The sequence below is a fragment of the Amycolatopsis sp. CA-128772 genome (assembly GCF_002904295.1).
GTDB lineage: Bacteria > Actinomycetota > Actinomycetes > Mycobacteriales > Pseudonocardiaceae > Amycolatopsis.
Genome location: NZ_PPHG01000089.1, coordinates 113104 through 227557, shown reverse-complemented (window position 1 = coordinate 227557; position 114454 = coordinate 113104). Strand labels below are relative to the sequence as shown.

The window sequence follows — 114454 nt, the reverse complement described above, 5'->3', positions numbered from 1 at the left end:
CGAGATCGAGGGCTGCATCACGCGGCTGCGCTGCGAGGTCGAGGACATGAGCCTCGTCGACGAAGCGGCGCTGAAGAAGGCCGGCGCGATGGGCGTCGTGAAGATGGGGTCGGCGGCGCTGCAGGTGATCGTCGGGCCGGAGGCGGACACGATCGCCAGCGACATCGAGGACCTGCTGTGAGCTTCGAGGTCCTCAGCCCGGTCGCCGGGCGCGTGGTGCCGATCACCGAGGTCCCGGATCCGGTGTTCGCGCAGGCCATGGTGGGCCCGGGCATCGCGGTGCAGCCCGCGGGCGGCCGGTCGGACGCGGTCGCGCCGGTCGACGGCACGGTCGCGACGCTGCACCCGCACGCCTACGTCGTCGCGACCGAGGACGGCAAGGCCGTGCTCGTCCACCTGGGCATCGACACGGTGAAGGAAAAGGGCGAGGGCTTCACGCTGCACGTCGTCAAGGGCGAGCAGGTGCGGGCCGGCCAGCCGATCGTCAGCTGGGACCCGGAGGCGGTGACCGCGGCGGGCTATTCGGCGATCGTCCCGGTCGTCGCGCTGGACGCGTCGGCGGACGTGCTGTCCGGGCTGGACGCGGACCGGGCCGTCGCGGCCGGGGACCGGTTGTTCGCCTGGGACGCCTGAGCCGGTTCGGGCACGCGTCGGGCCCTTGTGGACTCTCGTCCGCAAGGGCCCTTCGCGTGCGCCCGGCTCGTCAGCCGGTCACGACCTTGCCGTTCTCGACCTTGACCGGCACGGACGGCAGCGGCTTGTTCGCCGGGCCCTGCTTGACCTCGCCGGTGAGCGCGTTGAACACCGAGCCGTGGCACGGGCAGACCAGGTCGGCGCCCTTCGGGGTCACCGTGCAGCCCTGGTGCGTGCAGATCGCGCTGAACGCGGCGCAGGCCGATTCGGACGTCCGGGCCACGATGACGTCGGAGCCGTCCGGCGCCTTGGCCGCCTTGGCCTGGCCGACCGGGACGTCGGCCAGCGCGACCAGCGGCGTCCCGGCGGCGATCGGCGCCTGGGCGGTGCCGGACTTGGCCCCCGGCTCGGACGAGCAGGCGGAGAGCGCGACGGCGCCGACGGCGGCACCGGCGACGGCGGCACCGGTGGACAGGACGGTGCGGCGGGAGTGCAGTTCGGCTGTCATGCCCTACTGAACGAGATCGCCCCCCGTTCGGTTCAATTCCCGGTGAACCGGATCGCCCCCCGTTCCGTGTATGTAGCGGAGTGGGTGTGGAGTGGAGGAACGATCATGGTGAGCTGGATCCTGCGCATCGTCGTGGCGGCCGCACTGCTGGGCTCGGCGGGCGTGCACTACTTCCTGTGGACCGAGGACTACCCGGGCATCGTGGGCCCGCTGTTCCTGCTCGACGCGATCGCCGGGCTGGTGCTGGCGATCGCGGTCCTGGCCTGGCGGCACTGGCTGCCCGCGCTGGGCGCGGCCGGCTTCGGGGCGCTGACGCTCGGCGCGTACGTGCTGGCCGCGACGGTCGGGTTCGCCGGCAACCACGACCAGTTCAACAGCCAGCCGGAGTACTGGGGCGTCATCACGGAGGCGGTCTGCATCGTGGGCGGTCTGGCGCTGCTGTTCGTCAGGGACCGGCGCCGCGCCGCGGTCTGAGGCCCGGCCGGTGAAGGACGTCGCCGAAGAGGCGTTGATGCGGGCGCTGCACGAGGAGCACGCGTCGGCGCTGTGGTCGTACGCGCTGCACCTGACCTCGGGCGACCGGATCCGGGCCGAGGACGTCGTCCAGGAGACGCTGCTGCGGGCCTGGCGGTCGACGACGGTGCTGGACCAGTCGCAGGGCTCGGCGCGGGCGTGGCTGTTCACGGTGGCGCGGCGGATCGCCATCGACGGCTGGCGCTCGGCGTCGGCCCGCTCGGAGGTGGTCACCGACCGGCCGCCGGAGGGCGCGGTCGCCGACGGCACCGACCGCGCGGTGCAGGGCTGGCTGGTCGCGGAGGCGCTGGCCGAGCTGTCGGAACGGCACCGCGAGGTGCTGGTCCTGTGTTACTTCCAGGGCTATTCGGTGGCGGACGCCGCGCGGCGGCTGGGCGTGGCCGAAGGGACGGTCAAGTCGCGCACGCACTACGCGTTGCGCGCGCTGCGGTTGGTGCTCGAGGAGAGGGGGGTGACCCAGTGAGCGAGGACCCGTTCGCGACGTTCGACGCCGCCTACGTGCTGGGAGCGCTGTCCCCCGAGGACCGGCAGCGCTTCGAGGAGCACCTGCGCACGTGCGACCGCTGCGCGGCCTCGGTGCGCGAACTGGCGGGGCTGCCCGGGCTGCTGGCCAGGGTGGACGCCCCGGCGGTGCCGCCCGAGCTGGCGGCGCCCCCGCCCGACCTGCTGCCGTCGGTCCTCCGCCGCGTCCGGCGCGGCCGCCGGATCCGGCTCGCGGTGACGTCCGCTTCGGCCGCGCTGGCGGTGTCGGCGTGCGTCGCGCTGGCGGTGGTGGCCTCGGCGCCGCCGCCCGCCCCGCCGCCCTCGGTGGCGATGACGGCGCTGGGCGAGTTCCCGGTGCGCGCAGACGCCCGCCTCGACGCCTTCGCGTGGGGCACGCAGGTGGACATGTCGTGCAGCTACACGGGTGGCCGCAGCGGCGGCGAGTACCTCCTGGTGGCGATCGCCCGCGACGGCTCGGAGACGGAGCTGGCGACCTGGAAGGCGGTCCCGGACAACACGGCCCGCATCGTGATCGGCACGGCCCTCAAGACACCGGACCTGACGGCCCTGGAGGTCCGCCTGGCGAGCGGCCTGCCCCTCCTCCGGCTCACCCTCTGACGGCGGGAGGGGATCCGGGCCGCAGGGGGCCCCGGATCCCCTCCGGTCACGGGTGATGCCTCTCCAGTCACGAGTGATGCCCCTCCGGTCACGGGTGATGCCCGCCCGGGCGGGTGAGCGGAGGCATGTCCCGGCCCGCGCCGCGGCCGTGACAGGATTGAGCCCATGTTGCGCTGGATCACCGCAGGTGAATCGCACGGACCCGCGCTGGCCGCCGTGCTCGAAGGCATGCCCGCCGGGGTGGCCGTCACCACCGCCGACGTCACCGAGCAGCTGGCCCGCCGCCGCCTCGGCTTCGGCCGCAGCCCGCGGATGGGCTTCGAGACCGACCACATCGAGTTCCTCGGCGGCGTCCGCCACGGCCTGACCCAGGGCGGCCCGGTCGCAGTCCACATCGAGAACGCCGAGTGGCCCAAGTGGGAGCAGGTCATGGCGGCCGACCCGGTCGATCCGCAGATCCTCGAAGGCCTCGCGCGCAACGAACCGCTCACCCGGCCCCGCCCCGGCCACGCCGACCTGCCCGGCATGCAGAAGTACGGCTTCGACGAGGCCCGTCCCGTCCTGGAGCGCGCGAGCGCCCGCGAGACGGCGTCGCGGACCGCGCTCGGCACCGTCGCCCGCAACTTCCTCCGGCAGCTGCTCGGCGTCGAGATCGTCAGCCACGTCGTCTCGATCGGCGGCGCCGACGCGCCGGAGGGGCCCCTCCCCAAGCCGGAGGACCTGGCCGCCATCGACGAGAGCCCGGTGCGCGCGTTCAGCCAGGCGGGCACCGACGCCATGGTCGCCGAGGTCGACGCCGTCCGGAAGGCCGGTGACACCGTCGGCGGCGTGATCGAGGTCCTCGCCTACGGCCTCCCGCCGGGCCTCGGCTCCCACGTCCACTGGGACCGCCGGCTCGACGCGCGGCTCGCCGGCGCGCTCATGGGCGTCCAGGCGATGAAGGGCGTCGAGGTCGGCGACGGCTTCACCACCGCCCGCCGCTGGGGCAGCCAGGCGCACGACGAGATCGACCGCGGCACCGGCCCGGTCGGCGTCACCCGGCGGTCCAACCGCGCCGGCGGCCTGGAAGGCGGCATCACCAACGGCGAGCCGCTGCGCGTGCGCGTGGCCATGAAGCCGATCTCGACCGTCCCCAAAGCACTGTCCACTGTGGACGTCAAGACCGGCGAGCCCGCGGTGGCCATCCATCAGCGCTCGGACGTCTGCGCGGTGCCCCGCGCCGGGGTCGTGCTGGAGTCGGTGGTGGCGCTCGTCCTCGCCGACGCCGCCCTCGAAAAGTTCGGCGGCGACTCGCTCGCCGAGAGCAAGCGCAACGCCGAGGCGTACCTCAAGGCCCTCGAGGAGCGGTGGTGAGCCCGCGCGCGGTGATCGTCGGCCCGCCCGGCTCGGGCAAGAGCACGGTCGGGCCGCTGCTGGCCGCCGCGCTCGGCGTCGCGTTCCGGGACAGTGACGACGACATCGTCGCGCGCACCGGGCGCAGCATCTCCGACATCTTCGCCGAGGACGGCGAGCCCGCTTTCCGCGCCCTGGAAGAAGAAGCGGTCGCCACCGCGCTGGCGGAGCACGACGGCGTGCTCTCCCTCGGCGGCGGCGCGCCGCTCACCCCGGGCACCCGGGCCCGGCTGGCCCGGCACACCGTCGTGTTCCTCAACGTCGGCCTCGCGGCGGGGGTGCAGCGCACCGGGCTGTCCTCCGCGCGGCCGCTGCTGGCCGGGGTGAACCCCCGCGCCACCTTCAAGAAACTGCTCGACGAGCGGGTGCCCGTCTACCGCGAGGTCGCCACCGTCGAGATCGTCACCGACGACCGGACGCCCTCCGGGATCGTCGCGCACCTCGTGGCGGAGCTCGCCGCTCCCGCCGAAGCCAAGGAGTGAGCCACCTCGTGTCCGATCCGGTGCGGATCCCCGTCGCCACCGCCCAGCCCTACGACGTCGTGGTCGGGCGCGGCCTGCTCGGCGACCTCACCGAGCACCTGGCCGGCGCCTCGAAGATCGCGCTGATCCACCCGCCCACGCTGACCGCCACGGCCGAGGCCATCCGCGACGAGCTCAACGCGGCGGGCCTCGACGCCCACCGCGTCGAGATCCCGGACGCCGAGGACGGCAAGGCGCTCACCGTCGCGGGCTTCTGCTGGGAGGTCCTCGGCCGGATGGGGCTGGACCGCCGCGGGGCCGTGGTCGGCCTCGGCGGCGGCGCGGTCACCGACCTCGCCGGGTTCGTCGCGGGCACGTGGATGCGCGGGGTCCGGCTGGTCAACGTGCCGACGACGCTGCTCGGCATGGTCGACGCCTCGGTCGGCGGCAAGACCGGCATCAACACCGAGGCCGGCAAGAACCTCGTCGGGGTGTTCCACGAGCCGAGCGCGGTGTTCGTCGACCTCGCGACGCTGGAGACGCTGCCGCCGAACGAGCTCGTCGCCGGGATGGCCGAGGTCGTGAAGACCGGCTTCATCGCCGACCCGCGGATCCTCGAGCTGATCGAGGCCGATCCGGCCGCGGCGCTCGACCCGGCCGGTGACGTCCTGGCCGAGCTGGTCCGGCGGTCGATCCGGGTCAAGGCCGGCGTCGTCGCCGCCGACCTGCGCGAGTCCGACCTGCGCGAGATCCTCAACTACGGCCACACGCTCGGACACGCCATCGAGCGCCGCGAGCGGTACCGGTGGCGCCACGGCGCCGCGGTCAGCGTCGGCCTGGTGTTCGCCGCCGAGCTGGCGCGGCTGGCCGGCCGGCTCGACGACGCCACGGCCGGGCGCCACGCGTCCGTGCTGAAGCTGATCGGCCTGCCGACGACCTACGACGCCGACGCGCTGCCGCAGCTGCTGGAAACCATGAAGGGCGACAAGAAGACCCGCTCGGGGGCGCTGCGGTTCGTCGTCCTCGACGCGCTCGCCAAGCCCGGCCGGCTGGAGGGCCCGGACCCGGCGCTGCTCGCGGCCGCGTACTCGGCGATCGCGGCGGAGCCGTCCCGCAGCGGCGGGAGCGTGCTGCTGTGAAGGCGTTCGTGTTCAACGGCCCCAACCTCGGCCGGCTCGGCAAGCGCGAGCCGTCGGTCTACGGCTCGACCACCCACGACGACCTGGTCGCCCGGTGCGTGAAGACCGGCGAGGAGCTCGGGATCGAGGTCGAGGTCCGCCAGACCGACCACGAGGGCGAGCTGGTCGGCTGGCTGCACGAAGCGGCCGACGGCGGCCACCCGGTGGTCCTGAACGCCGGCGCGTGGACGCACTATTCGATCGCGGTGCGCGACGCCGCGGCGCAGCTGTCCGCGCCGCTGATCGAGCTGCACATCTCGAACGTGCACAAGCGGGAGGCGTTCCGGCACCACAGCGTGCTTTCGGACATCGCGACGGCGGTGATCGCGGGCCTCGGCGTCGACGGCTATCCGCTCGCCCTGCGCTGGCTCGCCACCCACGCCGGATGACGCTGCCGGCGTTGCGCACTCCGCGGCTGCGGCTGCGGCAGCTGACCGAAGCCGATCGCGAAGCCGTGGTGAAGGTGTTCGCCGACCCGGAGATGAGCCGGTACTTCGCGGCGGACTTCGCCGACCCGGTCGCGGCGAGCGCGATGGTGGACCGCCGCCTGGCCCACCGCGGCCCGGCCGGCCAGGGCCACTGGGTGATCGAGCGCGGCGGCGAGGTGATCGGCGTCGCGCACCTGCGGCCGTCGTGGGAGCTGCCGGGCGGGGTGCCCGAGCTGGGTCACTACGTCGCGAGCGCGCACGCCGGGCAGGGCCTGGCACCGAGGCCGCCCGCGCGGTGCTGGACCACGGCCTCGGCACGCTCGGGCTCCCGGCGGTGTGGGCGCTGGTCCGCGAACAGAACGCGGCGAGCCGGAAAGTGGCCGGGTGCCTGGGGTTCCTCGACGTCGGCAGCGGCGTCCACTACGGCGACCTGCACCGGGTGCTGGTGGCGCTGCCGGCGGTCCACGGGCGGCCGCACCACCTCGAGCTGTGGGTCCCGGACCTGGCCGGAGCCGAGCGCAGCTGGGGCCGGCTGCTGGCCGAGCCGGGCTGGCGGGAGTTCCAGCGCCGGCCCGGCGGTGTGAGCTGGCGGCTCGGCGGAACGTACGTCGTGGTCGAGAAGTCACCGGCGTCGAGCGCGGGGGAGCACGAGCGCACGCGGCCGGGCTTGAACCACCTGGCGCTGCACGTGGCGACCCGGGCCCAGGTCGACGACCTGGCGGCGCGGGCGGACGGGCATGGCTGGCGCCCGCTGTTCGCGGACCGGTACCCGCACGCGGGCGGCGACGCCCACTACGCGGCTTACCTGGAGAACGAGGCCGGGTTCGAGGTCGAGCTGGTCGCGGCGGAAGGCCCGCCCGCGGGCGCGTGAGGTCTTCTCCTGATCGGTAATCACGAAAGAGGGACCCTCGAACAGGAGCGCCGCCGCCCGGACGGGGTACCGCTCGCTACACTCCGGTGCCGTGCACCCGTTTCGTCGTGGGGGTCGGCGACCCGCTCGTGCCTTGCTCGCCGGTGTGCTGGCGGGGCTGCTGGTCGCGGGCTGCACCCAGGGTTACGCCCAGCCGCAGGCGGCGGGGGAGCAGCCCGCCATCGCCGGGGGAAAACCGGCCTCGCCGCGGCCCACCGACGTCAAGCTCGCTTCGGGTGACCCCCGGCAGAGTGGTGGCGTGATCGCCGCCGGCGGCGCCGACGCCGTCTACAACTACGGTCCCTCCGTCATGCTCGACCGCGGGCAGACCCGGATGTGGTGGTGCAGCCAGTACGGCGGCGCCGGGCCCGCCGGCGACGACATACTCTACGCCCAGGCGCAGTCGATGGACGGGCCGTTCACCGGACCGGGTGGCGGCATCCCGGCGGCCGTCTTCTCCGGTGCGCCCGGGCAGTTCGACGGCATGCACACCTGCGACCCGTCCGTGCTGCGCGTCGGCTCGACCTATTACCTGTACTACACCGGCGCCGCCGGGGACCACGCCCTCGGCAACGCCATCGGGCTCGCCACCAGCCCCGACGGCTTGCACTGGACGCGCGCCGCGGGCGGGCGGCCGATCCTCGGGCCGTCGCACGACGTGCACCGCGCGAACGTCTACGGCGCCGGGCAGCCCTCCGTCGTCTACCTCGACGGCTGGTTCTACCTGATGTTCACCGACACCACCGGCCGCGCCGCGGGGGCGAACGGCGCCGGGCAGTTCCTGCTCCGCTCGCGCGACCCCGCGTTCGGGTCCGGCGTGCAGGCGCTGGACGTCGGCGGGTTCGTGCCGGTCGCGTCGACGTCCGGGCCGCGGGCCCGGTCGATCGTCGACGGGTTCAGCGCCGACCTGATGTGGGTGGGGGCGCTCGCCGCGTTCATCGTCGCGCACGAGTCCGACGGCGGGACGACGCTCACCTTCTGGACCGCGGACTTCACCGAGCACCCGTTCCAGCCGGTGGTGATCCCCGGGCCGTGGCAGGAGGGGCCGGGGCTGGTGCGCCGCGCGGACGGGCACGCGCCCCTGTCGTCGGCGGACCCGTGCGACCGGGTGCCGTTCGACGTGGTGCGCGCGACGACCCTCGGCGGCGCGAGGGCACCGAGCGACCTGCGGCACTTCGGGCTGGACCTGCGCGGCAGCCAGGCGTGCGCGAACCCCGGCCGCGTCGCGGCGACGTTCGACGGCGTGACGGCCCCCTCCCCGGAGCGCACGATGGACCTGGTCAGAGCGGGCGCGCGGGTACAGGTGGACCGCCGCACGGTGGCGGTGGCCCTGGCCGGCGAGGTGCTGGAGAAGGCGCCCCCGGCCCTGGCGGCCCTGCCGGTGACGGCCCACCTGCGATCGGGAGCGGAAGCGGTGGCGGCCCCCGACGCCGGCTTCGCATTCATCCTCGACGACCACCGCCGCTGGCGAATCCCCGACGGCGGGATAGTGGGCAACAACGGCTCGACGGCCCGCCCGGTGAGCGCGGCCCAGTGGGAGGGCTACGCGCCGGGGGCTTCGCTGGTCGGCTGAGCGGCGGCACGGCTCGCGGGAGTCCGGCGGGTTTGCGGTAGGCCTTCCGCGCGGTGAGCTCGCCCGGGAACGAGGGAAGCTCGAACCCGGCCTCGCCTACCCGCGCGCAGCTCTGTCGAGCTGCGCGGGTGAGCGCGCCCGGAGAACAGCCGGCGCGGCAGGCAGGAGAGCGGAGCTGAGCTGCGCGGGTGAGCGCGCCCGGAGAACAGCCGGCGCGGCAGGCAGGAGAGCGGAGCTGAGCTGCGCGGGTGAGCGCGCCCGGAGAACAGCCGGCGCGGCAGGCAGGAGAGCGGAGCTGAGCTGCGCGGGTGAGCGCGCCCGGAGAACAGCCGGCGCGGCAGGCAGGAGAGCGGAGCTGAGCTGCGCGGGTGAGCGCGCCCGGAGAACAGCCGGCGCGGCAGGCAGGAGAGCGGAGCTGAGCTGCGCGGGTGAGCGCGCCCGGAGAACAGCCGGCGCGGCAGGCAGGAGAGCGGAGCTGAGCTGCGCGGGCGGGCGGCGCCGGAAAGGCCGCCGCGGTTCCCCGGCCGAGCAGCACCGGCGCGCCCGGGAACGAGGAGCGCTCGAACCCGGCCCACCTACCCCCGCGGTTCCTCGCCCCGCCCCTCCGGCCGCCCCAGGCGGCCGCCGACGAACAGGCCCAGGCCGGCCGGGATCAGGACCAGCAGGGCCGAGAACGCCGCTCCGCCCGTCAGTGCGCCGCCGAGTTCCGACACGCCCGTCTGGTCCACGAACACCGCGCGGCCGATCACGTACAGGATTCCCGCCACCGGGCCCGCGACCAGCGCCGAAATGAACCACACGCGTCCCCGGTCCGGGAGGCCGCGCCACGCGTCGAGGGCGCTCCACAACGCCGCCGCGCCCACCAGGACCGCCAAGGCCAGGGACACCACCAGCGTCTGGTCCGTCGGGTGGTACACGGCGTACTTGGCCAGCAGCGTGATGGCCGCGCCGTGCAGCACCGCCATCGCCAGTCCGCGAATCACCCAGGCGCTCATCCTGCGGAGTGTAGGCGGCCTACTGGCGAGTCGCTTCCCCCGGGAAGCCCGCGCACTAGGGTGGACGGGTGCCGGAAACCCATGGACGTCGCCGGGCGGCGCTGCGCGGGCTCCTGACCGGAGCCGGTGTCGAGGCGCTGCTGGTCACCGATCTGCTCAACATCCGCTACCTGACCGGCTTCACCGGGTCGAACGCCGCCCTTCTGCTGCACGCCGGCGGCGACGAGAAGACGCTCTTCTGCACCGACGGCCGCTACACCACCCAGTCGGCCGCCGAGGTACCCGACCTCGAGACCGTCGTCGACCGGGCGAGCGCCGCCGCCCTCGTGGCGCGGGCCGCGAAGGACGGCAAGACCTACGGGCAGCTGGGGTTCGAGAGCCAGCACGTCAGCGTCGAGCAGTACGAAACGCTGAGCGAACAGGTGCCGCTGAAACGGACCCCCGGCCTCGTCGAGCGGCTGCGCGAGGTCAAGGACGAGGCCGAGATCGAGGCGCTGCGCCAGGCGTGCGCCGCCGCCGACCGGGCGCTCGACGACCTGGTCGCCGCCGGGGGTCTCCGTCCCGGGCGGACCGAGCTGGAGATCGCCCGCGACCTGGAGAACCGGATGCTGGGGCACGGCTCGTCCGCGCCCAGCTTCGCGTCCATCATCGCCGCCGGCGCGCACTCGGCCATCCCGCACCACCAGCCGACGCACGCCGAGCTGAAGCGCGGCGACTTCGTCAAGCTGGACTTCGGCGCGACCGTCGACGGCTACCACTCCGACATGACCCGCACCTTCGTCCTCGGCGAGCCCGCGGACTGGCAGCGGGACGTCTACGACCTCGTCCACGCGGCCCAGGCGGCGGGCGTCGCCGCGGTCGTCCCGGGCGCCGAAGTGTCCGATGTGGACGCCGCCGCGCGGGACTTGATCAAGGAGGCCGGGCACGGCGAGCACTTCGCGCACGGTCTCGGCCACGGCGTCGGCCTGCAGATCCACGAGGCGCCCAGCTTCGCCGCGACGGGCGTCGGTACACTGGCCGCCGGTATGGCGGTCACCGTCGAGCCCGGCGTGTACCTCGCGGGGCGCGGTGGCGTGCGCATCGAGGACACGCTCGTCGTGCGGGCTGGGGAGCCCGAACTCCTCACCCTGAGCACCAAGAACCTCGTGGTCGTCTGACGGCGGCCCCGAACACCGGAAGATCGACACAGGAGACAGCAAGCTCGTGGCCACGACCAACGACCTGAAGAACGGGCTCGTCCTCAACCTGGACGGCCAGCTCTGGACCGTCACCGCGTTCCAGCACGTCAAGCCCGGCAAGGGCGGCGCCTTCGTGCGCACCACGCTCAAGCACGTGCTCACCGGCAAGGTGGTCGACAAGACGTTCAACGCGGGCACGAAGGTCGACACGGCCACGGTGGACCGCCGGAACATGACGTACCTGTACAAGGACGGCGCCGACTTCGTCTTCATGGACGGCGACACCTACGACCAGATCACGGTCCAGGCCGCGGTCGTCGGCGACAACGCCAACTACATGCTCGAGAACACCGAGGTCCAGGTCGCGGTGCACGAGAACGAGGCGCTCTACATCGAGCTCCCGACCTCGGTCGAGATCGTCATCCAGCACACCGACCCGGGCCTGCAGGGCGACCGCTCCACCGGCGGCACCAAGCCGGCCACGCTGGAGACCGGCGCGGAGATCCAGGTCCCGCTGTTCCTGTCCACCGGCGAGAAGATCAAGGTCGACACCCGCGACGGCCGTTACCTGGGCCGCGTCTCCAGCTGATGCCGACGTCGAAACCCCACCCGAACCGCGGCGGCGCGATCAGCCGCCGTCAGGCGCGCCGCCGCGCGGTGGAAATGCTGTACGAGGCCGCGCAGCGCGACACCGACGCGGTGACGCTGCTGGCCGACCGGGTCGGCGCGACGGAGGTCGATCCGATCGCGGACTACACGATCAGCCTGGTCGAGGGCGTCACCGGCCGGAAGGCCCGGATCGACGAGCTGCTGGCCGAGCACGCGCAGGGCTGGACCCTGGAGCGGATGCCGAAGGTCGACCTCGCCGTGCTGCGGGTCGGGGTCTACGAGCTGCTCTGGGCCGAGGACGTGCCGGACCCGGTCGCGATCGACGAGGCCGTCGGCCTGGCGAAGGAACTGTCCACGGACGACTCGCCGCGGTTCGTCAACGGCGTCCTGGGCCGGATCGGCACCATCGCCGACCGCCTGCGCGCGGTTCTCTAGGAGCGGCCGGAGTTCATGCCCTCTCAGACGTCGGCTTCGATGGCGAAGGTGTTGCCGTCCGGGTCCTGAAACCAGGCGATACGCCCGCCGCCGGCCCGGGCCGTGATCCCCTTCGCGTCGTGTTCGAGCTGGTCGTAGCGGGTGAACTCGACGCCGGCCGAGGTGAGTTCGTCGACGATCTCGTCGAGGTCGTCGACGTACCAGGTCGCGAGGGTGGCCGGGCTCTTCCCGGCGGTAACGGACTGGTACACGTTCAGGGCCGGTCCGCCACCGGATCCGTAGGTCCGGCTGCCGTCGGCGACGTGGGCGCTCGGGCCGGACTGCAGCGCCCGCAGGCCGAGCCGGCCTTCGTAGAACTCGACCGCCCGGTGAATGTCGGACACGGCGATCGAAGCTCTGACTTGGTACGCGCTCAAGGGCATGGGCCACCCTAACGCGCCGCAGAAAACGGTGGAGTGAGCGCGGCTCGCGCTCTCCGCGAGCAGGGCTCGCCCCCGAACGAGCCCCCCGACGAGTCAGTGAGCGTCTCCGGTGCCCCACCGGGGAACGCTCACTGCGTCGGTACAGCACACCGGCGATCAGTCCTCCTTGGAGGGCCGCGCCTCCGGGGGCAGGACGCCCCAGTCGATGAGCTGCTCGGTCAGCTCGCCCGGGGTCATGTCGTAGATGATCGCCAGGGACCGCAGGTCCTCGGTGCGGATCGAGAGCACCTTGCCGTTGTAGTCGCCGCGCTGGCTCTGGATCGTCGCCGCGTAGCGGGCCAGCGGGCCCACCTTTTCGGCCGGCAGCTGCTGCAGGCGCTCCAGGTTGATCACGATCTTGGTGGCGGGCTCGGCACCGGAGGGGACCCGGCCCTCGGGCAGCAGCTCGACCACCGGCACACCGTAGAAGTCGGCCAGCTCGGCCAGCTTCTGCACGGTGACGGCGCGGTCGCCACGCTCGTACGAGCCGACGACGACGGCCTTCCAGCGCCCACCGGACTTCTGCTCGACCCCGTGCAGGGACAGGCCCTGCTGCTGGCGGATCCCGCGGAGCTTGGCCCCGAGCGCCTTGGCGTAATCGCCCATCTGGTCGTTCTCCGTTCTTCACCCCCTCCCGGTCGGGGTGACCGGGCCGGGGGACTCGCTGAGTCGAATACTCAGAGTAATGGTTACGCATTGTTGTCACCAGGTCAAGCAGGAGCTTGTCGCGAATCACGCCACACCACCCGGAAGGCTGAGCAAAGTGCCTGCTACTGTCGGTGGGAAAGCCCCGACCAGCAGGGGAACAGACGTCCTTTAAGGACCCGTCCGGCGAGGCGGGGAAGGAGTCCGGTTTGTCGTCACGTCCCCGTGACGCGGCTGGTTCGGCCGGGGAGCGCGAGCTCCTGACGGCCGGCGACGTCGCGCGCACGATCGCCCGAATGGCCCATCAGGTCATCGAAAAGACCGCGAACGGTGCGGAGAGCACTACCCCGCCCGTGTTGCTCGGCATCCCGTCCCGGGGCACGCCGCTCGCGGCCCGCCTGGCCGGCAAGATCGGCGAGTTCTCCGGGGTCCGCCCGCCCACCGGCGCCCTCGACGTCACCCTCTACCGGGACGACCTCCGCCGCCGCCCGCCGCGCGCGCTCGAACAGACGCAGCTGCCGCCCGACGGCATCGACGACCGCGTCGTGATCCTGGTCGACGACGTGCTCTTCTCCGGCCGCACGATCCGGGCCGCGCTCGATGCCCTGCGTGATCACGGCCGCCCGCGCGCGGTCCAGCTGGCCGTCCTGGTCGACCGCGGTCACCGCGAGCTGCCGATCCGCGCCGACTACGTGGGCAAGAACGTGCCCACCGCCCGCACCGAAGGCGTCTCCGTCCTGCTGGCCGAGATCGACGGCCGCGACGCCGTCCTGCTGCGACCGGCGGAAGCCGCGGAAGCCCCTGGAGAGGACTCGTGAAGCACCTGCTCGCCACCGACGGCTTGGACCCGGCGCTGGCCACGGCCGTGCTCGACACCGCCGACGAGCTGAAACACACGCTGCTCGGCCGCGAGGTCAAGAAACTGCCGACGCTGCGCGGCCGCACGGTCATCACCCTGTTCTACGAGAACTCGACGCGCACGCGGGTGTCGTTCGAGATCGCGGGGAAGTGGATGAGCGCCGACGTGATCAACGTCTCCGCGTCCAGCTCCTCGGTCAACAAGGGCGAATCCCTGCGGGACACCGCGCTGACGCTGGCCGCCGCGGGCGCCGACTGCGTGATCGTCCGCCACCCGGCCAGCGGCGCCGCCCAGCGGCTCTCGGAGTGGCTCGCCGAACCGGGCACGTCCGTGGTCAACGCCGGCGACGGCACCCACGAGCACCCGACCCAGGCGCTGCTCGACGCGGCGACCCTGCGGGAGCGGCTCGGGTCGCTGAAGGACCGCCGGATCGCCATCGTCGGGGACGTCCTGCACAGCCGGGTCGCCCGGTCGAACATCCACCTGCTTTCCGCCCTGGGCGCCGAAGTCGTACTCGTCGCGCCGCCGACGTTGCTGCCTTACGGCGTCGAAAGCCTTCCGGTGACCGTTTCGCACGACCTCGACGCCGAGCTGCCCGCCGTCGACGCCGTGATGATGCTGAGGGTCCAGGCGGAACGCATGCATGGAGGTTTCTTCCCGTCGGCGCGGGAGTACTCCATTGCGTACGGCCTCTCGGAACGGAGGCAGAAGCTGCTGCCGGACCACGCGGTCGTCCTGCACCCCGGCCCGATGCTGCGCGGGATGGAGATCGCTTCGGCGGTCGCCGACTCCCCGGCCTCGGCCATCACCGAACAGGTCCGCAACGGCGTCCACGTGCGCATGGCGGTCCTCTACCACCTCCTGGCCAGCGAAGGAGCCGCCGCGTGAGCACCGTGATCAAGGGCGCCCGGCCCTACGGCGAAGGCGATCCCGTCGACGTCCTGATCGAGGACGGCGTGATCACCGCGATCGGCGCCGTCGACGTCCCGGAAGACGCTTCGGTCGTCGAAGCCGCGGGGCAGATCCTGCTGCCCGGCTTCGTCGACCTGCACACCCACCTGCGCGAACCCGGCCGCGAGGACACCGAGACGATCGAAACCGGCTCGGCCGCGGCGGCCCTCGGCGGCTACACCGCGGTGTTCGCGATGGCCAACACCGACCCGGTCGCCGACAACGCGGTGATCGTCGACCACGTCTGGCGGCGCGGGCAGGAGGTCGGCCTGGTCGACGTCCACCCCGTTGGGGCGGTCACCGTCGGGCTCAAGGGCGAGAAGCTCGCCGAGCTGGGCACGATGGCGAACTCGCAGGCCCGGGTGAAGGTGTTCTCCGACGACGGCCTCTGCGTCGCCGACCCGCTGCTGATGCGCCGGGCGCTGGAGTACTCGACCGCGCTCGACGTCGTCATCGCGCAGCACGCCGAGGAGCCGCGGCTGACCGTCGGCGCCCAGGCGCACGAAGGCGAGCGCGCGGCCCGGCTCGGCTACACCGGCTGGCCCGCCGCCGCGGAAGAGTCCATCGTGGCCCGCGACTGCCTGCTGGCCCTGCACGCGAACGCGCGGCTGCACGTCTGCCACGTCTCGACGGCGGGCACGGCGGACGTGCTGCGCTGGGCCAAGGACCGCGGCACGAAGGTGTCGGCCGAGGTCACCCCGCACCACCTGCTGCTCACCGACGAGCGCCTGGCCACCTACGACCCGGTGAACAAGGTGAACCCGCCGCTGCGCACCGGATCCGACGCGGAAAAGCTGCGAGCGGCGCTGGCCGACGGGACCATCGACTGCGTCGCCACCGACCACGCGCCGCACGCGGTGCAGGACAAGGACACCGAGTGGAGCGCGGCCCGGCCGGGCATGCTCGGGCTGCAGACCGCGCTCTCCATCGTGACCGAGACGATGGTCCGTACCGGCCTGCTCGACTGGCGCGGCGTCGCCCGCGTGCTGAGCGAGCGGCCCGCCGAGATCGGCAACCTGGCCGACCAGGGCCGCCCGATCGCCGTCGGCGAGCCGGCGAACCTCGCCCTGGTCGACCCGGACGCCGGGTGGACGGTCCGGGGCGTGGAGCTGGCCAGCATCGCGGCCAACACCCCGTACGAGGGAATGCGGCTGCCCGGCGTGGTGACCGCGACGCTGCTGCGCGGGCGGATCACCGCGCGGGACGGGAAGATCTGCTGATGGAGCGCTTCTGGCTCGTGCTGGCGATCTTCGCCTTCTTCCTGCTCTGCCTGTGGGGCATGTACGTCGGCTGGCGGCGCAAGGCCCGCTCGCAGAGCGTGCAGGTGCCGCCGTTCCCGGCCGTCCCCGGCGACGCCGGTGCGGTGCTGCTGGAGTCCACCGGCGTCTACCTCGCCACGACGTTCGCGGAGGAGTGGCAGAACCGGGTCGTCACCCGCGGCGCGGGACTGCGGACTTCCGCTTCCTGGCGGCTGCACGACGGCGGCATCGCCGTCGAGCGCGGGGGAGCGCCCGACTTCTGGATCCCGCGCGAAGCGGTGACCGGCGTCCGGCGCGACACGAAGATCGCCGGGAAGGTGATGGGCACGGACGCGCTGCTGGTCATCACCTGGCGGCTCGGTGACACCGAGCTCGACACCGGCTTCCGCGGCGACGACCTCGACGACTATCCACAGTGGATCGAACAGCTCAAGATCAAGGGAGGTGCCCAGTGAACGCGCGCGCTCAGGCCGCACTGGTACTCGAAGACGGCCGGGTGTTCCGCGGCGCTGCCTACGGCGCGCAGGGGCGAACCCTCGGCGAGGCGGTGTTCTGCACCGGCATGACCGGTTACCAGGAGACGCTGACCGACCCGTCCTACCACGGGCAGATCGTGGTGCAGACCGCCCCGCAGATCGGCAACACCGGCTGGAACGACGAGGACGACGAGTCCTCGAAGATCTGGGTCAACGGCTACGTGGTGCGCGACCCCGCACGCACGCCGTCCAACTGGCGCTCCCAGCGCTCGCTCGACGACGAGCTGGTGCGCCAGGGGATCGTCGGCATCGCCGAGGTCGACACCCGCTCGCTGACCCGGCACCTGCGCGAGGTCGGCGCCATGCGCGCCGGGGTGTTCTCCGGCGACGCGCTCGGCACGGTCGACGACATGGTCGCTTCGGTGCTCGCCGGCCCGAAGATGGAAGGCGCGGACCTGGCCGGCCAGGTTTCGACGCCTCAGCCGTACGTGGTCTCGCCGTCCGGAGATGTTCGCTTCCGGGTGGTCGCGCTGGACCTGGGCATCAAGTCCAACACCCCGCGCCAGATGATCAAGCGCGGCATCGAGGTGCACGTCCTGCCCTCGTCCGCTTCCTTGGAAGACGTGCTGGCGATCGAGCCGGACGGCGTGTTCCTGTCCAACGGCCCCGGCGACCCGGCGACGACGACCCACGCGACCGAGCTGACCAAGCAGGTCCTGGGCCGCGAGATACCCCTGTTCGGCATCTGCTTCGGCAACCAGGTCCTCGGCCGCGCGCTCGGCCTCGGGACGTACAAGATGCGCTACGGCCACCGCGGCATCAACATCCCGGTGATCGACGTGGCCACCCGGTCGGTGGCCATCACGGCCCAGAACCACGGGTTCGCCCTCGAAGGCGAGCCGGGCCAGCGCTTCGAGTCCCCATTCGGTGGGGCGCAGATCAGCCACTACTGCCCCAACGACGACACGGTGGAGGGCGTCCGGGCGCTGGACGTCCCGGCGTTCTCGGTCCAGTACCACCCCGAAGCCGCGGCCGGCCCGCACGACGCGGCCCCCCTGTTCGACGAATTCGTTTCGCTCATGGAGAAGAAGGCCTGATGCCGAAGAGGACGGACATCCAGCACGTGCTGGTGATCGGCTCCGGGCCGATCGTGATCGGGCAGGCCGCGGAGTTCGACTACTCCGGTACCCAGGCCTGCCGGGTGCTGCGCAGCGAAGGCCTGCGCGTGTCCCTGGTGAACTCGAACCCGGCCACCATCATGACCGACCCCGAGTTCGCCGACGCCACCTACATCGAGCCGGTGACCCCCGACTTCGTCGAGAAGGTCATCGCCGAAGAACGTCCTGACGCGCTGCTCGCCACGCTCGGCGGGCAGACCGCGCTCAACTGCGCGGTCGCCCTGCACGAGCGCGGCGTGCTCGACAAGTACGGCGTCGAGCTGATCGGTGCCGACATCGACGCCATCCAGCGCGGTGAGGACCGGCAGAAGTTCAAGGACATCGTGCGCACCATCGGTGCCGAGGTCCCGCGCTCCCGCGTCTGCCACGACATGGACGAGGTCCGCGACACCGTCGAGGAACTCGGGCTCCCGGTCGTCATCCGGCCGTCGTTCACCATGGGCGGGCTCGGGTCCGGCATGGCGCACACGCCCGAGGACCTCGAGCGGCTCGCCTCCACCGGGCTCGCCGAGTCGCCCGTCACCGAGGTGCTCATCGAGGAGAGCGTGCTCGGCTGGAAGGAGTACGAGCTCGAGCTGATGCGCGACAAGCACGACAACGTCGTGGTCGTCTGCTCGATCGAGAACGTCGACGCGATGGGCGTGCACACCGGCGACTCGGTCACCGTCGCGCCGACGATGACCCTCACCGACCGCGAGTACCAGGTGATGCGGGACGTCGGCATCGCCGTGCTGCGCGAGGTCGGCGTCGACACCGGCGGTTGCAACATCCAGTTCGCGATCAACCCGGCCGACGGCCGGATGGTCGTCATCGAGATGAACCCGCGTGTGTCGCGAAGCTCCGCGCTGGCGTCGAAGGCCACCGGCTTCCCGATCGCCAAGATCGCGGCGAAGCTCGCCATCGGCTACACGCTCGACGAGATCCGGAACGACATCACCGGCGAAACGCCGGCGGCGTTCGAGCCCGCTTTGGACTACGTCGTCGTCAAGATGCCGCGGTTCGCCTTCGAGAAGTTCCCGGGCGCCGACCCGGCGCTGACCACGACGATGAAGAGCGTCGGCGAGGCGATGTCGTTCGGCCGCAGCTTCCCCGAGGCGCTCGGCAAGGTGATGCGTTCGATCGAGACCAAGGCGACCGGCTTCTGGACCCTGCCCGACCCCGAAGGCGTCACGCTGGAGTCCACTTTGGACTCGCTGCGCACGCCGAAGGAAGGCCGGCTGTACGAAGTGGAGCGTGCTCTGCGGCTCGGCGCCACCGTCGAGCAGGTGCACGAAGCGTCCGGCATCGACCCGTGGTTCATCGACCAGATCGCCCTGATCGGCGAAGTGGGCGCCGAAGTCCGTGACGCACCGGTGCTGGACGGCGATCTGCTGCGCCGCGCCAAGCGCACCGGCCTGTCCGACCGTCAGATCGCCGCGCTGCGGCCGGAACTGGCGGGCGAGGACGGCGTCCGCGCGCTGCGGCACCGGCTCGGCGTGCGGCCGGTCTTCAAGACCGTCGACACCTGCGCGGCCGAGTTCGCGGCCAAGACCCCGTACCACTACTCGGCCTACGAGTCCGACCCCGACGCGCAGTCCGAAGTGGCCGTCCAGTCGGACAAGCCGAAGGTGCTCATCCTCGGCAGCGGCCCGAACCGGATCGGCCAGGGCATCGAGTTCGACTACTCCTGCGTGCACGCGGCGATCGCGTTGCGGGAGACCGGGTTCGAGGCCGTCATGGTCAACTGCAACCCGGAAACCGTGTCCACCGACTACGACACGTCCGACCGGCTGTACTTCGAACCGCTGTCCTTCGAGGACGTCCTCGAGGTCGTGCACGCCGAGCAGGCGTCCGGCACGGTCGCCGGCGTGATCGTCCAGCTCGGTGGCCAGACCCCGCTGGGCTTGGCGAAGAAGCTCGCCGACGCCGGTGTCCCGGTGGTCGGGACGCCGCCCGAGGCGATCAACCTCGCCGAGGACCGCGGCGCGTTCGGCGAAGTTCTCACCGACGCGGGCCTGCCCGCGCCGCGCTACGGCACGGCGACGTCCTTCGAGGGCGCCAAGCGGATCGCCGACGAGATCGGCTACCCGGTGCTCGTCCGGCCGTCCTACGTGCTCGGTGGCCGCGGCATGGAGATCGTCTACGACGAGGAGACCCTGGCCGGCTACATCCGCCGCGCCACCGAAGTCACACCGGAGCACCCGGTGCTCGTCGACCGGTTCCTCGACGACGCCATCGAAATCGACGTCGACGCGCTGTTCGACGGCGAGGAGCTCTACCTCGGCGGTGTCATGGAGCACATCGAGGAAGCCGGGATCCACTCCGGTGACTCCTCGTGCGCGCTGCCGCCGATCACCCTCGGCCACACCGACCTGCAGGCCGTCCGCCGCTCCACCGAGGCGATCGCGCGGGGCGTGGGCGTGCGCGGGCTCCTGAACGTCCAGTACGCGCTCAAGGACGACGTCCTGTACGTCCTGGAGGCCAACCCGCGGGCGTCGCGGACGGTGCCGTTCGTGTCCAAGGCGACGGCGGTGCCGCTGGCCAAGGCCGCCGCGCTGATCATGACCGGTTCGACGGTCAAGGACCTGCGCGAGAGCGGTGTCCTGCCGGCCGAGGGCGACGGCGGGCAGATGCCGGCCGACTCGCCGGTCGCGGTCAAGGAAGCGGTCCTGCCGTTCCACCGCTTCCGCACGCCCGAAGGGCACGGCGTCGATTCGCTGCTGGGCCCGGAGATGAAGTCCACCGGCGAGGTGATGGGTGTGGACGTCGACTTCGGCAAGGCGTTCGCCAAGTCGCAGAGCGGCGCCTACGGCTCGCTGCCGACGTCCGGCCGGGTGTTCGTCTCGGTGGCCAACCGCGACAAGCGTTCGCTGGTGTTCCCGGTGAAGCGTCTCGCGGACCTCGGCTTCGAGATCCTCGCCACCTCGGGCACCGCGGAAGTGCTGCGGCGCAACGGGATCGCCTGCACGGTGGTGCGCAAGCACTACGAGGGCTCGACCGAAGCCGAGCCGAACATCGTGGACGTCATCCTCGACGGCGGCGTCGACATGGTGATCAACACGCCCTACGGGAACAGCGGTCCGCGCGTCGACGGCTACGAAATCCGCACCGCGGCCGTGTCGCGCGACATCCCGTGCGTGACGACCGTCCAGGGCGCCGCGGCGGCCGTGCACGGCATCGAGGCGCTGATCCGCGGGGACATCGGCGTCCGGTCGCTGCAGGAGCTCCAGGCGGCGCTGAAGGCGAAGTCGTGAGCGGGGGAGAGCGGTTCGGGGCGCGGCTGGCCAAGGCCGTCGCGGCCCGCGGCCCGCTGTGCGCCGGGATCGACCCCCACCCGGGCCTGCTCGAGGCGTGGGGGCTGCCGGTGGACGCCGCGGGCCTGGAACGGTTCGCGCTGTCCGCCACGGAGGTCCTGGCGGCCCGCGCGGCGATCGTGAAGCCGCAGTCGGCGTTCTTCGAAAGTTTCGGCGCGGCCGGTGTCCGGGTGCTGGAACGAGTGGTCGGGACCGCCCGGGACGCCGGCGCGCTGGTGCTGCTGGACGTCAAGCGCGGCGACATCGGCTCGACGATGGCGGCCTACACCGCCGCGTACGTCGCCGACGGCGCGGCGATCGCGGCCGACGCCATCACCGTCTCGCCGTACCTCGGGTTCGGCTCGCTGGAGCAGTGCGCCGCCACCGCGGTCTCGGCGGGGCGCGGCATCTTCGTGCTTGCGCGGACTTCGAACCCCGAAGCGGCCGCGGTGCAGAACGCGAAGCTGCCCGACGGGCGCACCGTGGCGCAGGCGATCGTCGACTCGGCGGCGGCACTCAACGACGGAGCGGAACCGCTCGGCGATGTGGGTGTGGTCGTCGGCGCCACCGTTCCGGCGGGAGAACTCGAGCTCTCGCGGCTGAACGGTCCGGTGCTGGCGCCCGGTTTCGGCGCCCAGGGAGCCACTGTGGCCGATTTGAACGCCCTTTTCGGGGCGGGACTCCCGGGCGTGCTGCCCGCGTCGTCCCGGGACATCCTGAAGCACGGTCCGGAGCAACGGGCTTTGCGCCAAGCGGTCGAACGGGTCGCCGAACTGCTGGCCGACCCGCAGGAAAACGGCCAATAGCAGGGCCCGGAACGGGGTCCCACCAGGCACCCCCGCATTGTGGCCGGTGCTCACGGGTGGGTACCGTCGCGTCACCCACCCAGTTTTGAGAACTACCGGAGGAAAACGTGGCACTTCCCCAGCTGACAGAGGAACAGCGCGCTGCGGCGCTGGAGAAGGCCGCCGCCGCTCGCAAGATCCGTGCTGAGCTGAAGGAGCGGCTGAAGCGGGGCGGTACCACTCTGGTCGACGTGCTGAAGCAGGCCGAGGAGAACGAAGTCCTCGGCAAGATGAAGGTTTCGGCTCTGCTCGAGGCCCTCCCGGGCGTCGGCAAGGTCCGCGCGCAGCAGACCATGGAACGACTGGAGATCGCCCCCAGCCGTCGCCTTCGCGGCCTCGGCGACCGGCAGCGCAAGGCGCTGCTGGCCGAGTTCAGCGGCGAGTGAACGGCGCCGGTCGTGACTACCCGGTGAACCGGGGCGCCGACCGCGGCAGTGAGCCGGTGACGGGGGACTTCCCCCGGCACCGGCTCACCGTCGTATCGGGGCCTTCGGGGGTCGGGAAGTCGAGCGTGGTGGGCGAGCTGCGGAAGCTGGAGCCCGACGTCTGGTTCAGCGTCTCGGTCACCACGCGCAAGGCACGCCCCGGCGAAGTCGACGGGGCGCACTACCACTTCGTCGACCGCGCGGAGTTCGACGCGATGGTCGCCGACGGCCGGCTCCTCGAGTGGGCCGAGTTCGCCGGCAACTGCTACGGCACGCCCCGTGAGCCGGTCGAGAAGGCCCTCGCCGAGGGCCGCCCGGCCGTCCTGGAGATCGAGCTGCAGGGCGCCCGCCAGGTCCGCGCGGCCATGCCGGAAGCCCGGCTGGTGATGCTGATGCCGCCGTCGTGGGAGGAACTGGTCGGCCGGCTCACCGGGCGCGGCACCGAAAACGAGGCCGCCGTGCAGGCCCGGCTGGCCGAAGCGGAGCGCGAGCTGGCGGCGGCGGGGGAGTTCGACCACCGCCTCGTCAACGCCGACGTGCGGGAGGCCGCGGAGCACTTGCTAAACTTGATTACTGAACAGTCTGCCGAAGATTCGGAGCACCCCGCGTGACCAGCCAGGTAGCCTTGACCGAAGAGCTCGAGGGCATCACCAACCCCCCGATCGACGACCTGCTCGAAAAGGTCAGCTCGAAGTACGCGCTGGTGATCTACTCGGCCAAGCGCGCCCGCCAGATCAACGACTACTACGCCCAGCTGGGCGAGGGTCTGCTGGAGTACGTCGGCCCGCTCGTCGAGCCGGGCCCGCGCGAGAAGCCGCTCTCGATCGCGCTGCGCGAGATCCACGGCGGCCTGCTCGAGCACACCGAGGGTGAGTAAACCCCGCGTCGTCCTGGGCGTGGGCGGCGGCATCGCCGCCTACAAGGCATGTGAGGTGCTGCGCGGGCTGACCGAGTCCGGTCACGACGTCCGCGTGGTCCCCACCGAAGCCGCGTTGAACTTCGTCGGCGCGGCGACCTTCGAAGCCCTCTCCGGGCACCCGGTGCACACGGGCGTGTTCACCGAGGTGCCCGAGGTCCAGCACGTCCGCGTCGGCAAGGAAGCCGACCTCGTCCTGGTCGTCCCGGCCACGGCGAACCTGCTCGCCAAGGCCGCCCACGGCCTCGCGGACGACCTGCTGACGAACACCCTGCTCACCGCCCGGTGCCCGGTCGCCTTCTTCCCGGCGATGCACACGGAGATGTGGGAGCACCCGGCGACCCGCGCCAACGTGGCCCTGCTGCGCTCACGCGGGATGGTCGTCACCGAGCCCGACGCCGGCCGGTTGACCGGCGCCGACACCGGCAAGGGCCGGCTGGCGAACCCCGCCGAGATCGTCGACCTGGCCAAGCTGCTGCTGGCCCGCCCCGACGCCCTCCCGCGCGACCTCGAAGGCGTCCGCGTGGTGATTTCGGCCGGCGGCACCCGCGAGCCCCTCGACCCGGTCCGCTACCTGGGCAACCGCTCGTCCGGCAAGCAGGGCTACGCGCTGGCCCGGGTGGCCGCCCAGCGCGGCGCCGACGTCACCCTGGTCGCCGCGCACACGGTCGCGCTGCCGGACCCGGCGGGCGCGGTGGTCGAGCGCGTCTCGACGGCGGAGCAGCTGCGGCAGGCGGTGCACGCCGCGGCCCGGACCGCGGACGTCGTCGTGATGGCCGCCGCGGTCGCCGACTTCCGGCCGGCGGACCGGGCCGAGCACAAGATCAAGAAGTCCGACGACCAGCCGGACCCGGTGATCACGCTCGACCGCAACGCCGACATTCTCGCGGAATTGGTGCAGAACCGGCGTCCCGGGCAGGTCGTCGTGGGATTCGCCGCGGAAACCGGCGACGAACACGGCAGCGTGCTCGACCACGCCCGCGCGAAACTGAAGCGCAAGGGCGCGGATCTGCTGGTCGTCAACGCCGTGGGCGACGGCAAGGCGTTCGGCACCGAGGACAATTCGGGCTGGCTGCTGGGCGCCGATGCTAGGGAAATACCCCTACCTCTCGTGCAGAAAGCCGAACTTGCGTCCAGTCTGTGGGACGCTGTTGTGAGCTTCATGAAGCGTTGACCGTCCCCCGAGCGATAGTCAGTACGCTTGCACAGGTAAGGGGTGCCTAAGTACCCGGGCATCCGACGACAAGGTGAGGAAGTGACGGCCACCGTGACCGCGTCTAGCAGCAGATTGTTCACCTCGGAGTCGGTGACCGAAGGGCACCCCGACAAGATTTGCGACGCCATCAGCGATTCGATCCTCGACGGCCTGCTGTCGAAGGACCCGCGCAGCCGCGTCGCGGTCGAAACCCTGATCACGACCGGCCAGGTGCACGTGGCCGGCGAGGTGACGACCGAGGCCTACGCCGACATCCCGACGATCGTCCGCGACGTCATCCTCAAGATCGGCTACGACTCCTCCGCCAAGGGCTTCGACGGCAACTCGTGCGGCGTCAACGTCGCGATCGGTTCGCAGTCGCCCGACATCGCGCAGGGCGTCGACACCGCGTACGAGTCGCGGGTCGAGTCGGACGAGGACGAGATCAACCGCCAGGGTGCCGGCGACCAGGGCCTGATGTTCGGCTACGCCTGCTCGGACACCCCCGAGCTGATGCCGCTGCCGATCGCGCTGGCCCACCGGCTCTCCAAGCGGCTGACCGCGGTCCGCAAGGACGGCGTGCTGCCGTACCTGCGCCCGGACGGCAAGACCCAGGTGACCATCGAGTACGCCGGCGACCAGCCGGTCCGCCTCGACACGGTCGTCGTCTCCTCGCAGCACGCCGACGGCATCGACCTGGAGCGGATGCTCAGCGTCGACGTCAAGGAGCACGTCGTCGGCCCGGAGATCGAGAGCCTGGGCATCGACACCTCCGGCGCGCGCCTGCTGGTCAACCCGACCGGCCGGTTCGTCATCGGCGGCCCGATGGGCGACGCGGGCCTGACCGGCCGCAAGATCATCGTCGACACCTACGGCGGCATGGCCCGCCACGGCGGCGGCGCGTTCTCCGGCAAGGACCCGTCCAAGGTCGACCGGTCCGCGGCGTACGCGATGCGCTGGGTGGCCAAGAACGTCGTCGCCGCGGGCCTGGCCCAGCGGACCGAGGTGCAGGTCGCGTACGCGATCGGCAAGGCGGCCCCGGTGGGTCTGTTCGTCGAGACGTTCGGCACCGAGACGGTCGACCCGTCGAAGATCCAGCAGGCCATCATCGAGGTCTTCGACCTCCGGCCGGCGGCGATCATCCGCGACCTCGACCTGCTGCGCCCGATCTACGCCCCGACGGCGGCGTACGGCCACTTCGGCCGCCCGGAGCTCGGCCTGCCCTGGGAGAGCACGGCCCGCGCCGAGGCCCTCAAGGCCGCAGCGGGCGCCTGACGCACGATCCGGTGAAGGCCACCCCGCGGTTCGCCCGGGGTGGCCTTCCTCGTGCCCGGCCTTTCCTCAAGCGCCCCAATGTGGCGTTCGGTGCGTCCAACGCACCGAACGCCACATTGGGTGCGTCCGACGCAACCAACGCCACATTGGGTGCGTCCGACGCAACCAACGCCACATTGGGTGCATCCGACGCAACCAACGCCACATTGGGGCGCTCGGTTGCGGCAGGGTGTTCACCGTGGCCTGACCGGCCGCGGTGTCGGTGGGGTCTGGTAGAGATCTCCGGGTGAGCAGTTCCGAGCCCGCTGCCCTCTGGGAGCTCCCGGAGAAGCCGCCTTCGCCGAAGGCGGCGCCCTCGCGCGCCCGGAAAGCGCCGAAGCCCGGCCAGAAGGCGAAGGGTGCGCAGTCGCCCGCGCCCGAGCGGCCGGTCGCGCGGATCGTCGTCGACATCCCGCTGGCCCACCTGGACCGCACCTTCGACTACCTCGTGCCCGAGAAGCTGCACGAGACCGCCGTGCCGGGGTGCCGCGTCCGCGTCCGGTTCGCCGGGCAGCTGGTCGACGGCTACCTGGTCGAGCGCGGCGAAACCAGCGACTACGGCAGCAAGCTGGCCTTCCTGGACCGCGTGACCTCGGCCGAGCCGGTGCTGCCGCCGTCACTGCACGCGCTCTGCCGGTCGGTCGCCGATCGCTACGGCGGCACCTTGTCCGACGTCCTGCGGCTCGCGATCCCGCCGCGGCACGCGAAGGCCGAGGGCGAGCCGCCGCTGCCGCCCGCGGCGGTTCCGGCGGCCCCGGACACCGCGGCCTGGGCCCGCTACCAGCGTGGCCCGGCGTTCCTGGAGGCCCTCGCCGAGGGCAAACCCGCGAACGCCGTCTGGCAGGCCCTGCCGGGCGAGGACTGGCCGCGCCGGCTCGCCGAGGCGGCCGGGACCGTGGCGGCGGCCGGGCGGGGCGCGGTGCTGGTGGTGCCGGACCACCGCGACCTGACCCGGGTGCACGACGCGTGCGCGGCGCTGCTGGGCGAGGAGGCCGTGGTCGCGCTGATCGCCGGGCTCGGGCCAGCGGAGCGGTACCGGCGCTGGCTCGCCGTGCTGCGCGGCGCGGTGCGGGTGGTCGTCGGGACGCGCGCGGCGATGTTCGCGCCGGTCCACGACCCCGGGCTGTTCGTCATCTGGGACGACGGCGACGACCTGCACCTCGACCAGCACGCGCCGTACCCGCACGTCCGGGACGTCCTGATGGACCGCGCGCACGCGGCGAAGGCGTCGCTGCTGGCCGGCGGGTTCGCCCGGACGGCCGAGGCCCAGCTGCTGGTCGAGTCCGGCTGGGCGGTGCCGGTCCTGGCCGACCGCGCGACGCTGCGGTCCGCGGCCCCGCGCGTCACGCCGGTGGGCGAGGACTTCGACGTCGCCCGCGACGAGGCCGCCCGCGTGGCGCGCCTGCCGGCGGTGGCGTTCGAGGCGGCCCGGCAGGCGTTCGCGGCGGACCTCCCGGCGCTGGTCCAGGTGCCGCGGCGGGGATACGTGCCCGGCCTGGCCTGCGGCAACTGCCGGACACCCGCCCACTGCCGCCGCTGCGCGGGACCGCTGGCCCTGCCCGGCGGCTCGCTCGACGGGCAGCCCCGGCCCCCGGCGTGCCGCTGGTGCGGCGTCCCGGAAACGGCGTTCCGCTGCACGGCCTGCGGATCGGTCCGGCTGCGCGCGGTGATCGTCGGCGCGAAGCGCACGGCGGAGGAACTCGGCCGCGCGTTCCCGGGCATCCCGGTCCGCACGTCCGGCGCGGCGGAGGTCCTCGAATCGGTGCCGGGCAAACCGGCGCTGGTGGTGTGCACCCCGGGAGCCGAACCGGTGGCCGAAGGCGGCTACGGCGCGGCGCTCCTGCTGGACGGCTGGGCCCTGCTGGGCCGCCAGGACCTCCGGGCGGGCGAGGAGACGTTGCGCCGCTGGATGGCGGCGGCGGCCCTGGTCCGGCCGGCCTCGGCGGGCGGCCGCGTGATCGTCGGCGCCGAGGCGGGCCTGGCGGTGGTCCAGGCCCTGGTCCGCTGGGACCCGGCGTGGCACGCGGGCCAGGAACTGGCGGAGCGGCGCGAGCTGGGCTTCCCCCCGGCCATGCGGATGGCGAGCGTCGAGGGCAGCCCGGACGCGGTGGCCGTCCTCCTGGCGGACCTGCCCCTCCCACCGTCCGGCGAGGTCCTGGGCCCGGTCCCGATCGGCGAGGTCGACGAGGAGGGCAACGCGGACCGCGAGCGCGCCCTGGTCCGCGTCTCCCGCGCGGAGGGCAAGGCATTGGCGGCGTCGATCCACGCGGCGGCGGCCCGCCGCGACGCCAAGAAGGCCACGGAACCGATCCGCATCCAGCTGGATCCTCTGGACCTCATCTAGAAACCCCGTGGTGCCCCCCCGATCACGCGAGATGCCCGTCCAGTCACGCGAGATGCCCGTTGCCGCACAGCGGTTTCCCGGGCGGAACTCCGTACTCGCGTGATCGAGCACGGATCTCGCGTGACCGGAGACGGATCTCGCGTGATCGAGCACGGAACTCGCGTGATCGGAGACGGAACTCGCGTGATCGGCGGGGCATTACGGGCTCAGCCGGGCAGGACCGTGCCCGGCAGGGATTCCAGCGTGGCGCGCGGGGACTGCGTGGCGCGCGGCGGAACGGCCGGCGTCCGGGTTCCGTCGGCGGCGGCCGTGACCAGTGAGACCACCTCGGACGCGATCGCCTGCCGTCGGGCCTCGAAGTCCGCGTCCGTCAGGGTGTCCGGGGCCGTCGGCTGGCCCAGCACCGGTGTGTGCAGGTGGCCGCCCGGCAACGCCGTCAACCCGAGGCCGAGGCGCAGGCGATTGCTGCGGTACTGGGACTCGTTGGACAGGTAGTTGCCGCCGCCGCCGGAAGCCGCGATTTCGCCCGGTGCCGGGGCGTCCGAGCGGCACACCGGTGTGCCCGCGCCCGGCTGCGAAGCGTCCGGCCACACGCAGAACGCCTGGTTGAAATCGACCGGGTAGGCACCCGTCACCGCCAGCATCCGCGCGTACGGCAGCGTCGTCTCGATGAACTGGACGTCCGGCTGCGGCCAGCCCGCCGCCGGCGGGACGCCGCCCGTCACCGACGCATTGTCGTTGTCCGGGAAGCCGCCGCGCCAGGCGCCGGCCCAGCGCTCGATGTCGAACCGGCCGGGGCGGCCCTGGCTGATCGTCACGATCGCGTCCGGCCGCCGGGCGCGGTCGCGCAACGCTTCGCCGTACGCCGCTTCCACGATGCCCTCGTCGAAGTAGCCCCACACCACCGGGAAGCTCACCGCCTGCGCCACCGCCGGGCCCGACGGCGTGTCCAGGACCCGCCCGTCCAGCTGCAGCGCGGACGCCCCGGCCGGGTTGGAGATCCGGATACCGGTGCCGTCGAGCTGGAACGGGTCGAAGCCGCTCACCATGACGCGCCGGGTCTTCCCGGGCGGGAACCGCACGTCGTCGAGGCCGCGTGAGCCCCGGTCGAACGCCGTGAGCAAAGTGGTCCGGTCCACCACCGGGAACGGCGGCCGCCACTGCCGGATCGCGCTGCTCAGCTGCAGCCGCGCCCAGTACAGCGGCCGGTCGTCGAACCGGTCGAGCGTGCCGAGGTCCGGGCGGCGGCCCTGGGCGCGGTCGACGGCCGTCCGCCACAGCCGGTCGCCGGCCTGCGTGACGACGCGTGCGGCGCGGCGCGGTGTGCGGGCCGCGCACAGGTCGCGCTTCACCTCGGCGACGAGCGGGTCGAGCCCGGCCAGCCGGACGAGTTCGGGGCCGACGGCGGGACCGCCCGCCGGCAGGGACGCGGTCAGGCGGTGTTCCTCGACGGTCAGCGCGGCGGCCGGGTCGAAGCAGCCGGGCGCGGCCGCGGCGGTGGTAGGGAAGGCGGCCAGCGGAACGGCGGCGAGCAGGGGGAGCAAGGCGGTCAGGCGCACGGGTTTCCCTCCACGTCGTGGGCGACGCGGTCGAGTCTTGCGCCGACCGCGTCCCCCACGGAACCCGCTTTGGTCGGGTCAGCCGGTCGCGAGCACCTTCAGGCGCGTGATGTCCGCGCTGAACGTGTCCTGGTCGATCGGCGAGGAGCTGTACTGCCAGAACGTGTAGAAGCCCCAGTTGTACGGCAGTGTCCCCGCCGACGACGCGTAGCGCGCCACCCACAGCGGGTTCGTCGAGCTGAAGTCGCCCGTGTTGCCGGTGCACTGGCTCCACCAGCTCGTCGCCGTGTAGATCACCGGCCAGCGGGTCGTCTTCGCGTGGTACTCGTCGCTGAACGCCTTGATCCACGCCACCATCTGCGCCGGCGTCTTGCCGTAGCAGGCGTTGTTCGGGCCCCATTCGATGTCGAGCGTGCCCGGCAGGGTCTTGCCGTCCTTCGACCAGCCGCCGCCGTGGGCGACGAAGTAGTCGGCCTGTGCCGCGCCGCCCGAGGTGTCCGGGCGGCCGTAGTGGTACGCGCCGCGGATCATGCCGACGTTGTACGACCCCGTGTACTGCTGGCTGAAGTACGCGTTCTGGTAGCCGGTGCCCTCGGTCGCCTTGACGTAGGCGAACTTCTTGCCCGCGCTCCAGTACGACGCCCAGTTGACGTTGCCCTGGTAGGAGCTCACGTCGATGCCGGGGACGCTCGCGGCCACCGCCGCCGGCGCGAGCCCGGCCGGGGCCACGCCGTCGTGGGCGCGGATCGAGGCGCCCATCTCGTGGTTGTCGGTCTCCGGTGCGGCGCCGGCGCTGCCGGCCGTCACGACCAGCAGGGAGGCCGAGACCGTGAGCGCGGCGGCGAGCAGGCGGCGCCACGTCCGTCTGGGTGCAGTCATCTTCGGTTGTTCCTTCCGGTTGCCCTCGCTATGCGCGGTGTGCAGGCCGCGCCGCACGATTGTGTTACAGGGCATGCCGGAACGTCACTGCTCCATGTGATTTAATTTCCCTGACCCCTAAAGTGTGTGAAAAGTTGACAATAGGGGTTTTTCGGCCCCCTTGGCGTCTTGAAGCGGGGCAGTTCAAGGGGCAGACTCGCCCGCATGCCCGCGCACCGGAGCCGCACCACGCTCGTCCTGGCCGTCGCCGCCGCGCTCACCGCCGGGGTGGCCGCCCCCGCCGTCGCCGCGACACCCACCCCGAAGTCGCCGGTCGCCGTCGGTTTCGGCGGTGCCGTCGCCAGCATCGACGCCGACGCCACCGCGATCGGCACCCAGGTGCTGCGCGACGGCGGGAACGCCGTCGACGCGGCCGTCGCGGTCGCCGCCGCGCTCGGCGTCACCGACCCGTTTTCCGCCGGGGTCGGTGGCGGCGGGTTCTTCGTCTACTACGACGCCAAGACCCACCGCGTGCACACCCTGGACGGCCGCGAGACGGCGCCGAAGACCGCCGACGAGAACCTCTTCGTCGAGAACGGCCAGCCGCTGCCCTTCGCCGACGCGGTCACCAGCGGGCTGAGCGTCGGCGTGCCCGGCACGCCCGCGACGTGGGCCGAGGCCCTGCGCAAGTGGGGGACGCGGTCCCTGGCCAAGTCGCTGAAGCCGGCCGAGAACCTCGCGCGCTCCGGTTTCGTCGTCGACCAGACGTTCCAGACGCAGATCGCGAACAACGCGGCCCGCTTCGCCGCGTTCCCGTCGACGCGGTCGCTGTACCTGCCGGGCGGCGCGCCGCCGGCCCCCGGGACCGTGTTCCGGAACCCCGACCTGGCCGCCACGTACGCGCAGCTCGAACGCCACGGCGCCGACGCGCTGTACCGCGGCCCGATCGGCGCGGACATCGCCAAGACGGTGCAGCAGCCGCCGGTCGACCCGGCCTCGACGCTGAAGGTCCGGCCGGGCCGGCTCACGACGGCGGACATCGCGGCCTACCGCGCCATCGAGCGCGACCCGACCCACGCGCGCTACGAGGGGCTCGACGTCTACGGCATGCCGGCGCCGTCGTCGGGCGGCTTGACCGTCGGCGAGGCGCTCAACATCCTCGAGAACTTCGACCTGAAGCACGCGAGCAAGGCCGACTACCTGCAGTACTTCCTGGAGTCGACCCGCTTCGCGTTCGCCGACCGCAACCGCTGGATCGGCGACCCGGCCTTCGTCGACGTGCCGGCGCGCGAGCTGCTGAGCCGGCGGTTTGCGGACAGCCGCGCGTGCCTGATCTCGAAGGACAAGGCGGCCACCAGCCCGGTCGCCCCGGCCGACCCCCGCCACCCGGCCCCGTGCGCGGCGGGCACGGCGGCCGCGCCTACCCCGTACGAGGGCGAGAACACGACGCACCTGACGGTGGCGGACAAATGGGGCAACGTGGTGGCGTACACGTTGACGATCGAGCAGGAGGGCGGCAGCGGCATCGTGGTGCCGGGCCGCGGGTTTCTGCTCAACAACGAGCTGACGGACTTCTCGTTCACCCCGGTGACGCCGGGGGTCCCGGACCCGAACCTCCCGGGCCCCGGCAAGCGCCCGCGTTCGTCGATGGCCCCGACGATCGTCCTGGACCACGGCCGCCCGTTCTTCGCCACGGGCTCCCCGGGCGGGGCGTCGATCATCACGACGGTGCTGCAGGTGGTCCTGGGCCGGCTGGACCGGGGGCTGTCGCTGGAGGACGCGATCGCGGCCCCGCGGGCGTCGCAGCGCAACTCGGCGGCGGCGCAGGTGGAGCAGGCGTTCCTGGACCAGCCGGAGACGCCGCAACTGCGGGCCCGCGGCCAGGGCTTCTCGACGGCGCCGGCGGAGATCGGCGCGGCGACCGGCGTGGAGCGGCTGCGGGACGGACGGTGGCTGGCGGCGGCGGAACTGGTGCGGCGGGGCCAGGGCGCGGCGCAGGTGGTGTGGCCGGCGCGCTGGTAGGGCCTGCGGTCGGGCCCGCCTTTCCCGGTCCGGGGGAGGCGGGCACTGGGCGCGCCCGGCCGAAGGGGGCCTTCTAGACTCAGCTCCGATGTTCCAGCCACCTGAAACCCTGCTTCCGCCGGGGGTGGGCCGATGAAGCTCGTCTTCGCCGGCACTCCCGACCCCGCGGTCCCCGCCCTGCGCGCCCTGCTCGATTCCGGACGTCATGAGGTCGTCGCCGTCGTCACGCGGCCCGATGCGCAGGCCGGGCGTGGCCGCCGCGTCGTGCGGTCGCCCGTCGGTGCCCTCGCCGACGAGCACGGCATCGAGGTCCTCACTCCTTCGCGCGCCGGTGACCCGGCCTTTCTCGCGCGGCTCACCGAGCTCGCGCCGGACGCCTGCCCGGTCGTCGCCTACGGGGCGCTGCTGCCGCAGGCCGCGCTCGACATCCCGCGGCTGGGCTGGGTGAACCTGCACTTCTCGCTGCTGCCCGCGTGGCGCGGCGCCGCGCCCGTGCAGGCCGCGATCCGCGCCGGGGACGAGATCACCGGCGCCTCGACCTTCCGGATCGTCAAGGAACTGGACGCCGGCCCCGTCTACGGCGTCGTCACCGAGGCGATCGGGGCCACCGACACCGCCGGCGCGCTGCTCGGGCGGCTCGCGGAGTCCGGGGCCAAGCTGCTGCTGTCCACCATGGACGGTCTCGCCGACGGCAGCCTCGTCGCGCGGGAGCAGCCCGCCGAAGGGCTCAGCTACGCGCCCAAGGTGACCGTCGAGGACGCGCGGGTGTCCTTCGCCGACCCGGCCTCGGCGGTCGACCGGCACATCCGGTCGGTCACCCCGGAACCCGGGGCGTGGGCGGAGTTCCGGGGCGAGCGGTTCAAGCTCGGCCCGGTCACGGTGCTCGACGAACCCGGCCCGCCGCCGGGCGAGATCGTCGTCGAGCGCAAACGGGTGCTGGTCGGGACGGCGACGAAGCCGCTGCGGCTCGGCGACGTCCAGGCACCCGGCAAGAAACGGATGGCGGCCACCGACTGGGCCCGCGGTACGAGGATCGACCAGGGAGAGCGCCTCCGGTGAACGACCACAGGGAACGACGTCCGTCACGGCCGCAGCGGGGCCGTCCGGCACCGCGCAAGGAGGGGCCGCGCCGCCCGCCGGAGGTCGACCCGGCCCGGCAGGCCGCGTTCGACGTCCTCGCGGCCGTCCGGACGAAGGACGCCTACGCCAACCTCGTCCTGCCGGACCTGCTGCGCGAGCGGCGGATCACCGGCCGGGACGCGGCCCTGGCCACCGAACTGACGTACGGCACGTCGCGGGCGCAGGGCCTGCTCGACGCGGTCATCGAGTCCTGCGCCGAGCGCCCGCTGGCCAAAACGGATCCGGCGGTGCTCGACGCGCTGCGCCTGGGCGTCTACCAGCTGCTGCGCACGCGCATCCCCGAGCACGCCGCGGTGACGTCCACTGTGGACTTGGTGCGGGCGGAAGCCGGTTCCTGGGCCACGGGTTTCGCGAACGCCATCATGCGTAAGGTGTCCGAAAAGGACGAAGCGGCCTGGCTCGACGAACTCGCGCCGGACGAGGCGGCCGACCCCATCGGCGCCTACGCGCTGCGCACCGCGCACCCGCGCTGGATCGCCCGGTCGTTCGCCGAAGCGCTCGGCGACAAGGGTGCCGGGCTCAAGGCGGCCCTGGAAGCCGACGACGCGCGGCCCGAGGTGCACCTCGTCGCCCGTCCCGGCGAGATCAGCGCCGACGAGCTCGCCGCGATCACCGGCGGCGACCCGGCGCCCTACTCGCCCTACGGTGTGCGCCTGCCCGCCGGCGCCGGAGACCCGGCCGACGCCGAGCCGGTCCGCGAGCGGCTGGCCGCGGTCCAGGACGAGGGCAGCCAGCTCTGCGCGATCGCCGCGACGAAGGTGCCGCTCGAAGGCTCCGACGAGCGCTGGCTCGACCTGTGCGCCGGCCCCGGCGGCAAGGCCGCGCTGCTCGGTGCGTTGGCGGCGTCGAGCGGGGCGGCCGTCGACGCCGTCGAGAAGGCGCCGCACCGCGCGAAGCTCGTCGAGAAGGCCACGAGCGGCCTGCCGGTGAAGGTGCACGTCGGTGACGGGCGCGAGAGCGGCCTGGAGCCGGGCTACGACCGGATCCTCGTCGACGCGCCGTGCAGCGGGCTCGGCGCGCTGCGGCGGCGGCCGGAGGCGCGCTGGCGCCGTCAGCCGTCCGACGTCGCGGACCTGACGAAGCTGCAGGGCGAGCTGATCACCGCGGCCTACGACCTGCTGCGGCCGGGCGGCGCGCTCACCTACGTCGTCTGCTCGCCGCACCTGGCCGAGACGGAGGGCGTCTTCGCGGAGACGGCGCGGCGGCTGAAGGCCGAGGTGCTGGACGCGCGCGGGTTCTTCCCGGGCGTTCCGGAGCTCGGCGACGGGCCGTACGTCCAGCTGTGGCCGCACCGCCACGGCACGGACGCGATGTTCTGCGCCGTGCTGCGCAAACCGTGAGGGACCTCGGGCTGGTCGCCTGCTCGTGCGGCGGGCTGGACGCCCGGTTCGCCGCCGAGCTGGCCCGGCCCGCCGCCGAGCGCGGCTGGCGCCCGGCGATCACCCTGACCCCGACGGCGCACCGCTGGCTGACGTCCACGGGCACCCTCGACGCGGTGGCGGCGGCCACCGACCTCCCGGTCCGCAGCGAGCCCCGGCTGCCGGGCGAGCCGCGGCCGCACCCGGACCCGTCGGTGTTCCTGTTCGCACCGGCCTCGGCCAACTCGGTGGCGAAGCTGGCCCTGGGCATCGCGGACAACCAGGCGCTGACGGTCCTCGGCGACGTGCTGGGCGCGCCGGGGATCACGGTGGTGGTGGCGTACCAGATCCAGGACACCCGGGCGCACCACCCGGCCTGGCAGCGCCACCTCGACACCCTCGAGGGCGCCGGGGTGACGCTGCACCGCCTGGATGTCCGGCGGCCGTGGACCGAGGCCCTCGACCTGCTGCCCTGAGGCCGCGGCGGCCCTCATCCTGCATCGGGCTGTCGTGTTGCTATCGGGGAAGCCGAGAAGGAGCAGCAGTCCAGGGCTTCGCCAGCTCACCCTTCGGGTCCACGCCGTACATCCGGAAATCGTCGAGCAGCTCTTTGTTGCGGGCCATGTGCATGGCTTGCTCGATCTTCTGCAGGACGTCGCAACCCGACGCCAGTGCGACGAAGTATTCGTCGAGGGCTTTCGTCGGCTTGTCATGCCGACACCAGAAGTCGGCGAGCGCGACCCGTGCCGGCAGGTCGTCGGCATCCCGCCCCCGGATGAGCACCCGCTCGGCGTGCCCGGTCTTCTCGTGGCACAGGAGGGCGACCGCGGTGCGCGCCACAGCTGTCGTGACCCCACGCTCGATCTGGGCCTCGACGGCCGCGACCACCTGGTCGGCATGGTCCCGGTGCTCCCAGGCGCGAATGATCACCTCGTGGACCTCGCTGCGGATGTTCGCCTTTTTCCGTGCGTCCTTGAGCCGGCGAGCGGCCGACTCGTAGCGCCCCAGGTCGAGAAGGACGTCGACGGTCCGCAGCCACGCCGGCTCATAACCCGCCGCGGCCGCCGCGGGGAACCAGTACTCGACCGCGATCACGATCTTGTCGTTGAACCGGGGCCACAGGTTCGCACCGGTGTTGGCGATCTGGCGCCGCTGCGCCTCCAGCTCCCGGTACCCGATCCTGAGCAGGCCTTCGGCGACCCAGTTCAACGCTTCACCCCGGCTGACGTGGGCCAGCCGGGCGTACTTCTCGGCCGCGGTGTGGAAGGTCTCGTCCACGAGCAAGAAGTCGCTGATCGGTTCGAGCACACCGGGATCGGCGAGGTCGGCACCTTCGAGGTACCACTCGATCGCCTCCCGGGCCTTCCCGGAGCGGCACATCGCACCGGCGACGCGCTGCCGAAGAGCGTCCGACGTCGTTCCCGCGCGCTCGGCGCGCCGCACGAAGTCACCCGCAACCTCGTCCCAGCCGACTTCGGCAGCCGCTTCGGCCGCTCGAGCCCATGCCGCCGTGTCACCCAGGTCGGCGGCTCGCCGGAAGCCCTCCAACGCCCGCTGGAGCAACCCCTTGTCAGCGAACATCTCCGAGATGGTGGTGAGCATGGCCGGGTCCTCGACGGCGGCCGCCCTGGCGTGCTGGAACGCGGCGTCGAGGAATCCGGCCCGCGCGTACACCATCGCCATCGCGGCACGCGCCCCGTCGACACCGTATTCGACAGCGGTGTCACACCACGAGAGAGCGTCTTCGGCGCGATCGTGCTCGGCGAGCAGGCGTGCGCCGTAAAGGTAGGCCAGGTGGTCCCCGTTCTGCCCACGGTCCTGGAGCCAGCGGGTCACCTCGTCGATCTTGCCTTCGTCCCGGACGATCATCAGCTCGATGATCTTTCCGTGGGTGTCGATCCCGGGCTTGTCCAGCAGCCCGGTCAGCCACTCGATCGCGGATTCGTACCGGCCTTCCGAGTAGCCGTTCCACAGACCGCCATCGGACTGCCGGTCGGTCATCAGGTCCGCGGCGGCCCCTGCCGCGCTCAGCACGCCTTGCTTCGCCAGCGCCTGATAACTGTTGACGGCCGACGCCGGCTTCTTGGCGTCGGCGAGTGCCATCGCCATCAGCACCCGGGCGCGATCAGTGGTGTCGGCCACCGGCTCCAGCCACTTCATGGCCTCGACCCGGCGCTGCGCGGCGATCAGGACCTCAGCTGCGTCGAGGCGTGCTTCGCTGTTGCCCGCCGATGCCAGTTCGGCGTACACCTCGACCATGTCGTCGACCCGTCTCGCCTCGCGAAACAGGTCGATCAACGCTTCGGTGGCACCGGGAACGTTCTCGTCGGCGGCCCGGCGGTAGAACCGGTTGCACTGCAGCAGAAGCCGGCGTCGGCGGCACTCGGCCGCCAGCACCATGAGGCTGTCCGGCGCCGCCGATTCCACCAGCGCGGCCCAGAGTTCCGCTTCGGCGGCTTGCGGCACCTCGTTTTCCTTCACGAAGCGGCGATCGATGTGCTCGTCCAGCCGGAACCACTGACCACCGGCGTCGCCGCCGTTCCCCGGTGCCGACTTTCCGGTCAGCAGGCTGGCGCCTCCGGTGCCCGACCGGGTGAGTTCCTCCAAGGCCGCGGCGAACCAGTTCCCGCTCAGCTTCTCCAGGTCCGGTTCGGTGAAGAAGGCCAGTGCACCGCGCTCGAGCAAACTGCGCGAGAGCCAGCGACCATGGCCGAGCCGGCGAACCGCGACGCCGCACCGCAGGATCGCGCGTGCGGCCGGGGTGGCCGCCTTGAAGGCCCCGTTCAACCAGGGCGCCGCCGCCAGGTACTGGATGACACGACGATCCGCGGCCCGGGTGCCGGCTTCGGCCAGGCGCGGGTCTCCCGACTCGGCCGCTTTCCGCACTTCCGCTTCCGTGAAGCTGTCGGGCACCACGATCTGGCTGTCCTCGAGCAGCAGCCGGACCTGCTGGTACCGGTCGGTGCCGGACACCGACGGCACGGTGGTGAGCACCTGCCAGACCCGCGGTGTGAAGGTGCAGATGATCAGGTTCGGCCCCCGGGTCGGATCCCCGAGCAGCGTCCGAAGGGCGAGAGCGACGTCGTTGCCGATCTCCGGGCCTGCGTCGACGAAGTAGCGGTCGGCTCCCACCAGCCAGTACACCGTCTTGGGCGGCATTTTCGCGATCTCCGCGAGCAAGGTGACAGGATCGCTCGGGCTGGTCGCGGGCCAGACGTACCAGGAACTCAGCAACGGCTCGTGCGCACTGGCGACACGGTGGTGCGTCGCCTCCCAGGCGGCCCGCTTCCGGCCCGTCGCGGGCTCTCCGATCAGGGACGCGATTCCACCGGATCCGGCCGCCGCGCGCTCGACCAGGTCGATGAGCGGCTTGTCGTGCTCTCTGACGACGTAGGGAGTCAGGACGGGCAAGTCGGGGTCGCCGACCTCGCTCCGCAACGACGCGATCTCCAGTTGCTTGGGAGCGCACGCCGGAAGAGCGAGGGCCAGACGGCTGACGGCCGTGTCCGGGGCTGTCCTGCGTGTCGGAGCGTGGGGACGGACGTTCACGTGGGGCTTCACGGTTCCTTCGTGTCGAGCGGCTCGAGCAGATGGCCCGAGTCCGGCGCGACCGGCACCCGCTTTCTGCTGTCTCGACCGTGGTCCTTCCGCGTCTATCCGTCCATCACCGTGCTGTCCGAAGCGCCGAACGGTCCCGCCACCGCGACGACGGCCACCCGGCAATTCGTTAGCTCTTGCGGACAGTTTTCACCCGATCGTGAAGGCGTTTGGCCTGGTCAACGCCGCAATCGGTTGCCGCAAGTGTCGCCAACCTGCGACAACCGCGACGATTTGCCGCTGGGGTGGGCCGGCAGCGGGAGGCATCGGAGCCGGCCGCTTCACCGCCGGAAGCATTCACTCGGACGGGTTCCGTTTCCGAGCGCGGTCCAGGCCCGGCAATACCTGCCGTGACCGCGGCCGCTGAGCGCAGCGACCGCACCGAGCGGAGCTTCCGCCGCGACCGCACTGAGCGGAGTTTCTGCCGCGACCGCGGTGAGCGGCCCCTGTACCGCGACCGCGGTGAGCGGACCCTGTACCGCGACCGCGGTGAGCGGACCCTGTACCGCGACCACGGTGAGCCGCGAACCCGGCCCACCGCGATCACGCCGGACACCGGCCCGCGGGTGCGCCCCCCGTTTTCCACGCTACCGGTGACCACCGACGATTCCGGACCGCCGGCCTACGAACAGACCGCCGCGTCCACCGCCGCGAGCAGGTGGGCGCTCGTGTCCGCCGGGGTCGGATTCTCGTTCAGCACCACCGTTGCCCGCCGCCCGTTCGGGCCCGCTCCCGCGAAGTTCGTGAAGCCGATGATTCCGCCTTCGTGGCCCCACACCACTCCGCACGTCAGCGGGATCGCGCCCAGCCCAAGGCCGTACCGGGCGCCCGGTACGCCCAGGTCCGCGGGCACCGTGCGGCGCATCTCCGCCAGCTCCGCCGGGCGCAACAACCGCCCCTCCAGCAACGCACCGTAGAACCGGTCGAGGTCGGCCGGGGTGGAGACGAGGCCGCCCGCCGCGCCCGCGATCGTTGCGTCGAAGTCGCTGAAGTCGACCAGCTCGGTGCCGATCGGGAAGTAGCCGACCGGGTGGGGGGACGGCAGCTTCTCGTCGCCGCGCCTGGGGAGGTACGTGTCGTGGAGGCCCAGCGGCCGGGTGATCCGGTGGGCGATCTCGGCCGCCGGCGCGTGTCCGGTGACCCGCTCCACGAGCATCCCCGCCACGATGTAGTTCGTGTTCGAGTACGACCAGCCCGTGCCCGGCGGGAACAGCGCCGGGTGCTGCACGGCCATGGCCACCAGCTCCGCCGGCTCGGCGCCGCGGTGGCGCAGCGCTTCCGGGTCGCTCAGGTCGAAGTCCTGGAGGTACTCGGGAACTCCGCTCGTGTGCTGCAGCACCTGGCGGACGGTGATCCGCGCGTCGGGCAGGAGCCCCGGCAGGTAGCGCGCAACCGGTGCGTCCAGGCGCACCCGGCCCTCCGCGACCAGCTGCAGCACGACCGTCGCCACGAACGTCTTGGTGACGCTGCCCGCGCGGAACGAACCGTTGCGCGGGAACGGCTTCCCGGTCGCGACGTCGCCGACGCCGCTGCGGGTGACTTCGGTCCGCCGGCCGTCCTGGACCACCGTCACCGCCCCCGGTACGCCGTCCTGGGCGGTCAGCACGTCCAGGCTCGCCTGGACCGGGCTCGCCGCCGCCGCCGGCGCCGGTGCCGCGGTGGTGGCCGCGAGCAGCGCGGCGAGCGTGCCGGCGGTGACGGCTCGCAATGACTTCCGCATGAAAGAACCCCCTGGTGTTTCGGTGATTCCCACGCTAGGGACACCGGACACCAGGGGGCATGGGGGAGACCACCGGGAAAACCCGGGGGTTCACCCCACCACTCAGCGCAGCTTCAGGGCGCGCTTCAGGGTGCCGAACAGGTCGGTCTGGTTGGTCAGGCCGACGATGTTGGCCGCCTGCGGGCCGAGACCGGCGATGCGCACCTGCGTCCCCGTGTGGGACTGCGAGCCGCCCGCTTCCGCGGTGCCGTACGCCAGCGTCATGTTCGCGCCCTCGTTGGTGATCAGGGTCGCGGTCAGGCCCGGGGTGGCGGTGGGCTCGACGATCTGGCTGCTGTGACCGTGGTCCGCGGTCACCAGCACCAGCGTGTCCGGGTGGCTGCGGGCGAACGCCGTGCCCGCCGCGATCGCCGCGTCGAAGTCGACCGTCTCGCCGATCTGGCCGCACGGGTCGGCCGCGTGGTCCTGCTTGTCGATGCTCGCGCCCTCGACCTGCAGGAAGAAGCCCTTGTCGCTACGGCGGTCGTCGAGCAGCTCCAGCGCCTTGCGGGTCTGGTCGGCCAGCTTCGGCTGGGTCGCCGGGACCTTCGCGTTCGGCGTGCAGCGGGCCGGCGCGGTGCCGCCGTGCACGGCCGCCGGGCCGGACCAGTTCACCGGCATGTTGCCGTCGGCGAACAGGCCGAGGACCGGCTTGCCCTTCTTCGCCGCGGCCAGGTCCGCCGCGGTGTTGACGACCGAGTAGCCCGCCGCCTTGGCCTGGTCCAGCACGGTCTTGCCCTTGAACTTGCCCGCCGTCACCTGCTGGTTGAAGTACTTCGCGCCGCCGCCCAGCAGGACGTCGGGGCGGGTCTGCACCAGCTGCTCGGCGATCGAGCCGAGGCCGCCGTTTTCCTTAGCGTTCTTCGCGCACTTGGCGGTCGTCTCGACCGGGCCCTTGCAGTCGCGGTTGACGACGTGCGCGCCGAGCACGGCCGGGGTCGCGTCCTGGACCTCGGCGGTGGTGACGTCGCCGGTGCGCAGGCCGTTGCGCTTGGCGATCTCGAGGATGGTCGGGACGTCGTTGCCGTAGGCGTCGACGGAGATGGCGCCGTTGTAGGTCTTGGTGCCGGTGGCCCAGCCGGTGCCGGACGCGGCCGAGTCGGTCACGTAGTTCGGCTTGCCCGGGTTGTTCTGCTCGACCGCGTAGGTCGTGTAGTCACCGGTCAGCGGCAGCTCGTCCATGGCGAGCCGGCCCGCGGCGCCGCGCTCGTAGTTGCGGGCGGAGGTGATCTCAGACTGGCCCATGCCGTCGCCGAGGAACAGGATGACGTTGCGGACGTGGCCGCCCTGGATCGCGGCACGGACGTCGGCGGTGCGGTCACCGGTGCCGGCCGACGAGCGCGCGTCGGCGGTGTCGGAGCCGTTGGTGGCCAGGGCGACCGGGGCGGCGGCGACCAGCGCGGCGCCGAGCGCGCCCGCGATCAGCCACCGGCGGCGGCCGGCGAACAGCGAAGCCATGTTTCTCCTCATTCACGAACTTCGGGGACTTCGGGGGGTACGGCCCGCATTTCGGACACGGGCTATTAGTCCTCCCGCATGTGTGCCGTGGAGGGACTGGAGGTGGCCGCCGGGTGGCGGCTGGCCGAACTCATGACTTCCCGCCGGTGACCGGGAGCACGTCGGTTATTGACCGGCGAGGTGCCCCGGCTTGACGACCCCGGCTTCGTACGCGATGACGACCGCCTGGCTGCGGTTCCCGGCGCCGAGCTTGGCGAAGACGTTGCCCACGTGGGTCTTCACCGTCTCCAGGCTGATCACCAGCGCCGCCGCGGTGTCCTGGTTGGACAGTCCGGTGGCGACGAGCCGCAGCACCTCGGCTTCGCGCCGGGTGAGGGTCTTCGCCGCCCGCGCGTGCTTCCCGCCCGCGGTCCGGCCGCTCACCAGCCGCCGGATCGCCTCCGGGAACAGCAGCGACTCGCCCGCGGCGACCGTCCGCACGGCGTGCGCGATCTCCTCCTTGCGCGCCCGCTTCAGCAGGAACCCGCTGGCCCCGGCGAGCAGCGCTTCGTGCACGTAGTCGTCGTTGTCGAAGGTCGTGACGACGAGGATCTTCGGCGGATCGGCGAGCGCCGCGAGCACCTGCCGGGTGGCTTCGATGCCGTCCACGCCGGGCATCCGCACGTCCATCAGCACCACGTCCGGCCGCGTCCGCCGCACCGCGTCGAGGACCTCGCCGCCGTCGGCCGCCTCGCCCACCACCGGCAGGCCCTGCTGCTCCAGCAGCGCCCGCAACCCGGTGCGGACCAGCGGCTCGTCGTCGGCGAGCAGCACCGACGGCGTCACGCGCCCGCCCGCAGCGGGATGGTCGCCCTCAGCCGCCACTGCCCGCCGTCGGGGCCGGCGTCGAGCTCGCCGCGCAGCGCCCCGACCCGCTCGGCGAGCCCGGCCAGCCCGCGCCGCCCGGTCCGGGGCGCGTCGCCGGGCAACGGGTTGACGACCGCGATGCCGAGCTGCTCCGGACCGGCCTCGACGCGGACGTCGACCGTGCCCGGGCCGGCGTGGCGCAGCGCGTTCGTCAGCCCTTCCTGGACGATCCGGTAGCCCTCGCGCGACACCGTGGCGGGCAGCGCCGCGACCGGCCCGGTGACGGCCAGGCGGACGTCGAGCCCGGCTTCGCGGGCGCGCACGGCGAGGACGTCCACCTCGGCCAGCGTGCGCGTCGGCGCCTTGGCCGCCGGTTCGTCGCGCAGCAGGCCCAGGACGTGGTCGAGGTCCTCGAGGGCGCTTCGAGACGCTTCTTCGATCGTGCCGAGTGCGCGCCGCACCTGGGCCGGGTCCGCCTCGACCAGCTCGGCCGCGGCCGCCGCCTGGATGGTCGACGTGGTGAGCGTGTGCCCGATGGAGTCGTGCAGCTCCCGGGCCAGCCGGTTGCGCTGGGCGAGCACGGCCGAACGCTGCTCGGCGGCCGCCGTGAGCTCGGCCGCGGACGGGCCCAGCAGCGTCGTGGCACCGACCCGGAAGCCGATGGTGGCGGCCGCGGCGAGCACCAGCGCCGCGACCACCGCCGCGAGGCCGAACAGGATGGTCCACGGGCCGAGCGGGACGTCGTTCCGGAAGAAGCTGATCCGGTCCTGCCCGCCGGTCAGCCACGCCAGCGGCACGAACATCGAGATCGCGAGGAAGCCCAGAACGGTGGCGAGGGCCCCGCTCACGGCCGTGTGCAGCGCGGACCACAGGCCCGACCGCAGCCGCGACACCGCGTCCGGACGCCGGGCCGGGGCGGGCAGGCGGGTGCCGAGCAGGCCGTTCGCGAGCCCGACGCCCAGCCGCCGCACCGGCCCCAGCAGGCCCAGCAGCCCCATCAGCACCGCGAGCGCGACCGCCGCGATGAGCGCGCGGACGCGGGAGTCGGCGTCGAACGAGACCGCGACGGCGAAGGCGAACGGGGAGATCGGCGCGGCCAGCAGGAGGCTCACGGCCGTGTACGGAAGGCTGCGGTAGCTGCCGATCCGCGCCAGGGACACCAGGAATCCGGACATGGGCCGAGGTTAGGGCGCGACCGGGATCCGTGACCTCCCTCTCCGGAGCCAGATCCTGGTCACAACCGGTTAGCGAGCGTTAGCAGCGGCCTCCTACACTCGGAACGTGGCAGACCGACCTTTGATCGCACCCAGCATCCTCGCGGCGGACTTCGCCCGGCTCGGCGAGGAGATCGCCGCCGTCGCCGGCGCCGGGCAGAACCGCGCCGACTGGGTCCACGTCGACGTCATGGACGCGCACTTCGTGCCGAACCTGACCCTCGGCCTGCCCGTGGCCAAGGCCCTGATCGACAGCACCGACCTGCCGATCGACTGCCACCTGATGATCGACGACCCGGACCGCTGGGCGATCGGGTACGCCGAAGCCGGCGCCTACAACGTCACCGTGCACGCCGAGGCCGCGAAGGACCCGATCGCGCTGGCGAAGAACCTGCGCGCCGCGGGCGCGAAGGCCGGCCTGTCGATCAAGCCGGGCACCGCGCTCGAACCGTGGCTCGACGCGCTCGCGCACTACGACACGCTGCTGGTCATGTCGGTCGAGCCGGGCTTCGGCGGGCAGTCGTTCATCCCGGACGTCCTGGAGAAGGTCCGCACCGCGCGGCGCCTGGTCGACACCGGGCACCTGACGCTGGTCGTCGAGATCGACGGCGGCATCAACGCCGACACCATCGAGCAGGCCGCCGAAGCGGGCGTCGACTGCTTCGTCGCCGGATCCGCCGTCTACGGGGCGGCCGACCCGGGCAAGGCGGTCGCCGCGCTGCGCGAGCAGGCGGCCCGCGGCCGGGCCGGCTGACGCTCGCGGCGGCACCGGAGAAGCCACCGGGCCGCGGCGGGTGTTGGATGGAAGGACCGGCTCACTAGGAGGCAGCGCACGTGTTCACCGGCATAGTCGAGGAGATCGGCGAAGTCACCGCCGTCGAGCAGCTGACCAACGCGGCCCGGCTGCGCGTCCGCGGGCCGCTGGTCACCAGCGACGCCGGGCACGGCGACTCGATCGCGGTCAGCGGGGTGTGCCTCACCGTCGTCGAGGTGACCGACGGTGAGTTCACCGTCGACGTCGTCGACGAGACGCTGCAGCGCTCGAGCCTGGCCAAGGTCGCGGCCGGCGACCGGGTCAACCTGGAGCGCGCGACGCCGGCGGGCGGCCGGCTCGGCGGGCACATCATGCAGGGCCACGTCGACGGGACCGGCGTGTTCCTCGGCCGCGACGGCAACGGCGTCACGACGTTCGCGCTGCCGGACCACCTGGCGCGGTACGTGGTCGAAAAGGGCTCCATCGCGGTCGACGGCGTGTCGCTGACGGTCGCGGCGATCGGCTCCGACCGGTTCTCGGTGGCCCTGATCCCGACCACCCTGGAGGCGACGACCCTCGGCCGCCGCGAGCCCGGTGACCTGGTCAACCTCGAGGTCGACGTGGTCGCGAAGTACGTGGAAAAGCTGGCCGAGGCGCACATCCGCGACCAGGTGCACAATCGGGACGGCGGCACGGAGGAGCGGTCATGAGTGAGACGAGTGCACCCACGCCCGAGGCGGGCTGGACGCCGTGCGGCACCGGGGCGGTGTTCGACGCCGACGCCATCGAGCGGGCGATCGCGGACATCGCGGCGGGCCGCGCGGTCGTCGTGGTCGACGACGAGGACCGCGAGAACGAGGGCGACCTCATCTTCGCGGCCGAGAAGGCGACGCCGGAGCTGCTGGCCTTCATGGTCCGCTACACCTCGGGGTACGTCTGCGTGGCGCTGACCGAGTCCGAAGCGGACCGGCTGGACCTGCCGCCGATGTACCACACCAACCAGGACGCGCGCGGGACCGCGTACAGCGTCACGGTCGACGCCGCCGAGGGCATCAGCACCGGCATCTCGGCCGCCGACCGCGCGCACACCATCCGGCTGCTGGCCGACCCGGCGTCCACGGCGAAGGACTTCCGCCGTCCCGGGCACGTCGTGCCCCTGCGGGCCAAGGAAGGCGGCGTGCTGCGCCGCCCCGGGCACACCGAGGCGTCGGTCGACCTGGCCCGGATGGCCGGCCTCGCGCCGGCGGGCGTGCTCTGCGAGATCGTGTCGCAGAAGGACGAAGGCGACATGGCGCGCCGCGACGAGCTCGAGGTCTTCGCCGCCGACCACGACCTGGCCATCATCACCATCGCCGACCTGATCGCCTACCGCCGCCGCACCGAGAAGCAGGTCGAGCGGGTCGCCGAGGCGCGGATCCCCCTGGCCGCGGGCACGTTCCGCGCGGTCGGCTACGACTCGCTGCTGGACGGCATCGAGCACGTCGCGTTCGTCTACGGCGAGATCGGCGACGGCCAGGACATCCTGGTGCGCGTCCACTCCGAGTGCCTGACCGGCGACGTCTTCGGCTCGCTGCGCTGCGACTGCGGCCCGCAGCTGGAGGCGGCCCTGGAAGCGGTGGCCACCGAAGGCCGCGGCGTCGTGCTCTACATCCGCGGCCACGAGGGCCGCGGCATCGGCCTCCTGCACAAGCTGCAGGCCTACCAGCTGCAGGACGACGGCGCGGACACCGTCGACGCGAACCTCGCGCTCGGCGTCCCGGCCGACGCCCGCGACTACGGCACCGGCGCGCAGATCCTCTGCGACCTCGGCGTCCGCACCATGCGGCTGCTGTCGAACAACCCGGCCAAGCGGATCGGCCTCGAGGGCTACGGCCTGCGCGTCACCGGGCGGGTGCCGCTGCCGATCTCGCCGAACCCGGAGAACCTGCGCTACCTGCGGACCAAGCGCGACCGGATGGGCCACGACCTGGCCCAGCTGGAGCACTACGACCAGGTCGGCGCGGGCACCGAGCACGCGGATGGAGGACCACAGTGAGCGGCGAAGGCCGTCCCGACGTTTCCCTGGACCTGACCGGCTGCAAGTCCCTCAAGCTCGGCATCGTCGCCACGAAGTGGAACTCGGACATCACCGACGTCCTGCTGGAGCGGGCGCTGGCCGCGGCGAAGGAAGCGGAGCTGGAGGAGGAGCCGACGGTCGTCCACGTGGCCGGTGCGGTCGAGCTCCCGGTGGTAGCGCAGGCGCTGGCCCGCAACCACGACGCCGTGGTGGCGCTGGGCGTGGTCATCCGCGGCGGCACCCCGCACTTCGAGTACGTGTGCGACGCGGTGACGGCGGGCCTGACCCGGGTGGCCCTGGACGAGAGCACCCCGGTCGGCAACGGCGTCCTGACGTGCGACACGCACGAGCAGGCCGTCGACCGTTCGGGCCGTCCGGGCTCGAAGGAGGACAAGGGCTACGAGGCGACGGTGGCCGCCCTGGACTCCGCGCACGTGCTGCGGAGCCTGCGCCAGCCGTGGACCGAGCGGGGTTTCCAGTGAGCGTGGCGACTTCCCTGGTGATCCGCCCGCGCCGGGCGATGATCATGTGCAGCGTGCTGGCGGTGGCGCTGCTCGCGGTGTTCATCGTGGTGGCGGTCCTGCTGCGCACCGGCGACACGGGCGTCCGCTTCCAACGTTCCGACCAGGCGGCGATGGTGGGCATCGGCATCCTGCTGGCGTGCGGGGTGATGCTGTTCGCGATCGCGCGCGTGCGGGCGGACGCGGAGGGCATCGAGGTCCGGAACGTCCTGGTCACCCGCCGCTTCGCCTGGAGCGATGTGCTGTCGGTGAGTTTTCCGGACGGGGCTTCGTGGGCCCGGCTGGAGCTGCCGGACGACGAGTACCACGCGGTGATGGCGGTGCAGTCCGTGGACCGGGACCGCGCGGTGGAAGCGGTGCGCGCGCTGCGCAAACTGCACCGCGCGGCCACCGGCGGCTGACGCCTGGCGCTGCGGCTCGGCGGGTCAGAGGTCCAGGTCCACCACGATCGGCGCGTGGTCCGAAGGGCCCTTCCCCTTCCGCGCGTTCCGGTCCACATAGGAATCCGTCACCGCGTCGGTGAACGCGGAGTTCCCGTACACCAGGTCGATCCGCATGCCCTTGTTGTTCGGGAAGTTCCCGGCCCGGTAGTCCCAGTACGTGAACGGGTGGTCGTACTTCAGCGGCCGCGGGAAGACGTCCGACAAGCCCAGGTCCCGCAGCCGGGCCAGGGCGTCGCGCTCCGGTTTGGTCACGTGTGTCGACTCCGCGAACAGCGCGATGTCCCAGACGTCCGCGTCCGTCGGGGCCACGTTGAAGTCACCCAGTACCGCGAACGGCCCGGACGACACCTCCGACGCCACCAGCGAGTGCAGCGACGAGAGCCACTCCAGCTTGTACGCGTAGTGCGGGTTGTCCGGCTCGCGCCCGTTGGGCACGTACACCGACCACACCCGCACACCCCCGCAGGTGGCGCCCACCGCGCGCGCCTCCGCCGCACCTTCGAACGAAGGCTCGTCCGGCAGGCCGCGCACCACGTCCGACAGGCCCACCCTCGACACGATGCCGACGCCGTTCCAGCGCCCGAGCCCGTACGCCGCCACCTCGTACCCCAGCGCCTCGACCTCGGCCAGCGGGAACTTCTCCGTCGTCGTCTTCAGCTCCTGCAGGCACAGCACGTCCGGCGCCGTCTCCTCCAGGAAACCCAGCACGCGCGGCAGGCGGGGGACGATCGAGTTCACGTTCCAGGTGGCGATCCGCATGCCCGCGAGCATCCCACAGGCCACCGACAAAACCGGGGCGGCGCCGAAGCGCCGCCCCGGGAAGTCACACGCCCGCGGTCGTCCGGATCCAGGACCGGCTCGCCGCCACGCTCGCGTAGTTGTTCGTGCCCCGGGTGGTCGACCCGCTCTGGTTCTGGACCGTCGACGCGACGCCGACCTGGACCCCGCCGGAGATCTCCGGGCCGCCCGAGTCGCCCTTCCACGCCGAGCCGTTGATGCCGACGCTCTGGATCGCGCGGCCGCCGTAGGCGTCCGTGGAGCGGCCGGTCACCTGGACGTTCGCCGTCTTCAGCGAGGTCGCCGGCGGCCCGGTCGGGGTGGTGCGGCCCCAGCCGTAGATCTGGTTGGTGCTGCCGGTCGCCGGGTCGGTGCTGCCCAGCGAGATCGGCGAGGTGCTCGTCGCCGAGGCCAGGTGCAGGAGCGCGATGTCGCCGTTCGGGGACTCGTACTCGTGGTCGACGGCGATCTTCGTGCCCGAGAGCAGCGTGTTGCTGCCGACGCGGACGTACATGCCCGAGCCGTCGGAGTCGAGGCAGTGCACCGCGGTCAGCACCCAGCGGCCGGCGATGACCGTGCCGGAGCAGTTGAAGCCCTGGTAGTCGCGGCCAGGCGTGTTGACGTACACCTGGGCGCCCCAGGAGACCGCCGGCGCGGTGGTGCCGCCGACGATGTTCGGCTGGACGCCCGCGGAGGCGACCGCGCCGCCCGCGAGGGTGAGGGCGACGGCGGCCGCGGAGACGGCGCCGAGGGAGCGGAGGAAGCTCACGACGGTGATCCTTTCGGTGGGGGACCGGATCGCCGTCGGAAAGTAACCACCGGGTCACGGGTGCGGACACCGACGAAGGTCGGAACCGGGCGAACACCCTACTTCCGGTGGGGCAGCCCGGGGGTGTGCGAAAACTGTCGGTGCCGCCCCATAGTCTGGACAACGTGGCTGACCCGACCACCTACCGTCCCTCGCCGGGGAGCATCCCGGATGCCCCTGGCGTGTACAAATTCCGTGACACGACCAAGCGGGTCATCTACGTCGGCAAGGCGAAGAGCCTCCGCAGCAGGCTGAACTCCTACTTCGCCGACCTCTCCGGCCTGCACCCGCGCACCCGCCAGATGGTCACCACGGCGGCGAGCGTCGAGTGGACCGTCGTCACCACCGAGGTCGAAGCACTCCAGCTGGAGTACAACTGGATCAAGGAGTTCGACCCCCGGTTCAACGTCCGCTACCGCGACGACAAGAGCTACCCGGTGCTCGCGGTGACGCTGAACGAGGAGTTCCCGCGCCTGCACGTCTACCGCGGCGCCCGCAAGAAGGGCGTCCGGTACTTCGGCCCGTACGCGCACGCGTGGGCCATCCGCGAGACGCTCGACCTGCTGCTGCGCGTCTTCCCGGCGCGCACCTGCTCGGCCGGGGTGTTCCGCCGCCACGGCCAGATCGGCCGGCCCTGCCTGCTCGGCTACATCGACAAGTGCTCGGCGCCCTGCGTGGGCCGCGTCTCGGCCGACGAGCACCGCGACATCGTCGAGGATTTCTGCGACTTCCTGGCCGGCAAGACCGACGTCATGATCAAGCGGCTCGAAGCCGAGATGGCGGCCGCGTCCGGGGAGCTCGAGTTCGAGCGCGCCGCGCGGCTGCGCGACGACCTCGGCGCCCTGCGCCGGGCCATGGAGAAGCAGGCCGTGGTGCTCGGCGACGGCACGGACGCCGACGTCGTCGCGTTCGCCCACGACGAGCTCGAGGCCGCCGTCCAGGTCTTCCACGTGCGCGGCGGCCGGGTCCGCGGGCAGCGCGGCTGGGTGATCGACAAGGCCGAGGAGATGGACGTCCCGGCGCTGGTCGACCACTTCCTCACCCAGTTCTACGGCGACGAAGCCGACCTCGACGCGCGCGACGAGGTCGACTCCGGCCCGGTCGTCCCGCGCGAGGTCCTGGTGCCCGAGCTGCCCGCCGACGCCGAGGCGGTCGCGGAGTGGCTCACCGGCCTGCGCGGCTCGCGGGTCCAGCTGCGGGTGCCGCAGCGCGGCGACAAGAAGGCGCTGGCCGAGACCGTGCAGCGCAACGCCGGGGAGGCGTTCACCCAGCACAAGCTGCGCCGCGCCGGCGACCTCACCGCCCGCTCGGCGGCCCTCACCGAGCTGCAGGAGTTCCTGGCCCTCGACACCGCACCGCTGCGCATCGAGTGCATCGACATCAGCCACATCCAGGGCAGCGACGTCGTGGCGTCGCTCGTCGTGTTCGAGGACGGCCTCGCGCGCAAGTCCGAGTACCGGCGCTTCGCGCTGCGGGAGGCGGCCACGGAGGGCGACGTCGCCTCGATCGCCGAGGTCGTCCGGCGCCGGTTCTACCGCTACCTGAAGGAAACCGCCGAGGAGCCGGACTCGTCGAAGCCGGGGCTCGACCCGGAGACCGGACGGCCGAAGAAGTTCGCCTACCCGCCGAACCTGCTGGTCGTCGACGGCGCCGGGCCGCAGGCCACCGCGGCCGCGGACGTGCTGGCCGAGCTCGGCATCATCGACATCTCCGTGGTCGGGCTGGCCAAGCGGCTGGAGGAGGTCTGGCTGCCCGCCGACCCCGATCCGGTGATCCTGCCCCGGACGTCGGAGGCGCTGTACCTGCTGCAGCGGCTGCGTGACGAGGCCCACCGCTTCGCCATCGCCTACCACCGCGAGAAGCGCTCCAAGCGCCTGGTGACGTCCGAATTGGACAGTGTGCCCGGGCTGGGGCAGGCTCGCCGCACCGCGCTGATCAAGCACTTCGGTTCGGTGAAGAAGCTCAAGCAGGCCAGGATCGAGGAGATCGAGGCGGTGCCCGGCTTCGGCAGGCGCACCGCGGAGGCCGTGGTCGCCGCGCTGGCCGGGGAGTCCGGCGCGAGCAACGGCACAGGAGCAGGGGAGTAGGAAAGACAGTGAGTGCGCAAGAAGAGATCCGCGGGTCCGGCATGGAGGTCGCGGTCGTGTCCGGGCTCTCCGGCGCCGGCCGCAGCACCGCGGCCAAGTGCCTGGAGGACCTGGGCTGGTTCGTCGTCGACAACCTGCCCCCGGAGCTGATCGCCACCATGGTCGAGCTGGGCGCGCAGGCGCGCGGCGCGATCACGAAGGTGGCCGTCGTGATGGACGTGCGCTCGCGCGCCTTCACCGACGACCTGGCCTCGGTGATCAAGGACCTCGACGCCCGCGGCTACAAGCCGCGCGTGCTGTTCCTGGAGGCCACCGACGCGGTGCTGGTGCGGCGCTTCGAGGCCGTCCGCCGCGGGCACCCGATGCAGGGCGACGGCCGGCTCGCCGACGGCATCACCGCGGAGCGGACGCTGCTGGAGCCGCTGCGCGAAGAGGCCGACCTGGTGCTCGACACGTCGTCGCTCTCGGTGCACGACCTGCGGGCCAAGATCGAGGACGCGTTCGGCTCCGAGGCCGGCACGCAGACCCGGGTCACCGTGCTGTCCTTCGGCTACAAGTACGGCCTGCCGATGGACGCCGACCTGGTGATGGACGTCCGGTTCCTGCCCAACCCGTTCTGGATCCCGGAGCTGCGCGAGCACACCGGCCTCGACGGCGAGGTCCGCAACTACGTCCTCTCGCAGGAGGGGGCCGAGGAGTTCCTCGACCGCTACCACCAGCTGCTGCGGCTGATCGGCGCCGGCTACAAGCGCGAGGGCAAGCGGTACCTGACGCTGGCCGTCGGCTGCACCGGCGGCAAGCACCGCAGCGTGGCGCTGTCCGTGGAGCTCGCCCAGCGTCTGTCCAAAGAGGACGGAATGGCCGTGAAGGTGGTGCACCGCGACCTTGGTCGTGAATAACGTGCGCGTGGTCGCCCTCGGGGGCGGCCACGGGCTGCACGCCACGTTGTCCGCGGTGCGGCGGGTGACCCCCGACGTCACCGCGGTGGTGACCGTGGCCGACGACGGCGGATCGTCCGGCCGGCTGCGGCGCGAACTCGGCCTGCTGCCCCCGGGTGACCTGCGGCAGGCGTTCGCCGCCTTCGCCGCGGAGGACGGCGGCACGCTGTGGGCCGAGGTCTTCCAGCACCGCTTCGGCGGCGACGGCGCCTTGGCCGGCCACGCGGTGGGAAACCTGCTGCTGGCCGGGCTCTTCGAGGTGCTCGGCGACCCGGTCGCCGCGCTCGACGAAGCGTGCCGCCTGATGGGCGTCTCGGGCCGCGTGCTGCCGATGTCGCCGGAACCCCTGGAGATCGAGGGGCAGGTCAGCGGCCTCGACAGCGAGGACCCTTCGGCGCTGCGCACGATCCGCGGCCAGGTTGCGGTGGCCACCACCCCGGGTCAGGTGCGGCGCGTCAGCCTGCGCTCGCCGGGCCGCGCCGGGCGCCCGCCGCTGGCGTGCGAGGAAGCCGTGGAAGCGGTGCTGAACGCCGACGTCGTCTTCCTCGGGCCGGGTTCGTGGTTCACCAGCGTGCTGCCGCACCTGCTCGTACCGGGGCTGCGCGACGCGCTGGTGCGGACGGCCGCGACGAAGGTGCTCGTGCTCAACCTTGTCCCCCAGCCGGGGGAAACCGCGGGATTCTCGCCGGAGCGCCACCTCGACGTACTCTTCGAGCACGCGCCCGATCTCCGGGTCGACGCGGTGATCGCGGACCGCGATTCCGTGCCCGACCCGGCGAATCTCCGCCGCGCGGCGGAACGGCTCGGCGGCCGGGCGCACCTGGGGGCGGTCGCGGACCCCGGAGTACCGGGACGGCATGATCCTGATGCGCTCGCGTTGTGCATGCGGGAGGCTCTCGGTCTCGGCGGGGAGCACGGGGGAGGAGCGAAAGGCAGGGAGGGGCAGTAATGGCGATGACCGCCGCGGTGAAGGACGAGCTGAGCCGGCTGGAGATCACGAAGATCGGGCCGCGCCGGGCGGAGGTCGCGTCGCTGCTTCGCTTCGCCGGCGGGCTGCACATCGTGGCCGGCCGGGTGGTCGTGGAGGCGGAGCTCGACACGGGCTCGGTCGCGCGACGGCTGCGCAAGGAGATCCACGAGCTGTACGGCCACCATTCGGACGTCCACGTGATCACCGCCAGCGGCGGGCTGCGCAAGGGCACCCGGTACGTCGTGCGCGTGGTGAAGGACGGTGAGGGCCTGGCCCGCCAGACCGGGCTGATCGACCAGCGCGGCCGCCCGGTGCGCGGGCTGCCCGCGGCCGTGGTGAGCGGGGGAGTGGCCGACGCGGAAGCGGCGTGGCGGGGCGCGTTCCTCGCGCACGGCTCGCTGACGGAACCGGGCCGCTCGTCGTCGCTCGAGGTGACGTGCCCGGGCCCGGAAGCGGCCTTGGCGCTGGTGGGTGCGGCGCGCCGGATGGGCATCCAGGCGAAGTCCCGCGAGGTCCGCGGGGCGGACCGGGTGGTGGTCCGCGACGGCGACGCGATCGGCGCGCTGCTGACCCGCCTGGGCGCGCACGCGAGCGTCCTGCAGTGGGAAGAGCGCCGGATGCGCCGCGAGGTCCGCGCGACGGCGAACCGCCTGGCCAACTTCGACGACGCGAACCTGCGCCGCTCGGCCCGCGCGGCGGTGGCCGCGGCGGCCCGCGTGGAGCGCGCGCTGGAGATCCTCGGCGAAACGGCCCCGGACCACCTCCTGGCGGCGGGCCGGCTGCGGCTGTCGAACCGGCAGGCGTCCCTGGAGGAGCTGGGCCAGCTGTCGGACCCCCAGATGACGAAGGACGCGGTGGCCGGCCGCATCCGGCGTCTGCTGGCGATGGCGGACAAGCGGGCCAAGGACCTGAACATCCCGGACACCGAGTCCGCGGTCACCCCGGAGATGCTGGAAGAGGAAGACGCCTGACGGCTCAGCGGTCGGGGCCGTGGTTCGGGCATTCGGCCTCGTGCTTCGCCTTCCAAGCCGCGTGCATCGACTCCTGCTGCCGTTCGAACTTGGCGTCGCGGCGCGCTTGCCACGGCGAGCGGGCCAGGCGCCGGGTGACCAGCAGCTGATGGGGCGCGTAGTCGTCGCCGCTGTCGGCGACCTCGAGCCCGGCGGCGGTGAGGATCTTGCGCATCGCCTCGGCCATCGCCTCGCCGATCGCGACCGCCAGCGCGCCGAACGCGGCGCATTCGGCGCCTTCCTGGAGCGGGTCTTCGGCCCACGCCTCTTGGCTGGCGTCCCAGAAGACGGCGTGCTCCTGCCAGTCGACCGTCACGCCGCGAAGCTCCGGCACGTCGGCGTGCACGACGGCCCCGACCGAGCCGATCGGATCGTTGCCGGACAGGACCGGCAGTCCGGCCGCCATCAGCTCCGCCTGGACGGTGGTGGCGAGAACGTCCAGGCGGAACCGCCGGTCCTTGTCGTCGTCCGCAGTCGTCATATGTCCCCCTTCGGTGCCCGAAGCGTAGCGCTGCGCCGGTTTCCGTTCGCCGCGTTAACGCGGACCGTCATCTCGTAACACCCCGGTAGCACCGCGGACCGGGCGCCGAAACGCGGGACCGCGAACCTCGGAAGCGAACGAGGGAAGGGGAAACGCATGCTGCAGGTTTCGCCGGAAATCGGCACCTGGCTCACCCGGCGCAGCAGCAAGGCCGGGGACTGGACCACCGCGGAGCTCGTCGCGGCCAAACGCGGGACCACGGTGTCCGTGGTCATCCCGGCCCGCAACGAGGAAGCCACCGTCGGCGCGATCGTCAAGGCGATCCGCGACGAGCTGCAGGGCGTGCTCGTCGACGAGATCCTCGTCGTCGACAGCCGGTCCACCGACGCCACCGCCGAAGTGGCCGCCGCCGCGGGGGCGGCCGTCGTGGCGCAGGACGCCGTCTTCCCCGAACTCGGCGGGCTGGCCGGCAAGGGCGAAGCGCTGTGGAAGGGCGTCGCGGCGACGAGCGGCGACCTCGTCGTCTTCGTCGACGGCGACCTGTACGACTTCACCACGGACTACGTCACCGGGCTGCTCGGGCCGCTGCTCACCGATCCGTCGGTCGCCTACGTCAAGGGGTTCTACCACCGCCCGCTCGGCACCGAGGCGGACGGCGGCGGCCGCGTCACCGAACTCGTCGCCCGCCCGCTGCTCAACATGTTCTGGCCGGAGCTGGCCGGGTTCGTCCAGCCACTGGCCGGGGAGTACGCGGGCCGCCGCGAAGTGCTGGAAAGCATCCCGTTCGTCGCGAACTACGGCGTCGAGGTCGGGCACCTCATCGACCTGCTGGAGCTGCGCGGCCTCGACGCCCTCGCCCAGGTCGACCTGGGCCACCGCGCGCACCGCCACCAGAGCACCCAGGCGCTGGGCCGCATGTCCGGCCAGATCATGCAGACGCTCTTCGACCGGCTGGAACGCCACGGCCGCCTGGTGACCGCGGCCCCACCGGCCACGCTGCTGGCGCAGTTCCGCCGCGGCACGTCACCGGGTGTCGAGCGGGAGATCGTGCTGACGGACCTGACCTCACCGCAGCGCCCGCCCCTGGACAGCCTCGCCCTGCGGGACATCGCGTAGCTCGCGGCGGGGCTGCCACCCGGGCGGCCCGACCACGTACCCGGCGCGCTCCCGCCAGGTCCGCGCCCCGCGCAGGTCGCGCAGGATCGAGCCGTACTCGTGGAAGCCCACCTTCAGCAGGTTGTACGTGCCGATGTTCTTCGTCAGCCCGTACGTCGGACGGCGGCCTTCGGGGACGAAACTGCCGAACATCCGGTCCCAGACGATCAGGATGCCGCCGTAGTTCGCGTCGAGGTACTCCGCATCACTGCCGTGGTGGACGCGGTGGTGGGAGGGAGTGTTGAAGACGTACTCGAACCAGCGCGGGAGCTTGCCGACCTTCTCCGTGTGCACGAAGAACTGGTACACCAGGTCGATCGACAGGCCCGTCAGGATCATCCACGGCGGGATGCCGCACAGGGCCAGCACCGACCAGAACGGCAGCTGGAAGTACGGCGTCCACTTCTGGCGCAGGGCCGTCGAAAAGTTGTAGTGCTCGCTCGAGTGGTGCACCTGGTGGCCGGCCCACAGCAGGCGCACGCGGTGGCTGGCGCGGTGGTAGGCGTAGAACACCAGCTCCTGGCCGAGCAGCATCAGCACCCACGTCCACCAGTCGCGCGGGTCGAAGCGGACCGGGGCCAGCTCGAACAGCGCCGCGAAGATCACCAGCATCACCAGCCGGAACAGCGCGTTGATCCCGACCGCGACCGTGCCCATCAGCATGCTCGTGCGGGTGTCCGCGACGCGGTAGCCGACCACGTTGTCGTCGTGGCCGAGCACGTGCACGGCGATGATCTCGATCGTCACGAACAGCAGGAACACCGGCACCGCGAACAGCACCGGGTCGCGCAGGTGCGCCAGAAACTCGGCCACGTTGCCTCCTCCATCTGACCGGGCAGTAACTTACCCAAGGGTCACTTTACGCACGGTAGGCTCTCGCCCGTGACGGAGTCAAGGCCGGTCGGGACCAAGGGGATGCCCCGGGAAGAGCGCGAGGCGCAGCTCGTCGTGGCCGGTACCGAGGAGTTCGGCCGGGCCGGCTACACGGGTGCGTCGATGGTCGAGATCGCGCGCCGGGTCGGGGTCACCAAGCCGCTGCTGTACCAGTACTTCGGCTCGAAGGACGGGCTCTACCTGGCCTGCCTGCACCGCGCGGGCGACCGGCTCACCGAGGGGGTCGCGACGACCATGGCCACCGGGGGCGAGCCCGAGCAGATGCCGCTGAAGGTCCTGGCCGCGATCTTCACGACGTTCGACCACGACCGCTACGCGTGGCGCCTCCTGCGCGACCCGACGGTGCCGGCCACCGGCGACATCGCCGCCGCGGCCGCGGACTACCGCCGTCGCCTCGACGCCTTCGCGGTGCTCGGGGCCACGCAGCTGCTGACGTCCCGCGGCCTGGCCGACCCGGTCGACATCGAGGCCGTCGCGCAGGTCTGGACGGGCGTCGTCGACTCGTTGATCAGCTGGTGGATCGACCGCCCGGACGAGGACGCCGGAGCCATGACGGCCCGTTGCGCCCGGATCATGGGCGGCCTGTTCGGCTGGTGAGCTCCGCCAGCGCCGCGCGCACCTGCGCCAGGAGCTCCGGCCGGTCGCCGGCGTAGGTGTGTCCCGCCGCCGACAACGCCTGGCCCAGCGCCTCCGACTCGTCTTCGTGCGCCGCGGCGAAAAGCGCCGGGAACGCCATGGCCTGCTGCAACGCGTTGTCGTGCCGGCCGTCCGGGGTGCGCACGAGCGTGTGCGGCACCGCCGGGTCCGACAGGAGCCGGTTCCACGCCGCGGTCCAGTCGTCGAACGGCGGCGGGAGCGGAAGTCCCCGGTCCAGCGCGCGCAAGCCGTCCGCGATCCAGCCGACACCGTCGAGCTGCGCCCGTTCGAACGCGAGGTGGGCCACCCGCCGGGCGAGCGCGCGCCGGACATCCGGTCCGGCGGCGATCGCGGCGGCCACCAGCTCCCGGTCGGCCTTCGCGAACTCCCGCAGGGAACCCCGCGGCAGGTCCAGGATCGCCGCGTCCGGCAGCACGCCACCCCATTCCCGAAGCAGCTGCTCGTGCCGCGCCTTCGCCCGGGCCTCCTCCTCGGCTCGCTGCCGCGCCTCTCGCCGGGCGGCGAGTTCGGCCTCGGTCGGCGGTGGCGGCAGGTCCCGCGCGAACCCGTGCCAGTACGCCGCGATCGCGCTCGTTTCGCGCACGACGACGTCGGCGGACGGCGGCCCGGGCCAGAACTGCAGCAGGTAGCTGTCCTGGCGGGGCTCGCCGCCGAGCCGGGTGTCGCGCGCGCGGCCCGCGTCCATCGCCGTTCCGCTGTAGCGGACGCGGTAGCCGCCCGGGGGCAGCTCGAGGTCCCACCAGTCCTCGCCGCCCCAGGTGACCAGCACCGTGCGGCCTTCGGCGTGGAACGAGACCTCGACGACGTCCTCCCCGCCGGCGTCCGGCGGCCCGGCTTCGTGCACCTCGACGGTGAAGCCGACATCGCCGGTGTGCAACCCGGTGATGAGGAACAGGTGCCCGGGCACGGCGGCGCCGCACAGCCCGTTGCGCTGCCCGGTGAAGCACGCGGCCAGGTCGCCCTCGAACGGCGCGCCGCGCTCGTCGTGGACGTAGATCTGTCCATAGTGGACGTGGACGTCGCCGGCGAGCACGGTGCGCATGCCGGCCAGCATGGCAGAGCCCACCGACAGTTTCGGTTCGCCCTTTTTGTCCGCTTCAGGGCGACGGAGAGTGCGTCCCGGCGATGGGATCCTCGAACGGCGTAGCGAAATCGGCCCCGTTCGCGATTAATCAGGGAAGCCGTTCGTCGAGAGGTGTCCCATGCCCGAACCAGCCGCATCCATCCCGGCCGATCCCCGGCTCGCCGCGCGGTTTACCGAGGATTTGCTCGACGGATGCCGGGTGTTGGCGAAGGATTACGGGTACCGGCCCGCGCAGTTCGAACGCATGGTGCGCGAACACGGCGGTGTCGAGGCGGCCCGCCTGCTCCTGCGCGGGGCGGGCACCGCGGGCGGGTTCACCGTGCTCTGGGAGAAGAACCAGCTCGGCCGCAGCTCCGAGGCGGTCATGCTCCGCGAGGAGTACGCCGAGCTGTTCACCCCCGACGAGCTCCTGCTGGCCCGCCGCCGGCTGGAGGAACACGGCTTCGACGTCGACGCCCACCTGCGGCGGATCGCCGAACCCGGGTGAGGTGCGGCAGGGGTGACCGGCGCCGCTCCGGTCACCCCTGCCGCGGCTTTCAGGCGGCCGCGCTGGACTTGCCGCGCAGCACCACGCTCGCCGTCGCCGCGCCCTTGATCGCCGTTTCGACCTGGGCCATCGTCGAGGACGACGTCAGGCCGGGGACGGTCGCGGTGTTCAGGGCATAGAGCGTGAACGTGTACGGATGGCTCGAGCCGCCCGGGCAGGGACCGAAGAACTTCTGCGCGTTCGCCCCGCTGCCCATCGCCTTCTGCTTCGCGCCGCCCTGGTCCGGGACGGTGTACCCGGCGCCGAGGCCCTCCGGCAGGGAGCGGGCCGACGCCGGGACGTCCCAGATCGCCCAGTGCAGCTTGTTCCCGCTGTTGGCGACGTCGGCGAACACGACGGCGTAGCCCTTCGCACCGTCGGCGGCGCCCCACGCCAGCGGCGGCGACGGGTCCTGGCCCGCCGTGCCGTCCCCGGCGCAGGTGTACTTGTCCGGGATGGTCGCGTTGTCGGCGAAGGCGGAGCTGGCCAGCTTGAAGCCGCCCGGCGTGCTGCCGCCGGGGAACTTCAGCCGGACGATCACGTTGTCCAGCACCGAGGGCGTGCCGCCGTTCTTGTCGTTGTTCGTCGAGGTCAGCCAGAGCCCGCCGTCGGGGGTCTTCGTGACCGAGCGCAGCCGGCCCCAGCGGCCGGAGAACAGGGTCGACACCGTGCCGATGCCGGTGCCCGCCGCGTTGATCCGGGTGGCGAACATCTGCTGACCGGTCACGCCGGCGATGTAGATCCAGTCGTTGACGATCTCCAGCCCGCTCGGCCCGGCCTGGGACGTGGGCCAGGTCTTCTTCGGGGCGATGAAGCCGCTGCAGCTGCCCTGCGTGCCTTCGCAGCTCGGCCAGCCGAAGTTGCCGCCCTTCTGGATCAGGTTGAGCTCGTCCTGGCTGCTCTCGCCGAACTCCGCCGCCCACAGCTGGCCGCGCGAGTCCCAGGCCAGGCCCTGCGGGTTGCGGTGGCCGTAGCTCCAGACGTACCGGGCGTTGCCGCCGGTGGCGTGGAACGGGTTGTCGGACGGCGCCGAGCCGTCGGGGTTGAGCCGCAGGATCTTGCCGTTGAGCGAGCTCTTGTTCTGCGCGTTGTCGCTGTTCTTGGCGTCGCCGACGGTGGCGTACAGCTTGCCGTCCGGGCCGAACTTGATCCGGCCGCCGTTGTGGTAGCGGTTCTTCGCGATCCCGGTCAGCACCGGGGTCGACGTCGAGGACAGCGTGGTGCCGTCGTAGGTCATCTTCACGATCCGGTTGTCGCCGGAGGCCGTGTGGTAGAGGTAGATCGCGTGGTCGGCCGCCCAGTTCGGCGAGATCGCCAGGCCGAGGAGGCCGCCTTCGCCGCTGGTCGTGACCACGCCCGGCACCTTGCCCAGGGTCGTCTTCTGCCCGGACGGCGTCACCAGCAGGACCTCGAACCGGTCCCGCTCGGTCACCAGCGCGTTGCCTCCGGGGAGGAAGTCCACCGACCAGCCGAGGTCGACCTTCGCGATGTCCTTGTCGTACTCCGGGATGCCGCCGGCGCCGCCCGGGGCGCTGGTTTTCGCGGTGACCGCGGTGCTCGCCGCCGAGCTGTTGCCGTCGGGGTCGCGGGCCTTGACGGTGAAGGTGTAGGAGGTGTTCGCGCTCAGGCCGGTGACCGTGGTGCCGAGCGACGTCGTGGTGGCCACCTTCGCGGTGCCCTGGAAGACGTCGTAGCCCGCGATCGTGCCGCTGTTGTCCGTGGCGGCGTTCCAGGCCAGGGACACGCTGTTCGCGGTGACGCCGGTGGTGCGCAGGTTGCCGGGCACGGTGGGCGGGGTCGTGTCGTTGCTCGGCGGCGTGGTGAAGGTGACCACGTTGCTCTGCTGCGACGGGTTGCCGGCGGCGTCGTACGCGCCGACGGAGATGTCGTAGGCCGTGTTCGGGGTCAGGTTGTCGACGGTCGCGCTCGTGGTGTTCCCGTCGACGGTCTTGAGGATGTTGCCGCCGCGGTTGATCTCGTAGCGCACGACGCCAACGTTGTCCGTCGCGGCGGTCCAGGAGAAGGTGGCCGCGGTGGGGAGGATGTCGCTCGCCTTGAGGTTCGACGGCGGCGACGGCGGCTCGCCGTCGGTGGGCGCGGTGAAGGTGTCGGTGAGCTTGTCGGCGTTCGGGCCGCCGTTGGCGGTGGTCGCGGTGGTGCGGACCTTGTTGACGCCGGCGGTGAGCTGGACGGTCGCGGTGACGGTCTTCCAGGTGGTCCACGCGCCGGTGCCGGGGAAGTCGACGGTGCCCTTGTCACCGCCGTCGACGGTCAGCTTCACCGGCCGGTTGTCGGTGGTTCCGTTGGCGTAGCGAAAGGTCAGGGTGTGCGTGCCCGCCTGGGCCGCGTTCACGGAGTATTCGACGTAGCTGCCGGCGACGTTGTCGAAGTTGACGAAGCCGCTGCCGCTGTAGCCGGCGTGGTTCGACTCGACCGCGCCCTGGACGATCGTGGCGTTTTCGGACTCGTAGTCGGTGTCGGCGGCGAAAGCGCTTACCGGGCTGACGACGGTGAGGCCGAGCGCCGCGACGGCGGTACCGGCCAGTACCGCGCGCCACGGTGGACGGGGTGCCACTGGGAGCCTCCTGCGTTGTCGGGGGACAGGGGGTGACCGGGGCGGAATGGGTCGGCGGACCACCGGCGGCAATAGTTAGGAAAGTTTCCTATCTATGGGACAGATCACACACCTCGGAGCGGGCCCTGTCAATAGTCCACCCGACGGCTCACCCGGCGTGCCAACGGTTTCCCGCTCACCGGGGCGCCGCGCGCTCGGCCGTCAGCCGGCCGTCACCGGGGCTTCGGCCGCCCAGTCGCGCGGGATCAGGAACGATGCCAGTTCCGCCTCCGCGCTGCCCGGCTCGGGCGTGAACTCCGCTTCCCACCTCGCCAGCGGCGGCAACGCCATCAGGATCGCGTCGGCGTCGGCCTGGACCGCGGTCGCCGCGTCGTGGACGAGGGTGAACTCCACGTACCGGCCGCGGCGGTACAGCTGCCACTGCCGCTCGCGTTCGCCGTACTCCATGTCCTTGCGCCGGCGCACGATCGGGAAGTACGCCGGGGCGATCGCGGCGATGCCCGCCGCGGTGAAGGCCGCCGAACGCCGCCAGCCGTCCGGGCCGGGGAGGCGGAGGTGGTCGAACGCGATGCCGCCGATGCCACGGGCCTCGTCGCGGTGCGGGAGCCGGAAGCGGTCGTCGCAGGCGCGTTTCGCCTGGGCGTGGAAGGCCGGGTCGAGCGTGTCGCAGTGGTTCTTGAGCACGCGGTGGAAGTGCGTCGCGTCCGCGGCGAAGCCGTAGCACGGGAGGAGGTCGACGCTGCCGCCGAACCCCCACCCCTCCGCCGTCTCCCGGTAGCGGAAGTGCGCCTGGAACGCCGGGACGTACGGGTTGCGCGGGTGGAGCACGACCGAGAGCCCGGCCGCGAAGACCTCGTCCGAGAAGGCCGCGCTGACGACCGCCCGCTCGAAGACGTCCCCGTTCTCCAGCCGCCGCGTGCGCCCGGACCGGCCGAACCGGGCGCCACCGTCGAGCCGTTCCAGCTCGGCCACCAGCTCCCGCTGACCCGCGCTGACGATCGCCCTGGCGGCGTCGCGTCTGTCCCCTGAAGGCATACCCCCACCCCCGGGGCCAGATTACCAGCGAACCGGGCTCAGCCGGCGATGTCGGCCCGCGCGATCACCTTGGTGATCTTCGCCCGGACGAGCGATTCCTCCGGCACGGCGTTGCGCTTGCCGTACTCCTCGCCGCGCTCGGCGCCCATGTACCGCGCGCCCAGCTTGGTCGCCCACGTGAGCATGTCGTCGAGGTCGTGGGTCAGCCGGGCCTCGGCGGTGAACTGGACGTACGAATACGGCGGCCGCTGGTCGTCGACGGCCAGGGAGATGCGGCCGTCGCGAGCGATGGCCTTGCCCTTGAGCGTCCCGGTGCCGGTGGTGAAGATCAGCTCGTCGCCGTCCGGGCCCTCGTTCAGCAGGAACCAGATCGGGGTGACGATCGGGGCGCCGTTGGCCCTGACCAGGCCGAGCATGCCCGTCCGCGTCCCGGAGGAGGCGAACTGCCACCACTCGTCACGACTCATCTCACGCATAGGTAGGGACGTTAATGCAAACACTGCGGCGCGTCAGCGCCACCTTCGAGGGTGGTGGTGGGGGCATGGATGGAGTCACCCGGGCGTGTGCAGAGGGTGGCCGACTAGCCTGGCCTGCTGTGCGAGACGACGACACCGGGATGACGGGCCTGGCCGACGAGGGGCTGACGCGCCGCCTCAAGGCGCTGGCCTGCACCGCGCCGCTGCACGACCTCGACGCGCGGAAGGCGAAGCTCGACTGGGCCGACGCCACGACCTACCAGATGGCCGAGATCGCGCTGCACACGATCGACCAGGTCACCATCGCGATGGACTTCGACACCGGCGCCGGCCACGACGAGGTCATCGACCGGCTGCTGCCGTTCATCGCCCAGCAGGCGCCGTCGCGGATGCCCGAAGAGCACGTCCGGGTGGCCAAGTGGGTCCTGGACAACCTGATCAACGTCGGCACCACCGACCGCGGCTTCCGGCGCGTCTACGGCTCGATCGGCCCCGGCGGCTACCAGCGGCGCCAGTTCGACTTCAAGCTGCTCGTCGAGCTGGCCGCCCGCGACGGCGAGGTCTACCTGCGCGCCACCGACGAGGCCATCAACGTCCTGGTCGGCGCGCTCGACACCGACGTCGAGTCCGCGCAGATCGCCGCCGAGGTCAAGCTCGAGAACCTGATCAACCGCGGCCGGCTCGCCGACGCCAAGCTCGCCGCCGAACAGGCCCGCTACCGGACTGTCCAGTACGGCGAGACGCTGCGCGCGAAGCTCGACGCGACCCGCCGGGACGTCCGCTCGGTCGACTGGGAACGCGAGGTCCCGGAGCTCCTCGACAGCGCCCTCAGCCACATCGAGGCCCGCTTCCGCGCCGAGAACGCCATCCTCAAGAACATCACCACGGCCCGCGACGAAACCGAGGACCTGGACCGCAAGCGCCGCGCGGCCGAGCTCGTCGACATCGTCGGCGACTGCATCCGGCGGCACACACGCCTGCAGTCGAGGCTGGCCGACGCGGGCGCGGTGTTCCGCGCCGAACAGGACCGCCAGCAGTTCTCCGGCCCACCGCAGCGCGCCACGATCGACCTCTTCGGCCAGCTCCTCGTGCCCACCCTCGGCCTGCCGCTGGCCGACGCCGTCGCCCCGGCCGAGCACTTCTTCCACGCCGCCGCCGGCATCACCGCACCCGTGGTGCCGTCACTGTCGTCCCTGGTCTCGCTGCTCCTGCGGCCCGCGCCCGAACGCGACCAGCTTGTGGGGGAGATCCCGGAACCGGAACTCATGCCCGCCGAAACAACAGATCGCTTCGGCGACGACGTCTGGCGGCGCGCCGACGAACTCCTCGACCTGCCCGAGGTGCCGCGGCGGCTGTCGGGGCTGCTCGAAGAGGCCCGCCGCAGCCGCCAGCCCGGGCTCGCCGCCCTGGTCGCGCTGCGCGCGGTCCACGCCTACAGTCCCGGGATCGGCGCGGCCCGCCGCCAGGGCGACCGGTCGGTCCTGCTCGCCGTCGACGACGGCACCCCGCTCGACGACCCGGAGTTCGGCGGCGCCGACCTGCTGCTGTCCACGGCCGCCGTCGAGCGCGCCGGCGAAGAGGAAAACGAGGAGGTCGCGTAATGGCGCTGTCCCACAGCAGCGTGGACGCCGAGGCCGCGGCCCGGCTCGTCGCCTTCGGCATGCGGCCGAAGCAGCTGCCCGCGCGTGACGTCGTCTACGGCGACCTCGTCCGCCGCTACGGCGAGGACAACGCGTTCAAAGCGCTCACACACGCCGTCGCGGCCGGGCTCGGGCTGATGGTCCTGGAGGTCAACCAGCAGGCCGGCGCGGTGCTGGCGGCCACCGACGAGTCCGTCTTCGAGATCAAGATGGACTCCTACGCCCGCCAGGCCAAGATCCGCGAGCGCCGCGAGACCGAAAAGGTGCTGCACGGCCTGATCCACCTCGCCACCGCGGCCCTGGGCTACCCGCGGCCCGACGACCTCGCCAACGACACCTACATCGGCCGCGTCAGCGTCGAGCAGGTCGACGCGATGGTCCGCGAAGCCGCCCGCATGCTCGACGAACGCGCGGCGGCGGCCGAGGCCAACAACGACCCGCTGGCCGACGCGCCCGAGCTGGAACAGGCGTGGCGCGCGTACGCCCGCCGTCCCGCCGCGGCCGCCACCAAGGACGGCCGGCTGGCCGCCGACACCACCCGCGGCATGGTCAGCCGCGCCCTGCGCTTCCTCGCCGACCAGGGGTTCCTGGTCCCGGTGAGCGACGAGCAGGGCGGCACCTACCGGACCACGCCGCGCTACCAGATCCAGGTCCGCGAGCTCGCCGCGGACGCCGCCTTCGACGACCTGCTCGCGCTCGACGTCGTCGCGGTCGCGAACGCCGGGGGCACGCTGCGCGCAGCCGCCTCGGACACGCTCTAAGAGGGGATTCGATGTACGAGCTTTCGCGGGTCCGCCTGCATTCGGTGGGCCCGGCGGGTGCCCGCTACCAGGACGTCGTGCTCGACTTCAGCGGCGTCGGCGCGAAGATCACCGCGCCGAAGCAGGACGCCCTGTTCAGCGCGGGCATCCACGCGACCGGCCCGGCCGAGCTGCGCCGCCCGTCGCCCGCGAGCGTGCTGTTCCTCGAAAACGGCGGCGGGAAGTCCGTCCTCATCAAGCTGATCTTCTCGGTCATGCTGCCCGGCCGCCGCCAGGTCGTCGGCACCACCAGCACCAAGGTGCTGGAGAAGTTCGTCGCCGCCAAGGACGTCTCGCACGTGGTCCTGGAGTGGCTGCACGTCGGGAGCGGCCACCGGATCATCACCGGCAAGGTCTCGGAATGGCGCGGCCACGTCGTCTCCGCCGACTCCGAGAACCTCGTCGACTCCTGGTACTGCTTCCGCCCGACCGCCGCGCTGGGGCTCGATTCCCTGCCGATGACCCAGGACGGCCGGCTGCTCACCATGTCCGGCTTCCACGACAAGCTCGCCGCGGCCCAGCTGGCCGAACCCGAGCTGGAACTGTCCTGGACCCGCCGCCACCACGAGTGGACCGGCCGCCTGGACCACCTGGGCCTCGACACCGAGCTGTTCCGCTACCAGCGCGCGATGAACGCCGGCGAAGGCGAAGCGGCGGACGCGTTCGCCTTCGGCACCGACGACGCGTTCGTCGAGTTCCTGCTGCGCGCGGTCATCTCCGAAGACGAACCCAAGGACCTCGCCGAGGTCGTCGCGACCTACGCGCACAACTTGGCCCAGCGCGGCGACCTCCTGTCGGAACGCGACTTCGTCGCGGGCGCCCTGGACCTCCTCGGGCCCCTGGCCGCCGAAGAAGGCGTCGCCGCGGAGTCGCGGAAGATCGCGGAGTCCGCGAAGGCCGACATGGCTTCGCTGGCGGGGCGCGTGGTCGCGCGCAACGAGCTGGAAAACGCGCGCCTGTCCGGGCTCGAAGACCACGTCGGCGAGGTCAAGTCCGCGGAGAAGCTCGCCGAGGGCGACCACCGGCGGCTCGCCGCGGCCGTCACCGAGCTGCGCCGTCTGGTCGCGGTGCTGCGCCTGGACGAGGCCCAGGAGGCCCGCAAGCGCGTTGACGCCGAGCTGGCGTCGGCGAAGACCGAAGCGGAGGCGTGGCGCGAGACGGCGACCGTCCTCAACTCGGTGAACGCGGCGCGCAAGGCGAAGGACCTGCGTGAGCTCGTCGGCAGCCGCGAGGAGAAGGCGCGTCCGGCGCTGAAGGCGCGCAACGACGCTGCTTCGGCGCTGGCACGCGGGTTGCACGCGCTGGCGCAGGACGCCCAGCGGCAGGCCGACAAGGCCGAGGCGCACGCGGGCGCGTTGCGCGCCGAAGCCGAGAAGGCCCAGACCGAACGCGACGAAGCCGCCAACCTCGCGGCCGCCCGCCGCGCCGAAGCGCGGGGCCTCACGGCCCGGATCACCGAGCTGCGCGAAGAGGTCCAGACGGCGGTTCGCGCCGGACTGCTGCCCTCGGGCGCCGACGTCGCCGAGGCGTCCCGGGCCGCGCGTTCGGCCGCCGAGTCGGCCCTCGCCGAGCTCACCCGCCGCGAGCAGGAACTCGACCGCGCCGGCACGGACCTCCAAGCGGCGCAACGGGCCGTGAACGAGGCCCACCAGCTCGCCGGCACCACCCAGGACCGCCTGGAACGCGCCACCGAGGACCTGGATCGCGCGCACCGCCGGACCGACGCCCTCGCCGCCGAAAGCCGCCTGGTCGAGCTGCTCGGCGCCGACGACGTCACCCTGGAAAGCGACCTTCCGGTGCTGCTGGAACGGCTGCGCGAGGCGAGCGCGGCCGTCGAGAAAGAGCAGACCGCGCTGCGGATGGAGGAGTCCGCCGACGAGCGGGCCCTGGCCGCATTGGGGTCCGGCGGGTTGCTGCCGCCGCCGGAGGACGTCCAGGCCGCGCTGGACGCCCTGGAGGAGGCGGGGATCACCGCGTGGTCCGGCTGGCGTTATCTGTCCAAACTGGACACGGTACGGCGGGCCGAAGTCCTGGAAACTCTGCCGCAGCTGGTGTCCGGCGTCCTCCTGAACGACGCCGCTCACACCGACCGTGCCCGCGAAGTCCTGACGAAGCGTCGCCTCCTCCCCAGCTCCATCATCGCCGTCGGCACCACCGAGGCGGCACTTTCACGTGAAAGTGCCGCCCCCGGGGTGGAGTTCCTCGTGCCGCCGAACCCGGCGATGTACGACGAAGAAGCCGCCGACGCCGAGCGGGAAGCCGTCGCGCGGCGGCACACCGAGCGGCAGCGGCGCCTCGAAGCGTTGTCCGCCAAGCTGTCGACGGACGGCGCCCTGACGTGGAAGCTCACGACGTGGCGCGAGGACTACCCGCCCGGCGCCGTCGCGACCCTGGCCGAGCAGGCCCAGGCGGCGCGGACCGCGCGCGAGACCGCCCGCACGGCGCTGGACCAGGCCGGGGCGGAGTTCGCGCGGTTGAGCGAAAAAGCCGCGTCCCTGCGCGAGCGCGTCCCCGAGCTGCGGGCGGCCGCGGCCGAGGCCGAGGAGAAGGCCCGCCGGCTCGGCGAGCTGGGTGTCCGCAGCGCGCGGATCGCGGAGTGGACCGAAGAAGCCGAGCGCGCGACCGAGATCGCCGAACGGGCCGACCTCCAGGCGTCCGACGCGGCGGGCAAGGCCGCGCGGCTGCGCGAGCAGGCGGGGGAGGAACAGCGCACCGCCGACGGCCACCGCCGGACCGCGACCACCGCGCGCGCCGAGCTCGCCGAGGTGCCCGGAGCGGCCGACGCCGCGGAAGGCCCGGCACCGGCCGAGCCGGTGGACGCCCTGCGCCGGACCTACCTGTCGGCGTCCGAGTCGTACGGGAAGGTCGAGGTCGGCAGCGACCTGCGGAGCGAGCTGGAGCAGGCCGAGTCCGCCGAAGCCGCCGCGGGCTCGGCCGTCGAGTCCCTCGACGAGGCCGTGCGGGCCCGCGCGGCCGAGCTCCTGGAGACGCCCGACGGCTCCGACGCGTCGGCCCGCGCGGCCGCGTTGGCCCGCGCCCGCCGCGTCGTCGACGGCCTGGAGGACGAGCGGACCGAAGCGATCGGCCTCGTCTCGACGCGGCGCGCGGAGCTGGACGCGCTGCCGTTGCAGAACGGCGTCAACGGCGAGAAGCCGCGGGACATCGAGCACGGCCTGGAGCTGATCGACGCGGCCGGGCTGGAGGCGTCGGCGGCCGCGCGGAAGTGGGAAGAGCTGCAGGAACGCCGGGCCGCCGCGGAAGCGACCCTGGACTCGGCGCGCACCTCGGCCTCGGGTTTCGCGCTCCTTGCCGAGTCGATGGCCCACCTGGTGACCGACACGGACGCGGCCGCCTACGACGGCGACGTCGACACCGCGCGCGCCCAGCACGCGCGGCTGAACGCGACCTTCGGCCAGGCCCAGGACGCCGCCGATGCCGGCGACCGGCGGGTGCGCGCGGCCGCGGACCAGCTTGCGCAGTACGCGACGGAGAAGCGGTTCGAGAAGCTGAGCACGCCGGTGCGGCAGCAGGTCATTTCGGTCAAGCGCGACCAGCTCCCGGCGCACGCCGCCGAGTGGGCGGAGGCGCTGCGGCCGCGGCTGCGGTCGCTGACCGACGACCTCGCCCAGATCGACCGGCACCGCGGCGGCATCATCACCCGCCTGCAGGGCATGGTCGACGGCGCGCTCCGCACGTTGCGTTCGGCCCAGCGCGTCTCCCGGCTGCCGGACGGCCTCGGCGACTGGTCCGGGCAGGAGTTCCTCCGCATCCGCTTCACCGAGCTGGAGGACAACGCGCTGACCGAGAAGCTCGGCGAGGTCGTCGACGAGGCCGCCGTCGGCAAGACGGCGGACGGCCGGGACGTCAAGCGCGACGGCCTTTCCCTGGTGCTGCGCGGCGTCCGGGCCGCGGCGCCCAAGGGCTTCCGCGTCGACATGCTCAAACCGGACTCGGTGCTGCGCACCGAACGCCAGCGCGTCTCCGAGATCCGCGACGTGTTCTCCGGCGGCCAGCAGCTGACCGCGGCGATCATCCTGTACTGCACCCTGGCCGCGTTGCGCGCCAACAACCGCGGCAAGGCCCGCAACCGGCACTCGGGCGTGCTGTTCCTGGACAACCCGATCGGCCGCGCGTCGGCCGGGTACCTCCTGGAGCTGCAGCGGGCGGTGGCCGAGGCGCTCGGTGTGCAGCTGATCTACACGACGGGCCTGTTCGACGCGGGCGCGCTGTCGGAGTTCCCGCTCATCGTGCGGCTGCGCAACGACGCCGACCTGCGCGCGGGCCGGAAGTACCTGTCGGTGGACTCGACGGTCCGCAATTCCCTGGCGGACCTGGGCGAGCCCGACGGCGTCGCCCGCCTGTCGGCGACCCGGATGTTCACCCGGGCCGCCGATTCCGCCGAGGACGAACAACCGGCCTGACGGGAACAAGGCGGCGCCGGCCGGGGTTACCGCGCGCATGACGAACCTGGGGCCGCTGGGGGCCACCCACACCGCACTGGACACCGGCACCGCCGTGGCGGCGGAGCTCGAAGAGCTGGGCTACGACACGCTCTGGCTGGCCGGCGGCCAGGGCAACAACCTGCCGCGGATCCGCGAGGTCGTCCGCGCGACCTCGCGGATCCAGGTGGCGAGCGGAATCCTGTCGGTGGACCGCGTGCCGCCGGCCGAGGTCGTGTCGGCGTACGCGGAGCTGCCGCCCGGCCGCTTCGTGGCCGGCCTGGGCGGGGCCCACGGCCCGCGCCCGCTGGCGGCCCTGAGCGACTACCTCGACGAGATCGAGGACGTCGTACCGCCGGCCGCGCGGATCCTGTCGGCGCTGGGCCCGCGGATGCTGGAGCTGGCCCGGGACCGGGCGTCGGGTGCGTACCCGTACCTGGTGACGACGGACTACGTCGCGTCGGCGCGCGAGATCCTGGGCCCGGACCGGCAGCTCGCGGTGCTGCTCAGCGTGGTGGCGGAGACCGACGTGGCACGCGTCCGCGAGGTCGTGCGCGCCGGCTCCCTGGGCTTCCTGGCCGGAATGCCGGGCTACGCGGCCAACTTCCGCCGGATGGGCTTCACCGACGCGGACATCGCGGACCGGTCCGATCGCCTGGTTGACGCCCTCACCGTGTGGGGCGATTTCGACGCGGTCGCCGCGCGTTTGCGGGAGTACCGGGCCGCGGGCGCGGACCAGGTGGTCGTCCCGCTCGACGGGCTGCCGCGGGAGTGGTGGCCGGAGCTGGTGAAGGCCCTGGCCTGACCTCGCCCTGCCCGCGGTGCCGGTGCGCTGCCGGGTCAACCGCTGGTCCCGGAGCGACCGGCAGGGTCGAACACTTCGACCGCACCCCGGGCGAGGGGTGGGCTACCGGGCCTGCCGCACATCTGCGATCGTCATCGACCGCACAGCTCAACCGGCGGCACAACACCTCACCGCGGATCGCCCGCTGGTAGGCGGCGAGCTCGCCAGCGTAGTCGATGCTGCCGTGGTGGTGGATCTGCACCCAACGACCCGCCTCGTAGGCGAAGCACCGCGTCGTGCGGATGCTGAGCGGAACGGTCTCGGCCACGTGGTACTCGCCGGTCTCGCGGCCGGCGAAGACCGCGTGGCCGTTGCCGGAGTACTCGACGATGTCGCCCCACGTGACGGTGACGCGGGCCGGGCCGTGGAAGACGCGGTCGTAACGCTCGGTGATCGCCTCGCCGCCGCGGAGGATGCCGCCGAGCGGTTTGTTGAGCTGGGCCAGGGGATCGGTGGTCCAGACGCGGCGGAACACGTCGAGATCGCGCTGGTTGAAGGCGTAGTAGAACGTTTCGAGCGCGGCCAGGGCCCTTCGCGGACCGTCTCGGCGGCTTCGCCGAGACGGTTGCGGGCGTCGAGGCCGAACGTGGCGTCGAGGTGTCGCGGCTCGGGTGCTCCTAGGGTGTTCGACGGAGGTCGACCTGATGCGTGTACGGCAGTCATCGAACACTGCGCGGGCGCGCGGGCTCACGCACGCGCCCCCGGCCGAGGTTTCGCTGCAGGACGCCCTGGCCGCCGTCGCCGATCCGGTGCGCCGCAGCATCCTGCGTGAGCTGGCGGCCGTGCCCGAATGGACGAAGGCGTGCGGCACCTTCGACCTGCCGGTGGCCAAGGCGACCCGCAGCCACCACTTCGCCGTGCTGCGCGCGGCGGGCCTGATCGAACAGCGCGACGAGGGTCCGCGGCGGCTGAACCGCTTGCGCCGCCCCGAATTCGACGCCGCGTTCCCGGGCCTGCTCGACCTGGTGCTCAGTCACCCCGGCCGGTGAACGCGAGGGTGGTGCCCAGGCCGATCATCACCAGGCCGCCGGTGCCGCCGACCATCTCCAGGCGCTTCGGCGAGCGCGCGAACCACGCGCGGGCCGTGCCCGCGACCAGCGCCCACGCGCTGTCCGTGGCCAGCGCGATGGCGGGCAGGCAGAGGCCGAGGACCAGCATCTGCGCCGGCACGGACCCGGCCGCGGGGTCGACGAACTGGGGCAGCAGCGCGGCCAGGAACACGATCGACTTCGGGTTCGCGAAGCCGACGACGAAGCCGTCGCGCAGCACGGTCAGCACGCGGCCCGGCGTGGCCCGCACCCGCGCGGTCATCGCGTCGGTCAGCTTCCGCCGGTGCCGCACGGCCTGGATGCCCAGGTACACCAGATAGATCGCGCCGGCGACCTTGATCGCGGTGAACACCGCCGCCGACGTCGTCACCAGCACGCCGAGCCCGAACGCCACCGCGACGACCTGCGTGTACACGCCCGCCGAGTTGCCCACGACGGTGAGCAGCGCGTCGCGCCGGCCGACCGTGAGCGCGCGGCTGATCGTGAACAGCACGCTCGGCCCGGGGACGACGACCATGAGGAACGTCAGTGCGGCGAAGGCCGCGAAGTGCGCACCGGAGACCATTTCGCGAGGCTATCGCCTGGTCGCCCGGGATGACCAGGCGGTTTTGTCGGTGCCGGGTGGTAGGAAAAGCGAGTGCCTCCGAAGATCAGCACCGACCAGCGCCGGGCCCGCCTCGCCGTCCGCCACCACCTGGCCGCGCCCGCGGCCTCGGTGACCGACGCCGTCGCCGGGGTCGTCGCGCTGCACGCCACCGACCCGGCGACCGTGCACCTGTCGGCGTCCGCGCGGCTCGCCGGCCCGGCGGTGCCCGCGGTCGAGCGCGCCCTCTACGAGGAGCGTTCGCTGCTGCGCCTGCTCGGCATGCGCCGCACGGTGTTCGTGACGGACCTGGACACCGCGGCCCTCGTCCAGGCGGCCTGCGCGGCGGACATTCTCGTGAAACAGCGAAAACTGCTGGAACAGCACCTGGCGCAGCAGGGGCACCCGGAGAACGTGCCGGAGCCGGCCGCGTGGCTGAAGGACGTCGAGGCCTCGGTCGAGGCAGCCCTGCGGGCCCGCGGTTCGGCGACGGCGCAGCAGCTCAGCGAGGACGAACCCCGCCTGCGCCAGCAGCTGCTGATGGCCGCGGGCAAGCCGTACGAAGCGATCGGCAACGTCACCAGCCGGGTGCTGTTCCTGCTGGCCGCGGGCGGCCGCATCGCGCGCGGCCGGCCCCGCGGCGGCTGGACCAGCACGCAGTACGTCTGGCAGCCGCTGGACGAATGGGTCGGCGGCGGCCTGCGCGCCTGGGAGCCGGAGGCGGCCCGGGTCGAGCTGGCCCGGCGCTGGCTGCGGGCGTACGGCCCGGCCCCGGTCAGCGACCTGCGGTGGTGGACGGGCTGGACGGCGGGCCAGACGAAGAAGGCCCTGGCGGCGCTGGAAACCGCGGAGGTCGACCTCGACGGCTCGCCGGGGGTGGTGCTGGCCGACGACCTCGAACCGGTGCCGTCGCCGCCGCCGTGGGTGGCGTTCCTCCCGGCCCTGGACCCGACGCCGATGGGCTGGCAGGACCGCGACTGGTTCCTCGGCCCCCACCGGGCGGCCCTGTTCGACCGGAGCGGCAACGTCGGCCCGACGATCTGGGCGTCCGGGCGGATCGTCGGCGGCTGGGCCCAGCGCCCGTCGGGGGAGATCGCGTACCGGCTGCTGGAGGAGGTCGGCTCGGAGACCAAGGCGGCGGTCGAGGCGGAGTCGGCGAAGTGCGCCGCCTGGTTCGGCGAGGTGCGCGCGGTGCCGCGGTTCCGCACGCCGCTGGAACGGGAGCTGGCCGGATGAGCAGCCGTGCGCCGTCGGGGCGGGTCGCTGGATCGGTCGAGTCATCGACCTCACGTCCGCCCCGGATCGTCCGTCCGGAGCGCCTTCGGAGCCGTCCGGAGCGGGCTCGTGGCGGAATCGTTCAAGAGCCGTCCGGCACCCGGGGCCGGCTCGGGGTCGCACCCCGTGCTCCCAGCCGGAACCGGTCCCGGACGCCTCCCCGGCACCCGTTCGGTCCACCGCGGGAAAACGCTCCGGAGCCGCTCCGCTTCTTAATCGATTCTTGACCCGTTCGCCAAGTGGTGGAAGTCTCGTCAGGGCAGTCAGGGACGCGTATGCCCGCACGCTAGGGTGGCCGCGAGCCCGCAAGTCACGGCCGGAGTGCCGGCCGATCCTCAGAGGAGTGGCAGCAGTGACCGTTCGCGTAGGTGTCAACGGCTTCGGCCGCATCGGCCGCAACTTCTTCCGCGCCGTGCAGGCCAGCGGTCACGACATCGAGGTCGTCGCCTTCAACGACCTCGGCGACGTCGCCACCATGGCCCACCTGCTGAAGTACGACTCCATCCTGGGCCGGTTCCCGGGTGAGGTCAGCGTCAGCGACGAGGGCATCGTCGTCGACGGCAAGACCATCAAGGCCCTCGCCGAGCGCGACCCGGCCAACCTGCCGTGGGGCGAGCTGAACGTCGACGTCGTCCTCGAGTCGACCGGCTTCTTCACCAACGCCGACGCCGCCAAGGCGCACATCGCCGGCGGGGCCAAGAAGGTCATCATCTCCGCGCCCGCCAAGGGCGAGGACCTGACCGTCGTCCTCGGCGTCAACGACGACAAGTACGACGGTTCGCAGGTCATCATCTCGAACGCGTCCTGCACCACCAACTGCCTCGGCCCGCTGGCCAAGGTCCTGAACGACGCCTTCGGCATCGAGCAGGGCCTGATGACCACGGTCCACGCGTACACGCAGGACCAGAACCTGCAGGACGCCCCGCACAAGGACCTGCGCCGCGCCCGCGCCGCCGCCCTGAACGTCGTCCCGACCTCGACCGGCGCCGCCAAGGCCATCGGCCTCGTCCTGCCGGAGCTGCAGGGCAAGCTGGACGGCTACGCGCTGCGCGTCCCGATCCCGACCGGCTCGGCCACCGACCTCACCGTCACCCTGACCAAGGCCGCCACGGTCGAGGAGATCAACGCCGCCTACAAGGCCGCCGCCGAGGGCCCCCTCGCCGGCATCCTGCGCTACTCGGACGACCCGATCGTCTCGGCCGACATCGTCACCGACCCGGCGTCCTGCATCTACGACGCGCCGCTGACCAAGGTCATCGGCAACCAGGTCAAGGTCGTCGGCTGGTACGACAACGAGTGGGGCTACTCCAACCGCCTCGCCGACCTGGTCAAGCTCGTCGGTTCGAAGCTGTCCTGAACCCGATGACCGTCAAGAACCTCGACGACCTGCTGGGCGAGGGCGTTCAGGGCCGGTACGTACTCGTGCGTTCCGACCTGAACGTCCCGCTCGACGGGGACCGCATCACCGACGACGGCCGGGTCCGTGCGGCGTTGCCGACGATCAAGAAGCTCGCCGACGCGGGCGCGAAGGTCGTCGTCACCGCGCACCTCGGCCGCCCGAAGGGCGAGCCGGACCCGAAGTACACCCTCGCGCCGGTCGCGAAGCGGCTTTCGGAGCTGCTCGGCGCCGAGGTCGCGCTGGCCGGTGACCTGGTCGGCGAGTCCGCCAAGGCGCTGACCGGCGGCCTCGCCGACGGCGGCGTGGTCCTGCTGGAGAACGTGCGCTTCGACGCGCGCGAGACCAGCAAGGACGCCGTGGACCGCTCCGAGCTGGCCGCCGAGCTGGGCGCGCTCGTCCCGGGCGGCGCGTTCGTCTCCGACGGCTTCGGCGTGGTCCACCGCAAGCAGGCTTCGGTCTACGAGGTCGCGTCGGTGCTGCCGGCGTACGCGGGCGGCCTGGTGCTGGCCGAGCTGGACGTGCTGAAGAAGCTGACCGACGACGTGCAGCGGCCCTACGTGGTCGTGCTCGGCGGCGCGAAGGTGTCCGACAAGCTCGGCGTCATCGCGAACCTGCTGACCAAGGTCGACCGGCTGCTCGTCGGCGGCGGCATGGCGTACACGTTCCTCAAGGCCCAGGGCCACGAGGTCGGCCAGTCGCTGCTGCAGGCCGACCAGCTCGACCAGGTGAAGGGCTTCCTCGCGGAGGCCGAGAAGCGCGGCGTCGAACTGGTCCTGCCGGTCGACGTGCTGGCCGCGACGGAGTTCTCGGCCGACGCCGAGCACGAGGTCGTCGACACGACCGCGATTCCGGCCGACCGCCAGGGCCTCGACATCGGCCCGCGCTCGCGCGAGCTGTTCGCGAGCAAGCTGGCCGACGCCAGGACCGTGTTCTGGAACGGCCCGATGGGCGTTTTCGAGTTCGAGGCGTTCTCCGGCGGCACCCGTGCCGTCGCCGAGGCGCTGGTGAAGAGCGAGGCGTTCACCGTGGTCGGCGGCGGCGACTCGGCGGCCGCGGTGCGGCAGCTGGGCCTGCCCGAGGACGGCTTCTCGCACATCTCGACCGGCGGCGGTGCCTCCCTGGAGTACCTCGAAGGCAAGGAACTGCCGGGCGTGACCGCTCTGGAGGAGAAGAACTAGTGGCACGCAAGCCGTTCATCGCCGGCAACTGGAAGATGAACCAGAACCACCTCGAGGCGATCGCGCTGGTGCAGAAGATCGCCTTCGCGCTGCCGGAGAAGTACTACGCGAAGGTCGACGTGGCGGTGCTGCCGCCGTTCACCGACATCCGCAGCGTGCAGACCCTGGTCGACGGCGACAAGCTGTCGCTGACCTACGGCGCGCAGGACGTCGCCCCGCAGGATTCGGGCGCGTACACCGGCGACATCTCGGGTCTGATGCTGGCCAAGCTGGGCTGCAAGTTCGTCACGGTCGGGCACTCGGAGCGGCGCGAATACCACGCCGAGTCCGACGAACTGGTCAACAAGAAGGTCAAGGCCGCGCTCAAGCACGGCATCACGCCGATCCTCTGCATCGGGGAGAAGCTCGAGGTCCGCGAGGCCGGCGAGCACATCCACCACACCACGACGCAGCTGATCGAGGGCCTGAAGGGCCTCAAGGCCGAGCAGGTCTCCGGCGTGGTGATCGCGTACGAGCCGGTTTGGGCGATCGGTACCGGCAAGGTCGCGTCGTCCGCGGACGCCGAAGAGGTCTGCAAGGCCATCCGGGCGACCCTCCAGGAGAAGTACGGCGACGAGGTCGCTTCGTCCGTCCGGGTGCTCTACGGGGGATCGGTGAAGTCGGGCAACATCAGCGAGCTGGTGGGCTGCGAGAACATCGACGGTGCCCTGGTCGGCGGAGCGAGCCTCGACGGCGACGAGTTCACGAAACTCTGCGCACTCGCCGCTGGTGGGCCGCTGCCCTGATCGAGGCCACGACCGGGTAGCCTGTGTATCCGGTCCGTCACACAGCAGTGGACGAGTCCAGGGGTACGGTGGTGGTCGGAAACGACCATGCCGTACCCCTGCATTCTCCTAGAGCCCAGAGGATGACATGAAGCTGTTCCTGCAAATCCTGTTGATCGTCACCAGCGTCTTCCTGGTGGTCGCGGTGCTGCTGCACCGGGGCCGGGGCGGTGGCCTGTCGTCGCTGTTCGGCGGCGGGATGCAGTCGAGCCTGGCCGGGTCGAGCGTGGCCGAGAAGAACCTCGACCGGATCACCCTGCTGCTGGGCGCGGTCTGGCTGATCAGCATCGTGGGCCTGGGTCTGCTGCTCAAGGTGTGAGGCGTCCGGCGTTCCGTCGTCGGCCGCGACCGGGTCGAGAGGGCGGAGCGCAGCGATTCGGCGTGCCTATTGGGGGGCGCGCCGCCGATTCCTAGGTGTGAGGGTTCATGGTTGGCGGTAACGCGATTCGGGGCACCCGGGTGGGTGCCGGTCCTACGGGCGAATCGGAACGGGGTGAGTCGGCGCCGCGGCGCCGCATTTCCTACTGGTGTGCCAACGGGCACGAGGCGCGCCCGTCGTTCGCGCTCGACGCGGAGATCCCCGACGAGTGGGACTGCCCGCGCTGCGGCCTCCCGGGCGGTCAGGACGAGAAGAACCCCCCGGCGGCGCCCCGGACGGAGCCGTACAAGACACACCTGGCCTACGTGAAGGAGCGGCGCAGCGACGCCGACGGCGAGGCCATCCTGGCGGAGGCGCTCGACCGCCTGCGCAAGCGCCGGGAAATCATCTAGCCGGGTTCAGCAGAAAGCCACCCCGAGGGAAAGCGAACCCCTCGAGGTGGCCTTTCGCGCGCCCATCAGGCACCACGGCCTTCCGGGGCTGAGCAGCCCCCGATTTCCACGCTACCGGCCGGCACCGACAATCCCGAGCGACGGCCGCCGCGAACGGCGGTTTCCGGACCGGAACAGCCCTCGAGCCACCGTTCGCGGCTTCCTAACAGCCAAAACTGTCGGCCCCCGGCGCTAGGCTGGAAACCGGGGGCCGGAGGTCAGCGGTCCAGCGGGTACCGGGCCCGGACGCGGAAGCCGCCGTCCTCGGTTCCGGCCGTCTCGAAACTTCCACCCAGCAGGCGGGCTCGCTCCGCCAGGCCCGTCAGGCCGTGGCCGCCCGAGGGCAGGCCCTCCGTCGGGCGGTTTGCGCGCTCGTTGCGGACCTCGATCTTGAGCGCGCCGTGCTCACCCTGGATGCGGATCGTCGCCGTGGCGCCCGGGGCGTGCTTGTGGACGTTCGTCAGGCACTCCTGGACCGTCCGGTAGGCCGCCGCCGACACCTGGTTGGGCAGGGCCTCCGGGAGGTGCTCCACCGTCAGGTGCACCGGGACGTCCGACGTGCGGATCAGCCGGTCGAGCTCGTTGATGCCGGGCCGCGGGCCGTCGTCGTCGGAACCCGCGCGCAGCACGCTGACCAGCGACCGCAGCTCCTCCAGGGTCCGCTTCGACAGCATGCGGATGACCTGCGCGGTCTCCTGCGCGCGGTCGTCGGTCGTCTGGGCCTGCAGCGCGCCGGCCTGCATGGCGATCAGCGTGATCTGGTGCGAGACGACGTCGTGCATCTCGCGCGCCAGCCGGGCGCGCTCCTCCGCGCGGACGGCGTCGGCGTGGAAGCGGCGCTCGCGGTCGCGGCTCGTGGCCAGCTCGGCGAGCTTGTTCGAAACTTCGGTCCGCGCTCCGATGAGCAGGCCGATCGCGATCGGCATGCCGGCGACCAGCACGCCGTAGATGCCGTCGAGGATGTGCTCACGCCAGCTGAGCTGGGCGAAGTCCTCCAGCGGCCACTGCACGAACCGGCACGTCCACACCAGCGCGGCACCGACCCAGACCTGCCAGTGCAGCTGGCGGCGGGTGGCGAGCATGCCGAGTGTGATCATCGACGCGAGCTGTGCCCAGCCGGCCAGGAAGCCGGGGACCGCGACCAGCACGGCGAGGAACGGGAACTTGCGCCGGAACACCACTGCGAGGCAGGCGGCGCCGGACAGCCAGATCGAGTACGGCTGGGCCTTCTCGGGGATCACCAGCCACACGTCGAGCACGGCCAGGATGACCGCGGCCGCCTCGATGGCGAACGTGACGACAGCGGGGCGCGGCACCGAGCCGAACACGCTCAGCCCTCGCTTTCGCACCCGCTCGGCGGCCGACGGCCCCGAGCTCGCGATCGAGATGCCTGGAATCGAGAGTCCCTCTGTACTCATCGCTGGCGACCCCATTCGTCTTGTGGACTTGTTGGTGAGAGGCGCTCAGGGCCCGATCGGGACGCGCAGCGGCAGACAAATGTGCGGATGCTAACGAGGTGGCGTACGGAGACGGTTAGTTTCACCCGCGGTCGGTGCTCCGGCGTCCGGATTCCGTAATCGGCTGGGCCGTCCGGGGGGTCATCGACGAACGGTCCTACTCAGCGTGGGTTCCTCGTTCCCCAGTGTGCGCCAAGACGACCACATCGTGGGAATCATGTTACCCACGTGTGGTCGCCTCGCACTAGCTCTCAGGCCGCCATCGACCCGAGGTCGTCACTCAGCAGGTCGTGCAGGCCGGACGCGCAGGCGTTCGCGGTCTCGATCGACCGCGGCAGCATCCCGGTCTCGTACGCCCGCACCGCGTCCTCGACGCTCGGCGCCGTGGCCAGCGCGGTCGCCAGCTCGGTGCCGTCCAGCATGGCGAGGTTCGCGCCGACCCCGAGCGGCGGCATCAGGTGCGCCGCGTCGCCGAGCAGCGTGAGCCGGGGCGTGGACGTCCAGGCGTGGGGGACCGGCAGGACGTACAGCGGCCGGTGCGCGAACGCGCCGTCGTGGTCCCGCACGTAAGCGAGCACGTCCGGGTGCCAGCCGGCGTAGCGCTCCAGCAGGTGCGTGCGGACCGCCGCCGCGTCGGCGAAGTCGAGGCCGGTCGCCCAGTCTTCCGGCGCGTAGAACGTCGCGTAGCAGCGGATGTGGCCGCTGCTGGTGCGCTGCGCGACGATCGCCTTGCCGTCGACCTTCGTCATCATCGTTCCCTGGCCGGTGCGCGCGGCCAGCGCCGGGTGGCGGCGATCGGCGTCGTCGAGACCGAACTCGACGAACGTGACCCCGCTGTACCGGGGCCCGACGCCGGTGAGCGCGCGCCGGACGCGGGACCACGCGCCGTCGGCGCCGATGACGAGGCCGAAGCCGTGCGTCGTGCCGTCGGCGAAGGTCAGCCGGCCGTCCTCGGTGACGTCGGCGACCGGGCGGCCCCAGCGGACCGTGCCGGGAGTGAGGGAGTCCAGCAGGATGCCGCGGAGCTGGCCGCGGTCGATTTCGGGGCGGAAGTCGCCGTCGGGGGCGTCGTCGATGACGACCTCGGCGGTGCGGGGATCGAGGGCGCGCATCTGCTGGCCCTCCGGCCTGGCCAGTTCGCGGAACCGGTCGTACAGACCCGCGGTGCGGAGGGCGACCTGGCCGGTGTCGCCGTGCATGTCGAGGGTGCCGCCCTGGGGGCGGGCGTCGGCCGACGGTTCCTGTTCGAAGACGGTGACGTCGATGCCGTGGAGCTGCAGGACGCGGGCACAAGCGAGCCCGCCGAGGCCGGCGCCGACGATCGCGATGGAGTTCATGGTTCCCCCTGGGGTCCGGGGCCGCCGGCTCGTCCGGCGGCCTGCCCCGAGAAAACCATAGCGACTTAAAAAGTGCAACGACTAAACTTTCGAATTGGGTACACCATCGCGTAGGCTGGGGTCATGACGGAAGTGATCGGGCGCCGCGAGCGCAAGAAGGCGCAGACCCGCCAGGCGCTGGCCGACGCCGCGCTCGCGCTGTTCCTGGAGCGCGGCTACGACCAGGTGGGGGTGAAGGAGGTCGCGGACGTCGCCGACGTCTCGGTGACGACGTTGTTCAAGCACTTCCCGAGCAAGGAAGCCCTGGTGTTCGACCAGGACGAGGACGTCGAGGCGGCGCTGGTCGAGGCGGTCCACGGCCGCCCCCCGGCGCACACGATCGTGGACGCCCTGCGCAAGCACATCCTCCGGGACGTCTCCGACGACCGCCCGGGCGAGGAGTTCATCCGCCTGATCGAGAGCACGCCGGCCCTGCGTGACTACGCAAGGCGCATGTGGATGCGCCACGAGACGGCGCTGGCCCGGGCGATCGCGAAGGAGTCGGGAGCCCCGCCGGACGACGTGGCGTGCGCGGCCTTGGCGCGCTTCACGCTGGCGTCGAGGGAGCTGATCGTCGCCCACCCGCACCCGAGGCGAGCGGCGGAGGAGATCTTCGCCCGCCTGGAGCGCGGCTGGCGCACGGAGTGACGCCTGCTCCGTCCGGGTGATGGCGGGCCGGTACCTGGAACGCCGGGCCGGCGTCGGGCGTACCCAGTCACGGTGAGCGGGAGACAGTGGGCGTGGGCACTGGGCGCGGCGGTGGTCACGTCGGGCCTGGGCGTGGCGATCAACGTCGCCACCGACGTGAAGGACGCTTGGTGGGCATGGGCGGCAGTGGCGATTCTGACGGTGATCAGCGCTGGGGTGAGCGTCTGGCTGCGGCCCTTCCGGCGCCCCTCCGGCAAACCGGATCATCCGGCAGCAAGCAACGGCCTCGGACCACGCGACGATCCAGCAGGCGGGCCGCGACATCAATCCGCCCCGCTGAGCCAGGACGCGACCGCGTCCGGGCATGGCCGCGTTCAGCAGGCCGGGCGAGACGTCAACAACACGTACATCCTGGCGGCGCGGCAGCCGGTCGAGCTGCCCTACCTCGCCGGGCCGATACCGTCGGCCGCGGCTGCGTTCCAGAGCCGCGCGGCGACGAGGCTGGTGGAACAGGCGGTGGCGGAAGGCGACGCGGTCGTCCTGACGTCGCAGCCGACCACGGTCCTGTCCGGGCTCGGCGGCGTCGGCAAGACGCAACTGGCGGTCAACCACGCCGAGACGTTGTGGGCGAACCACCGGGTCGACCTTCTCGTGTGGGTGACGGCAGCCTCGCGCGAGGCGATAGTTTCGACGTACGCGAAGGTCGCGGAGGCGGTCACGGGCATCGTCGTCGACGACCCCGGTGACGGGGCCCGGCGGCTCCTCGAATGGCTGGGTGCCACCCAAGCCCCGTGGCTGGTGGTCCTCGACGACCTCCAGGACCCCCAGCACCTCGACGGCCTCTGGCCACCGCAGAACGGCCAAGTGGTGGTCACGACCCGTCGGCGTGACGCCGCACTGCGGGGACGGCATCGCCGGATCATCGACGTGGACGTCTTCGCACCGGAGGAGGCGCGCGCGTATCTCGCTGAATCGTTCGCTGATCGTCCGGAGTCGCTCGACGGTGCGGAAGACCTCGCCACCGAGCTGGGCCGGCTACCGTTGGCTCTCGCCCAGGCGACGGCGTACGCGCTCGACCGGGAACTGACGTGCCGTGAGTACCTGGCGCGGTTCACCGATCGTCAGCGGGCTTTGGGCAGTCACCAGCAGACGGTGGCGACGACGTGGTCCATGTCCATCGAACTGGCCGACAGCCTCGAACCGGCCGGGCTGGCCCGGCCGCTGCTGGAGATCGCTTCCCTGCTGGATCCGAACGGCATCCCGCTCGCGGTGTTCACGACGGATACGGTGGCGGCGGTGCTGAGCGATCGGGTCGGCCGTGAGGTGACACCGGACGAGGCCCGTGACGGTCTGACCTGCCTGCACCGGCTGAGCTTGATCGCCTTCGAGCGCTCGCCGAACGCGCGCTCGGTCCGGGTGCACGCGTTGGTGCAACGGGCGGTTCAGGATCAGCTATCCGCCGCGGAAACATCCCTTCTTTCCCGGATCACCGCAGATGCCTTGGCCCAGGCGTGGGCCGCGATCGAACGAGACCTCACGCTCGAGCAAGTACTGCGGGCCAACATCGAAGCTTCCGCTCGTTGTACCGAATCGTCCAGGAGGCACTCGGCCCCGACCATCCGGATACCCTGTCCTGCCGCGACGACCTCGCGTTCTGGCTCGGGGAAGCGGGCGATCCGGCGGCCGCGGTGGAAGAATTCGAACGACTTCTCGCCGATGTGGTCCGGGTGTTCGGTCCCGACCATGCCGACACCCTCCTGATCCGGCTCAATCTCGCTCGCAGCCGGGGAAGGGCCGGCAATCCGGTGGGAGCTGTCGCCGCCTTCGAGGAACTTTCCGCCGACTTCCTCCGGCTGCTGGGCCCGGACCACCGGGATACCTTTGTCATGCGGCACAATTTCGCCGACGCACGGGGGAAAGCCGAGGGGGCCGCCGTAGCCGTTGCCGCATTCGTCGTTCTCCTGAGCGACATGCGACGAGTGCTTCGTGCCGACAACCCACAAGTTGCCCACGCCGAAGTGAACCTCGAGTACTGGCGGGAACGCGCAAACGAATGAAGGCCCCCCGCCGAAGCAGAGGGCCCTCACCCGAACAACCCACTCAAGCCGTAGGCGGCTGGTACACCTTCGTCAGCTTCCCCGCCGCAGCCCGGTCCAGCAGCCACAACGTCCGGCGATGCCCACGTGCCCCGGCCACCGGCAGCTGGACTTCCCCGGCACCGGCCAGCGCCAGCGCCACCGCGTCCGCCTTGGCCTCGCCGGCCGTCATCAGCCACACGTCGCGGGCGCGGCGGATGGCCGGCAGGGTCAACGACACCCGGGTCGGCGGGGGCTTGGGGCAGTTGCGCACCGCCACCACCGAACGCTCCGTCTCGTACACCGCCGGGGACTCCGGGAACACCGATGCCGTGTGTCCCTCACCCCCGAGACCCAGCAGCATGATGTCGAACGACGGCACGTCCCCGTGGTCCTCCGGGCCCGCGTTCGACGCCAGCACCGAAGCGTAGGCCGCGGCCGCCGCGTCCACGTCCGAGCCGAACTCGCCGTCCGACGGTGCCATCGCGTGGACTCGCTTCGGGTCCAGCGGGACGTGGTCCAGCAGGGCCTCGCGGGCCTGCTTCTCGTTCCGCTCGTCCGAATCCGCCGGGACGAACCGCTCGTCGCCCCAGTAGATGTCCAGGCGCGACCAGTCGATCGCGTCGCGGGCCGAAGACGCGCGCAGCTCCGACAGCACCGCGATGCCCGTGCCGCCGCCGGTCAGCACCAGGGAGGCCGAGCCCTTGGCCGCCTGGACGTCCACCAGGCGGGTGACCAGACGAGCCGCCGCCGCGGCGGCCAGGAGGTCCTGGTTCGCGTAGACGACGACTTCCGTCTTGCTCATTTCGCCGCACCCGTGGCCGCGGAACCGGCCGCCGCGGCGGGCGAGGTGACGTCCGCCTTGGCCGGGGTGCCCGTCTTGCCGTTCGTGCCCGACGTGATCTTGTGCAGGCCCTGCAGGGCCGCCTCGTAGACCTCGTCCGGGTCGAGCCGGCGGAGCTCCTCCACCAGGCAGTCCTGCGTGCTGCGGCGCTGCAACGCGATCCTGCGGGTCGGCTGGCCCGGCTGGGTCAGCGTGCCGACGCGGCCGTCCGGGCGGTGCAGCTCCACCGCGCCCGAGCGGCGGTCGAGGGTCACCGAGATGATGCCCGCCGCGCCCGAGCTCTTGACCCGCTTGACCGGCACCTTCAGGTACTCGGCCAGCCAGGCGGCCAGCAGCTCCGTCGACGGCGAGTCGGCCTCGCCGGTCACCGTCGCGCCGGTGACCTTCTCGTACGGCGGCAGGTCCAGCGCCGACACGAGCTGGGCGCGCCAATGCGTCAGGCGCGTCCAGGCCAGGTCGGTGTCGCCCTCGGTGTACGCCTTCGCGCGCGTGGTCAGGGCCTTGACCGGGTTCTTCTCCGCGGCCGAGTCGGTGATCCGGCGCTGGGCCAGCTCGCCGAGCGGGTCCTTGTCCGGGTCCTTCGGGCCGGGCCCGGGCCACCAGCAGACGATCGGGGCGTCCGGCAGCAGCAGCGGCACCACCGCGCTCTGCCCCTGCGCGGCCAGCGGGCCGTACAGGCGCAGCACGATGACCTCGCTCGCGCCGGCGTCGCCGCCGACCCGGATCTGGCCGTCGATGCGGGGAGCCGCCGTGCGGGCGCCCTTGGCCACCACGATCACCCGCGACGGGTGCTCGCGGCTCGCGCCGTTGGCCGCCTCGATGGCCTCTTCGAGCTTGGCGTCGTCGTCGGCCACGATCACCAGCGTCAGGACCCGCCCGAGCGCGACTTGCCCGCCCTGTTCGCGGATCTCCACCAGCTTCTTGTTGAGTGCCGAAGTCGTGGTGGACGGCAGGTCGATGATCACGGGCGCCTCCATTTCCGGCCGGTGCGCTCCAGCATTTCGTCGGCGGACGCCGGGCCCCACGTGCCGGGCGCGTACTGCTCCGGCGCGCCTTCCTTCGCCCAGTGCTCGAGGATCGGGTCCAGGATCTTCCAGGACAGCTCGACCTCTTCGTTCACCGGGAACAGCGACGGCTCGCCGAGCAGGACGTCCAGGATCAGCCGCTCATAGGCCTCGGGGGAGGACTCGGTGAACGCGTGCCCGTACCCGAAGTCCATCGTGACGTCGCGGACCTCCATCGTGGTCCCCGGCACCTTCGAACCGAACCGCAGCGTGATGCCCTCGTCCGGCTGGACCCGGATGACCAGGGCGTTCTGCCCCAGCTCCTCGGTCGACGTCGAATCGAACGGCAGGTGCGGCGCCCGCTTGAACACGACGGCGATCTCGGTGACGCGGCGGCCGAGCCGCTTGCCGGTGCGCAGGTAGAACGGCACCCCGGCCCAGCGGCGGCTCTGCACCTCCAGGGTCACCGCGGCGTAGGTCTCGGTCTTCGAGTCCTTCGCGAAGCCCTCTTCCTGCAGCAGGCCGGGCACCTTCGTGCCGCCCTGCCAGCCGCCCGCGTACTGGCCGCGCGCGGTCGTCTTGCCCAGCGGCCCGAGCGGCTTGGTGCCCGAGAGCACCTTGATCTTCTCCGCGCGCAGGGCCCGCGGGTCGAACGACAGCGGTTCCTCCATCGCGGTGAAGGCCAGCAGCTGCAGCAGGTGGTTCTGGATGACGTCGCGCGCCGCGCCGATCCCGTCGTAGTACCCCGCGCGGCCGCCGAGGCCGATGTCCTCGGCCATGGTGATCTGCACGTGGTCGACGAAGTTGGCGTTCCAGATCGGCTCGAACAGCTGGTTCGCGAAGCGCAGCGCCAGGATGTTCTGCACCGTCTCCTTGCCGAGGTAGTGGTCGATGCGGAACACCGACTCCTCGGGGAAGACGTCGTTGACGATCGCGTTCAGCTCTTCGGCGCTCTTCAGGTCGTGGCCGAAGGGCTTCTCGATGACGACGCGCCGCCAGGTGTTCTCGTCGGCGTTCGCCAGCCCGGACCGGGCCAGCTGCTTGGTCACCACCGGGAACGCGCCGGGCGGGATCGACAGGTAGAACGCGGTGTTGCCGCCGGTGCCGCGTTCGGCGTCGAGGTCGCGGACCGTCTGCGAGAGCCGGTCGAAGGCGTCGTCGTCGTCGAAGGTGCCCTGGACGAACCGGATGCCTTCGGCGAGCCGGTTCCACACCGACTCCTTGAACGGCGTCCGGGCGTGCTCCTTGACCGAGTCGTGCACGAGCTCGCCGAAGTCCTGGTGCTCCCAGTCTCGCCGGGCGAACCCGACGAGCGAGAAGCCCGCGGGCAGCAGCCCGCGGTTGGCCAGGTCGTAGATGGCGGGCATCAGCTTCTTGCGGGCCAGGTCGCCGGTGACGCCGAAGATCACCAGGCTGGACGGCCCGGCGATCCGCGGGAGCCGCTTGTCCCGCGGATCGCGAAGGGGATTGCTCCAGGTCATGCGCCGACCTCCTGTACCGCGCGGACGACGGCCGCGAGGCCCGCGGCCCGGTCGGTCAGGTGCAGGCGCAGCACCGGGCGGCCGTGCTCGGCGAGCACCTGCCCGTCGCCGAGGGCCTGCGCGTGCTGCAGCTGCCCCAGCGTGTACGGCCGGTCCGGCACGTCGAGGTCGTGCTCGACGGCGCCGGTCAGCTGCAGGAAGACGCCGTTCTGGTGCCCGCCCTTGTGATACTGGCCGGTGGAGTGCAGGAACCGCGGGCCCCAGCCGAACGTCGTCTGCTTCCCGGTGCGCTTGGCGATCTCGCCGCGCAGCACCGCCGTCGACGCGTCGTCGAGCCGGTCGAGGTAGGCCTGCACCGCGATGTAGCCCGCGTCCGGCGCCGAGGCGAAGAACGCGCGGAGCACGTCGGTCAGGCTGCCTTCGGTGGAAACGCCGTCGCTGCCGAAGATCTCGACCGGACCGTCCACAGCGGACGGTTCCTCGCCGCCCTTCAGCTTCTCCGGGTCGTCCAGCAGCGCGCGCGCCGCCTTCTTCGCCGCTTCGACGTCGGGCTGGTCGAACGGGTTGATCCCGAGCAACCGGCCCGCCAGCGCCGTGGCGAACTCCCAGAGCAGCATCTGCGCGCCGAGCGAGCCGGTGACCGCCACCTTCGCCGCGCCCTGCGGGCTGCCGACCGCCGTGGCGGTCGCGTCCGCGCCGGCGTCGGCGAAGCCGGCCGCCTCCGGGCCCTCGACCGCGACCGGCAGCAGGCCGGTGCCCTGCTTGCCGGTGGACTCGGCGATCAGCTGCTCGGCCCAGTCCGGGAAGCCCTTGATGCCCGAGCCGGTGTCGGCCAGGACGACCTTCTCGGCCCCCGCCTCGTGCGCGGCGGCCCACGCGGCGGCCAGCTTGACCGCCGGGTTGTCCACCGAGTCCGTGGCGAGCTCTTCGGCCGCCGAAGCGGCCTGGTCGAGCAGCCGGGCGACGTCCGCGCCGGCGAGACCGGCCGGGACGAGCCCGAACGCGGTCAGCGCCGAGTAGCGGCCGCCGACGTGCGGGTCGGCCAGGAAGGTCTTGCGGTAACCCTCCTTTTCAGACAGTTCCTGGAACGGCGAGCCCGGGTCGGTGACGACCACGATCCGCCGGGCCGCGTCGATCCCCGCGTCGGCGAAGGCCTTCGCGAAGATCCGCCGGTGGCTGTCGGTCTCCACGGTGCCGCCCGACTTCGACGACACCACGATCACCGTGCGCTCGAGGTCGCCGGCCAGCGCGTCGGCGACCTGGCCGGGATCGGTCGTGTCGAGCACGGTCAGCGCGACGCCGTCGGTCGCGGTGATCACCTCCGGCGCCAGCGACGACCCGCCCATGCCGGCCAGGACCACCCGGTCGACGCCCTCGGACCGCAGCTCGGTCCGCAGCGCCTCGATCTCGCCGATCAGCGGCCGCGACGACTTGTGCAGCGTCGTCCACGACAGCCGGATCGACGCCTCGGATTCGGCGTCCGGCCCCCAGAGCGTCGCGTCCTGCGCCGCCAGCTTCGACGCGGCCTGGTCGGCGACCAGCCGCTCGGCCAGCGGCGTGGCGCGCTCCGCCAGTTCGGCGTCCACGATCTCGACGCCGGTCTTTTCGCCTGTCGTCATGTCGTGCGTCAGCCCTTCGCCTTCTCGAGCTGCCCGTTCACGGTGTCCAGAAGTTCGGTCCACGACTTTTCGAACTTCTCGACGCCCTCGTTCTCCAGCACCAGGAACACGTCGGTGATGTCGATGCCGACGGCCTCGAGCTGGTCGAAGACCTTCTGCGCGTCCTTGCCGTGGCCGCTGACCCGGTCGCCCTGCAGGTCGGCGTGCTCGGCGACGGCGTCGAGGGTCTTCTCCGGCATCGTGTTGACGGTGTCCTTCACCACGAGGTCGTCGACGTACAACGTGGGGGAGTAGTCCGGGTTCTTCACACCGGTCGAGGCCCACAGCGGACGCTGCGCGTTGGCACCGTCGGCCGCCAGGGCCTTCCAGCGGTCCGTGGCGAACAGCTCTTCGAAGGCCGCGTAGGCGAGGCGGGCGTTGGCGACGGCGGCCTTGCCGCGCAGCGCCAGGGCTTCGTCGGTGCCGATCGCTTCCAGGCGCTTGTCGATCTCGGTGTCCACGCGGGACACGAAGAACGACGCCACCGAGTGGATGCCGCGCAGGTCGTGGCCGTTGGCCTTTGCCTGCTCCAGGCCGGCGAAGTAGGCCTCGATGACCTTCTTGTAGCGCTCGACGGAGAAGATCAGCGTGACGTTGACGCTGATGCCCTCGGCCAGCGTGGCCGTGATCGCCGGCAGGCCCTCTTCGGTGGCCGGGATCTTGATCAGCACGTTGGGCCGGTCGACCGTCTTCCACAGGTCCTTGGCCTCGGCGACCGTCTTGTCGGTGTCCTTGGCCAGGCGCGGGTCGACCTCGATCGAGACGCGGCCGTCGACGCCGTTCGTGGCGGTGTAGACGTCGCGGAACAGGTCCGCGGCGTTGCGCACGTCGGTCGTGGTCAGGTCCCGGATGGTCGCCTCGACGTCGGCACCCTGGGCCGCGAGCTCCCGGGTGCGCTCGTCGTAGGCGTCGCCCTTCGACATCGCGTTGGCGAAGATCGTCGGGTTGGTCGTCACGCCCACGACGTGCTTGTCGCGGATCAGGTCGGCGAGGTTGCCGGTGTTCAGGCGTTCACGCGAAAGGTCGTCCAGCCAGATCGAGACACCGGCCTCGGACAACGCGGCGAGCTTGTCGTTGCTCATTACTGTCATCCCCTTCAGGAATTCTTGGTGTTCTGGATCGAGCGGCGGGCGGCCTCGACGACTGCTTCCGCGGTGAACCCGAACTCACGGAACAGTGTGGCGGCATCGGCGGAGGCGCCGAAGTGCTCGATCGAAACGTTCACCCCGGCGTCACCGGTGAAGCGGTGCCACGACTGGGCGATGCCCGCCTCGACGGACACGCGGGCCTTCACACCGGCCGGGATGACGGATTCGCGGTAGGCCGCGTCCTGCGCGTCGAACCACTCGACGCACGGCATGGACACGACACGCGCCTTGACGCCGTCGGCGTCCAGGGTCTTCTTGGCCTCGATCGCCAGCTGGACCTCGGAACCGGTGGCGATGAGGATGACGTCCGGGGTGCCGGCAGCGTCATCCACGTCAGCCAGGACGTACCCGCCCTTGGCGACGCCTTCGGCGCTGGTGCCCTCCAGCACCGGCACGTTCTGGCGGGTCAGCGCCAGGCCGGACGGGTGGTGGATGTCCTCCAGGACCGCCTTCCACGCGTACGCGGTCTCGTTGGCGTCCGCCGGGCGGACGACGTTGAGGCCCGGGATCGCGCGCAGCGCGGAGAGCTGCTCGATCGGCTGGTGCGTCGGCCCGTCCTCGCCGAGGCCGATCGAGTCGTGCGTCCACACGTAGGTGACCGGCGCCTTCATCAGCGCGGCCAGCCGGACCGGCGGGCGCATGTAGTCGGAGAAGATCAGGAACGTCGCGCCGTACGGGCGGGTGCCGCCGTGCAGCGCGATCCCGTTGAGGATCGAGCCCATGGCGTGCTCGCGGACGCCGAAGTGCAGCGTCCGGCCGTACGGGTTGGCCTGCCACATGTCGGTGGCGGCCTTCTCGGGGCCGAACGAGTCGGCGCCCTTCATCGTCGTGTTGTTGCTCTCGGCCAGGTCGGCCGAACCGCCCCACAGCTCCGGCAGCGGCTCGGCGAGGGCGTTGAGCACCTCGCCGGAGGCCTTGCGGGTCGCGATGCCCTTGGCGTCCGGCTCCCACTTCGGCAGGTTGTCGGCGAAGCCCTCGGGCAGCGTGCGGGTCGCCATCCGGTCGCCGATCTTCTTGCGCTCCGGGTTGGCCTTGCCCCAGGCTTCGTACTTCTCCTGCCACTCCGCGTGCGCCTGCCGGCCGCGCTCGGCCGCCTGGCGGGTGTGCTTGAGCACGTCGTCCTCGACCTGGAAGGACTGCTCCGAGTCGAAGCCCAGGATCTTCTTCACCGCGGCGACCTCTTCGCCGCCCAGCGCGGCGCCGTGCGCCTTGCCGGTGCCCATCTTCTTGGGGGCCGGGTAGCCGATGACGGTCCGCAGCGCGATGAACGACGGCCGCTGCGTCTCGGCCTTGGCGTTCTTGATCGCCTCCTCGATCGCGACGACGTCCTCGCCGCCCTCGACGACCTGGGTGTGCCACCCGTAGGCCTCGTAGCGCGCGACGGTGTCCTCGGACAGCGCGATGTTGGTGTCGTCCTCGATCGAGATCTTGTTGTCGTCGTAGAAGACGATCAGGTTGCCCAGCTCCTGGCGGCCCGCGATGGACGAGGCCTCGGAGGTGACGCCCTCTTCGATGTCGCCGTCGGAGGCGATCACGTAGATGTGGTGGTCGAAGATGCTCTCGCCGGGCGCCGCGTCCGGGTCGAGCAGGCCGCGCTCGCGGCGGGCGGCCATCGCCATGCCCACGCCGTTCGCCAGGCCCTGCCCGAGCGGGCCGGTCGTGGTCTCGACACCGTCGGTGTGGCGGTACTCGGGGTGGCCCGGGGTCTTGGAGCCCCACTTGCGCAGCTGCTTGAGGTCCTCGAGCTCGAGGCCGTAGCCGGCGAGGAACAGCTGGATGTAGAGGGTCAGGCTGGAGTGGCCGGCCGACAGGATGAACCGGTCACGGGCCGGCCAGTGCTGGTCGTTCGGGTCGTGGCGCATCGTGCGCTGGAACAGCGTGTAGGCCAGCGGCGCCAGGCTCATCGCGGTGCCGGGGTGGCCGCTGCCACAGTTCTCGACCGCGTCCGCGGCGAGCACCCGGACGGTGTCCACGGCGCGGGTGTCGGTGTCGGTCCAGTCGGCGGGCGTGTTGCGCCGGAGGAGTGGGTTGTTCTCGCTGGTAGTGGCGGTTTCGGACACTGAACTCCAACTCCCGGTGATGATGGTTGCGGCTGGTCTTCCTCGTTCCGGTTACCCGTACGCGCGGCTACTTATCTCAATCGATCCCGAAGGGACGATATTCCTGCTCGCGGCCATGCGCAGGGGCAATCGCGGCCCGTCGCGGCCAGCCTAGTGCTTGGGCCGGTCGAGGACCCGCGATCACCCACGGGATTCACCACGTCTAACATCGTTCGAGGGTTCAGTAGGGCTGGTTCTTCGGCTACCCGGACTGGTCCCGCCCGAACCTGACGCAGGGAGTGAAATGTCGCCGGTGAACGCTGCGCACGGACGCAGTGAGGACACCAGCGCCGTGCACCCGACCGGTGAACGACCGCACGGTGAGCGGCGAAGCCTCCGCCGGGTCGTCGGCGCCTACGCCGCGCTGGCCAAGCCCCGGGTGATCGAGCTCCTCCTGGTGACCACCATCCCGGCGATGTTCCTCGCCGGCCGTCAGATCCCGTCGCCGTGGCTGGTGCTGGCCACGCTGGTCGGCGGGACGATGGCCGCGGGCAGCGCGAACGCGCTCAACTGCGTGATCGACGCGGACATCGACAAGGTGATGAACCGCACGAAGCGCCGCCCGCTGGTCAAGGACTCGGTGCCCCGCCGCGGCGCGCTGATCTTCGGCTTGGTGATGGGGGTCGCCTCGGCCGTCGTGCTGTACCTCACGGTGAACCTGCTCTCGGCGATCCTGGCCATCGCGACGATCCTCTTCTACATCTTCGTCTACACGCTGGGCCTCAAGCGGCGCACGTCACAGAACGTGGTCTGGGGCGGCGCGGCGGGCTGCATGCCGGTCGTGATCGGCTGGGCGGCCGTCACCGGCACGGTGCAGTGGCCGGCGTTCGTGATGTTCGGCGTGATCTTCTTCTGGACTCCGCCGCACACCTGGGCGCTGGGCATGAAGTACCGCGACGACTACGAGCGCGCGGGCGTCCCGATGCTGCCGGTGGTCGCGACGGCCCAGCACGTGGCCCGCCAGATCGTCATCTACTCGTGGGTGATGGTGGCCTGGACGCTGCTGCTGCTCCCGGTGACGTCGTGGCTGTACGGCACGTTCGCGATCCTCGCGGGCGGCTGGTTCCTCTTCTACGCGCACAGCCTGCAGGCCGCGGTGCGGCGGGGCGAAGAGACCAAGCCGATGTCCCTGTTCCACCGGTCGAACACGTACCTCATGATCGTGTTCGTGGCCCTGGCCGTCGACTCGGCGATCGGGCTGCCGACCCTCGGCCTGCCGTTCTGAGCCCGGCGGCGTTCTTCGCGGACGTCGTCGAGACCGGCACCGTGCTCGGCGCCGACCACACGTGGTCGCCCGAGCAGGTCGCCGAACTGCTCGGCGACGACTACGGCGACAACCCCTCCCGTCACTCGCTCGGCCGCGACCACGGGCTGGTCGAGTTCTTCTGGCAGCGGCCCGGTCCCCGCTCGCCCTGGGCCGGAACGCACTTTTCGGTCCAGGCGCACCGGCTCCGGCTCCGCGACCCCGAGCTCGTCAACCGGGCGATCCGCGAGCACTACGGCCCCTTCACCGGCACGGTCACCTTCGACGAGGTCGCTGCGGTGCTCACCGAGCGGGGCGTTTCGCTGGCGGAAGTGCCGTACCGGCCGGACCCGGACGAAATCCGCACCTACTGGCAGCCCGGCTCGCGGACCATGGTCCACGTGGTGGCGGGGACGTACTACGGGCGCGCGGGCGACCTCTACCGCGTCGCGAGCTCCAGCACCGGAATCCCCTGATGTCCCCGATGATCAGGAAGATCGGCGTCGGTGCCGTCACGGTCGTCGTCCTGGGACTGCTGGTCCTCCTCGGCCACGGCCGGCTCGACCTCGACCAGAACCGGCTGCTCGGGACCGGCTGCGCCATCCCGGCCAAGATCACCGCGCGGCCCGGCCCGGCCCCCGACGGCGGTGCCGTCCGCGTCGCCGAGCAGGGACCCGGCGCCGCGGTCCTGGAGAACACCAGCACCCTGGCCGCCTACCGGATCCCGGTGACCTCCGGCTCCCGGACCGTCGAGGTGCCGGTGCTCACCCCGGGCCAGCGGATCGGCGTCGTGCTCGACCGCCCCGAGGTCGGTCCGGTGATCTGGATCGCGCCGGAAGCCCTGGGCGGCTTCATTCCCGTCACCGCCGATGTCGTCCCCGGTGGTGTTCGGTACCGCTCCGGGAACTGCCGGGCGCTGACCAGCCGCGGCGCCGCCGTGGTGTTCCGCGCCCCGGACGGGCGAATCACCGGTGGTGCACAGCTGCCGTCGGCGGACGTGTCGTGCGCGCCGGGGGAGAAGGTGCTGCCCGCCGCCGTCCGGGCCGGCGAGGTCTCCCCGTACTGCGCCCTCGGGGCGGAATGATCCCGCGGGGACCGCCGTTACACTTCGTTGGCTCTTTTCCTTGAGGCGAAAGCAGGATCCTTGTCTTCGGACGACTTTTCCGCCGAGCTCGCCCGCGAGCAGGCGTACGTCACCACCCTTTACGCGAAGCTCGACGCCGAGCGCCTCGAAGCCCAGCGCCGCCTCGACGAGACGCTGCGGCAGACCGGCGGCACCCCGCAGGCCCGCACCGAGCGCGATGTCGCCACCACCCTGTACACCGACCGGCTCGCCCAGCTCGGCTCCGTCGAGCAGGGCCTGGCCTTCGGGCGGCTGGACTTCGTCCCCGAGAGCGCCGAGGAGACCACCTACGTCGGGCGGCTCGGGCTGTTCGACGAGGACGACGACTACAAGCCGCTGCTGGTCGACTGGCGGGCGCCCGTCGCGCGGCCCTTCTACCTCGCCACCGCCGCGTCACCCGAAGGGGTGCGACGGCGGCGGCACCTGCGGTCGCTGACCCGCAAGGTCACCGGCTTCGACGACGAGGTCCTCGACCTCACCGCCGCCGACCAGGGTCAGGACCTGGGGCTGGCCGGCGAAGCCGCGCTGCTGGCCGCGCTGGAGCAGCGCCGCACCGGCGAGATGAGCGACATCGTCGCCACCATCCAGGCCGAGCAGGACCGGATCATCCGCGCCCCGCTCGGCGGCGTCATGGTCGTCCAGGGTGGCCCGGGCACCGGCAAGACCGCCGTCGCCCTGCACCGCGCGGCCTACCTGCTCTACACGCACCGCCAGCAGCTGACCACCCGCGGCGTGCTCGTCGTCGGCCCGAACAGCACGTTCCTGCGCTACATCGGCCAGGTGCTGCCGTCGCTGGGCGAGACCGGCGTGCTGCTCGCCACCATCGGGCAGCTCTACCCGGGCCTGGACGCCGACGGCGTCGAGCCGCGCGAGACCACCGAGGTCAAGGGCCGGCTCGTGCTGGCCGACGTGCTCGCCAACGCCGTCCGCGACCGCCAGCGCGTGCCCGAGCCGGTGCTGGAGATCGAGTACGAGCACGACGTGCTGCGCCTCGACCGCAAGACGTGCACCGACGCCCGGACCCGCGCCCGCCGTTCACGGCGCCCGCACAACCCGGCGCGGCGCCTGTTCGTCTCCGACGTCCTCGACGCGCTGACCCGCCAGGCCGCCCGCAAGCTGGGCGACGACCTCCTCGACGGCCAGGACCGGCAGGACATCCGCGCCGAGCTGGCCGCCGACGACCACGTCGCCGCGGCGCTGGACGAACTGTGGCCCGTGCTGACGCCGGAAGGCGTGCTGGACGACCTGTTCGCCGACCGCGAACGCCTCGCGCGGGCCGCCGGCAAGCTGCTCTCCGCGGAGGACCGCGCCCTGCTGGCGAGCCCGCGCGACGCGCGCTGGACGCCCGCGGACGTGCCGCTGCTCGACGAGCTGGCCGAGCTGATCGGCGTCGACGACACCGAGGCCCGCGTCGAGCGCAAACGCCGTGAGCGCGAGGACCGCGCGTACGCCGAGGGCGTGCTCGACATCCTCGAACAGGACGAGGAGATCATCGACGAGGAGCTGCTGCGCGTCTCCGACGTCCTCGACGCCGAGCTGTTCGCCGAGCGCCAGCAGGCGCGCAGCGAGCTGACCGCCGCCCAGCGCGCGGCGCAGGACCGGACCTGGACGTTCGGGCACGTGATCGTCGACGAGGCCCAGGAGCTTTCGGCGATGGACTGGCGGCTGCTCATGCGGCGCTCGCCGAACCGCTCGATGACCCTGGTCGGCGACGTCGCCCAGACCGGCGCGGCGGGCGGCGCGCGGTCGTGGGGTGAGGCGCTTTCGCCGTACGTCGAGGACCGGTGGCGGCTGCAGGAGCTGACCGTGAACTACCGCACGCCGGCCGAGATCATGGCCGTCGCGGCGCGGGTGCTGGCCGAGGTCGATCCCGCGCTTTCGGCGCCGTCTTCGGTGCGCGAGACCGGCGTCCCGCCGTGGTCGGTGCGCCCGGCTTCCCTGGACGCGGAGCTGCCCGGCCTGGTGACGCGAGAGCTGTCCGAAGTGGACGGCGGCACGGTCGCGGTGCTGGTGCCGGCCGGCCGCCTCGATGCGGTTTCGGCGCTCCTCGGCTCGTACGACGAGCGGCTCAGCGTGATGACCGTCGACCGCGCGAAGGGCCTGGAGTTCGATTCGGTGGTGCTGATCGCGCCGGACGAGGTCGTGGCGGGGTCGCCTCGCGGGCTCAACGACCTGTACGTGGCGTTGACGCGGGCCACGCGGCGGCTCGGCGTGGTCACCACGGGTGATGACGTCCGGGCACTCTCCGTGCTTGGCTAGGGTGCCCGGCATGCAGAAAATCGGGAAGATCGTGGTCGCCGCCGCGGCGGCTCTGTCGCTGGCCGCGTGCGGTCAGCAGGCCAAGACCGAAACGGCCGCGCCGGCGGGCCCGGCCGTCCCCTCGTCGAGCGCCGCGCAGGCGACCCAGAGCAAGGGCCGCGAGTGCACGGCGGACGACATCAAGACGACGGGCAAGTTCGGCGAGGTGCCCACGATCACCATCCCGGACGACTGCGACCCGCCGAAGAAGCTGATCACCAAGGACCTGTCCGAGGGCACCGGCGCCGCCGCGAAAGCCGGCCAGCAGCTGAAGATGAACTACCTGCTCGTGACGTGGTCGGACAAGAAGAAGCTGGACAGCTCCTTCGACCGCGGCCAGACGTTCGACCTGAACCTGGGCGCGGGCGAGGTCATCCCCGGCTGGGACCAGGGCCTGGCGGGCATCAAGCAGGGCGGCCGCCGCCTGCTGATCATCCCCCCGGACCTCGCATACGGCGAGGGCGGCCGCGGCATCAAGCCGAACGAGACCCTCGTCTTCGTCACCGACGCCGTCTCGGTCCCCGCTGCCTGACTTCGTGAAGGCCACCTCGCCCGAGGTGGCCTTCACGCCGTTCAGGGGATGAGCAGCAGCTTGCCCGTGGTGCGGCGGCCCTGCAGGTCTTCGTGGGCCCGACGCGCGTCGGCCAGCGGGTACCTGCCGCCGATGCGGATGGTCAGCTCGCCCGCCAGGATGGCGTCGAACAGCTCCTTCGACCGCCAGTCGATCTCCTCGCGCGTGCGCGTGTAGTGCACGGACGTCGGGCGGGTCAGGTAAAGCGAGCCGCCGGAGTTGAGGCGTTGGGGGTCGAGTGGCGGGACCGGGCCGCTGGAGGCGCCGAACAGGGCGAGCAGGCCGCGGACCTTGAGGCTGGCCAGGCTGCCGTCGACGGTGTCCTTGCCGACGCCGTCGTAGACGACGTCGACGCCCTCGCCGTCCGTCAGCTCGCGGGTGAGCTTCGCGAAGTCCTCGCGGTCGTAGCGGATGACGTGGTCGGCGCCGGCCTCGCGGGCGAGCTTCTCCTTCTCTTCGGTCGACACCGTGCCGATGACGCGGGCGCCGCGCGCCTTGGCCAGCTGGACCAGCAGCAGCCCGACGCCACCCGCGGCGGCGTGCACGAGCACGTCGTGGCCGGGCTTGACCTCGAAGGTCGAGGCGACCAGGTAGTGCGCGGTGATGCCCTGCAGCATGGTCGCGGCGGCGGTCTCGAGCGAGACGCCCTCGGGCACCTTGACCGCCACCGACGCGGGGACGAGCTTGCGGGCCGCGTAGCTGCCGATCGAACCCTGCCAGGCGACGCGGTCGCCGGGCGCGAAGCCGGTGCCGCCGGCCGCTTCGACCACCGTGCCGGCGCCCTCCAGGCCCAGGACGAAGGGGAGCTCCATCGGGTAGATGCCCTGGCGCTGGTAGGTGTCGATGTAGTTGACCCCGGCCGCGGCGACGTCGACCAGCAGTTCGCCGTCCTGCGGGGCGCGGACGTCCACTTCGGCCGGTTCGAGCACTTCCGGGCCGCCGGTCTTCGTCACCTGCACTGCGGTGGGCATGCGTCCTCCTCGGGTCGGGGTCTCCCGGGTGCAACTATGGCCGACGCCACGCTGTTCCGCGTTCCGGCGCCGGGTTGGTTATGGTTCGGGACGTGGCTGAAACCGAAGAGACCGTCGTCCCGCCGTCGGGTGCGCAGCTGGCCGCGGCACGCAAGTTCGTGAAGGCGCACGGCAAGCCGGCCCGTGCGGTGGTGGAGAACATCGGCCGGGCGGGCGCCCGCGTGGTTTTGGTGGGTGCCGACGGCGCCCTCGGCGACGTGGTGGTGCCCTCGGTGGCGACGGGCGAGGCCCTCGTGGAAGCGGTCGAGGACGTGTCGCCGGCCACCTGGGACGCGGAAACGGTGAAGGCGACGAAGATCGGCCCGGAGCACCGCCGCAAGATGGCGGGCCAGTGAGCCCCACGGCGATCCTGGTCAGCTGCGCGGAGCTCCCCTCCGGTGACGGCGACGACGACGCCGTGGTGCCGGCGTTGTCCTCGCTGGGGTTCGAGGTCTCGTGGGCACCGTGGGATTCGCCGGTCGACTTCGCGTCGGCGGACGCGGTGATCCTGCGCGCGACCTGGGACTACGCGGCCCGGCGTACCGAGTTCCTCGCGTGGTGCGAGTCGGTGCCATCGCTGTTCAACTCGGCGGCGGTGGTCCGGTGGAACACGGACAAGTCGTACCTGGTGGAGCTGCTCGACACGGGTGTGGCGGTGGTGCCCACCTCGCTGGTCCCGCCCGGTTCGCCGGCGTCGTTCCCGTCGTCGGACTTCGTGGTGAAGCCGTCGGTGGGCGCGGGTTCTCGCGGCGCGGCGCGGTTCGCTGCCGGAGCGGATGCTTCGTCGCACGTGGCTGCGTTGCACGCCGAGGGCCAGACGGCCGTGATCCAGCCCTATCAGTCCAGCGTGGACACTTCGGGCGAGCTGGCTTTGGTTTACCTGGGCGGGATCTACTCGCACGCGTTTTCGAAGGGTGCGATGCTGGGGTCCGGGATGGACTCTTCGGGGTTGTACCTTTCGGAGAAGCTGGCGCCGGCCACGCCGCCCGCGGATGCGGTGGCGCTGGCGGAGGACGTCCTGGACGCGGCGTCGGGTCTGCTGGGGATCCTGCGGGCGGAGCTGCTGTACGCGCGGGTCGACCTGGTGCGGGGTGCGGACGGGAAGCCGTTGCTGCTGGAGCTGGAACTGACGGAGCCATCGCTGGGCTTCCGCCAGACGGACCCGGCCGCGACGGTGCGGTTCGCGTCGGCGGTGCGGCAGCAGCTGGCGTAGTCACGGGAGGGCCCACCGCGCGGCGGGCGAGGGCGCGGATCGCGGTGACGGCGACGGAAGCCGTGATCAGGTAGAGCCCCGATTGCGGTGAGGCCGGATTCCCGTCGCCGCAACAGCTTGAAGGCCGCCTTTCGGCTGCCTCCGGCGCCCGGCCCGGTCGCGGCGTGGAAGGGAACCCTCGACGACCGCTTCAAGCAGTTGATGGCGCTCCGCGGCGTGTTCGGTGCTCCGTCACCCAGTACGACGACACCCATGCACAAGGCTTGTCGAGATGGGAAGAGCGGCGGCCGGGGGCGGAGCGGGGGAGGGCGTTCCCGCCCGCCGGCCCCCGTCCCGCGGTGCGCAGCCGGTGTTCGCCGAACGCATGCTCGTGCGGGTGGTCATGTGCCGTAGAACGGCGTTGCACCGGCTGACCGAACGGACCCTCGTCGCCTGCCGGGACGGTGTCGAAGGCTATGACGTCCACGCCTTGACCGGCTGGACGGGCGATCTCGCCGACATCCCGGTGAAAGCGATCTGGAACGGCCGGCTCGTCGCCGTCGCCGGGGAACACCCGGGTGACCCGGTCATGGCACGGCTGCGCTTTCGCAAGAAGCTGGGCCAGGGGGAGTCGTACAGCTCCGTTTCGGAGGCTACCGACGATCGCCTCGACCAGGAGCGAGAATGGATCAACGTCGATGTCGACCACCACGGGATCGCCGCGGGAGCACGCGACGGGAAGGGGGAACCGGTCGCCGGGCTGACCATTCAGGTCAATTTCGACGCCGGATGCCTTCCGGAGGCGTGCTGGTGGTACGCGGAACAGACCGAGCACGAACGCCTGCGACGGCCGGCGGCGGGCGACCCGCACCTGTTCGAAGACGGTTTCGTGCAGCACACCTTCGCGGGTCCCTGTCATCCGCGAGAGGGGTACGGGATCGTCTTCCGGTGGCCGCAGGAGTGACCGAGGCGGAGCCACACCGGGGTGTGGCTCGCTTCCTCCGCGCCGGCTCGGCTAGTTGCCGGTGTTCCCTCCGCCGTTGCTTTCGCCACCGTTGTCGAGCACTGGTCGATTTCCCCTCTTCGGCTTACCGGAAGGGAAATCTACCGGGCGTGTCTGTCCACTATGGAGGAAGGCGGCTTGGTGAGGTGACGTTGCGTGAGGATCAGGCCCGCTTCGCGGCCAGCCGGTCCGCCCGCGGCCATCGCACGTCCGTCGCCCAGCCCAGCTGCTCGAACGTCCGGATCACCCGCGCCGAAATGTCCACCTGACCGCGCAGCACCCCGTGCCGTGCGCACGTCGGGTCCGCGTGGTGGGAGTTGTGCCACGACTCGCCCATCGACAGCAGGGCCAGCGGCCAGAAGTTCGCTGCCCGGTCGCGGCTCGCGAACGGCCTCTCGCCGATCAGGTGGCAGACCGAATTCACCGACCACGACACGTGGTGCAGGAACGCGATGCGGACCAAGCCGGCCCAGAAGAACGCCGTCACCGCTCCCCACAGGGACCACGTCAGCAGGCCGCCCAGGAACGCCGGGAGGGCCAAGCTCAACGTGATCCACAGCCAGAAGTAGCGGTTCACCCAGCGCAGGTCCGCGTCCGCCACCAGGTCCGGGGCGAAGCGGTCCGCGTTGGTCACCTCGCGGCCGAACATCCAGCCCATGTGCGCGTGCCAGAAGCCGCGCAGCAACGCCGAGGGCGAGGTTCCGAATAGCCAGGGGGAGTGCGGATCGCCCTCGCGGTCGGCGAACGCGTGGTGGCGGCGGTGGCTGGCCACCCAGAAGATCACCGATCCCTGGACCGCCATGCTGCCCGCGATGGCCAGCACCACCCGCAGCGGACGCGACGCCTTGAACGCGCCGTGGGTGAAGTAGCGGTGGTAGCCCACCGTCACCCCGAGGGTCGCGAAGACATAGAACGCCGCCGCGAGGATCAGGTCGACCCAGGTCATCCCCCAGCCCCAGACCAGCGGGACCGCGACCAGGAGCGCCGCGAACGGCACCAGGAGGAAGGTCTTCAGCACGATCATCTCGCCGGTGCCGCGGCGGTGGGAGACCAGCGGCTTGGGCGGGGTGCGCGACGTCATGGCGGGAACAGTAATACACGGCGGGGACTTGCACGCCGCCACGGAGTTAAGGCGGCGTTGCCGTCAGGCGGCGGTGAGCTCCCGCGGTGCCGCCGTCAGGGACGTCACCGGACCGCGGTCGCGGCTGCCCGTCCACAGCGTCGCCGTCGCGATGATCACCGCCATCGCGCCCAGGACGTGGAACGACACCATCGCCTCCGGCACGCCCAGCGCGTACTGCAGCGACCCCAGCGCGCCCTGCGCCACCGCGACCACCCAGACCGCCGTGTAGCGCTGCCACAGGCTCTTCGGCGCGCCGACGCGCAGCAGCTGGAGGCCGAACACCGCGAGCAGGAGCAGGTACAGCACCAGCAGGCCGCCGTGGACCTGGGCAAGCGCCTCGACCGGGACGTCGAGGCGGTGAGTGTTGAGGTCGCCGCTGTGCGGGCCGGCGCCGGTCACCGTGGTGCCCGCCGCGAGCACCAGCCACATCACCGCGGCGAGCAGGACCAGGACCGCGCGGCCCGCGGCCGGGACCAGCAGGCGCGCGGGCTCGTCGCCTTCGCGGAACGCGCGCAGCAGCAGGACGGCCAGCCAGACCAGCGGGGTCGTCGCCAGGAAGTGGATCGCGACCGTCCACCACTCCAGCTTCGCGAGCACGGTCAGGCCGCCGACGACGGCCTGCAGCACGACGCCGCCGGGCATCGTCCAGGCCAGCTTGACCAGCCGGCGGCGTTCCGGGTGGTCGATCTGCACGCGCCACGCCGTGATGACGGCGACCGCGGCGACCAGGATGACGACCACGGTCAGCAGCCGGTTGCCGAACTCGATCCACTGGTTGAGCGCGTGGATGCCGGGGTGGTCCACCGGGACCAGGCTGCCCGCGACGCACTGCGGCCAGGTCGGGCAGCCCAGCCCGGACCCGGTGACGCGCACGATGGAGCCGGTGACCCCGATCAGCGCCTGCGCGAGGACCGCGGCGATCCCGACGGCCCGCTGCACGGCGGCGGAGGGGTACGGCAGACGGGCGACGAGGCTGGTGAACGGCACGCATCCGATGGTAGAGCGCGCGGAAAACGCGCTTTCGGCAGGTCCCGGGGTTCAGAACGGCGCGGCGAGCGCAAGGGACCTAGGTCACCGGCTCGGCCGCTTCGTCGCCCACCGTGACTACCACATCTGTGTATAGTGACGATCAAGGACCGGGGAGGGACCTTAAGTGATCGTCGTGCATCAAGTCGCGCATCGAACCGTCTTCGCGCCGTCGGCACCACCGGGACGCCGGACCGGCGGTTGACCCCCGTGTCTCGCCCGGTTCCGGCCGGCGGGCGCGGACTGCGGGACTTCGAACACCTTTGCGCCCGGCTGGCGACGGCCGAACCGGCGACGCGCCTGCCGGTGGACGCCCTGCGGCCCGCGGTTTCGCCGCGGGTCGGCGGGGTGGACGCCGAGCACGTCCGCGAGCTGGCCGAGCTCGCCGGGCGGCTGCCGCCGGTGATCGTCAGCCGGGACGGGCTGCGGGTCATCGACGGGTCGCACCGGCTGCTGGCCGCGAAGGCTGCCGGGCTCACCCACGTCGACGTGCTCCTGGCCGATTGCGCCCCCGGTGACGAGTTCCTGCTCGCCGTCCGGCTCAACGCGAACAGCGGCCGGACGCTCTCGCCGATCGACCGGGCGGCCGCCGCGGCCCGGCTCGTCGAACTGCATCCGGCCTGGTCCGACCGCGCGATCGCCGCGGCCAGCGGGCTTTCGGACAAGACCGTCGCGGCCGCGCGCCGGCGTTCGGGTGCGGACGTGCCGCAGCCGAACACCCGGATCGGCCGGGACGGCCGCCGCTACCCGACCGACCAGGCCGCGGGGCGGACGCGGGCGTTGCGCGTGCTGACGGAGCACCCGGACGCCTCGGTCCGCGAGGTCGCCCGCGAGGCCGGCGTTTCCGTGGGCACCGCCCACGACGTGCGCAGCCGGTGGCTCCGCGGGGAGGATCCGCTGGCCCGCCGGCGGCGCGACGGCGGCGAGCGGGCGCCGCTTCCCGCGGGGCTGCGCCGGGCGTGGGCCCGAAGCGCCGCCGGGCGCATGCTCATCCTCCTGCTCGACCAGGAGCCGCCCGGCGGTGCCGAGTTCGCGGACCTGCTGGCCGCGGTCGAGCCCGGCCGGCGCCCCGACGTGCTCGCCGCGATCCGGCAGCGGGGCGAGGCGCTGAGCCGGCTCGGCCGCGAGTCCGCGGCTGGCTGAACCCCTTGCCCTCCAACGCTTTCCCGGTGCTCAGGTTTGCGCCGATCACCTCATCGCCGGAGTGACCACCGGTTAATTGATCACTAGCTTGGTGATCGACCGTGAATCATTTCCGAGAGGGGAAACCGATGGAAGAGTACGAGCGTCCTGACCGAACTCGGCGACTTCGCCGAGCACACCGCCGGCGTGCAGGGCGACGACTTCGAGTGGATCGGCGCTCAGTGGCACTGATCCGGATTCCCGCCGGGGCGCAGGTCCGCTGCGCCCCGGCCGGGGTCCGATGACCGGTGTGGCGAGCGAGAAGGGGAACGGGAGCAGCCGGATGGACCGGAGCTGGTTCGTCGTCCTGCCCGACGCCGGCGGAAGCCGGGCGATCGCCGACGCGCTGCGGCGGACGGACAGGGGAATCGAAGTGCACGACCACCCGTCGGGCCATCCCTGGCTGGCCGGCCGGTTCCGCCCGGGACACCTCGTCGTCGGCAGGCAGCCGGGGCTCGTGACGGCCCTGGTCGGGGAGCACGCGGCCACCGAGCACACCCTGCGCGCCCTTCCGGCGGACCTGCCGCGCGCGGTCGCCGCGCTGGCCGAGCTGCCCGGCAGCAGCCACGTGATCGCCGCGGACCACCGTCGCCTCCGGGTGCAGGGCACCGCGTCCGGCCTGCGGCGCGTCCACCGCTGCCGCATCGGCGGCGTCGAGGTGCTCGGCGATTCCGCGGCCGTGCTCGCGAAGCTGGCCGGCACCGGGTTCCGGCCGGGCGCCATTGCTTCCCGCCTGGTGTTCCCCGGAGCGCCCTGGCCCCTTTCCTGGGAACCGGTCTGGGCCGGGGTCCGGGCCGTCGGTCCCGGGGAGTACGCGGAGGTGACGGCCGCCGGGTGCGTCGAAGGCCGCTGGTGGACCCCGCCCGAGCCGGACCGCCCGCTGGAAGCCGTCGCGGAGGAACTGCGGGCCGAACTGGACCGGGCGGTGGCCGTCCGGGCCGGCGCGGGCCGGACCGTGGTGTCCCATCTGAGCGGGCTGGATTCGAGTGCGCTGTGCTCGCTCGCCGTGCGGGCGGGGGCCGACGTGGTCGCCATGACCGCCGCGCAGCCCGACGCCATGGACCTCGACGTCGAGTACGCGACCGAGACCGTCAACCGGCTCGAAGCCCGGGGGAGGATCCGCCACGAGGTGCTTCCCGCGGCCGAGGTTCCCCTGGTGTACGCGGGGATCCTCGATCCCGCACCGGCGTTCGACGAGCCGTTTCCGCTGTGGCACAACGCCCGGCGGTTCCTCGACATCGTGCGGCGGGGCGGCCGGCACCGGCCCGTGGTGCACCTGACCGGGTTCGGCGGCGACGAGACGTGCTCCGCGCCGATCCAGACGATCGCCACGCTGCTGCGGACGTCGCCGGTGACCGGCGCCCGGTACCTGCGCCACACCGTCGTGAAGAACCGCTGGTCCTACCGCGATGTGCTGCGCGGCGCGCTCGGCCGCGAGTCCTACCGGCAGTGGCTCGGCCGGACGGCGACGCGGATCGGCGAGCGGGACCGGCCGCGCCTCGGCCACGACCTCGGCTGGGGCACGGTGCCCACCGTCCCGGCCTGGGCGACGCCGGAGGTCACGAAGCTCGCGGCCGAAGAGCTGCTGCGGGCCGCCGAAACGGCCGAGCCGCTGGCGGAAGACCGCGGTGTCCACGCGTCGCTGGCCACCGTGCTCAACGGATCGGCGGTCGCCTCGGCCTACCAGGCCCTCGCCGAAACGGCGGGCGAAGAGGTGTCCGCGCCGTTCTTCGACGACCGCGTCGTCCGTGCGGCGCTGTCCGTCCGGCGCGAGGTGCGGTTCGACCCCGCCCGGTACAAGCGAGTCCTGACGGCGGCCATGCGCGGCATCGTGCCCGACGTGGCGCTCGAGCGGACGGGCAAGTCCACCACGGCCGCGACCGTGGTGACCGGCGCCGCCCGCCACCGCGACCAGCTCCGCGGGGTGGGGGAGGACAGCCGCCTCGCCGGGCTCGGCTTCCTCGACGTCGCGGCCTGGCGCGAACAGACGCGCGGGCCCCTCGAAATCCGGCGGCCGGCGTACCGGCTGGAACCGACGATCGCGGCCGAGACCTGGCTGCGCAGCTGCGAAAGGCAGGCGGAATGACCTACCGGCTGGCGAAGGCGGTGCTGGTGACCGGCACCGAGTACGGGGCCGTGCTGCTCGACGAACGCCGTGGCCGGTACTTCAGCCTCAACGCGACGGGGTTCTTCGTGCTCGAAACCCTGCTGGACGGCGACGCCGACCTGGCCGCCGAGCGGGTCGCGGAACGGTTCGCGGTGCCGGTGGAGACCGCGCGGGACGACGTGGGCCGGTTGATCGGCACGCTGGCCGAGCGCGGCCTGCTGGTGACGCCGCGGGAGGGACGGAAATGACTTCACCCCAGACGATCGCCCGGACGCCGGCGCGGTTCCCCTGGCCGCACCGCCTGGTGGCGGGGGTACTGACCCTGGTGGCCGGCCGCCTGGCGGCGTTGCCCCCGGCGCGCCTGCGCGCGGTGCTCCAGGTGGTGCGCCGGGGCGCGCGGCCGGCGGACCACGCGACCGCGTTGCGCTGCCGCACGCTGGTGACGAGCGTCAGCCTGAAGGCCGCGGGCCCGCAGGGCTGCCTGCGCCGGTCGGTGGCGACGGTGCTGGTGGCCCGGCTGGCCGGGCAGTGGCCGGAGTGGTGCGCGGGGGTGCGGGTCAGCCCGCCGTTCGCGGCGCACGCGTGGGTGCGGGCCGAGGGGCGGGACGTGGGCGAGCCGCACCCCGAGGGGTACTACCGCGCGATGGTGTCGGTGCCCGCGCTCAGGTGAGCTTGGTCGTCCGGGAGGCCACCGCGCCCGCGACCACCGCCCACGCCGCGAGCACCACCATCGGCCCCGGCGCGAACGAGCCGTCCACGAGAGCCGCTCGCATGCCTTCGGCCAGTGCGCCCGACGGGAGCAGCTCGACGACGTGTGCCAACCCCCGCGGCAGGGAGGACGGTGCCAGCAGGATGCCGCCCGCCAGCAGCAGGATGAACCACACGATGTTCGCCAACGCCAGGACCGCCTCGGCCCGGAGCGCTCCGCCCAGCAGGACGCCCAGCGCGCCGAACGCCAGCGTTCCGAGCACCAGCAGCACCACCGCCGAAAAGAGGCCGGCCGGGGAAGGTGACCAGCCGAGGAACGCCGCCACCACGCCGATGATCGCCGACTGGAGGACCACCACCACCAGGGCCGCCGCGAGGCGGCCCGCCACCAGCAGCCACCGTGGCAGGGCCGTGGCCGAGAGGCGCTTCAGCACGCCGTAGCGGCGGTCGAAGCCCAGGGCGATCGCCTGGCCGGTGAACGCCGAGGACATCACCGCCAGCGCCAGGATGCGGGGGGTGATCCAGTCCACTTTGGACGTCGGGCCCAGCGACGACGCGGGCAGGATGTCCAGCAGGGACAGCCCGATCAGCAACGCCAGGGGGATCAGCAGGGTCAGCAGCACCTGCTCGCCGTGGCGCAGGGTCAGGCTCGCCTCGACGCGGGCGTGGGTGCGCAGCATCCGGCCCAGCGACCCCCGGCCGGGCGCCGGGGTGAACGTCCCGGGACCGAAAGTCATGCCCGCAGCTCCCGTCCGGTCAGCTCGAGGAAGACCTCTTCGAGGGTCCGCTTGCCGACCTGCAGTTCCTCCGGCAGCACGCCCTGCTGGGCGCACCACGCCGTGACCGTCGACACCACCTGCGGGTCGACCGAGCCGGCCACCACGTACGTCCCCGGCGCCGACTCGCGGACCGCGTAGCCCTCCGGGAGGGCGGCGGCCAGCAACGCCGTGTCGAGCCGGGTGCGGGCCTTGAAGCGCAGCCCCGCGTTGCCGGTCTCGTCCACCGTCAGCGACTGCGGCGCGCCCGAGACGACGACCTTGCCGTGGTCCACGATCACGACCGTGTCGGCCAGCGCCTCGGCCTCTTCCATCAGGTGCGTGGTCAGCAGCACCGAAACGCCGTCGCGGCGCAACGCCGAAAGCAGGTCCCACACCAGCCGGCGGGCCTGCGGGTCCATGCCCGCCGTCGGCTCGTCGAGGAACACCAGCTCCGGACGGCCGACCAGGGCGCACGCCAGCGAAAGCCGTTGCTGCTGGCCGCCGGAGAGGCGCTTGAACGGCGTCCGGCGCACCGGCGCCAGCCCGAGGACGTCCAGCAGCCACGCCGGGTCCAGCGGGGTGGCCGCGCAGGAGGCCACCAGGCTGAGCATCTCGTCGGCGCGGACGCCGGGGTAGGCGCCGCCGCCCTGGGGCATGATCCCGACGCGGGGGCGCAGCGCGGCCGACTCGCGCACCGGGTCGAAGCCGAGCACGCGGACCGTGCCGGCGTCAGGCTTCAGGAAGCCTTCGCAGAGCTCGACGGTGGTGGTTTTGCCGGCGCCGTTCGGGCCGAGCAGGGCGAGCAGGCTGCCGCGCTCCATCCGCAGGTCGAGACCGTCGACAGCGCGGGTGGAGCCGTAGCTTTTGACCAGCCCGCTGATCTCGACGGCAGGGACACTCACATCGCGTCACGATACGGCGTCGGCGTGCGCGGGCCCCGGCGGGGACGGCCGGGACAGCAACACGGGCGCGAGGCGCCGCACGATCAGCATCCCGCCGCCGCAGACGACGATCGCCGCGACGTAGGCGAACGGCAGCACGTACGGGCGGCCGTCGAAGGTGCTGCCGGTGGGCGGGAGCAGGAACGGCAGGGCCGCGCTGATCACCGTCGCGGCGACCCGGAAGCGGGACGTCCCGGCCGCCGCGGCCAGCGGGATCACCGCCCACAGCAGGTACCACGGCTGCAGGTTGATCTGCAGGATCATCACCGCGCCGAGGGAGACGCCGAGGCCGATGATCGGCCGGTAGCGCCACTTGAAGCTGTCCCACAGGAACTTGACGGTGATCGCGATCGCGACCGCGTAGCCGAGCATGCCGAAGATGGGCACCAGGGCGCTGGTGTGGTTGCCGAGGTTCAGGGAGATGCCGAGCACACCCGCCAGGTTGGCCAGCTCGTTGCTCGGCGAGATCCAGCTGTGCACCAGCCCGGGCGCGGCGAACGTCGCCCCGAACCAGCCGAAGCCGAGGCCGGTGCCGAAGCAGACGGCCACCAGCACCACGCCGAACCACAGCGCCATCGGCACCCCGGCCACGAACAGGTCCTTGAGCCGGCCGTGCCAGCGCCGCGCCACCATCACGGCGAAGAACGGCAGGGCGAACACCGCGGGCAGCTTCACCGCGACCCCGAGGGTGATGAGCGCGACGCCGAGCCCGATGTAGAGCAGTTCCCCGCGGGCGAGCGGCGGTGGGGTGTCGCCCTTCACCCGGATCGGCAGCCGCCGGATGCCCACCTCCAGCCCGGCGAGCATCAGGCCGATGGCGAGCGCGTCGTTGTGAGCGCCGGCGACGAAGTGGAAGATCAGCAGCGGGTTCAGCGCGCCGAGCCACAGCGCGGTCGCCGGCTGGACGCCGAACCGCCGCGCCAGCCGGGGCAGCGCCCACACGATGAGGACCACGCCGGCCATCGCGAGCAGCCGCTGCAGCAGCACGCCGACGGCGATGCTGTTGCCGGCCAGCGGCGCCAGCCAGCCGCCGAGGCGCAGCACCAGCGGCCCGTACGGGGCCGGCGTCTCGCGCCACATGTTGGAGACCCCCGAGGTGTAGGGGTCGGCCACACCGAGGGCCTGCGCCGGGCCGAGCACGTACGGGTCCATCCCGCGGTGCACGATCTCGCTCTGCGCGAGGTAGCTGTAGACGTCGCGGGAGAACAGCGGCGGGATGACCAGCAGCGGCAGCACCCACAGCGCGATCGTGCGCGCGAGCTGGCCCTGCGACGCCAGGCGCGTGCGGCTGGGCTGGGCGAACCGGCCGAGCATCAGCCAGCTCAGCACCAGGATGCCCATCCCGGAGATGGCGATGGCCAGCGACACCGTCGGGATCCGGGTGAACAGCCGCAGCACCGGGATCTCCTGCACCGGGTTGATCACCGGGGCGGCGCCGGCGCCGAGCGAACCGAGCGCGAGGAACAGCGACCCGACCGTGCCGAAGCGCCGGACGACGTTCAGCCCGCGCTGCTCACCGGCCTCGAGGGGGAGCGGTTCGCGGGGCCGCACCGGGGAAAGCGTCACCGCGTGGGCACGCCCGCTCACGAGCCGTGCCACTTGCCGGTTGTGTTCACCCACTGCCACGGGTGCAGGGTATCGGTCCGCCCCGGAGTGAGTCGGATCACTGCCGGAGGCCCCGCCTTTGCGGGTCATCCGGAAATAAGACACACTTGTGTTGTGAAAAAGACGGAGGCGGGTGAACAGGTGGGCGGCGACATGCCGCGTGCCGCGCTCCCGCACGTTCCGTCGCAGGTCAGCGCCGAGGGCAAGACCCGCCACGAGGTCGCCCGGCTGCTGCTGGAACAGGGTCCCATGACCGCCGTCGTGGTCGCCGAGCAGCTCGGGATCAGCCCCACCGCGGTCCGCCGGCACCTCGACGCGCTTCTCGCGGATGGCGAAGCCGAGACGCGGGACGCACCGCGCCGAGGACCCCGAGGCCGGGGTCGGCCGGCGAAGCTGTTCCTGCTCACCGAGCCCGGCCGCGCCCGCTTCGGGCACGCCTACGACGACCTGGCCGTCTCCGCGATCCGCTTCCTGGCCGAGCACGCCGGCGAAGACGCCGTCCGCGCCTTCGCCGAGCGGCGCATCGAGAAGCTCGTCGGCCCGCACCGCCCGGCGATCACCGGACCGGGTGATCCCGCGGCGCGCGCGGAGGCCCTCGCGACCGCGTTGAGCAGGGAAGGCTACGCTGCGTCGACCCGCCAGGTCGGTGCCCCGGCACCGGGGCAGAACGTGGGCGCCCAGCTCTGCCAGCACCACTGTCCGGTCGCCCACGTGGCCGCGGAGTTCCCGCAGCTCTGCGAGGCCGAGACCGAGGCGTTCGCGAAGCTGCTGGGCACCCACGTCCAGCGGCTGGCGACCATCGCACGCGGGGACTCCGCGTGCACCACCCACGTACCCGTCACGGCGGGTCAGCCGGCCCATCCCGAGCCGGCGAGAACGGTGTCCCCCGAGGGGCACACAGCACGGATCCCGAATGGAGGGAAACCCGCATGACTGCCGCTGCCGAGCAGCGCACTCCCACCACCGCGCCACTGAGCCAGGAAGAGACCATCGAGTCCCTTGGCAAGTACGCGTTCGGCTGGGCCGACTCCGACGAAGCGGGCGCCAGCGCCCGTCGCGGGCTGAACGAGGATGTCGTCACCGACATCTCCGGGAAGAAGTCCGAACCGGAGTGGATGCGCGAAGCGCGACTGAAGGCGCTCAAGCTCTTCGAGAAGAAGCCCATGCCCAACTGGGGGGCCGACCTCTCCGGGATCGACTTCGAGAACATCAAGTACTTCGTGCGGTCCACGGAGAAGCAGGCCACCTCCTGGGAGGAACTGCCCGAGGACATCAAGAACACCTACGACAAGCTGGGCATCCCCGAGGCGGAGAAGCAGCGCCTCGTGGCCGGCGTCGCCGCGCAGTACGAGTCCGAGGTCGTCTACCACCAGATCCGCGAGGACCTGGAGGAGCAGGGCGTCCTGTTCCTGGACACCGACTCGGCGCTCAAGGAGCACCCGGAGCTGTTCCAGGAGTACTTCGGCTCGGTCATCCCGGCCGGGGACAACAAGTTCTCCGCGCTGAACACGGCGGTGTGGTCCGGCGGCTCGTTCATCTACGTGCCGAAGGGCGTGCACGTGGAGATCCCGCTGCAGGCCTACTTCCGGATCAACACCGAGAACATGGGCCAGTTCGAGCGCACCCTGATCATCGTCGACGAAGGTGCGTACGTGCACTACGTCGAGGGTTGCACGGCGCCGATCTACCAGTCCGACTCGCTGCACTCGGCGGTCGTGGAGATCATCGTCAAGAAGGGCGCCCGCTGCCGTTACACGACCATCCAGAACTGGTCGAACAACGTCTACAACCTGGTCACCAAGCGCGCCAAGTGCGAAGAGGGCGCGACCATGGAATGGATCGACGGCAACATCGGTTCCAAGGTGACGATGAAGTACCCGTCGGTGTTCCTCATGGGCGAGCACGCCAAGGGCGAGGTCCTGTCGGTCGCGTTCGCGGGCGAGGGCCAGCACCAGGACGCGGGCGCCAAGATGGAGCACCTCGCGCCGTACACGTCCTCGACCATCGTGTCGAAGTCGGTGGCGCGCGGCGGCGGCCGGACGTCCTACCGCGGCCTGGTCAAGGTCGCGAAGCGGGCGCACCACTCGCGCTCCAGCGTGGTCTGCGACGCGCTGCTCGTCGACACCATCTCGCGCTCGGACACGTACCCGTACGTGGACATCCGCAACGACGAGGTGTCGATGGGCCACGAGGCCACGGTGTCCAAGGTCAGCGAGGACCAGCTGTTCTACCTGATGTCGCGCGGCCTCGACGAGGCCGAGGCGATGGCGATGATCGTGCGCGGCTTCGTCGAGCCGATCGCCCGTGAGCTGCCGATGGAGTACGCGCTCGAGCTGAACCGCCTGATCGAGCTCCAGATGGAAGGGTCCGTCGGCTAGTCATGTCGGTTACCGAGAACAACGTTTCGGAAGCTCTTCGCGAGGGGGCCGTCATTCCGGCGGCCTCCCGCGCGGAGCGCTTCACCTCCTACGACGTCGAGGCCTTCGAGGTCCCGGGCGGCCGTGAGGAGAACTGGCGCTTCACGCCGATGAAGCGCCTTCGCGGCCTCCACGACGGCAGCGCGGTCGCCACCGGCGAGATCACGCTCGAAGCCGAAGCCGCGCCCGAGCTGAAGATCGAGACCGTCGGCCGCGACGACGCGCGCCTCGGTGAAGCCGGTGTCCCGAGCGACCGGATCGCCGCGCAGGCGTACTCGGCGTTCACCACGGCCACCGTCGTGACGGTGCCCAAGGAGACGAAGGCGTCGAAGCCGTCGGTGCTGCGGATCCAGGGCCCCGGCGAGGGCCAGGTCGCCTACGGGCACCTGCAGGTCCGCGCCGAGGCGTTCGCCGAAGCCGTGATCGTGCTCGACCACGCCGGCTCCGGCACCTACGCCGACAACGTCGAGTTCGTCATCGGCGACGGCGCCAAGGTCACCGTGGTCAGCGTCCAGGACTGGGCCGACGACGCCGTGCACGTCTCCGAGCAGCACCTGAAGCTGGGCCGCGACGCCGCGCTGCGGCACACCGTGATCACCCTGGGCGGCGACCTGGTCCGCATCTCGCCGACGGCGACGTTCGCGGACAAGGGCGGTGACGTCGAGATGCTCGGCGTCTACTTCGCCGACGCCGGCCAGCACCAGGAGCACCGGCTGTTCGTCGACCACGCGGTCCCGAACTGCCGCTCGCGCGTGATGTACAAGGGCGCGCTGCAGGGCGAGGGCGCGCACACGGTGTGGATCGGCGACGTCCTGATCCGCGCGGCCGCCGAGGCCACCGACACCTACGAGCTCAACCGCAACCTGGTGCTCACGCCGGGCGCGCGCGCGGACTCGGTGCCGAACCTCGAGATCGAGACCGGCGAGATCGAGGGCGCCGGCCACGCGAGCGCGACGGGAAGGTTCGACGACGAGCAGTTGTTCTACCTGCAGTCGCGCGGGATCGCCGAAGAAGCCGCGCGGCGCCTGGTCGTGCGCGGGTTCTTCCACGAGATCCTGGTCAAGATCGACGTCCCCGAGGTGCGCGAGCGCCTCGAAGCGGCGATCGAAGCCGAACTCGAAGCCGTTGGCGCCTGACCGCCCACTCTGACTGAGGAAAACGAAGAATGGCAACGCTGGAAATCAAGGACCTGCACGCCTCGGTGACCACCGAGGAAGGCGCCAAGGAGATCCTCAAGGGCGTCAACCTGACCATCAAGTCGGGTGAGACGCACGCGATCATGGGCCCCAACGGCTCCGGCAAGTCCACCCTGTCCTACGCCATCGCCGGCCACCCCAAGTACGAGGTGACCTCCGGCGAGGTGCTGCTGGACGGCGAGAACGTGCTCGAGATGAGCGTCGACGAGCGCGCGCGGGCCGGCCTGTTCCTGGCCATGCAGTACCCGGTCGAGGTGCCGGGCGTGTCGATGTCCAACTTCCTCCGCACCGCGGCCACCGCGGTCCGTGGCGAGGCCCCCAAGCTGCGCCACTGGGTCAAGGAGGTCAAGGAGGAGATGGGCAAGCTCGAGATCTCGCAGGAGTTCGCCGAGCGCTCGGTCAACGAAGGCTTCTCCGGCGGCGAGAAGAAGCGTCACGAGATCCTGCAGCTGGCGCTGCTCAAGCCGAAGTTCGCCATCCTCGACGAGACCGACTCCGGCCTCGACGTCGACGCGCTGCGGATCGTTTCGCAGGGGGTCAACGAGTACAAGGCTTCGAGCGAGGTCGGCGTCATGCTGATCACGCACTACACCCGGATCCTGCGGCACATCACGCCGGACTTCGTGCACGTCTTCGCCGGCGGCAAGATCGTCGAGTCGGGCGGCAAGGAGCTGGCCGACGAGCTCGAGGAGCACGGGTACGTCAAGTACACCGGCAAGACCGAGCCCGCCGCGGTCTGACGTTCATCACACCGAGAAGAGAGGGGTCGGCCCGATGACCACCACCTCGGCCAGCAGTGCTGATGCCGCCTCAGCTGAGAAGCGCGCTTCGGCGGGTTTGCCACTGGACGTGGCGGCCCTGAAGGCCGACTTCCCCATCCTGTCGCGCACCGTCCGCGACGGGAAACCCTTGGTGTACCTGGACTCCGGGGCGACCTCGCAACGCCCGCAAGCGGTCTTCGACGCGGAACGCGACTACGTCTTCACGTCGAACGCCGCCGTGCACCGCGGCGCGCACCAGCTGTCGGAAGAAGCGACCGACGCCTACGAGTCCGCGCGGGCGAAGATCGCCGAGTTCGTCGGCACCGACCCCGAGGAACTGGTGTTCACCAAGAACGCCACCGAGGGCATCAACCTGGTCGCCTACTCGTTCGGCAACGCCGCCACCGCCGGCCCGGAAGCCGCGCG

At 72.0% G+C, this 114454-nt stretch carries 106 protein-coding genes and 4 pseudogenes (2 of these 110 running past the window's edge); 75 read left to right on the top strand and 35 right to left on the bottom strand.

Annotation, left to right across the window (positions count from 1 at the left end; translation table 11 throughout):
- Together C2L59_RS40195 and C2L59_RS40190 are read left to right on the top strand one after the other, a co-directional pair.
- On the top strand, window positions 1–181 hold the end of the coding sequence (locus tag C2L59_RS40195; protein ID WP_370444821.1) for a glucose PTS transporter subunit EIIB. It extends 209 nt beyond the left edge of the window; 181 of the gene's 390 nt are visible here — the last part of the coding sequence; its start codon lies off the left edge, out of view; its stop codon occupies window positions 179–181.
- Window positions 178–633 (top strand): PTS glucose transporter subunit IIA, encoded by a 456-nt coding sequence (locus C2L59_RS40190; protein ID WP_103354809.1) that lies wholly within the window; start codon window positions 178–180, stop codon window positions 631–633. Before C2L59_RS40195 ends, C2L59_RS40190 begins: the two co-directional genes overlap by 4 nt.
- Window positions 634–703: 70 nt before the next feature.
- Here the strand turns inward: C2L59_RS40190 and C2L59_RS40185 are convergent, their stop codons facing one another.
- On the bottom strand, window positions 704–1141 hold the full coding sequence (locus tag C2L59_RS40185) for a ubiquinol-cytochrome c reductase iron-sulfur subunit (protein ID WP_103354808.1): 438 nt from the start codon (window positions 1139–1141) through the stop codon (window positions 704–706).
- A 105-nt stretch (window positions 1142–1246) separates the two neighbouring features.
- Between C2L59_RS40185 and C2L59_RS40180 the strand changes: the two genes are divergently transcribed.
- The 9 genes and pseudogenes from C2L59_RS40180 to C2L59_RS40140 all read left to right on the top strand — a co-directional run bounded on the left by C2L59_RS40180 (window position 1247) and on the right by C2L59_RS40140 (window position 8718).
- A complete protein-coding gene (locus C2L59_RS40180; RefSeq protein ID WP_103354807.1) occupies window positions 1247–1615 on the top strand; it encodes a hypothetical protein in 369 nt (122 codons plus the stop codon).
- A gap of 10 nt (window positions 1616–1625) precedes the next feature.
- Entirely contained in the window at window positions 1626–2138 is a 513-nt protein-coding gene (locus C2L59_RS40175; protein ID WP_103354806.1) for a sigma-70 family RNA polymerase sigma factor, read from the top strand.
- Window positions 2135–2776: an anti-sigma factor gene (locus tag C2L59_RS40170; RefSeq protein ID WP_103354805.1), complete on the top strand. Its 642-nt coding sequence runs from the start codon at window positions 2135–2137 to the stop codon at window positions 2774–2776. The genes C2L59_RS40175 and C2L59_RS40170 overlap by 4 nt, the downstream gene beginning before the upstream one ends.
- A gap of 165 nt (window positions 2777–2941) precedes the next feature.
- Entirely contained in the window at window positions 2942–4129 is a 1188-nt protein-coding gene (aroC, locus tag C2L59_RS40165) for a chorismate synthase (protein WP_103354804.1), read from the top strand.
- A complete protein-coding gene (locus C2L59_RS40160) occupies window positions 4126–4650 on the top strand; it encodes a shikimate kinase (protein ID WP_199199566.1) in 525 nt (174 codons plus the stop codon). Before aroC ends, C2L59_RS40160 begins: the two co-directional genes overlap by 4 nt.
- Before the next feature lie 8 nt (window positions 4651–4658).
- A complete protein-coding gene (gene aroB, locus C2L59_RS40155; RefSeq protein WP_103354848.1) occupies window positions 4659–5768 on the top strand; it encodes a 3-dehydroquinate synthase in 1110 nt (369 codons plus the stop codon).
- Complete coding sequence (gene aroQ / locus C2L59_RS40150) at window positions 5765–6196, top strand: type II 3-dehydroquinate dehydratase (protein WP_103354802.1); 432 nt, start codon at window positions 5765–5767, stop codon at window positions 6194–6196. The genes aroB and aroQ overlap by 4 nt, the downstream gene beginning before the upstream one ends.
- A pseudogene (locus C2L59_RS50515) lies at window positions 6193–7106 on the top strand (GNAT family N-acetyltransferase). Before aroQ ends, C2L59_RS50515 begins: the two are co-directional and overlap by 4 nt.
- A 133-nt stretch (window positions 7107–7239) precedes the next feature.
- A complete protein-coding gene (locus C2L59_RS40140) occupies window positions 7240–8718 on the top strand; it encodes a beta-xylosidase (protein ID WP_103354801.1) in 1479 nt (492 codons plus the stop codon).
- A 575-nt stretch (window positions 8719–9293) separates the two neighbouring features.
- Here the strand turns inward: C2L59_RS40140 and C2L59_RS40135 are convergent.
- Complete coding sequence (locus tag C2L59_RS40135; RefSeq protein WP_199199564.1) at window positions 9294–9713, bottom strand: B-4DMT family transporter; 420 nt, start codon at window positions 9711–9713, stop codon at window positions 9294–9296.
- Between the two features lie 68 nt (window positions 9714–9781).
- On the opposite strand from C2L59_RS40135, the gene C2L59_RS40130 reads away from it, so the two are divergent.
- From C2L59_RS40130 to nusB, 3 genes are read left to right on the top strand one after another with little or no spacing between them, the layout of a single operon-like run.
- On the top strand, window positions 9782–10870 hold the full coding sequence (locus C2L59_RS40130) for a Xaa-Pro peptidase family protein (protein ID WP_103354799.1): 1089 nt from the start codon (window positions 9782–9784) through the stop codon (window positions 10868–10870).
- A 46-nt stretch (window positions 10871–10916) separates the two neighbouring features.
- Window positions 10917–11480 carry an elongation factor P gene (gene efp, locus C2L59_RS40125; protein WP_103354798.1) on the top strand — a complete coding sequence of 188 codons (564 nt, stop codon included), beginning with the start codon at window positions 10917–10919 and terminating at the stop codon, window positions 11478–11480.
- Window positions 11480–11935, top strand: a complete 456-nt coding sequence (nusB, locus tag C2L59_RS40120) for a transcription antitermination factor NusB (RefSeq protein WP_103354797.1) — start codon at window positions 11480–11482, stop codon at window positions 11933–11935. The genes efp and nusB overlap by 1 nt, the downstream gene beginning before the upstream one ends.
- A 23-nt stretch (window positions 11936–11958) precedes the next feature.
- Here nusB and C2L59_RS40115 read toward each other — a convergent pair whose 3' ends face one another.
- Window positions 11959–12318 (bottom strand): VOC family protein, encoded by a 360-nt coding sequence (locus C2L59_RS40115; protein WP_233223952.1) that lies wholly within the window; start codon window positions 12316–12318, stop codon window positions 11959–11961.
- A 195-nt stretch (window positions 12319–12513) separates the two neighbouring features.
- Window positions 12514–13002, bottom strand: coding sequence for a transcriptional regulator (locus tag C2L59_RS40110; RefSeq protein WP_003096372.1), 489 nt, complete (start codon window positions 13000–13002; stop codon window positions 12514–12516).
- A 248-nt stretch (window positions 13003–13250) separates the two neighbouring features.
- Between C2L59_RS40110 and pyrR the strand changes: the two genes are divergently transcribed.
- The 13 genes from pyrR (at window position 13251) to C2L59_RS40045 (ending at window position 28075) form a co-directional block, all read left to right on the top strand.
- The gene (gene pyrR / locus C2L59_RS40105; protein WP_103354795.1) at window positions 13251–13859 is read left to right on the top strand and encodes a bifunctional pyr operon transcriptional regulator/uracil phosphoribosyltransferase PyrR; all 609 of its coding nucleotides are present in this window, start codon (window positions 13251–13253) and stop codon (window positions 13857–13859) included.
- Window positions 13856–14788, top strand: a complete 933-nt coding sequence (locus tag C2L59_RS40100) for an aspartate carbamoyltransferase catalytic subunit (RefSeq protein ID WP_086841743.1) — start codon at window positions 13856–13858, stop codon at window positions 14786–14788. Before pyrR ends, C2L59_RS40100 begins: the two co-directional genes overlap by 4 nt.
- Window positions 14785–16071: a dihydroorotase gene (locus tag C2L59_RS40095; protein WP_103354794.1), complete on the top strand. Its 1287-nt coding sequence runs from the start codon at window positions 14785–14787 to the stop codon at window positions 16069–16071. Before C2L59_RS40100 ends, C2L59_RS40095 begins: the two co-directional genes overlap by 4 nt.
- The gene (locus C2L59_RS40090) at window positions 16071–16565 is read left to right on the top strand and encodes a transporter (RefSeq protein ID WP_103354793.1); all 495 of its coding nucleotides are present in this window, start codon (window positions 16071–16073) and stop codon (window positions 16563–16565) included. The genes C2L59_RS40095 and C2L59_RS40090 overlap by 1 nt, the downstream gene beginning before the upstream one ends.
- Entirely contained in the window at window positions 16562–17683 is a 1122-nt protein-coding gene (gene carA, locus C2L59_RS40085; RefSeq protein WP_103354792.1) for a glutamine-hydrolyzing carbamoyl-phosphate synthase small subunit, read from the top strand. The genes C2L59_RS40090 and carA overlap by 4 nt, the downstream gene beginning before the upstream one ends.
- Window positions 17683–20997: a carbamoyl-phosphate synthase large subunit gene (carB, locus tag C2L59_RS40080; RefSeq protein ID WP_103354791.1), complete on the top strand. Its 3315-nt coding sequence runs from the start codon at window positions 17683–17685 to the stop codon at window positions 20995–20997. The genes carA and carB overlap by 1 nt, the downstream gene beginning before the upstream one ends.
- Window positions 20994–21842, top strand: coding sequence for an orotidine-5'-phosphate decarboxylase (gene pyrF, locus C2L59_RS40075; RefSeq protein WP_103354790.1), 849 nt, complete (start codon window positions 20994–20996; stop codon window positions 21840–21842). Before carB ends, pyrF begins: the two co-directional genes overlap by 4 nt.
- A 107-nt stretch (window positions 21843–21949) precedes the next feature.
- Window positions 21950–22267, top strand: coding sequence for an integration host factor, actinobacterial type (gene mihF / locus C2L59_RS40070; RefSeq protein WP_013224622.1), 318 nt, complete (start codon window positions 21950–21952; stop codon window positions 22265–22267).
- Window positions 22264–22917 carry a guanylate kinase gene (gene gmk, locus C2L59_RS40065; protein ID WP_103354789.1) on the top strand — a complete coding sequence of 218 codons (654 nt, stop codon included), beginning with the start codon at window positions 22264–22266 and terminating at the stop codon, window positions 22915–22917. The genes mihF and gmk overlap by 4 nt, the downstream gene beginning before the upstream one ends.
- Window positions 22914–23183 (top strand): DNA-directed RNA polymerase subunit omega, encoded by a 270-nt coding sequence (gene rpoZ / locus C2L59_RS40060; RefSeq protein ID WP_072480291.1) that lies wholly within the window; start codon window positions 22914–22916, stop codon window positions 23181–23183. Before gmk ends, rpoZ begins: the two co-directional genes overlap by 4 nt.
- Window positions 23176–24396 carry a bifunctional phosphopantothenoylcysteine decarboxylase/phosphopantothenate--cysteine ligase CoaBC gene (gene coaBC, locus C2L59_RS40055; protein ID WP_199199562.1) on the top strand — a complete coding sequence of 407 codons (1221 nt, stop codon included), beginning with the start codon at window positions 23176–23178 and terminating at the stop codon, window positions 24394–24396. The genes rpoZ and coaBC overlap by 8 nt, the downstream gene beginning before the upstream one ends.
- Window positions 24397–24489: 93 nt before the next feature.
- Window positions 24490–25692, top strand: coding sequence for a methionine adenosyltransferase (metK, locus tag C2L59_RS40050; RefSeq protein WP_199199576.1), 1203 nt, complete (start codon window positions 24490–24492; stop codon window positions 25690–25692).
- Window positions 25693–25978: 286 nt separating this feature from the next.
- The gene (locus C2L59_RS40045) at window positions 25979–28075 is read left to right on the top strand and encodes a primosomal protein N' (protein ID WP_103354787.1); all 2097 of its coding nucleotides are present in this window, start codon (window positions 25979–25981) and stop codon (window positions 28073–28075) included.
- A gap of 206 nt (window positions 28076–28281) precedes the next feature.
- Here the strand turns inward: C2L59_RS40045 and C2L59_RS40040 are convergent, their stop codons facing one another.
- Window positions 28282–29634 (bottom strand): hypothetical protein, encoded by a 1353-nt coding sequence (locus C2L59_RS40040; RefSeq protein WP_103354786.1) that lies wholly within the window; start codon window positions 29632–29634, stop codon window positions 28282–28284.
- A 78-nt stretch (window positions 29635–29712) separates the two neighbouring features.
- Window positions 29713–30513, bottom strand: coding sequence for a GH25 family lysozyme (locus C2L59_RS40035; protein WP_103354785.1), 801 nt, complete (start codon window positions 30511–30513; stop codon window positions 29713–29715).
- Window positions 30514–30717: 204 nt separating this feature from the next.
- Between C2L59_RS40035 and ggt the strand changes: the two genes are divergently transcribed.
- The 4 genes from ggt (at window position 30718) to C2L59_RS40015 (ending at window position 35488) form a co-directional block, all read left to right on the top strand.
- Window positions 30718–32514: a gamma-glutamyltransferase gene (gene ggt / locus C2L59_RS40030; RefSeq protein WP_103354784.1), complete on the top strand. Its 1797-nt coding sequence runs from the start codon at window positions 30718–30720 to the stop codon at window positions 32512–32514.
- Window positions 32515–32646: 132 nt separating this feature from the next.
- Window positions 32647–33573 carry a methionyl-tRNA formyltransferase gene (gene fmt, locus C2L59_RS40025; RefSeq protein ID WP_103354783.1) on the top strand — a complete coding sequence of 309 codons (927 nt, stop codon included), beginning with the start codon at window positions 32647–32649 and terminating at the stop codon, window positions 33571–33573.
- Window positions 33570–34994 carry an RsmB/NOP family class I SAM-dependent RNA methyltransferase gene (locus C2L59_RS40020; RefSeq protein WP_103354782.1) on the top strand — a complete coding sequence of 475 codons (1425 nt, stop codon included), beginning with the start codon at window positions 33570–33572 and terminating at the stop codon, window positions 34992–34994. The genes fmt and C2L59_RS40020 overlap by 4 nt, the downstream gene beginning before the upstream one ends.
- The gene (locus tag C2L59_RS40015; protein ID WP_103354781.1) at window positions 34991–35488 is read left to right on the top strand and encodes a flavoprotein; all 498 of its coding nucleotides are present in this window, start codon (window positions 34991–34993) and stop codon (window positions 35486–35488) included. The genes C2L59_RS40020 and C2L59_RS40015 overlap by 4 nt, the downstream gene beginning before the upstream one ends.
- A gap of 40 nt (window positions 35489–35528) precedes the next feature.
- Here C2L59_RS40015 and C2L59_RS40010 read toward each other — a convergent pair whose 3' ends face one another.
- The 5 genes from C2L59_RS40010 to C2L59_RS39990 form a co-directional block, all read right to left on the bottom strand.
- Complete coding sequence (locus C2L59_RS40010) at window positions 35529–38735, bottom strand: hypothetical protein (RefSeq protein WP_146060504.1); 3207 nt, start codon at window positions 38733–38735, stop codon at window positions 35529–35531.
- 496 nt (window positions 38736–39231) lie between these two features.
- Window positions 39232–40329 (bottom strand): serine hydrolase, encoded by a 1098-nt coding sequence (locus C2L59_RS40005; RefSeq protein WP_233223951.1) that lies wholly within the window; start codon window positions 40327–40329, stop codon window positions 39232–39234.
- 102 nt (window positions 40330–40431) lie between these two features.
- The gene (gene phoA / locus C2L59_RS40000) at window positions 40432–41826 is read right to left on the bottom strand and encodes an alkaline phosphatase (RefSeq protein WP_103354778.1); all 1395 of its coding nucleotides are present in this window, start codon (window positions 41824–41826) and stop codon (window positions 40432–40434) included.
- 165 nt (window positions 41827–41991) lie between these two features.
- Window positions 41992–42651 carry a response regulator transcription factor gene (locus C2L59_RS39995; protein ID WP_103354777.1) on the bottom strand — a complete coding sequence of 220 codons (660 nt, stop codon included), beginning with the start codon at window positions 42649–42651 and terminating at the stop codon, window positions 41992–41994.
- Window positions 42648–43847, bottom strand: coding sequence for a sensor histidine kinase (locus C2L59_RS39990; RefSeq protein WP_103354776.1), 1200 nt, complete (start codon window positions 43845–43847; stop codon window positions 42648–42650). The genes C2L59_RS39995 and C2L59_RS39990 overlap by 4 nt, the downstream gene beginning before the upstream one ends.
- A gap of 121 nt (window positions 43848–43968) precedes the next feature.
- Here C2L59_RS39990 and rpe point away from each other — a divergent pair, with 121 nt between their 5' ends.
- From rpe to C2L59_RS39965, 5 genes are all read left to right on the top strand, one after another.
- Window positions 43969–44640, top strand: a complete 672-nt coding sequence (gene rpe / locus C2L59_RS39985; RefSeq protein WP_103354775.1) for a ribulose-phosphate 3-epimerase — start codon at window positions 43969–43971, stop codon at window positions 44638–44640.
- Window positions 44641–44720: 80 nt separating this feature from the next.
- Window positions 44721–45350: a riboflavin synthase gene (locus C2L59_RS39980; protein ID WP_103354774.1), complete on the top strand. Its 630-nt coding sequence runs from the start codon at window positions 44721–44723 to the stop codon at window positions 45348–45350.
- Window positions 45347–46675: a bifunctional 3,4-dihydroxy-2-butanone-4-phosphate synthase/GTP cyclohydrolase II gene (locus C2L59_RS39975; protein WP_103354773.1), complete on the top strand. Its 1329-nt coding sequence runs from the start codon at window positions 45347–45349 to the stop codon at window positions 46673–46675. Before C2L59_RS39980 ends, C2L59_RS39975 begins: the two co-directional genes overlap by 4 nt.
- Window positions 46672–47178: a 6,7-dimethyl-8-ribityllumazine synthase gene (ribH, locus tag C2L59_RS39970; RefSeq protein WP_103354772.1), complete on the top strand. Its 507-nt coding sequence runs from the start codon at window positions 46672–46674 to the stop codon at window positions 47176–47178. Before C2L59_RS39975 ends, ribH begins: the two co-directional genes overlap by 4 nt.
- The gene (locus tag C2L59_RS39965) at window positions 47175–47618 is read left to right on the top strand and encodes a PH domain-containing protein (protein ID WP_103354771.1); all 444 of its coding nucleotides are present in this window, start codon (window positions 47175–47177) and stop codon (window positions 47616–47618) included. Before ribH ends, C2L59_RS39965 begins: the two co-directional genes overlap by 4 nt.
- 24 nt (window positions 47619–47642) lie before the next feature.
- Here the strand turns inward: C2L59_RS39965 and C2L59_RS39960 are convergent, their stop codons facing one another.
- Window positions 47643–48419, bottom strand: coding sequence for an exodeoxyribonuclease III (locus C2L59_RS39960; RefSeq protein ID WP_103354846.1), 777 nt, complete (start codon window positions 48417–48419; stop codon window positions 47643–47645).
- Between the two features lie 64 nt (window positions 48420–48483).
- Window positions 48484–49206, bottom strand: a complete 723-nt coding sequence (locus C2L59_RS39955; RefSeq protein ID WP_103354770.1) for a trypsin-like serine protease — start codon at window positions 49204–49206, stop codon at window positions 48484–48486.
- 164 nt (window positions 49207–49370) lie between these two features.
- Between C2L59_RS39955 and uvrC the strand changes: the two genes are divergently transcribed.
- From uvrC to whiA, 4 genes are read left to right on the top strand one after another with little or no spacing between them, the layout of a single operon-like run.
- Complete coding sequence (gene uvrC / locus C2L59_RS39950; protein WP_103354769.1) at window positions 49371–51332, top strand: excinuclease ABC subunit UvrC; 1962 nt, start codon at window positions 49371–49373, stop codon at window positions 51330–51332.
- Between the two features lie 41 nt (window positions 51333–51373).
- Window positions 51374–52231 carry an RNase adapter RapZ gene (gene rapZ, locus C2L59_RS39945; protein ID WP_103354845.1) on the top strand — a complete coding sequence of 286 codons (858 nt, stop codon included), beginning with the start codon at window positions 51374–51376 and terminating at the stop codon, window positions 52229–52231.
- A gap of 1 nt (window position 52232) precedes the next feature.
- Complete coding sequence (gene yvcK / locus C2L59_RS39940) at window positions 52233–53219, top strand: uridine diphosphate-N-acetylglucosamine-binding protein YvcK (RefSeq protein WP_103354768.1); 987 nt, start codon at window positions 52233–52235, stop codon at window positions 53217–53219.
- Window positions 53219–54211: a DNA-binding protein WhiA gene (whiA, locus tag C2L59_RS39935; protein ID WP_103354767.1), complete on the top strand. Its 993-nt coding sequence runs from the start codon at window positions 53219–53221 to the stop codon at window positions 54209–54211. Before yvcK ends, whiA begins: the two co-directional genes overlap by 1 nt.
- 4 nt (window positions 54212–54215) lie before the next feature.
- On the opposite strand, the gene C2L59_RS39930 is transcribed toward whiA, so the two are convergent.
- On the bottom strand, window positions 54216–54731 hold the full coding sequence (locus tag C2L59_RS39930) for a hypothetical protein (RefSeq protein WP_233223950.1): 516 nt from the start codon (window positions 54729–54731) through the stop codon (window positions 54216–54218).
- A gap of 156 nt (window positions 54732–54887) precedes the next feature.
- Here C2L59_RS39930 and C2L59_RS39925 point away from each other — a divergent pair, with 156 nt between their 5' ends.
- Window positions 54888–55847 (top strand): glucosyl-3-phosphoglycerate synthase, encoded by a 960-nt coding sequence (locus tag C2L59_RS39925; protein WP_103354766.1) that lies wholly within the window; start codon window positions 54888–54890, stop codon window positions 55845–55847.
- Here C2L59_RS39925 and C2L59_RS39920 read toward each other — a convergent pair.
- The gene (locus C2L59_RS39920) at window positions 55797–56699 is read right to left on the bottom strand and encodes a sterol desaturase family protein (protein WP_103354765.1); all 903 of its coding nucleotides are present in this window, start codon (window positions 56697–56699) and stop codon (window positions 55797–55799) included. The two genes, C2L59_RS39925 and C2L59_RS39920, sit on opposite strands and share 51 nt — an antisense overlap.
- A 69-nt stretch (window positions 56700–56768) precedes the next feature.
- On the opposite strand from C2L59_RS39920, the gene C2L59_RS39915 reads away from it, so the two are divergent.
- Window positions 56769–57377 carry a TetR/AcrR family transcriptional regulator gene (locus C2L59_RS39915; protein WP_233223949.1) on the top strand — a complete coding sequence of 203 codons (609 nt, stop codon included), beginning with the start codon at window positions 56769–56771 and terminating at the stop codon, window positions 57375–57377.
- On the opposite strand, the gene C2L59_RS39910 is transcribed toward C2L59_RS39915, so the two are convergent.
- Window positions 57352–58479, bottom strand: coding sequence for a hypothetical protein (locus C2L59_RS39910; protein ID WP_233223948.1), 1128 nt, complete (start codon window positions 58477–58479; stop codon window positions 57352–57354). The genes C2L59_RS39915 and C2L59_RS39910 overlap by 26 nt on opposite strands.
- A 241-nt stretch (window positions 58480–58720) precedes the next feature.
- Between C2L59_RS39910 and C2L59_RS39905 the strand changes: the two genes are divergently transcribed.
- Window positions 58721–59008, top strand: a complete 288-nt coding sequence (locus C2L59_RS39905; RefSeq protein WP_233223947.1) for a hypothetical protein — start codon at window positions 58721–58723, stop codon at window positions 59006–59008.
- Between the two features lie 49 nt (window positions 59009–59057).
- Here the strand turns inward: C2L59_RS39905 and C2L59_RS39900 are convergent, their stop codons facing one another.
- The 3 genes from C2L59_RS39900 to C2L59_RS39890 form a co-directional block, all read right to left on the bottom strand.
- Window positions 59058–61622, bottom strand: coding sequence for a PQQ-dependent sugar dehydrogenase (locus C2L59_RS39900; RefSeq protein WP_103354761.1), 2565 nt, complete (start codon window positions 61620–61622; stop codon window positions 59058–59060).
- Between the two features lie 201 nt (window positions 61623–61823).
- Entirely contained in the window at window positions 61824–62657 is an 834-nt protein-coding gene (locus C2L59_RS39895; protein WP_103354760.1) for a coproporphyrinogen III oxidase, read from the bottom strand.
- Between the two features lie 38 nt (window positions 62658–62695).
- The gene (locus C2L59_RS39890) at window positions 62696–63133 is read right to left on the bottom strand and encodes a PPOX class F420-dependent oxidoreductase (protein WP_103354759.1); all 438 of its coding nucleotides are present in this window, start codon (window positions 63131–63133) and stop codon (window positions 62696–62698) included.
- A gap of 140 nt (window positions 63134–63273) precedes the next feature.
- Between C2L59_RS39890 and C2L59_RS39885 the strand changes: the two genes are divergently transcribed.
- The 4 genes from C2L59_RS39885 to C2L59_RS39870 are packed head-to-tail and all read left to right on the top strand — an operon-like array spanning window position 63274 to window position 70817.
- Entirely contained in the window at window positions 63274–64734 is a 1461-nt protein-coding gene (locus C2L59_RS39885; RefSeq protein WP_103354758.1) for a hypothetical protein, read from the top strand.
- Entirely contained in the window at window positions 64734–65534 is an 801-nt protein-coding gene (locus tag C2L59_RS39880) for a hypothetical protein (RefSeq protein WP_003077197.1), read from the top strand. The genes C2L59_RS39885 and C2L59_RS39880 overlap by 1 nt, the downstream gene beginning before the upstream one ends.
- Window positions 65535–65545: 11 nt before the next feature.
- Window positions 65546–69994 carry a hypothetical protein gene (locus C2L59_RS39875; RefSeq protein WP_103354757.1) on the top strand — a complete coding sequence of 1483 codons (4449 nt, stop codon included), beginning with the start codon at window positions 65546–65548 and terminating at the stop codon, window positions 69992–69994.
- Between the two features lie 37 nt (window positions 69995–70031).
- Window positions 70032–70817, top strand: a complete 786-nt coding sequence (locus C2L59_RS39870; RefSeq protein WP_103354756.1) for a TIGR03620 family F420-dependent LLM class oxidoreductase — start codon at window positions 70032–70034, stop codon at window positions 70815–70817.
- A 274-nt stretch (window positions 70818–71091) separates the two neighbouring features.
- Here the strand turns inward: C2L59_RS39870 and C2L59_RS39865 are convergent.
- Window positions 71092–71619, bottom strand: a pseudogene (locus C2L59_RS39865) (hypothetical protein); the annotation flags it as partial.
- Here C2L59_RS39865 and C2L59_RS39860 point away from each other — a divergent pair.
- Complete coding sequence (locus tag C2L59_RS39860; RefSeq protein WP_103354755.1) at window positions 71501–71845, top strand: helix-turn-helix transcriptional regulator; 345 nt, start codon at window positions 71501–71503, stop codon at window positions 71843–71845. The pseudogene C2L59_RS39865 and the gene C2L59_RS39860 sit on opposite strands and share 119 nt — an antisense overlap.
- Here the strand turns inward: C2L59_RS39860 and C2L59_RS39855 are convergent.
- Window positions 71826–72470, bottom strand: coding sequence for a LysE family translocator (locus C2L59_RS39855; RefSeq protein WP_103354754.1), 645 nt, complete (start codon window positions 72468–72470; stop codon window positions 71826–71828). The two genes, C2L59_RS39860 and C2L59_RS39855, sit on opposite strands and share 20 nt — an antisense overlap.
- A 72-nt stretch (window positions 72471–72542) precedes the next feature.
- Here C2L59_RS39855 and C2L59_RS39850 point away from each other — a divergent pair, with 72 nt between their 5' ends.
- From C2L59_RS39850 to C2L59_RS39825, 6 genes are all read left to right on the top strand, one after another.
- Entirely contained in the window at window positions 72543–73724 is a 1182-nt protein-coding gene (locus C2L59_RS39850; protein WP_103354753.1) for a winged helix DNA-binding domain-containing protein, read from the top strand.
- A gap of 391 nt (window positions 73725–74115) precedes the next feature.
- Window positions 74116–75120 carry a type I glyceraldehyde-3-phosphate dehydrogenase gene (gene gap, locus C2L59_RS39845; RefSeq protein ID WP_103354752.1) on the top strand — a complete coding sequence of 335 codons (1005 nt, stop codon included), beginning with the start codon at window positions 74116–74118 and terminating at the stop codon, window positions 75118–75120.
- A 5-nt stretch (window positions 75121–75125) separates the two neighbouring features.
- Entirely contained in the window at window positions 75126–76340 is a 1215-nt protein-coding gene (pgk, locus tag C2L59_RS39840) for a phosphoglycerate kinase (RefSeq protein WP_103354751.1), read from the top strand.
- Window positions 76340–77125: a triose-phosphate isomerase gene (gene tpiA, locus C2L59_RS39835; RefSeq protein ID WP_103354750.1), complete on the top strand. Its 786-nt coding sequence runs from the start codon at window positions 76340–76342 to the stop codon at window positions 77123–77125. Before pgk ends, tpiA begins: the two co-directional genes overlap by 1 nt.
- 127 nt (window positions 77126–77252) lie before the next feature.
- Window positions 77253–77483, top strand: coding sequence for a preprotein translocase subunit SecG (secG, locus tag C2L59_RS39830; RefSeq protein WP_086845181.1), 231 nt, complete (start codon window positions 77253–77255; stop codon window positions 77481–77483).
- 107 nt (window positions 77484–77590) lie between these two features.
- Window positions 77591–77935: an RNA polymerase-binding protein RbpA gene (locus C2L59_RS39825; RefSeq protein WP_033262808.1), complete on the top strand. Its 345-nt coding sequence runs from the start codon at window positions 77591–77593 to the stop codon at window positions 77933–77935.
- 257 nt (window positions 77936–78192) lie between these two features.
- Here the strand turns inward: C2L59_RS39825 and C2L59_RS39820 are convergent, their stop codons facing one another.
- Together C2L59_RS39820 and C2L59_RS39815 are read right to left on the bottom strand one after the other, a co-directional pair.
- Complete coding sequence (locus C2L59_RS39820; RefSeq protein WP_233223945.1) at window positions 78193–79392, bottom strand: sensor histidine kinase; 1200 nt, start codon at window positions 79390–79392, stop codon at window positions 78193–78195.
- Between the two features lie 290 nt (window positions 79393–79682).
- On the bottom strand, window positions 79683–80768 hold the full coding sequence (locus C2L59_RS39815; RefSeq protein WP_103354748.1) for an NAD(P)/FAD-dependent oxidoreductase: 1086 nt from the start codon (window positions 80766–80768) through the stop codon (window positions 79683–79685).
- Window positions 80769–80891: 123 nt separating this feature from the next.
- On the opposite strand from C2L59_RS39815, the gene C2L59_RS39810 reads away from it, so the two are divergent.
- From C2L59_RS39810 to C2L59_RS39800, 4 genes and pseudogenes are all read left to right on the top strand, one after another.
- A complete protein-coding gene (locus C2L59_RS39810) occupies window positions 80892–81455 on the top strand; it encodes a TetR/AcrR family transcriptional regulator (protein ID WP_103354747.1) in 564 nt (187 codons plus the stop codon).
- A gap of 72 nt (window positions 81456–81527) precedes the next feature.
- Window positions 81528–82496, top strand: a pseudogene (locus C2L59_RS50510) (NB-ARC domain-containing protein); the annotation flags it as partial.
- A gap of 470 nt (window positions 82497–82966) precedes the next feature.
- Window positions 82967–83146 (top strand): annotated as a pseudogene (locus C2L59_RS50505) (tetratricopeptide repeat protein); the annotation flags it as partial.
- A gap of 36 nt (window positions 83147–83182) precedes the next feature.
- The gene (locus tag C2L59_RS39800; RefSeq protein ID WP_199199578.1) at window positions 83183–83512 is read left to right on the top strand and encodes a hypothetical protein; all 330 of its coding nucleotides are present in this window, start codon (window positions 83183–83185) and stop codon (window positions 83510–83512) included.
- 43 nt (window positions 83513–83555) lie between these two features.
- On the opposite strand, the gene pgl is transcribed toward C2L59_RS39800, so the two are convergent.
- The 6 genes from pgl to tkt are packed head-to-tail and all read right to left on the bottom strand — an operon-like array spanning window position 83556 to window position 91725.
- Complete coding sequence (gene pgl, locus C2L59_RS39795; RefSeq protein ID WP_103354744.1) at window positions 83556–84335, bottom strand: 6-phosphogluconolactonase; 780 nt, start codon at window positions 84333–84335, stop codon at window positions 83556–83558.
- A complete protein-coding gene (opcA, locus tag C2L59_RS39790; protein WP_103354843.1) occupies window positions 84332–85339 on the bottom strand; it encodes a glucose-6-phosphate dehydrogenase assembly protein OpcA in 1008 nt (335 codons plus the stop codon). The genes pgl and opcA overlap by 4 nt, the downstream gene beginning before the upstream one ends.
- Complete coding sequence (gene zwf / locus C2L59_RS39785; RefSeq protein WP_103354743.1) at window positions 85336–86859, bottom strand: glucose-6-phosphate dehydrogenase; 1524 nt, start codon at window positions 86857–86859, stop codon at window positions 85336–85338. Before zwf ends, opcA begins: the two co-directional genes overlap by 4 nt.
- Window positions 86856–88478: a glucose-6-phosphate isomerase gene (locus C2L59_RS39780; protein WP_103354742.1), complete on the bottom strand. Its 1623-nt coding sequence runs from the start codon at window positions 88476–88478 to the stop codon at window positions 86856–86858. The genes zwf and C2L59_RS39780 overlap by 4 nt, the downstream gene beginning before the upstream one ends.
- 8 nt (window positions 88479–88486) lie before the next feature.
- Entirely contained in the window at window positions 88487–89599 is a 1113-nt protein-coding gene (gene tal / locus C2L59_RS39775) for a transaldolase (RefSeq protein ID WP_103354741.1), read from the bottom strand.
- 14 nt (window positions 89600–89613) lie between these two features.
- Complete coding sequence (gene tkt, locus C2L59_RS39770) at window positions 89614–91725, bottom strand: transketolase (protein WP_103354740.1); 2112 nt, start codon at window positions 91723–91725, stop codon at window positions 89614–89616.
- 283 nt (window positions 91726–92008) lie between these two features.
- On the opposite strand from tkt, the gene C2L59_RS39765 reads away from it, so the two are divergent.
- The 5 genes from C2L59_RS39765 to C2L59_RS39745 are packed head-to-tail and all read left to right on the top strand — an operon-like array spanning window position 92009 to window position 96960.
- Window positions 92009–92989: a heme o synthase gene (locus C2L59_RS39765; RefSeq protein WP_103354739.1), complete on the top strand. Its 981-nt coding sequence runs from the start codon at window positions 92009–92011 to the stop codon at window positions 92987–92989.
- Between the two features lie 41 nt (window positions 92990–93030).
- Window positions 93031–93483 carry a hypothetical protein gene (locus C2L59_RS39760; RefSeq protein ID WP_103354738.1) on the top strand — a complete coding sequence of 151 codons (453 nt, stop codon included), beginning with the start codon at window positions 93031–93033 and terminating at the stop codon, window positions 93481–93483.
- A gap of 8 nt (window positions 93484–93491) precedes the next feature.
- Complete coding sequence (locus C2L59_RS39755; protein ID WP_233223944.1) at window positions 93492–94091, top strand: hypothetical protein; 600 nt, start codon at window positions 93492–93494, stop codon at window positions 94089–94091.
- Between the two features lie 60 nt (window positions 94092–94151).
- Entirely contained in the window at window positions 94152–96389 is a 2238-nt protein-coding gene (locus C2L59_RS39750; protein WP_199199555.1) for an ATP-binding domain-containing protein, read from the top strand.
- Between the two features lie 10 nt (window positions 96390–96399).
- On the top strand, window positions 96400–96960 hold the full coding sequence (locus C2L59_RS39745; RefSeq protein ID WP_103354841.1) for an FKBP-type peptidyl-prolyl cis-trans isomerase: 561 nt from the start codon (window positions 96400–96402) through the stop codon (window positions 96958–96960).
- A gap of 41 nt (window positions 96961–97001) precedes the next feature.
- Here the strand turns inward: C2L59_RS39745 and C2L59_RS39740 are convergent, their stop codons facing one another.
- Complete coding sequence (locus C2L59_RS39740; RefSeq protein ID WP_103354736.1) at window positions 97002–97970, bottom strand: quinone oxidoreductase; 969 nt, start codon at window positions 97968–97970, stop codon at window positions 97002–97004.
- A 92-nt stretch (window positions 97971–98062) separates the two neighbouring features.
- Here C2L59_RS39740 and C2L59_RS39735 point away from each other — a divergent pair, with 92 nt between their 5' ends.
- From C2L59_RS39735 to C2L59_RS39725, 3 genes are all read left to right on the top strand, one after another.
- Complete coding sequence (locus tag C2L59_RS39735; protein ID WP_233223943.1) at window positions 98063–98365, top strand: hypothetical protein; 303 nt, start codon at window positions 98063–98065, stop codon at window positions 98363–98365.
- Window positions 98362–99222 (top strand): RimK family alpha-L-glutamate ligase, encoded by an 861-nt coding sequence (locus tag C2L59_RS39730; RefSeq protein ID WP_103354734.1) that lies wholly within the window; start codon window positions 98362–98364, stop codon window positions 99220–99222. Before C2L59_RS39735 ends, C2L59_RS39730 begins: the two co-directional genes overlap by 4 nt.
- A 349-nt stretch (window positions 99223–99571) precedes the next feature.
- A complete protein-coding gene (locus tag C2L59_RS39725; protein WP_103354733.1) occupies window positions 99572–100165 on the top strand; it encodes a hypothetical protein in 594 nt (197 codons plus the stop codon).
- A 202-nt stretch (window positions 100166–100367) separates the two neighbouring features.
- On the opposite strand, the gene C2L59_RS39720 is transcribed toward C2L59_RS39725, so the two are convergent.
- Together C2L59_RS39720 and C2L59_RS39715 are read right to left on the bottom strand one after the other, a co-directional pair.
- Window positions 100368–101285: an acyl-CoA desaturase gene (locus tag C2L59_RS39720; protein WP_103354732.1), complete on the bottom strand. Its 918-nt coding sequence runs from the start codon at window positions 101283–101285 to the stop codon at window positions 100368–100370.
- Window positions 101286–101348: 63 nt separating this feature from the next.
- Window positions 101349–102314 (bottom strand): heme A synthase, encoded by a 966-nt coding sequence (locus tag C2L59_RS39715; protein WP_103354731.1) that lies wholly within the window; start codon window positions 102312–102314, stop codon window positions 101349–101351.
- A 249-nt stretch (window positions 102315–102563) separates the two neighbouring features.
- On the opposite strand from C2L59_RS39715, the gene C2L59_RS39710 reads away from it, so the two are divergent.
- The 4 genes from C2L59_RS39710 to C2L59_RS39695 all read left to right on the top strand — a co-directional run bounded on the left by C2L59_RS39710 (window position 102564) and on the right by C2L59_RS39695 (window position 106312).
- A complete protein-coding gene (locus tag C2L59_RS39710; RefSeq protein ID WP_146060502.1) occupies window positions 102564–103496 on the top strand; it encodes a ParB/RepB/Spo0J family partition protein in 933 nt (310 codons plus the stop codon).
- Window positions 103497–103818: 322 nt separating this feature from the next.
- The gene (locus C2L59_RS39705) at window positions 103819–105621 is read left to right on the top strand and encodes an asparagine synthase-related protein (protein ID WP_158263142.1); all 1803 of its coding nucleotides are present in this window, start codon (window positions 103819–103821) and stop codon (window positions 105619–105621) included.
- Entirely contained in the window at window positions 105618–105890 is a 273-nt protein-coding gene (locus C2L59_RS39700; RefSeq protein ID WP_103354728.1) for a lasso peptide biosynthesis PqqD family chaperone, read from the top strand. Before C2L59_RS39705 ends, C2L59_RS39700 begins: the two co-directional genes overlap by 4 nt.
- Complete coding sequence (locus tag C2L59_RS39695) at window positions 105887–106312, top strand: lasso peptide biosynthesis B2 protein (protein WP_103354727.1); 426 nt, start codon at window positions 105887–105889, stop codon at window positions 106310–106312. Before C2L59_RS39700 ends, C2L59_RS39695 begins: the two co-directional genes overlap by 4 nt.
- Here C2L59_RS39695 and C2L59_RS39690 read toward each other — a convergent pair.
- Genes C2L59_RS39690 through mptB form a run of 3 tightly spaced genes read right to left on the bottom strand, consistent with a single transcriptional unit; the run spans window position 106305 to window position 109648 of the window.
- Window positions 106305–107087 (bottom strand): ABC transporter permease, encoded by a 783-nt coding sequence (locus C2L59_RS39690; RefSeq protein ID WP_103354726.1) that lies wholly within the window; start codon window positions 107085–107087, stop codon window positions 106305–106307. The genes C2L59_RS39695 and C2L59_RS39690 overlap by 8 nt on opposite strands.
- Window positions 107084–108010 (bottom strand): ABC transporter ATP-binding protein, encoded by a 927-nt coding sequence (locus C2L59_RS39685; RefSeq protein WP_103354725.1) that lies wholly within the window; start codon window positions 108008–108010, stop codon window positions 107084–107086. Before C2L59_RS39685 ends, C2L59_RS39690 begins: the two co-directional genes overlap by 4 nt.
- A 6-nt stretch (window positions 108011–108016) precedes the next feature.
- Window positions 108017–109648 (bottom strand): polyprenol phosphomannose-dependent alpha 1,6 mannosyltransferase MptB, encoded by a 1632-nt coding sequence (gene mptB / locus C2L59_RS39680; RefSeq protein ID WP_103354839.1) that lies wholly within the window; start codon window positions 109646–109648, stop codon window positions 108017–108019.
- 159 nt (window positions 109649–109807) lie between these two features.
- Between mptB and C2L59_RS39675 the strand changes: the two genes are divergently transcribed.
- The 5 genes in view from C2L59_RS39675 to C2L59_RS39655 are tightly spaced (at most 34 nt apart) and all read left to right on the top strand, a layout consistent with a single transcriptional unit that may run on beyond the window.
- A complete protein-coding gene (locus C2L59_RS39675) occupies window positions 109808–110587 on the top strand; it encodes a metalloregulator ArsR/SmtB family transcription factor (RefSeq protein WP_103354840.1) in 780 nt (259 codons plus the stop codon).
- Window positions 110584–112032 (top strand): Fe-S cluster assembly protein SufB, encoded by a 1449-nt coding sequence (gene sufB / locus C2L59_RS39670; RefSeq protein WP_103354724.1) that lies wholly within the window; start codon window positions 110584–110586, stop codon window positions 112030–112032. Before C2L59_RS39675 ends, sufB begins: the two co-directional genes overlap by 4 nt.
- Before the next feature lie 2 nt (window positions 112033–112034).
- Window positions 112035–113207 (top strand): Fe-S cluster assembly protein SufD, encoded by a 1173-nt coding sequence (gene sufD / locus C2L59_RS39665; RefSeq protein ID WP_103354723.1) that lies wholly within the window; start codon window positions 112035–112037, stop codon window positions 113205–113207.
- Between the two features lie 29 nt (window positions 113208–113236).
- Window positions 113237–114007 (top strand): Fe-S cluster assembly ATPase SufC, encoded by a 771-nt coding sequence (gene sufC, locus C2L59_RS39660; protein WP_103354722.1) that lies wholly within the window; start codon window positions 113237–113239, stop codon window positions 114005–114007.
- Window positions 114008–114041: 34 nt separating this feature from the next.
- On the top strand, window positions 114042–114454 hold the 5' end (the start) of the coding sequence (locus C2L59_RS39655) for a cysteine desulfurase (RefSeq protein ID WP_233223942.1). It continues 916 nt past the right edge of the window; 413 of the gene's 1329 nt are visible here — the first part of the coding sequence; it begins with the start codon at window positions 114042–114044; its stop codon lies beyond the right edge, outside the window.

What these genes read in the sequence shown, in the direction of transcription:
- C2L59_RS40185 (WP_103354808.1), bottom strand. Translation starts at nt 1,141, where the DNA reads ATGACAGCCGAACTGCACTCCCGCCGCACCGTCCTGTCCACCGGTGCC.
- C2L59_RS40180 (WP_103354807.1), top strand. Translation starts at nt 1,247, where the DNA reads ATGGTGAGCTGGATCCTGCGCATCGTCGTGGCGGCCGCACTGCTGGGC.
- aroC (WP_103354804.1), top strand. Translation starts at nt 2,942, where the DNA reads ATGTTGCGCTGGATCACCGCAGGTGAATCGCACGGACCCGCGCTGGCC.
- C2L59_RS40135 (WP_199199564.1), bottom strand. Translation starts at nt 9,713, where the DNA reads ATGAGCGCCTGGGTGATTCGCGGACTGGCGATGGCGGTGCTGCACGGC.
- nusB (WP_103354797.1), top strand. Translation starts at nt 11,480, where the DNA reads ATGCCGACGTCGAAACCCCACCCGAACCGCGGCGGCGCGATCAGCCGC.
- C2L59_RS40110 (WP_003096372.1), bottom strand. Translation starts at nt 13,002, where the DNA reads ATGGGCGATTACGCCAAGGCGCTCGGGGCCAAGCTCCGCGGGATCCGC.
- C2L59_RS40090 (WP_103354793.1), top strand. Translation starts at nt 16,071, where the DNA reads ATGGAGCGCTTCTGGCTCGTGCTGGCGATCTTCGCCTTCTTCCTGCTC.
- carB (WP_103354791.1), top strand. Translation starts at nt 17,683, where the DNA reads ATGCCGAAGAGGACGGACATCCAGCACGTGCTGGTGATCGGCTCCGGG.
- C2L59_RS40035 (WP_103354785.1), bottom strand. Translation starts at nt 30,513, where the DNA reads ATGACTGCACCCAGACGGACGTGGCGCCGCCTGCTCGCCGCCGCGCTC.
- ggt (WP_103354784.1), top strand. Translation starts at nt 30,718, where the DNA reads ATGCCCGCGCACCGGAGCCGCACCACGCTCGTCCTGGCCGTCGCCGCC.
- fmt (WP_103354783.1), top strand. Translation starts at nt 32,647, where the DNA reads ATGAAGCTCGTCTTCGCCGGCACTCCCGACCCCGCGGTCCCCGCCCTG.
- C2L59_RS40005 (WP_233223951.1), bottom strand. Translation starts at nt 40,329, where the DNA reads ATGCGGAAGTCATTGCGAGCCGTCACCGCCGGCACGCTCGCCGCGCTG.
- phoA (WP_103354778.1), bottom strand. Translation starts at nt 41,826, where the DNA reads ATGGCTTCGCTGTTCGCCGGCCGCCGCCGGTGGCTGATCGCGGGCGCG.
- C2L59_RS39990 (WP_103354776.1), bottom strand. Translation starts at nt 43,847, where the DNA reads ATGTCCGGATTCCTGGTGTCCCTGGCGCGGATCGGCAGCTACCGCAGC.
- C2L59_RS39975 (WP_103354773.1), top strand. Translation starts at nt 45,347, where the DNA reads ATGAGTGAGACGAGTGCACCCACGCCCGAGGCGGGCTGGACGCCGTGC.
- C2L59_RS39960 (WP_103354846.1), bottom strand. Translation starts at nt 48,419, where the DNA reads ATGCGGATCGCCACCTGGAACGTGAACTCGATCGTCCCCCGCCTGCCG.
- rapZ (WP_103354845.1), top strand. Translation starts at nt 51,374, where the DNA reads ATGGAGGTCGCGGTCGTGTCCGGGCTCTCCGGCGCCGGCCGCAGCACC.
- whiA (WP_103354767.1), top strand. Translation starts at nt 53,219, where the DNA reads ATGGCGATGACCGCCGCGGTGAAGGACGAGCTGAGCCGGCTGGAGATC.
- C2L59_RS39930 (WP_233223950.1), bottom strand. Translation starts at nt 54,731, where the DNA reads ATGACGACTGCGGACGACGACAAGGACCGGCGGTTCCGCCTGGACGTT.
- C2L59_RS39925 (WP_103354766.1), top strand. Translation starts at nt 54,888, where the DNA reads ATGCTGCAGGTTTCGCCGGAAATCGGCACCTGGCTCACCCGGCGCAGC.
- C2L59_RS39910 (WP_233223948.1), bottom strand. Translation starts at nt 58,479, where the DNA reads ATGCGCACCGTGCTCGCCGGCGACGTCCACGTCCACTATGGACAGATC.
- C2L59_RS39895 (WP_103354760.1), bottom strand. Translation starts at nt 62,657, where the DNA reads ATGCCTTCAGGGGACAGACGCGACGCCGCCAGGGCGATCGTCAGCGCG.
- C2L59_RS39890 (WP_103354759.1), bottom strand. Translation starts at nt 63,133, where the DNA reads ATGCGTGAGATGAGTCGTGACGAGTGGTGGCAGTTCGCCTCCTCCGGG.
- C2L59_RS39885 (WP_103354758.1), top strand. Translation starts at nt 63,274, where the DNA reads ATGACGGGCCTGGCCGACGAGGGGCTGACGCGCCGCCTCAAGGCGCTG.
- C2L59_RS39880 (WP_003077197.1), top strand. Translation starts at nt 64,734, where the DNA reads ATGGCGCTGTCCCACAGCAGCGTGGACGCCGAGGCCGCGGCCCGGCTC.
- C2L59_RS39875 (WP_103354757.1), top strand. Translation starts at nt 65,546, where the DNA reads ATGTACGAGCTTTCGCGGGTCCGCCTGCATTCGGTGGGCCCGGCGGGT.
- C2L59_RS39870 (WP_103354756.1), top strand. Translation starts at nt 70,032, where the DNA reads ATGACGAACCTGGGGCCGCTGGGGGCCACCCACACCGCACTGGACACC.
- C2L59_RS39860 (WP_103354755.1), top strand. Translation starts at nt 71,501, where the DNA reads ATGCGTGTACGGCAGTCATCGAACACTGCGCGGGCGCGCGGGCTCACG.
- C2L59_RS39855 (WP_103354754.1), bottom strand. Translation starts at nt 72,470, where the DNA reads ATGGTCTCCGGTGCGCACTTCGCGGCCTTCGCCGCACTGACGTTCCTC.
- pgk (WP_103354751.1), top strand. Translation starts at nt 75,126, where the DNA reads ATGACCGTCAAGAACCTCGACGACCTGCTGGGCGAGGGCGTTCAGGGC.
- secG (WP_086845181.1), top strand. Translation starts at nt 77,253, where the DNA reads ATGAAGCTGTTCCTGCAAATCCTGTTGATCGTCACCAGCGTCTTCCTG.
- C2L59_RS39825 (WP_033262808.1), top strand. Translation starts at nt 77,591, where the DNA reads ATGGTTGGCGGTAACGCGATTCGGGGCACCCGGGTGGGTGCCGGTCCT.
- C2L59_RS39820 (WP_233223945.1), bottom strand. Translation starts at nt 79,392, where the DNA reads ATGAGTACAGAGGGACTCTCGATTCCAGGCATCTCGATCGCGAGCTCG.
- C2L59_RS39815 (WP_103354748.1), bottom strand. Translation starts at nt 80,768, where the DNA reads ATGAACTCCATCGCGATCGTCGGCGCCGGCCTCGGCGGGCTCGCTTGT.
- C2L59_RS39810 (WP_103354747.1), top strand. Translation starts at nt 80,892, where the DNA reads ATGACGGAAGTGATCGGGCGCCGCGAGCGCAAGAAGGCGCAGACCCGC.
- pgl (WP_103354744.1), bottom strand. Translation starts at nt 84,335, where the DNA reads ATGAGCAAGACGGAAGTCGTCGTCTACGCGAACCAGGACCTCCTGGCC.
- zwf (WP_103354743.1), bottom strand. Translation starts at nt 86,859, where the DNA reads ATGACCTGGAGCAATCCCCTTCGCGATCCGCGGGACAAGCGGCTCCCG.
- C2L59_RS39780 (WP_103354742.1), bottom strand. Translation starts at nt 88,478, where the DNA reads ATGACGACAGGCGAAAAGACCGGCGTCGAGATCGTGGACGCCGAACTG.
- tal (WP_103354741.1), bottom strand. Translation starts at nt 89,599, where the DNA reads ATGAGCAACGACAAGCTCGCCGCGTTGTCCGAGGCCGGTGTCTCGATC.
- C2L59_RS39765 (WP_103354739.1), top strand. Translation starts at nt 92,009, where the DNA reads ATGTCGCCGGTGAACGCTGCGCACGGACGCAGTGAGGACACCAGCGCC.
- C2L59_RS39755 (WP_233223944.1), top strand. Translation starts at nt 93,492, where the DNA reads ATGATCAGGAAGATCGGCGTCGGTGCCGTCACGGTCGTCGTCCTGGGA.
- C2L59_RS39745 (WP_103354841.1), top strand. Translation starts at nt 96,400, where the DNA reads ATGCAGAAAATCGGGAAGATCGTGGTCGCCGCCGCGGCGGCTCTGTCG.
- C2L59_RS39740 (WP_103354736.1), bottom strand. Translation starts at nt 97,970, where the DNA reads ATGCCCACCGCAGTGCAGGTGACGAAGACCGGCGGCCCGGAAGTGCTC.
- C2L59_RS39720 (WP_103354732.1), bottom strand. Translation starts at nt 101,285, where the DNA reads ATGACGTCGCGCACCCCGCCCAAGCCGCTGGTCTCCCACCGCCGCGGC.
- C2L59_RS39705 (WP_158263142.1), top strand. Translation starts at nt 103,819, where the DNA reads ATGGACCGGAGCTGGTTCGTCGTCCTGCCCGACGCCGGCGGAAGCCGG.
- C2L59_RS39700 (WP_103354728.1), top strand. Translation starts at nt 105,618, where the DNA reads ATGACCTACCGGCTGGCGAAGGCGGTGCTGGTGACCGGCACCGAGTAC.
- C2L59_RS39695 (WP_103354727.1), top strand. Translation starts at nt 105,887, where the DNA reads ATGACTTCACCCCAGACGATCGCCCGGACGCCGGCGCGGTTCCCCTGG.
- C2L59_RS39690 (WP_103354726.1), bottom strand. Translation starts at nt 107,087, where the DNA reads ATGACTTTCGGTCCCGGGACGTTCACCCCGGCGCCCGGCCGGGGGTCG.
- C2L59_RS39675 (WP_103354840.1), top strand. Translation starts at nt 109,808, where the DNA reads ATGCCGCGTGCCGCGCTCCCGCACGTTCCGTCGCAGGTCAGCGCCGAG.
- sufB (WP_103354724.1), top strand. Translation starts at nt 110,584, where the DNA reads ATGACTGCCGCTGCCGAGCAGCGCACTCCCACCACCGCGCCACTGAGC.
- sufD (WP_103354723.1), top strand. Translation starts at nt 112,035, where the DNA reads ATGTCGGTTACCGAGAACAACGTTTCGGAAGCTCTTCGCGAGGGGGCC.
- sufC (WP_103354722.1), top strand. Translation starts at nt 113,237, where the DNA reads ATGGCAACGCTGGAAATCAAGGACCTGCACGCCTCGGTGACCACCGAG.